Source organism: Arthrobacter sp. efr-133-TYG-118 (assembly GCF_030209755.1).
In the GTDB taxonomy this organism is placed as follows: Bacteria; Actinomycetota; Actinomycetes; order Actinomycetales; family Micrococcaceae; genus Arthrobacter.
The window spans coordinates 1-112232 of the sequence record NZ_JARVRH010000020.1 but is presented as its reverse complement, the minus strand read 5'-3'; the positions used below and the strand labels follow the sequence as shown (position 1 = coordinate 112232).

Here is a 112232-nt window from a genome sequence, read left to right as displayed (position 1 = left end):
CGGGCAGGTTGTCACGTTGATCGGCATCGCGCCCGTCAAACCCGCCGAGTTCGTGATCTTCAAGCTCATGCAATCGGCGGAAAACACTAGCGAGACAGAGAGCGCAGGAGCCTGAAATGAGCACGCAGCCAAGCACCCCCGCCCCTGCTGCCCAGCCTGGAAACGTGGTGGATCCCTACCGCGCCTACAACTTCAAGCTCGTCATCCAAGGCGTGGTCCAAGGACATTTCACCAAGGTCGAAGGACTCGGGCTGAAAATCGACCGCATCCTATACCGCTCCGGCGGCGAGAACAGCACGGTCCGGGTCATTCCGGGACAGGTCGAATACACCCCGGTGACGCTCCGCTACGGACTGACCGACTCCACCGAAATGCTCCAATGGCTCTTCAAAGCCGTGGACGGCCATGTGGAGCGCCGCAACGTCTCCATAGCCATGCTCAACGACGCAGGCTCCGTGGAAGTCCGCCGCTGGAATTTGCTGGGCGCCTGGCCGTGCGACTGGTTCGGGGCCCCCTTGGATGCCCTCGGCAAGGACCTGGCCATCGAATCCCTCAGCATCGCGTACGACCGCTTGGAGCTCGATGATGCCCGCGCTCCCGTGGCTTGATGGGAAGTGGCGCCGTTCGGCGGCGCGGCGGCTGCGGGAACTCGCGGAAAGACTCGAACCGCCGCTGCGCCCTGACGCCGCGGCTGGTGATCGGCCCGCGGGAGTAGTTGGAACGGAGCGCGGGGTTGGAACGAAGCGCCCGACGCCGGTGCGCAGGATGGACATATCCGGCGCACCGGAACATTGGGTCCAATTGCTGCGCGACGCCGGCCTCGTCCCCACCACCCCCAACCCCCGCTCACAAACAACCCCCACCACCCCCAACCCCCGCTCACATCACAACGAGTCCCGCCCCGGTATCGTCAGGGAGACTTGGCCTGCAAGCCCACTCGGGAACAACGTCCTTGGGTCCCCTCCCCGGTTGCTCCCCAGCTTGACGCTGGGCAAGGGACTCCAGAGGCCGCCCTCCGCAGGCTCCCCACCAGACCGTGCCATCAGAACCGCAGCGACCTTTTCGGGCCTACCCCTTCCGACGGCGGCAGCCACCACAGGCGAAGAGACGGTCGAAACACCGGCAGCCCCCGTAGTGGAGGCCATATCCCGGCACGCCCAATCGACACTCCCGGTCCTGAGACTTCGTGGAATTCCGCCGGTCAACTCCACCGAATTGTCCGCAACCGAACAAGCAGTGCGATACCAAGAACCCCCAGCCAGTGCAAAGAAGACCAGCCCACTAAACGCCAGCCCACCAAGCGCCCCCATGATTCAGCGGGCCACAACGCCACAGCACCAGTCCCCCGAAGCGGCGCCCGCCGCCGTCGTCCGCTCGGAACGCCCTCGTCGAGAACTCTCTCGCCCAGAACGCCAAGGCCACCCGAGCGCGATTCCGGACCGCACCCCGGCTGCACCAACAACCGGAAACTGGCCGGAATTGGCCCCGCGCCCCCCACGGCAGCCCTCGGAGGAAACATCAGGGGCAGCAACAGCAGCGATGGCCCGCGCCGCCCGGCTGAGCAACGAACATTTGGCGGTCTGACATGGAACGGGTCGCTTTCCTGATCGAGGACACCGGGGAACACCTTGGCTGCCTGCTCAATCCGGAGACGGTGGTGATGTCACGGGCGGCCGGTGTGGAGCCGCGGCGCTCGGCGGGCGGCAAGCTGACGGGAACGGGCCTCGCGGACGATCCCTTGCTCTTCACTGGCGGCGGGCACACGGAGCTTCGCTTGGATCTCCTGTTCGACGTCGACCTCGCGCCGGCGTCGCTTCATGTCCAGGACGTGCGCCAGATGACGCGGCCCATCTGGGCACTCGCGGAGAATTCGGCTGAGGTGGAGAGGCAACGCCGGCCGCCGTCGGTCAGGTTCGTGTGGGGGCGGGCGTGGAACGTGCCCGGCATCGTGACCGAAGTGGCGGAGCGCTTCGACCGCTTTTCTCCGGACGGCTCCCCCTTGCGCTCATGGATGCGCATGGTGTTCGTGCGGGTCGGGCAGAGCGCTGACGAGGAAGGTGGCGAGAACTACGAGCTCGCCCAGCGACTGCCGGCCGTTGACCTGACCGCGCCGCCGGTGGATACCCTCGCAGTGGGCGGCGACGGCAGCACAGACAGGGACGCGACAGCGCCCGACGGCGGCGAGCTGCTTCCGGAGGTTCCTCCGGGTGAGTTGGGGCGCCTCAGCCTGGCCGCCTTTGGCACGCCGCTGCTGTGGAAGATGCTGCTGGAGTACAACAACATCGACGATCCCGCCCACTTCAACGGCCCCCTCGCCGTTCCCCCGGTTGGCGAGGCACCATGAGGCGCCCCGCGAAAGGCCCAGCCCGATGAGGCAGCTCCAGGGCCTCCCGGAACTCATCGTCACCCTCGGGCGGCGCCGCCTCTCCGCGGCCGAAACCGCGGCGATCATCTCCGTTCAGGTCCTCAGTTCGCTCGCGAGGCCGGCCCAGTGCCTCATCAGCTGGCGCCCCGGTCCGGGACGCTCGGCCACGGCACGCGGCGGAGTGGACCCCGCGCCCGGGGATGCGCTGCGCGTGGAATTAGGGGGCCAACGCACTCCGCTCTTCGTGGGCGAAGTGACGGTGGTGGAGCACAGCTACGGGGCGGATCTTTCGCAGGAAGTGCGGGTCCGCGCTTACGATGCCCTGCACCGGTTGAGGAAGCGCCAGTTCACGCGGCTCCACAGCGACGTCGACCTCGCCGGGTTGGCCCGCACTCTTGCTGAGGGCACAGGGCTGCACGTGGTGGGCGGCGCAACCCGGCTTGGTGAAGTGTACCAATGCGCGCGCTCGGACTTGAGCCTCTTGGTGGAGCAGAGTGCCCGCGTCGGCGCGTATCCCGTGGTTGATGGAGATGAGCTGCGGCTGGCCGATTTGTCCGGCGAAGGCGAACCGATCGAGCTGGAACTGGGTGGCAGCCTGCATTCGGCAGAGGTGGAGTTGAGCCAGGAGCCGGCGTATCTCGGTGCCAAAGCCACGGGCTGGCGGTCCGACGATGCCTCGGTACAGCAAGCCTCTGCCAGTACAAGCGACGCGAAGGCCGACGTCTCGGCGGACCCCGCTCTCGCCGGCGTGGGCGCCGGCGGCGAGCTCCTGCGCGACAACGAGTCTTTCGCCTCCGAATCCTTGGCCCATGGCCTGGCCCAGGCGGAACTGGACGTCCGGATGGCGGGGCAAGTCACCGCCGTCTTCGTGGCCGACGGCGATCCCCGCCTCCGCGCGGGGCGCCGGGTTCGCGTGCGCGGACTCGCGACGTCGCTCGAAGGCACCTACGCGATTGCCACCGCCACTCACAAGCTGGATGGCACGGGCTACGAAACCACCATCACCACACGTCCCCCGGAAGCCACGACCGCCCGGCATCCCGACGTCTTCACCCTGGGCACGGTCCTGGACGTTGAGGATCCGGAAGGACGCGGCCGGGCACGGGTCCGGCTCCCCGCGTATCCGCCGCTGGAATCAGCCTGGGCGCCCGTCCTGGCAATCGGAGCTGGAGCAGGGAAAGGCTTCGTAGTGCCGCCCGCCCCGGAAGACACTGTGCTGGTCCTGCTACCTGCCACGGATCCGGCCCAGGCCATCATTCTGGGCGGCCTGTACGGCCGGGACCAGACACCGGACAACAGTGTGAACACACCCCGGGATAGCCGCTACATCTTCCGCAGCGCTGACGGGCAGCAGATAGTGCTCGACGGCGGCAGCCGCACCGTCAGTTTCACGGACGGGCACGGTTCCTCAGTGGAACTCGGTCCGGAGACGCTGCTTATCACCTCGGCTACGGACTTGCTCCTAGAAGCACCGGGCAAGGCCATGAGGATCCGGGCCAAGACTGTCGATTTCGAGGAGGCCTGATGCTGAAGTTCCTCGTCAAAGAAGCCATCCTGCGCTGCGGTCACGACGGCAAGGTGGAAAACGTGCCTTCCCAGCAGTGGGTCCGCGTTGCCGGTTCGCCGGTTTTGGTCGAGTACGACCCCCAAGGACGCGACATCAGCATGTGCCCCAACGTCGGCCTCAACATCAAGCCCTGCAACAAGACGCTACCGGTGATCAAGGGCTATTCGGGTTTTGTCCGGATCGGCGGCAAGAGAATCTGCCTGGACACAGTGGAGGGCTACACGGACGGCACTCCGCCCGGTGCCGTGAAGTACACGGTCCGGAGGCCAGGCCAGGAATTCGTGGCGGCGGGGTCATGAGAGGCGGCCGGCCGTGAGCATCCCCAGATACAAGTCGGTGGCCTTCGTACACCCGGACTTCGATGCCGCCACCGGCCTTCCCGGTTTGCGGCTGAACCCCGACGGACGGCTCGCCACTGTCACGGATGCGGCGTCCGTGCGTCAGGCGCTCCTCCTGCTGCTGAGCACCAGGCCCGGCGAGCGCGTCAACCGGCCCACGTACGGCTGCCATCTGTTCCGGCTCGCTTTCGCGCCCGCGGATGACACCACGGCAGGCTTGGCCATCCATTATATTGCCCGGGCCGTGGAGCAATGGGAGCCCCGGATCACCGTCTTGTCCTTGGATGCCTCCCGGTCCCCGGAAAGCCCCGAGGTGCTGGAGGTCCGGCTGCGCTACCGGGTCCGTTCCACCCAACTCGAGGACCAGCTCGCCATCGCCCTGCCTGTCGATTCCGGAGGTGCAGCATGAGTATCCCCGTGCCGAATCTTGACGATCGCAGCTTCGCGGACTTGGTGGCCGGTGCCCGCGAGCGCATCCAGCAGATCGCCCCGGATTGGACGGACCTCTCCGTCCATGATCCCGGCATCACCATCCTCGAGGCTTTCGCCTACCTCACGGACACCCTGATGTACCGGCTCAACCGGGTGCCGGAAAAGCTGTATGCGGTTTACTTGAACCTGCTTGGCACCAGCCTCTACCCGCCCAGCACCGCCGAAACCATCCTCGAATTCACCCGCGCGTCCGCGGGAAGCAGTACCGACAGCCAGGACATCCACATCCCCCGCGGAACCCAGGTCAGCTGCCCGCCGGGCGTGCCTGGCTCCCCCCAGCCGGTCTTTACGACGACGACGGCGGCAGTTCTGGGGGCGGGCCAGGCCAGTGTGCAGGTCTCAGCGGCCGATGTCACCTTGTACGACGCCGTCCCGATCGGCGTCGGAACCGGCCGCCCGGGCCAAAGCTTTGTTATCCCCAACGCTCCCATCGTCTCGGGGGCTGGTCTATCCATCGCCATCGAAGTCCCCGCGGGCACCAAGCTGAGCAGCGGCGAGGCCGTCTTGGTGGACGGCAAGCCTTTCCGGTTTTGCCGCGAAGTTGAGGCGTTCGCGGATGCCGGTCCGGATGAGGTGCCGGTCCGCATCGACCGGAGTGCCGGCGTCGTGATGTTCGCATGGTGGGACGATCAGTCCGTAGCGCGGACAGCAATTGTTCCGGGTCCGGGCGCCGAGGTGCGTGCTTGGTACCGCGGCGGCGGAGGGCAGCGCGGCAATGTTGGCGCGGGCCAGCTGACGGTGATGCGCACCCCGATCCCGGGGCTGAAAGTCAGCAACCCGGAAGCCGCCACGGGAGGCCGCGACGGCGAATCTCTGGAGAATGCGCTCCGCCGGGCCCCTCAGGATTTCCAGGCCCGGGACAGGGCCGTCACTGTGCGCGACTACGAGGTCTTGGCCATGCGCCATGGCGGTGTCGCGCGGGCACGTGCATTCACGCGGCGGGACATCTGGGCTTTCGCCAAGCCCGGCGAGGTGGAAGTGGTGCTCGTACCGTTTGTGCCGGGTCCAGTGCGTGCCGCCGAGCTGACAGTCCAGGCACGTGAAAGCGTGCGCCTTGAAGTGGAACAGTACCTGCGCCGCCGCTCCACGGTGGGGGCGGAACCCGTGGTCCGCTGGGGCCTCTACAAGCAAGTGCTGGTGGACGCCAGGATCGTGGTGCGCCCCGACGAGGACGCCGAGGCCGTGAAGTCCAGGATCGTCGGGCGGCTTGCAGAGGGCATCAGTCCGCTGAGTCCGGGCTCCTCCAACTATGGCTCGGGCTTTGGTAAGCCGCTTCGCGTCTCCAACCTCTACCGCGCCATGGAGGAAGCCGAACCAGGAGTCCAGTACGTGGACCGGGTAAGGCTGGAAGTGGACAAGGTTCCGGACACCGATGCCCTGGCGCTGGTGCAGGCCGAAGGACAGGACAACACGTGGTTCGTGGCGCAAGACAGCACCCTTTTCCGCACTACCAACGCGGGTGATGGCTGGGAGGCATGCGCCGAGTTCGCTTCGGAGGCGGCCAGCGAGACGGTAAGGTCAATTGCGCCTTTCCGTTCGCCCGCCCTGGGCCGCCTGGGCGCCGGTGGCTTTGGTCCTGGCGGTTCCGGTCCCGGTCCCGGTCAGCATCCCGGCATGGTTGCTGTCAGCACCGTGACCCCCGCGGGATCGCGCATCTACGTCAGCGATGACCTCGGCGAATCGTGGCGGCGCGCCGCGGAACTGGGCTTCGTCGTCGCGGATTTGTGCTGGGTGGACCGGCAGGGAGTTCCGGTGCTGCTCCTCGCTGGCGAGCATGGTCTCTACGAGCTGCCCATGGACGAGGGGGCCATCCCGGTCCAGAACGTAGTGGACGCCACCCAGCCGGACCGCGGTTTCTACGCAGTGGATGCCTTGGTGGACGTGCGCGGCCGCACTGGCGTGGTGGTGGCCGCGGAAGCCTCCGCGGGCGTCTGGCTTTCCCCAGAAGCCGGGGCCGCCGGCAGCTTCAAGCAGATCAAGCCGGCGGGCGAGGACATCCGCTGCATGACCGTCCAGTACGACGGCGGCGCGAGCTACGTCTGGCTGGGACGTTCCGTACCTGAAGGTACAGGGACGGGCTGCCTCCGATTGAAGATCGATGAACTCGCCCGCACCCAGTTCGATGACGCCCTCATGGCTTCCTGGGAACAATTCGGCGCGGGCTGGACCGGCGGCAGCTGTTGGAGTGTCCACGTGATGGGCACTGCCGCCTACGCCGCCACCCAGAGCGGAGGGGTGCTGCGCCTTCAGCTTGGCCAGGCCTCCGCGCAATGGAGCGTCCCCGATGTCAACTGCAATCTTCCCTTGCGGGACCGGACGCGTTTCGAACCGGTCCGCGCCGTGTCCGGCGCAGTGCGCGACGACGGCACGCAGCTGGTGCTCGCGGCTGGCCCGAAGGGGATCTACCGGAGTACGGACAACGCTGTCTCCTGGGCGAGCTGTACGCGGCGGATGGTTGACGACGTCGTGACGCTTCCCGAGACATGGCTGTTCTCCTCGGGCGAGCACCGGATCGAAGTGGTGCATGGCAATGGTTGAACCCCTGCGGCGCAACTCCCCGATGTTGAAGGTACTGCCCGAGATCTACCAAGTGGCCGCTGAAACCAGCACGCCGCTGCAGGCCCTCATCGCCGTGGCAGAGGACATGCACGGGCCGGTCCGGGATGTCTTGGACCGCATCCACACCGTTCCCGATCCCGGCCGCTCGCCGTCGTCGTTCATTCCCTTCCTGTCGCGCTGGGTGGACCTGGACTGGCTGACCCTACCAAGCCCGGAATCGGTGGACTCCGCGGCAGCAGGAGTCCCGTTGGCCCGCCAGCGGGACCTGATTGCGTGCGCGGCCTCGTTGTCCGCGCGCCGGGGCACTGTGGACGGTCTCACCCGCTTCCTGCAGCTGGCCACCGGGGTCCCGGGGTTCGGCGTCGAATCCGTCCCGGGCGAGTTCCACATCAAGGTTCTGGTCCCCGCGTCCGCCGCCGGGCAAGTGGAGCTGGTCCGCAGAATCGTCAAGGCCATCAAGCCTGCCCACGTGACGGACGAGATCGCGGTGATGGGCACGTGAACGACGAGAACAGGAAGCCCCTCATCGTGGTGATCGTGTGCGGCGTGATCGCCGTGCTCGTCCTGGTTTTCGGCGTCAGCTGCGGAGGCGGAAACAACAACGCGGCGGCCAGTTGGCAGTCGGGCTTCTCGCAGGCCGCCAAAGGGGCCACCCTCACGGCCTCGGACCTTGTTGGCCCGGGCGGCCAATGCTCCGCGGCGGCAACGCAGCTGCTCGTGGTGGGAAGCTGCGTCTTCGAAGTCAAGAAATTCGGAGGCCTGTTCGATCTGGGCAGCCCCACCAAGCGTGCCCGGCTGGCCCCCCAGCAGGCAGTCACCGTGACGCTCCTGGTGGAGGGCACGCGAACCGAACAGGATGTCTCTGCCGGGGACACTGTCAGCCTGACCTTCGGCACTTCAGGAGGGCAACTGGGCATCGCGTGCCGGGTTGTCGGCACGTGTGCGCTGAAGCTCCTGGAAGCAGAAGGATGAGTTCATTGCCTGAAAGGCGGTTGTTGCATGAGCACCATCACCATGACGCTGAGTTCTCCCACGGTAGAACTCAAGGACGACAAAGGTTCCCTCACGGCGTCTGTGACCAACGGAGCTCCGGGCCCCGAACGCGTGGTGCTCGGAGCCTTTCCCGGCGTGGAGAGCACACCGCCGTCCCCGAGCTACACAGCCATCCCCACTCCGCTCCGGACCATCGCTGCCGGAGCCACGGAGCAATACCTGGTAAATTTCGACACCACCGGCGCCGCGCCCGGCTCTTATCCCGTGAAACTGATCGCCTACTCTGCCGACGACGCCCCTGAGGACTATGCCGACCAGGCCCACGTGGTCACACTGGTCGTCACCAAGCCCGCCGAATCGCCCAAGCCCGCACGCGGATTCCCATGGCTGTGGGTGATCATCGGCGGCGTCGTGCTTTTGGCGGCCATCGGTGGGGTGATCTGGTTCCTTCTCAAGGACGTCAATGTGCCTGATGTGAAGGGAAAGCCGCAAGCAGAAGCGGTGCAGATCCTCAAGGACGCCGGCTTCTCCGCAATCACCACGGACAAGGAAAGCGATCAAACCGCCGGGACGGTGGTAACGCAGTCTCCGGAGGCCAACAAGTCCGCCGGGCGCGGTTCCACGGTCAACCTGGAGATCGCGACGCCGGTGAAATCGGTGGTGCCCGCGGTCCTTGGCTCGCGGATCGAAAATGCCCGGACCGCCTTCCAGAACGCGAAAATCCAGCTCGATTTCACCCAGGGCTCCACCTGCCAGGCCTCGCCCGGATTCTTGCAAATCTGCGTTGTGGTGGGGGTAAATCCCGATGTCGGGAGCAAGGTGAACCAGAACGCCCTGGTGCTGGTCCGCACCGAAATACGGCAAAGCGTCATCATCGAGCCGAATCCGATCAACATTTGCATGGTCCAGCCGCAGATCTGCGCAGTCAAGCAGTAAGGCGGTCTTGCGCCTGCATGTCATCCGGTGCAGAAACGGTGCGGCTCATGAAATGATCAACCATGCGTCCGATGCAGCACTCCAGCAAACTACAGAACGTCCGCTATGAACTCCGTGGGCCCATCCTCCAAGCGGCCAAAACCATGGAGGCCGAAGGTCACCGCATCCTCAAGATGAATCTTGGGGACACCGCGCCGTTCGGACTTGAGGCGCCGGAGTCCGTCGTGGTGGACATGATCCACCACCTCCGCGGGGCCCAGGGGTACAGCGATTCCAAGGGCATCTTCACAGCTCGCACCGCGATTTCCCAGTATTACCAGACCAAGAACCTGATGAATATCGGCGTCGAGGATATCTTCATTGGCAACGGCGTCAGCGAACTGATCTCCATGACGCTGCAGGCCTTCTTGGAGAACGGCGACGAGGTTCTCATTCCCGCTCCGGACTATCCGTTGTGGACGGCCACCGTGACGCTCACGGGCGGCAAGCCGGTGCACTATCTCTGCGATGAGGGCCAGAACTGGTGGCCGGACATGTCCGACGTCGAAGCGAAGATCACCAAGCGCACGAAGGCCATCGTCATCATCAACCCGAACAACCCGACGGGTGCGGTATATCCCCGCCACATCCTGGAGCAGTTCGCGGCGCTGGCCCGCAAGCATGATCTTGTCCTGTTCTCGGACGAGATCTACGAGAAGATCCGCTACGAGGACGCCCAGCACATCCACATGGCTTCCGTGGCAGACGACATCTGCGTCCTGACCTTCAGTGGCCTCTCCAAGGCTTACCGTATGCCCGGTTACCGTGCCGGCTGGGTCGCCCTGACCGGTCCGCATGCTGCTACCGCCGAATACCGTGAGGCTCTGGAACTGCTTGCTTCCCTCCGTTTGTGCTCCAATGTTCCGGCACAGCACGCCATCCAAACCTGTCTGGGTGGCTACCAGAGCATCGAGGAACTCATCAGGCCAGGTGGCCGGCTCCGCGAACAACGGGATCTCGCCTTGAAGCTCCTCACGGCGATCCCCGGCGTGAGCTGCGTTCCGGCGGCCGGTGCCATGTATTTGTTCCCGCGGCTGGATCCTGACGTCTACCCGATCGAGAGCGACGAGAAATTCGTCCTCGACCTCCTGCAGGACCAGAAAATCCTGGTCTCCCACGGCTCGGCCTTCAACTGGCCAACTCCGGACCACTTCCGCTTCGTGATTCTGCCGTCTGTCCGCGAGATCGAGGAGGCCGTGCGTAGGATCGCAACCTTCCTGGCCGCCTATCGGAACCGGCCTCAGGAGTAGGGCCGGCGCCGCCGCGCTCCCCCCCAACGCTCGCTCACCTATCGCCGCGCTCCCCCCAACGCTCGCTCACCTTAGTCCCCCGCCGAGCCGCTGACCCGCAGTGCGTTGATGATGGCCGGTATGGATCCGATGAGCATGATGAGGGCCCACACCAAGGCAACCACCACGGTAATGAGCGCCCAGAACTGGTCCCCGATGGACACGAGCGGGCCGGGAAGGAATCCGTGAATGAGGCCAAGAACAAGCTGCAGGAGGACCGATACCAGAAGCAGCACCACGAGCCCGGTGACCTTCAGGAACTTCGGCTGGCTCAAGACCAGCAGCACTGCGAAGACGATCTTCAGCAGCAGCAAAAGGGCGAGGATGGCCGCCGCCTGGCTCGTGGGAAAACTCCCCCATAACGCCAGGTAGGCAATGGTCCCGAAGGGTGCGGCCACGAACAGGCCGAACATCAGGAACAGCTTTGCCAACGCCAGGAGGGCTGTGAAGAACGCCCCCACCACCCAGAGAAACGTGACAATCAAGGTAACGATGCCTTGAACCCGCCCGTAAACCCTGAGGTCCATGATCAGGCTGAGCCCAAGCATCACCACGGTGAACAGCAACAGCCCGTCCAGGAACGCAAGGAAACCGATTCCAGCGCCCGGCGGCGCAGCTGACGCGCGCTGGGTCTTGAGGAAGACATCAATAGGAACGCCGAGCTTGTCCGCTTGGTCGGGGGAAACAGGCTCGACGGCGGTCCCTCCGAGGAGGATCGACAAGCCGATTTCAGCCAGGACGACGACGGCGAAGACGGCCGCTGCCGCAATGAAGAACGGGCGACGCAAGGCGTCCGGGGATGGTCCGTCACGCAGCCCGCCGAGGCCCGATCCGCGCCCCAGTTGCGCCCCCCGACCCCACCACGCTGCGGCCATGGGTCCATTGTGGTGGGGTCGGGGGTCTAATACAAGCAGCCAAAATCCGCGCGGGGCAAGAAGCAATGCCCAGGGGTCATTAATGCACGGGGTTCGTTGCTTCTTCCTCGCGGCCGGTTTTTTGATCGCTGCGTAGCTGTGCGGCCTGGCAGCCGATCACTTTCCAGCCTTCGGACACCCAGGTGCGCCACTGCTCTTCGTAGTCGTCCCGGCTGTTGAGCCGTTCGGGGGTCGCGTGGAATAGGAAGGTGGCCTGCGGATCGAATGAGCCGAAATATGCGTCCTCGTCCATGGCCGAATAGGCCGCAACGATCCGTTCCGCTGCCGACATGACTTCTTCCGGCGTTAGCTGCGGGCTCATCTATCATGCAACAGCTGATGCCTTTTAGGTAACATATTTCGTCGAAGAGTCATTGAGCAGTTCCGCCCGCTTTCCACCCCATCGGGGTAGCGTTTCCCTATGAACGAGCAGAAGCCTGAAGACGTCTACACACACGGCCACCACGAGTCCGTCGTACGCGCCCACGCCTCCCGCACAGCCGAGAACTCTGCCGCGTTTGTCATCCCGCATCTCACCGCCGGGACATCAGTGCTCGACGTCGGCTGCGGACCTGGGAGCATCACCTGCGACTTCGCGGAGTTGGTGGCTCCCGCGAAGGTAGTCGGGCTCGACCGTTCCGCCGACATCGTGGCCCAGGCTGCGTCGCTCGCGGCCGAACGGGGTGTGGAAAACGTGGAATTCGTGACCGGTAACATCTACGATCTGGACTTCGAGGACGAGACCTTCGACCTCGTCCACGCCCACCAAGTCCTGCAGCACCTGACCGACCCCGTGGCCGCGTTGCGCGAAATGCGGCGCGTGGCCAAACCCGGCGCCATCGTGGCTGTGCGCGACGCCGATTTTCACGGCATGAGCTGGTATCCGGAGGTCCGCGAACTCGACGACTGGATGGAGCTCTACCAGAAGATCGCCCGACGGAATGGTGCAGAGCCCGACGCCGGGCGGCGGCTCGTATCCTGGGCGCAGCAGGCGGGCTTCACCGACGTCGCGCCCTCCAGCAGCAACTGGCTGTACGCCACCGCGCAGCAGCGCCGTTGGCAATCGCGGGTGTGGAGCGAACGCGTCTTGCACTCCGCCTTTGCCGAGCAGGCGCTGGAATACGGTCTGGCCAACGAGGCTGACCTGGCCCGGATCGCCGCCGGTTGGCACCGCTGGGGGTCCACGGATGATGGCTTCTTCCTGATCCCGAACGGGGAAGTCATCGCGCGGGCGTAGTCGTCCGCGAATAGTTTTTCGGGATTTTCCATCAACCATGTCGAAAACCGCCCTGTAGTTCCGACCCATGAACGAAAGCGCCCACACGGAGCGCCCTGATAAGGAGTTCGAGATGAAATACATGATCATGATGTTTGGTTCTGCCGAGGGCATGATGGAAACCGCCGATCCCGAATGGATCAGGGAAATGATCGGCTTCATGATCCAGATCGACAAGGATCTCAGCGATTCAGGCGAGATGGTTTTCAACGCGGGACTGGCTGACCCAGGCACGGCCAAGCTGGTCAAGCAGACGGACAACGGGGTCATCACCACCGATGGGCCTTTCGCCGAGGCCAAGGAATCCCTCATCGGCTACTGGGTGGTGGACGTCGCGAGCGAGGAACGGGCCGTGGAAATCTGTTCCAGCATCGTGAAGTACGCGCCGGTTGTGGAGCTTCGCCGCGTCCAGGACGCACCACCGGAGGTCTAGCTCTTGGCCGAGCCTTCCGGTGAATCCACGGTCGAGGACCTGCTGCGCACGCTTGCGCCGCAGGTCCTTGGCGTGCTCGTCCGCAGGTACGGCCAATTCGCCGAGTGCGAGGATGCCGTCCAGGAGGCACTACTCGAGGCAGCGTTGCAATGGCCGGTCTCCGGGGTCCCGGACAACCCCAGATCCTGGCTACTCACGGTCGCCACACGGCGGTTGGTGGACTACTGGCGCAGCGAAAGTGCCAGACAGGCACGCGAACAACGCGCAGCAGCCATGGAACCGCCGCCTCGCGAGGAGCCTTCTTCGCTCAGTGAAACGGACGGGTTTGCGGAAGATACCCTCACCCTCCTTTTCCTGTGCTGCCACCCTGCCCTCTCAGCACCCTCGCAGCTGGCACTGACTTTGCGGGCAGTCGGAGGGCTCACGACGGCGGAAATCGCCAGCGCGTTCTTTGTCCCGGAGGCCACCATGGGCCAGAGGATCAGCCGGGCCAAGCAGAGCATCAAGAAGGCCGGAGCCCATTTCGAGCTCCCGGAAACGGCCGAGCGAAAGGCCCGGCTCGGCGTCGTACTCCACGTCCTATACCTGATCTTCAACGAGGGCTACGCGGCGAGTTCCGGGCCCTCCATGCAGCGCGAAGACCTCACGGCGGAGGCCATCCGCCTCACGCGGCTCCTGCGCGTCCTGCTCCCGGGCGAGCGTGAGGTGGGCGGACTGCTGGCCCTCATGCTCCTTACGGATGCACGACGCCGGGCGAGGTCCCTCCCGGACGGGATGCTGGTGCCGCTAGCCGAGCAGGATCGCCGGCTGTGGGACACGACGCAGATCGCCGAGGGCCTTGAACTCTTGTCGGCCGTGCTGGGGATTGAGCGTCCGGGACCCTACCAGCTGCAGGCCGCGATCGCGGCGGTCCATGCCGAGGCGGCCTCCGCGGAGCAGACCGACTGGCCACAGATCCTGGCGTTGTACACGGTCCTCGAAGCCATGGCCCCAAGCCCGGTGGTGGCACTGAACCGGGCAGTTGCCGTGGCAATGGTTGAAGGGCCGCAGGTGGCCCTTGAGCTGCTGGATGGGCTTGATGTCGAGTTGAAAAGGTGGCACAGGCTCGACGCCGTTCGCGGGCACTTACTCGAAATGTCCGGTGACCTTGCGGCCGCCAGGGAGTGCTTTCTCGCCGCGGCAAGGAAAACGGGGAGCCTGCAGGAGCGGCAATATCTCCTGGTGAAGGCGGCCAAGCTGGGGCAGTTGTCCACATAGGCAAAGTGGTCTCTGTCGGCGGCCCGCGGCGGTGAATAGCCTCAAACCATGATCATTCAAGCAGGCTTTGACCTACAGATTCTCGCCCGCCCTCTCATCGACCAAGAAGAAAAGCTCTACCCAAGACTCGTAGTGATCGGCCTCGACGCCGAGATGCAGCTGGAAAGCATCCGGGTAGTCACGGAGTCCTTTGAAGGCAGCCTGAATCCATTCCAGGACGCCATCCTGGAAGATCTGGATCTCGAGGGCTCTACGTATTTTGCGATCGCGCACGCCGGAATCTGGGCCGAGGACGATTATTACGATGAGCAGCCAATCCTCCAGGAAGCGAAGAAACTCAAGGATATTGCCGAGGAGCGCGGGCTTCACATGATCGGCCATTTTGGCATCGACGAGACCGGATACATGTCCAATGGCCCGCACTCTTATTTCGACCAATATTTAGGTGGCGACGATCTCCCGGAGACGATGCTTCACTGGGTGCATTCGAGGTTTGGCAAGTGTGCCTGAGCGCCGTCGGCCGTGGGCCAGAAGCATCCACAGTGCCACTGAGCCTTACGTCGGATGGGTTGACCAACTAGACTTGGTCAACATGGCACAGTACAACGTCCAGGAGGCAAAGACCCGCCTTTCTGAACTCCTCAACAAGGTTGAACGGGGCGAAGATGTGGTTATCGCCAAGGCCGGCAAACCTGTCGCACGGCTCGTGAAGATAGAACGACCTACCAAGCGCCGACTTGGATTCGTCAAGGGACAACTTCCGGACAACTTCCTCGAGCCCATGGATGAGGAGGATCTTGCGCTATGGGAAGCACCCTTTATCTCCTCGACACACATGCCCTGATTTGGGCTCTAACGGAACCCCGGAAGCTCTCACCCAAGGCGAGACGTACAATCCAGTCATTCGACAACCGTCTCGTCGCATCCTCCGCGAGTGCATACGAGATCGGCTACAAGCACAAGCTAGGTAAACTCACCGGTTTGGACGGGCTGCTTCTGGGTTATTCCCGGCACGTCGCCGAGCTGTGTGACGAGGAGCTGTCCATTCGGAGTGTCCATGCGCTTGCGGCCGGGCACCTCGATTGGAAACATCGGGATCCTTTCGACAGGCTGATCGCTGCGCAAGCCATTGTGGAATCCATGGTGGTTATCACGGCCGATCAGGAATTCCATAACTTCCCGTTGGTGGAGACGCTCTGGTAACCACTCGTCCGGGCGGTGCGTCCCGCGGGCATAAGCTGGATTGGTGCAAATTTCGCTTTGGCTGGCCCTGGTAGGCGCCGGCACCCTGATCAGTTTCACTCCCGGTGCAGGCGCCATCTCCACGATGAGCAACTCGCTCAACTCCGGATTCCGCCGCTCCATCTGGGGAGTCCTGGGCCAACAGGCGGCACTGATCATCCATATCCTGATCGTGGCTCTCGGGGTAGGTGTTCTGGTCTCGAGCTCGCCTGTGGTCTTCAACGTGATCCGCTACACGGGGGCGGCATATCTGGTGTACATGGGCATCCGGCAGTTCCTACACCGGCCGGACCTGGACAAGGAAAAAGTGGAGGCCCGGCGGAACGAGCCAGCGTGGTCCATGTTCCAGCGAGGCGTTTGGGTCAACTTGCTCAACCCCAAGGCGATCGTTTTCTTCCTGGCCTTCATGCCGCAATTCATCCGTCCCGAGCAGCCCCTGATTCCGCAGTATCTGGTCCTCAGCAGCACGATCGTCTTCATCGACATCTGCGTCATGTGGTTCTTCTTCGCTTTGGCCGCCCGGTCATTCCAACGGTTCACGCACAACGAGCACGGGCAAAAGGTCCTGAACCGCACTTTCGGCGTGCTGTTCATGTCCGTGGGCGTTCTACTCGCCGTCATCCACTAGGCCAGCAATCCGACTGCCGAGCAAGTGTCGTTTCCAAGCCTCAAAGCGACACTGAGGGGCCCACGCCGGCGAGGGCCCCGGCCGGAGCTTGCGAAGGCTGGGAGCCGGTGGGGAGCAATCGACGGGGAAACCTAACCCGTGGAGCCGCGCACCACCAAGAAGCTCTCGAGCGTCAGTTGCGGCTGTTCCAGCTGACGACCCTCCATCAGTCCCCGGAGTTGTTCGCCGGCCTTAAGTCCCAGCGGCGTGGCCGGCAAATGAACACTGGTCAGGCTCGGGTTGCTCGTGGCCGAATACGGCAGGTCATCGAAGCCGGCAACGGCGAGTTCCTCCGGAATCCGGACCCCGGCCACTCGGGCCTCCTGCAACACGCCGTAGGCGTGAGTGTCAGTTCCGCAAACGACGGCGGTGACCCCAGCGCGCTGCCAGTCCGGCCACGCGGCGGCGAAGGCAGCCGCGGCAGCGCCGACGTCGATCGTGGTGCTGATAATGTGCGCATCCTCGACGGAAATACCGCAGGAATTGGCTTCATCAAGGAACGCCACCCGGCGCACCTCGAAGGTGGCCGTACCGGTCACGCTGTCCACGTAGGCAACTCGCTTGTGCCCGGAGGCAGCAAGGTGCGCGGCCAATTCACGGGCGCCATGGGCGACGTCGAGGTTGACGGACGGAGCATAGGCTTCGAGGCCCGGCGCATCGAGAATGACGAGCGGCCCGGCAACCGAAAGATCTTCCAGGAAGCTTGCGTTGGGCGCATCCACCAGCAGGCCGGCGGGACGAAGGGCCAGGAGCTTTCGGACGTCCTCCGCACGGGGAAACTCACCGGCGTCGGTCACGGAGAGCAGCAGTTGGTACTCGGAGCCGAGCGATTCCCGGACTCCCGCGATGACCTTGGCGAAAAAGGGGTTGGAAATGTCCGGCGCCACAAGGATCACAATCGAGCTCACGCCCTTGGCCAAAGAACTGCCGATGCCATCCACCACGTAGCCGAGTTCGGCGATAGCCTGGCGGACCCGTGAAATGTTGTCTTCGGACACTCTGCCCTGGGTTTTGCCGTTGGCAACCAGGGACACCGTCGCAGTCGAGACCCCTGCCATAGAGGCCACCATCGCCGCCGTTACACGCTGCGTACGGCCTAGGGCCCGATGCACTGGTTCCGCGGATTCCATACAACGATGGTAGCGGGGAATCAGCCATCTCCCATGCCGCAAGGCATCAAGCGCTTGACGCAGAATGGGCCCACGCCCGCCGGGTTCCCTGTCCGAGCTTGCGAGGATAGGGTGCGGGTGGGGACGTTAAGCGTTTGACGTGACATGCAAGCCAGTGCCAGAATTCCTCTGAATGCTTTAGCGCCCTGCCTCGGCAGGCCCCAATGACGTGGAGATGAACATGGACCCCAACACCATGACCCGTGAACGCAAGAAGATCATCCTGGATTGTGATCCCGGGCATGACGACGCCGTGGCCCTGCTGCTGGCCCACGGCAACCCGGACATCGAACTGCTCGCCGTCACCACGGTGGTGGGTAACCAGACCCTCGAAAAGGTCACCCGCAACGCCCTGTCGGTGGGCACCATCGCAGGCATCACCGGTGTTCCCTTTGCCGCCGGCTGCGACCGCCCACTCGTCCGCTCCATCGAAACCGCGCCCGACATCCACGGCGAAACCGGCATGGACGGCCCCGAGCAGCCCCAGTCCACCATCGAGCTGGACCCGCGCCACGCCGTCGACCTGATCATCGAAACGATCATGGCGCACGAGCCGGGCACCGTGACCCTGGTCCCCACCGCGGGACTCACCAACATCGCCATGGCCGCCCGCAAGGAGCCGCGCATCGTTGAACGCGTCAAGGAAGTCGTCCTCATGGGCGGCGGCTACTACGTAGGCAACTGGAGTGCAGTGGCCGAATTCAACATCATTATCGACCCCGAGGCCGCACACATCGTCTTCAACGAAAAGTGGCCCGTGGTGATGGTCGGTTTGGACCTCACGCACCAGGCCCTGGCCACTCCCGAGGTCGTTGAGAAGATCGCCGCCGTGGGTACCAAGCCGGCCAAGTTCGTCATGGAACTGATGGAGTTCTTCACCAAGACCTACAAGGACGCCCAGGGCTTTGACTATCCCCCGGTGCACGATCCCTGCGCCGTGGCCTACGTCATCGACCCCACCGTGATGACTACCCGCAAGGTCCCCGTCGACATCGAGCTGCAGGGCAAGCTCACCCTTGGCATGACCGTGGCCGATTTCCGCGCCCCCGCACCGGCCGACTGCCACACCTCCGTCGCCGTCGACCTCGACCACGAGAAGTTCTGGAACCTCGTCACTGACGCGATCATCCGCATCGGCGAGCCCGGCGACGGCGGCACTCCCGCCGCCGTCGTCGCCGGCAACGTCGCAGGAGAGGCCAAGTAAATGACCACCCTCATCAATGAATCCAAGACCAACCGCGGCAACGTTGCCGCCCTCATGGTTGCCCTGCTGGCCGCCTGCGTAGCCTTCCAGCTCAACGCTTCCATGCTCAGCCCGGCCCTGGTCACCATGGGCAACGAACTCCACACGGACCAGGCGGTCATCGGCCTCTCCCAGACCTGGTTCTTCACGGCAGCAGCCCTGTTCTCGCTCTTCCTGCCGCGCCTGAGCGACATCGTCGGCCGCAAGAAGATCCTCATCGGCATGATGCTGCTGATGGCCGTCGGCTCGGTCATCGCAGCCATGGCGCCCGACGTGACGTGGCTCTTCGTGGGCCGCATCGTCCAGGGCGTCAGTGGCCCCACCGTCCCGCTGTGCCTCATCATGCTGCGCTCCGCGGTCAACAACCCGCGCAAGTATGGAGCCCTTATGGGCCTCATCACGGCAGTCAACGGCGGCGTTGCCGGCGTCGACTCCTTCGTGGGCGGCTACTTCGCCGAGCACTTCGGATTCCGCAGCATCTTCTGGCTCATGGTCGGCCTCGCAATCGTGGCCACGGCCTTGATCGCGATCCTTTCCGGGGAGAGCAAGCCTGCCGCTGGTACAGGCATGGACTGGCTCGGCGTGTTCTTCATTGTCATCGCGGTGGGCGCACTCCTGACAGCCCTCAATGAGGGATCCAAGCTGGTCGGCGCCTTCTCTTCCGGAACGCTCATGCTGGCCATCGGACTGATTGTGGTCGCTGCGGCCGCGTTCGCCGCCTTCTGGACAGTGGAGAAGCGCTCCAAGGAGCCGATGGTGGAAACGATCCACCTTCGCCAGCGTTCCACGTGGGCGCCTCTGCTGACCACCACCCTCGCCATGACCGGCATCTTCGCAGTCATCAACGGCATCGTCCCGGCCTACGTCCAGGCCGCGGCACCGGGATTCGGGGTCGGCCCCACCGAGATGTCGCTCATGATCCTCACGCCGTACGCCCTCCTCGGCTGGGTATTCGGACCAATCAGCGGCCGGCTCGCACCCGTACTCGGCTACACCAAAGTCCTGCGCATCGGCATGCTGGGCAGCATCGCGGCCCTGGCAATCATCGCGTTCTTCGGCCTCGGCAGCCTGCCGATCATGATCCTGGGAACAGCCTTGCTCGGCATCATGTACGCCGGTACGGTCAACATCATGCTCAACGGACTCGGAGTTGTCCTCTCTCCCGCCGGCAACCCCGGCTTCCTGCCCGGCATGAACGCCGGAGCCTTCAACCTCGGCGCCGGCCTGAGCTTCCTGGTGTTGCCGGCCGTCCTTGTGGCGACCTCGGCGCTGGGCGACGCCAAGGCCTCGTACTTGACGGTCGTCGTCGTCGGCCTGGCCATCACCGTCGCCGCCTTCGCGGCGTCGCTGCTCATCCCCAAGCCCCTCGAAGCCGAGGTTGAAAAGTGAACCGCAGGATCGTCGTCGTCGGGTCCCTGAATGCGGACTTGACCATCTATTGCGAACGGCTCCCGCTCCCGGGTGAAACAGTCCACGGCAACGGTTTCGTGGTCAATCCCGGCGGCAAGAGCGCCAACCAGGCTGTCGCGGCGAGCAAGCTGGGCGGCACGGTGAGCCTGATCGGCGCGGTCGGAAACGACTCCAATGGCGACATGCTCCTCGCCTCCACGGAAGGGGCTGGGGTGGACGTTTCACGCGTCCGCCGTTCCGCGGATGTGGCCACCGGCGTCGCGGTTATCGCGGTAGATGCGACCGGTGAGAACAACATCATCATTTCGGCCGGTGCCAACGGAACGCTCGCCCCGGCCGACGTGTCGGCGGACGCCTTCGACGACGCCGCTGTGCTCTGCCTCTGCCTGGAGGTCAGCCTTGAGACTGTCGAGGCTGCCGCTAAAACAGCGCACGACGCCGGGGCAACGGTTCTGTTGAATCTCTCGCCGTACGCCGAGATCCCGCAAAGCCTGGCCGCTTTGAGCGATGTGCTGCTGGTCAACGCCCACGAAGCCTCCATGTTCCTGGGCGACGCCGAGATGCCCCACCCGGGCGCGCACGCAAGCGCCTGGGAGCCTGTCCGAAGCCAGTTCGCCGAGCGGGGATTGCAACGGGTATTGGTTACGCTCGGCTCCCATGGCTCGGTGGTGTTGGATTCCCTCGCCGTTTCCGGGGAACAGATCTCCCGGATCGCGCCCACCAAGGTCAATGCCGTGGATACGACCGGTGCAGGGGACGCCTTCACCGGTGCCGTCGCGGCCCGCCTCGCCGCGGGCGAAACCCTGGCCGAAGCCGCGGCGTTCGCTTCGGTTGCCGCAGCGCTCGCCACCACCAAGAAGGGCACCCAGGCCGCCTACCCCGGGGCTGCGGAAGTCCTGGAGCACTTGCGGATTTCCTGACTCAGACCGCCTCAACTTCCTACCAGTTTTCCGCTTTCAAACCCCCGGAAAACCGCCCTCGGCGGCGTCACCGGCGGCCAAAATTGGTAGGAAGTTGAGGCCGGGGAGCATCCGCTTGTACGCCTCCACCAGCGACTTTACAAATTCTGTAATCTCCCTTTCCTTTTGACTAGCCAAGACGGGGTGGCATCCCCCATGCTTGCTCCATGTACTCAGCGTCGAGCCCATACCGCATCATCACCGTCTGCACGGGAAACATCTGCCGCTCACCCATGGCGCAACTGATGTTGACTGAAGCGTTCGACGCCGGAGGGCTCGGTGGAGCGGTGGTTGTGGACTCCGCGGGAACCACGTCCTACGAGGCCGGGCACCCCATCGATCCACGCGCAGCCCGGGTCCTTTCGGCACACCGCATCCGCTCCGAGGGTCACATCGCCAGGAGTTGGCGCCAGGAGTGGTTCCGGGAGCGGGACCTGATTTTGGCCCTCGACGTGGATCATTACGGCTGGCTCCACGAGGCCGCCCCGGATTCGGAGGCACTCGCCAAGATCCGGATGCTGCGCAGTTTCGACCCATCCGTCGCGGGCCGGAGCACCTTGGACCTGGGCATCGAGGATCCCTGGTACGGCGGCCATCACGATTTCGACGTCACCTGGGACCTCATCCGCGCGGCCGTTCCCGGCATCGTCGCTTCCACGCGGGACGTCCTTGCCGCCAGGCAGCACGCACAGCACCTCGACCCGCAGCAGGTACGCTCTATTTCATGACCCCAGCACCCGTGATCATCGCCATCGATGGCCGGTCCGGCGCGGGAAAGACTACCCTCGCCGTCGAACTTGCCGCCCGCCTCCGCATGCATCACAAGGTGTCGCTGTTCCATCTTGAGGACATCTATCCGGGCTGGAACGGCCTCGCCGCGGGCATCGAGCGGTACATCACCACGGTCTTGGCGCCACTGAGGCACGGGGACGCCGCCGAGTGGGTTAGTTGGGACTGGGAGAAACACTACGACGGGCGCAGCCACGTCACCTTGCCTGCCGAAATCGTCATTGTCGAGGGCGTCGGGGCAGCCGCGAGTGGCGCCCGGCCCATGCTGGACGCCGTGGTCTGGGTGGACGCTCCCGACGACGATCGCCGGCACCGCGCGATGGCCCGGGACGGCAGCAGCTACGAACCGTTCTGGGACAGCTGGGCTGCGCAGGAGGACGAGTGGCTGGAGACCGACGACGTCCTCGACCACACCGACGTCCGGGTGCTGAACCGGGCGGACGGCGATGCCCCGGATGACGCCCTGCAGGCGCTGAACTACCTCCCTTCGCTCTCCCCTGTGCTGGCTCCCGAGCTCTCGGCACGCCGCGGCTTGCAGCTCAAGGCCGAACAGATCGACGCCACGCCGGACGCCGCGGCCCTGTTCCAAGCGCTGTATGCCAAGTCCACCAACGCCGTCTGGCTCGATTCCTCCAACACGTCCTCCAACAGGGGCACAGCCAGCGATGCCGCGGCCGAACGCAGCCGCTTCAGTATCCTGGCGGACGACGGCGGCTCCTTCGGCCAGGCTGTAATGCACAGTTCCGGAGCCACCCGGATCAGCGCCGGATGCGCCACCGTCGAGACCACCGGCCCCTTCTTCCGCTGGCTGGAGACCGTGTGGGGCCGCAAGGCCTTGCGTGCACCCGAAGGCTATGACTGCGAATTCACGCTCGGCTGGTTGGGGTACCTCGGCTATGAATTGAAGCGGGAGACCGGCGGCAGCGATGTCCAATCCGGCACTCCGGATGCGGCGTTGCTCTTCGCCGGCCGGGCCGTAGTGATCGACCACCGTGACGCTGCCGTCTGGCTGCTTGCCATCGATGCTCCCGACGCCGGCGAATGGCTTGGGCTTGCGCGCGAGGCCGTGCTGTCCGCGGCGTCGCCACCCCAAGGGGCCGGCACGCCGAGGCACTCGGCCGGGGATCCCGCCGTCGGGAGCGGTACAGTAGCGCCCGAGTTCTCCAGCCGCGACACCGAGGACGAGTACAAAAGCAAAATCATCGACGCCCAGCTCCAGATCACCGAAGGCAACACGTACGAGGTCTGCCTGACCACCACGGTGACCGCCCCGGATCCCGGGCTGGACCCGTGGGAGAGCTACCTCGCGCTGCGAAAGCGCAACCCGGCGCCGTTCGCAAGCTACTTGCGGTTCGGCGATCTGACGGTCGCGAGTACCTCGCCGGAGCGCTTCCTGCGGATAACCTCCGACGGCGGCATGCGCGCCGAGCCGATCAAGGGCACGAGGGGCCGGGCCAACGATCCTGTCATCGACGAGGCCCTGCGGCGTGGCCTTGAATCCTCGCTCAAGGACCGTGCCGAGAACATCATGATCGTGGACTTACTCCGCAACGACCTCAGCCATTTCGCCGTCCCCGGATCGGTGACCGTCAGCCGGCTGTGTGTGGTGGAAAGCTACGCCACGGTGCACCAGATGGTGAGCACTATCGACGCCCGGCTGCGGCCCGGAGCACCCCGGGCCGAGGCCGTGGCGGCCGCGTTCCCCGCCGGGTCCATGACGGGCGCCCCGAAGATCAGCACCATGGACATCCTCGATGGCTTGGAGTCCGGACCCCGCGGAGTCTACTCCGGCGCGATTGGCTACTTTTCGCTCAACGCGGCGACGGATCTCGCCGTCGTGATCCGGACCCTGGTGATGGGTCCCGACGGCGACGGCGGACGCACGCTCAGTCTCGGCGTCGGGGGGGCCATCACGGCGGACTCCACGCCGCAGGACGAATACGACGAAATCCGGACCAAGGCCTTCGGCGTGCTCTCGGCCCTCGGCGCGGAGTTTCCCACTACCTGAGAGTCAGTCGTGTTCCTCTGTCCGGGCGCGGACGGTCCGGGGGTCGTTGCGGGTGATCGTGTAGTAGATCAGGCTGGCCAGGATTGCCCCCACGAACCATGAATACGGGCCCAGGCCCGAGCCTCCCGGGAGGAAGGTCTGCAGTGCCGGGACCAGCGCCAAAACACCTGCGACGACGGCGGCAGGGACCAGCGCGGCAACGGCCTTGAGGTTCCAGCCCTTGGTGTAGAAATAGAGGCCGTTCTCGTCCTCGTGGTACAGGTCCGAGATCTTGCAACGCTGGTGCCGGATACGGAAGAAGTCCGTGAAGATGACCCCGAACAGCGGACCAAGCAGCGCGCCCAGGCCGCCGAGGAAGTACACGATCACGACGGGACTGCTGAAGAGGTTCCAGGGCAGGATCACGATTGCGAGCACTGCGCTGATAAGGCCGCCGCGGCGGAAGTCGATGCGGTGCGGGGCCACGTTGGCGAGGTCGTAGGAGGCCGAAACGAAGTTCGCTACGACGTTGATGCCGATCGTGGCCACCACAAACGTGATGGCGGCGATGATGGTGATCCATGGATTCTTGATCGCCTGGACGATCGCCACCGGATCGGTGATCACCTTGAACATGTCCTGGCCGGCATACTGGTCCGCGGTGAAATAGGACGCCGCCCCGGCTGTGACCACCACTGTGACCAGGGCGAACGCGATGAAGTTCACTGGGAGGCCCCAGAAGTTGCCGCGCAGGATGGTCTTGCGGTCCGGCGAGAACCGGGAGAAGTCGCAGAAGTTCAGGAGAAGCGCTGCGAAGTAGGTGACTGTCAGGGCGATGGCAGAGAAGAACTGAGTCAAGGCTGCCGGGCCGTCCAAAGGCGCGACGCCGGGGATCGAGAGGCTGAACTTGTTGCCCGCTTGCGTCAGGATGTAGATCGCGAGCGCGAACATGGCCACCCAGATGGCGGGACCGGCCCAGTCCTGGAACTTCCGGACCGTCTCCATGCCCCGGCGGATGACCAGCAGCTGGACCGCCCAAAGGACCAGGAAAGCCGCCCAACCCAGCGGCGTCAGGCCAAGGATGCGTGGCACGTCCGGGCCATCGAGCGAGGTCAACTGGGGCCACACGGAAAACAGGAGCACCAGCACGGCTTCCGAAGCGAGCCAGGTCTGGATGCCGTACCAGGCGATGGCGATGAGTGCCCGGATCAGGGCGGCCAGGTTGGCACCGAAGAGACCGAAGGACATCCGCGCCAGGACCGGATACGGGACGCCGGTCTTCTGTCCGGCCGTCCCGGCAAAGTTCATGAGGAAGTAGACCAGGGTAATGCCGAGGACCAGGGCCAGGAAGACTTGCCAGCCCACCAGGCCGGTGATGAAGAGGCCGGCCGCGAAGGTGTAACCGGCAATGCTGTGGACGTCGCACATCCACAGGGCGAAGAGGCTGCGGACCCTCCAGTTGCGTTGCCGGGCCGGTGCGAGGTCCGCGTTCCACAGCCTGTCGCTGACCAATCGGCCCTCCGCAAGGATTCGGACTTTCTCAGGGTATTCGTCTCCCGGCTCGGGCGGTGCCTGCACCGCCGGGGACTCGTTTTTCCGCGCCATGATGCCTCCGAAGAACGCTTCCAAACATGCTTGGAATTCCAGAATCGCCCCATTGCGGCCGGAAGGAAAGCCCCCTTGGGAGTGCTGGAACGTCGTCACGTTAGCATTGGTCCAAATACGTCTTACCAGGAGGGTGCATGCCGCACATCGTTGACTTCGAGAATGTTTCTACCGCCGGGCTGGAATCGTCTCCCGTTGCCGAGGCGCTCGCCGGGTTGCGCGCCAACGAGGGCCGCTATTACCGAAACAAATACAACCACGTCTTTGCCGTGAGCCCTGCCAGCGAGGTTCCCGAGGTGGTCGAACGGGTGAGCCGCATCCTGAGGGACGAGCGTGACATCGTCATCAGCTCCCGCCCGCTGGAAGCGACTGCCTTCGAAGTCGACGGTTTGCGGATGGCCTACGTCTTCTACGAGTCGGGGCTGTCGATCAACGTTATGTACAGCATCGAGGCCGGCGGGAAGCGAGCGGTCGGATTCAAGCTCGCCGACGGCATGGAGATCCCGGAAGAACTCGCGTCACGCTTCAAATTCGCTCGCCAGAAGTCGAAGCTGGCAGGAGTTATCCGCGGCTCCTTCTTCGTGATCAAGGGTGAGTACTGACCCTGCCCACTGCATCCAAGCAACGCTGCAGTCAGCTCATGCGCCGAGGTTCAACATTTCGACGTAGCGGTCGATCATCATGTGTTGGCCTTTGATCTGGGAGATCAGCTCCGGACTGGCGATCTCGCCGTCGGGCAGCTGTCCCGAGCCGCCGGACGGCCCCAACGGAAGGATGATGACGGGCTTCGACGGCGTGTAAGCGGCCAGTTCCGCGGAGTCCTCAATCTGGGCTTGGATGTTCTTGGCAACCACAGCGGCCTCGCGTCCCGCGACGCCGGCTTTGTTCACGTCGATCGCCGAAATGTCGCCCAAGGCGTAGACGTTCTCGAAGCCTGTGACTCGGAGTTCGGGGGTGACGTCCAGGTAGCCCTCGGCGGTCCGTGCGGCAAGGAGGTCTCCCGCCACATAGTCCGTTTGCGGGGCTATTCCATAGCAGCGGAACCAGATGTCCGCCTGGATGGAAGTACCGTCTGTGGTGCGGACCGTAAAGGTGGCGAATTCACCCGCAGGAACCGGAGGCAATTGCACCAACGAATTCCCCAGAATTCGCCGAACGCCGAGTTCATCCAGCTGCCGGTTGACCTCAATCCGCAGCCGTGGATCGTACGCCCCGGGAAGGATGTCCGGCGCCAGATCCACCATCACTATGTCCTTCTCCGGCCATGCAGCCGCGATCTCGCCCGCAAATTCAAGGCCTACAGCCCCGGCGCCCAGCAGCATCACCCTGTCGGCGCGTTTGAGGTCATCATGTGCTGCTTGGTAGCGGGCGATGGCGTCGGTGGTGACCACTCGATCACTTTTGGCCGGGAAGGGGTAGCTGGAACCGCTCGCGAGGACAATGTAGTCAGGCGCCAGGCTGGCACCCGAGGCCAACTCGACGGTGTGCCCGTCTACCCGGACTGCGCGGTCACGGAGTACCGTGCCGTGCACCAGCAGACGGTCATAGGGAAGGAACATCCGCGGCAGGAAATCCGGTTGGACCACAGATCGGAGGGCCGCAATGTTGTGTACGAAAGCGTCCTTGGGCTCCACCAAGGTAACCGTTGCGTGTTCGTCCAGGGCCTTGGCTACGGAGATCCCGCCGTAGCCTCCGCCGATAACCACCACAGTGGGGTGCGGAGCCTGGTTATTCATGGCAACTCCTTAGGTAGAAAGCTCACGCTGCTCGGCTCGTGCCGCCCAGATCGTTTATGAAGGACAACGATTGGATGTCATCAATAATTTCCTCAGTGATAAGATTTTCCTGATGAGTTCTTCGGCAGCAGGAAAGCAACTGGGGTTTCTCTTGGCGCGCCACGGGCGCATCATGAATACGCGCCTCCGCCAAGCGCTGGACTCCTCCGGGCTCAGCCCAAGGCATGCCGTGCTGCTGTGCCGGCTTGACGAGTCCGGGCCGCTCAGTCAGCAGGGCCTGATCGATGCTCTCTCCATCGATGCGAGCGGACTGGTAGCGGTCCTGAACGACCTTGAACGCGAAGGGCTGGCGGAACGACGCCGCGATCCCGCGGACCGTCGTCGTCATATCGTCGAAATCACTGCGGAAGGCAAGCGCGCGGTGGCGTCGATTGAAGTCTCGGTGGCCGACGTCGAGCAGGAGGCCTTTGCCGGGTTCTCCGCCGATGAGCTTCGGCAACTCCATGGGCTGTTGTCGAGGATCCACGGCGAACCCGCGGACGAGGCCTGCGCCGAGGACTGAGCCTTACTGCAGCGTGGCGGTCAGTCGCGCCACATTGTCCACGTATTTGGCGAGCATCGGCCGGTGCAGCCAGCCCTCCAGGGTCAGCTCGCGGCACATTTCCCGGTAGCTCGACTCCACGGATCGCATGCTGTCCACGGCCTCGGCGCCCAGGAGCATCACGGACACCTCCATGTTGAGCGAGAAAGAGCGCATGTCCATATTGCTGGAGCCGAGGACGGCCACTTCCTCGTCGATGGTGAAATGCTTGGCGTGCAGCACGTACGGCGCGCGGTACAGGTAGATCCGTACCCCGGCTTCCAGCAACGCCTCGTAGTAGGAGCGCTGGGCATGGTGGACGAGGAACTGGTCGCCCTTCTCGGAGACAAAAAGTTCCACGTCGACGCCACGCTGGGCCGCCGTCGTGATGGCGTACAACAGCGAATCGTCGGGCACGAAGTACGGGCTGCAAATCGAGATGCGGTGCTGGGCCGAGTAGATCAGCGTATTGAACAGGCGCAGGTTGTTTTCCGTGACAAACCCCGGGCCGCTGGGAACCACCTGGGCCGTCATTCGGCCGGGCGTTGCCCGGACCGCGACCTGCAACTGGTTTTCCAGGGATTCATCGGTTTCGCTGAGCCAGTCGGTAGCGAAGACGACGTTGAGGGTGGCAACGATCGGCCCCTCCATCCGCGCCATGAGTTCCACCCATTTACGCCCGGCGCGTCGGTGCTTGGGGTTGTTGTAGGAGGGCTCGATCAGGTTCTGCGAGCCCGTGAAGGCGATTTCGCCGTCGATCACCAGGATTTTCCGGTGGTTCCGCAAATCCGGACGACGCCACTGGCCGTGGATGGGCAACAACGGCAACATGCGGCGCCACTGGATCTGGCCGCGCTTCAGCCTGCGGACGAGTCTTCGGTAGCCGGGGATCCGCAGCGTGCCGATGTGGTCGAACAGAAGTCGGACGTTGACGCCGCGCACTGCTGCGTTTTCCAACTCGGTGAGGAGTTCGTCCGTGACGGAGTCACTGCTCATGATGTAGAACTCTGCATTGACGAACTTTTTGGCCCCCCGGACCGCTTCCGCCATGGCCTTGATGGACTCTTCGTAGCCGGGGATCAGCTCCACGGAGTTGCCGTCCACCATTGGCAGCGAGCCGAGGCGCCGGTTCAGTTCGCCAGCCGACGTCACCCATTCGGGTCCCGAGTAATTGCTTACGACGTCGGCGAGCGCCGAAGTGCCTGCACGCACCCGATCGTTGACTTGCTCCTGCTGCTCCCGACGACGGCGGGACAAGCGGAAATTGCCGAACAACAGGAACAGGACGAATCCGACGGACGGAACGAGGAAGACGGCAAGGAGCCACGCCATGGCCGTCGTGGGGCGGCGGTTTCCGGGGATGACGCCGAGCAGCACGACGCGCAAGACGATCTCAACGATGGCCCACGCGCCGAGGAGCCAAGTCCACTCTGTCCCGAACTGAAAAGGAAACAGCACCCCGCACCCCCACGATCAAATTGCCGATCAAAGAACCAACAGTCAGGCCAGCCTATCTGGCGCACCTCTCCCGACTGCTCGTCCTGTGGGCCAGCACTAAGCTGGAAGCATGACTTTACCTGCCTCGACGGTCCTCGTTTTCCTGGATCCAGCGTTCGAAAACGGCCGCGTCGCCGATTCCAGCCAGCCGCAGCTCATGGCAACCGACCTGGGCGCCACCCGGGGTGACGGCGTCTTCGAGTCGCTGCTCGCCGTCGAGGGCCGTGCGCGCAAGGTGCAAGCGCACCTGAACAGGCTTGAGGGCTCAGCCCGCGCACTGGACCTCAACATTCCCGGGCAGGACGTCTGGCGCCGTGCCATCGACACCGCGATCACCGAATTCCGCGACGCCTTCCCCGCGCCAAGCCCGGCCGAGGACGAGGTGGTCGTCAAACTGCTGGTGACGCGCGGCGTCGAAGGCGCATCGACTCCCACGTGCTGGATCCAGGCTTCGCCGTCACCCGCGGGCAGTCGCCGGCAGCGCGAGACGGGCATCGACGTCGTACTCCTTGACCGTGGCTTCGACACCGAGGCGGGCGACCGCGCCCCCTGGCTGCTGCTCGGCGCCAAGACTCTCTCCTACGCCGTGAACATGGCCGCGCTGCGCTACGCACACAAGCAAGGCGCGGACGACGCCATCTTCACCTCAACAGACGGCCGTGTTCTGGAGGGTCCGACCTCCACGGTGTTGCTGGCCCACGTTGAAACGGTCGACGACGGCGCCGGCTCAGTACGCACCGTCAAGCGCCTGATCACTCCGCAACTGGACAGCGGCATCCTGCCGGGCACGTCCCAGGACGCCCTTTTCGCCAAGGCAAAGGCAGCGGGATGGGAGCTCGGCTACGGCCCGCTGGTCCCGGAAGACCTGTTCGACGCCGATGCGGTGTGGCTGATCTCGAGCATCCGGCTCATCGCGCCCGTCAACCATGTGGACGGCAGGGAGATCGGAACCCCGGCCATGCGCAAACAGCTGACAGCCGAACTTAACGAGCTGTTTGCGGGGATCGAGTAGGGCTCGGGGCTGCCGCTCCGCCTGCCCAACTAGCTAGCAGTAGATGTCGTTTAGAGCGCCCTAAACGACATCTACTGCGAGTCACTTGGGTGCGAGGATCTGCTCGCGCAGGATGTCTGCGTGCCCGCAGTGTTGAGCAAGCTCGCGGAGCATGTGGAGGTAGACCCAGCGCAGCGGGAGCGGGCCGCGTCGGTTGCCGTTGAGCATGTCGTCGAGCCCCAAGGACGATGTCGCCCGGCGCGATGCTTCGCATGCCTCGCGGTGTGCCTGCTGGATTGAAGCGATGGTGTCGCCGTCATCGAGGATAAACGATTCGTCCGGCGTCGCAGGGATACCGATCTCGGCACGGGAACGGCAGGTGATGGCTTCGTCGAACCAGACCTTCTCCACGAAGGTCGCGTGTTTCACGAGGCCCAGCAAGGTGGTACGGGACGGGACCAATGACCGCCGCGACTGCTCCTCCGTCAACCCGTTCAAGCAGTCATCGAGCACGCGCCGGTGCTCGTCGATGAATGCCTCGAATTGGGCCCGAATTGGCCGGTTGAAGATGTCCTCGGCAAGCGTCACAGTTGCACCTACGTTCTCCGTCAAGCAGGGATTCAGTCAGTATCGACGTGATCCGAGCTTAGCGTTCGTGACCTGAGGATCGCATGCCAGAGAATAGACTCCGTTCATGCGTTTGGCGATCATTGGAGCGGTTCTGCTTGGGGCGGGTGCCGTGGCGATCGCCACGGGGGCTCTGCCTTTCACCGATCTGATGGCCCTCGTGGATCGGGTGGCTCCGATCCTGCTGTTCGTCGTCGCGATGACGGTTGTGACTGAGCTGTGCAGTGAGGCCGGGGTATTCCTTTGGACTGCCCGCCGGCTCCGCTATTGGGGCCGCGGATACAGCATTCTTTTATGGCTGTTCCTGGCCGTCTTCGCGACGCTGAGTACCGTCTTCCTGTCTTTGGACACAACGGCAGTGTTGCTGACCCCGGTGGTGGTCAGTGTGACGCGACAAGCCGGACTGCCGGCCCTGCCTTTCGCGCTGACGACCGTGTGGCTGGCCAACACGGCAAGCCTGCTGCTGCCCATTTCCAACCTGACCAACCTTCTGGCCCAGCACAGCCTTGGCGGTATAACTCCGGGCGGGTTTGCTGGCCTGATGTGGGCTCCCTCCCTTGCGGCCGTCGTCGTACCGCTGCTGTTCATCGCTATCGTCTTCCGGCGGGATCTGCGCAACCGCTATTCACGGATCCCGGTCGGGCGGATCAGGCCGGATCAGCCAGCCGGCGCTGAATCCAGGCCTGCGGCCGCGGACCGGGTTCTGCTCGGATGCAGTGCTGTGGTTCTGGCGTTGCTGCTGCCCGCATTGGTGTCCGGGGTCCCAGTATGGATCCCGGCCCTGGCCGGGGCTGTTGTGTTGGGCGTCATGTTCGCGTTCCGGCGCCCTCGGGTTCTCAAGGTGTCCTTGATTCCTTGGTCCTTGTTGCTGTTCGCTTCGGGCCTCTTTCTGGTGATGGAAGCCGTCAGGCATCTGGGAGCTCCTGTGTTGCTGGGTCAGCTGGCCGGACAAGGCCAGGGCTTCCTGGATCTGGTTCGGCTCGCCGCGACGGGCGCAGCCGGTTCCAACGTCCTCAACAATTTGCCTGCGTACCTGCTCGCAGAACCGCTGGCGGGGACGCCTGTGCGGATGGCGGCGTTGCTGATCGGAGTCAATGCGGGCCCGATCATCACCCCGTGGGCGTCCCTCGCCACCTTGCTGTGGCACGACCGGCTCGCGCGGATGAATGTCCTGATTACGTGGAAGGGCTACGCGATCTTCGGATTGATTGTCGCGCCTCTGACCGTGTTTGCGGCAGTGGCGGTGCTCGCAGCCACCGGACAGTGAGTGCGTTCGGCGCGTGCCTGGCCCTATCGCCGGGCGCGAAGAATCAGGACAGAATGTAGAACAGCTTGGCCGGCACGGCCACCCCATACGAGAAGGATGCGCCCCATGCTCAGCCTGCAGGACATTGACAACATCGTCCTCAACGGAGGGATTGTCGTGGACGCCGCCGGGGAGAAAATCGGCTCAGTGGAACAGGTCTTCACCAGTGGTGACTCCGGGGATCCTGTGTTTGTTACCGTGCGGACCGGCTTGTTCGGCATGTCCGAGTCTTTCGCCCCGCTTTCCGGAGCCAGTCTTGAGAATTCTGTGATCAGGGTGGCTTTCGCCAAGGACAAGGTCAAGAACGGCCCGCGCATCGAGAGTGACCGCGGCGTGATCACGGAGACCCAGGAGCAGGAACTCTACAACTATTACGGGCTCGTGACCGAGGCATCCGATGAAGGTGCCGCCGCGGGAACCGGTGCCGACGGTGCCGGGACCGATGAAGATGCCGGGACCGACGAAGGAGGGACGGTGCCCGAGGAGACCGCGGCTGAACCGAGCCTGCGGCAGATGGCCCCGCAGATCCCCCAGCCGCACGGCGGCCCACCACCCCCGCCCCCGCATCCAGGCCCGCATCCGCCGCACCTGCACAAACATGTACCCCAGCCCCCGCATCCCGGTTCGCCGCCGCCGCATCGGCCACCCGGGCCATTCCCGGAACCGGGAAATATTCGATAGCCCCGGCCTGTCTGCCGGAGGATTTCAGCCGCCCGCCGTGACCCTCACCGCGGCTGCTCCCCCGTTGTTAGACGCGGCGGAAGCGCCTGAATAAGGCCGGATCACTAGGACCCTGACATTGACCGCGCCGGGCTGCAGATGAACAACACGGGCATAGGGAGCAGAGCAATCGAACGTCTGGTCCTGCGCGGCCAGGCCGGTCCGTGGATCCTGGGCGATGACAAGGTGGACATTCGAGGCGCCAACACACGCTGCGGTCACGGTATACGAGCCTGCATCCTCCACTCTCGCACTCTTTCCGACCCCGCCGACGGTGCCGCCCACAGAGCCGGAATCCTCCAGGATCACCGCCCCGGAGGTTGCCCCGAGAAGTTGCTTGGCGGCAACGAGGTTGCTGGCTTCGAGCGCTAACGTTGCCTGATCCTTGGTGGGCAACGGGAACCGCGGCGGGGAACTCAAAGTTGGCCCGGGAGCCGGCCGCGGATCGCCGGCATCGGTGTATTCACAGGCGGACAAACCGGCCGCGAGCATCAGCCCTGCCAGCAATACCCCTACGGTTCCGGTTCCCCCATGACCCAGCATGAATCCGAGTGTAGCGGGCAGTCAAATTTAGCTTGCCGAACGCTATTGTGCCGCCATGGCGGCAGTAGTTAACTAGTCCCGTGAACTCTGCTGGGGAAGGGTGATCTGCCTCTAGGCCCAGCGGGCACCTGGTTTCACGGTGCCGTGGAATCAGCAAAGTTGATGGAGGGCATCATTGTGAGTGCAGTTTCTTCGTCCCAGAATTTCAATCACGGTTTTCCTACGCCCGGACCCCAGGATCCCTCGCCCCAGAAGGTCATGGATCATGTTTTCTTCCTCTCCGAGGGGGAATGGAAAAAAGTCCGCGAAGAAGAACAATTCGACCACATCGTCATCGGCAGCGGGTTCTGCGCCTACGCCTTTGCTGAACGGACACTGACGGTCAACCCGCATGCACGGATCCTGATCATTGAACGGGGTCCGTTTTTCTTGCCACAGCATTTCCAAAACCTGCCCCTGCCCTACAAGGAGACCCTGGGAGGCCTCTCTGAGACCTTCCCGTGGACCTTGGCGGCTGCCACGGCCACCCAGCCGCCGGGCAGGATTTCCTGGCAACACGGCATGGTCCCTTTCTACGGCGGACGCAGCATCATGTGGAGCGCGTGGTGCCCCCGCCCCGAGGAAGATGAGATGCGAGGCTGGCCACGGGCAGTGATGGACGCCGCCAAGTCGCACTTCACGTCGGCGGAAGACCTGCTCAACGTGGTTTCGGCGGACCAGATCGACGCCGGACGGTCTGCCGACGTCGTCAATCTCATCAACGACACCCGCCCCGTCTACGGAATCATGCAGAAAGCCCTCCAGGAACGGCTTGAGGCCGGCCTGCACAAGATCGATTCCGCCACCCGCAGCATGCCGGCCCCGCTCGCCGCGGCAACCGGCGCGACGTCGGGCGTGGACTTCGCGAAATTCTCGACGCCGGCAGTCCTGCTGGAACTGACGGACAAGCAAGCGGCACTTGAGGCCCAGGGCAAGGGCGCCGCTCTTCGCATGGTCACGGACTGCACAGTGTTGAGCGTGCTCCAGCAGGACGGACGGGCCACGGCGTTGAACACCAACCGCGGCGTGGTGAACGTCGGTAACGCCAACCTGGTCCTGGCCATGGGCACTCTTCCGCCGGCAACCCTGGTCCTCAATTCGTTCCCGCAGGTCCAAGGCGCCGGTGGGCACTTCAGCGCCCACTTCATCACCTCTGTGGTGGCCCGGGTTCCCCGCGGGGATTTTGATTTCAGCGAACAACTCGGCGAGCTGGAACTGGCGGCCATCTATTTGGCGGGCAAGAGCCCGGCCGGTATGCAGTACCACGTGCAGCTTTCGGTCCTCTCCGACCGTTGCCCGGACAAGAACGCCCAGAAGTCCGAACGCTACGCCCCCGACGTCGTCGCCACGGCTTCGCTCGCCCAGTTGCGGTCTTCGGAGGACTACTTGGTGTTCGTCTGTGCCGTCCTCGGCGAGCTGGATGAAAGCAACCCGGAGAACCACTTGCGGCTTTCCGGCGGGGCGGACCCGACCTGCAACGTCACATTGCAGGTGCTGGCCAACGCCACCGACGACGACACGTGGGACACCATGGACGAGGGAACCTTCCAGATGCTGGAGCGGGTCCTGTCACCCTCGGGCGCGGAGCGCGTCGAGTATTGGCACGGAGATCCCGACGCCGGAACCTGGGACGCCGGGCGTCCCGCCGTCCCGGAGCGCCGCGTACCGGGCTTGGTCCACGAAAGCTCGAGCCTGCCGATCGGCGAAGAGGAGGACGCCGTCGTCGGGATCGACTATCGCCTCAACGGCGTGCAGAACGTCTTCGTCACAGGCGGCAGCCTCTGGCCCACGGGCGGTTCCTGGAACCCGACCATGACAATGGTGGCCCTGGCGCAGGACCTCGCCGAAAGACTGGAAGCCGACGGCGGAGCGGCGGCCGCGCCGTGACCGTCGCCCCTGCGCTGGACCCGGCGCTCCTTCCCACAGTTCCGCCTATGAGCGTCGCCGATGTGTTGGACCGGCAGGACGGCGTGTACTGGGTGGTGAAGGACGCGAATTCGGTCTTTCTGTGGGTCAACCAGAACTTCGCGGACCTGGTGGGCATGAGCAAGTCGGAGCTGATCGGACACCAGGACTCGCGCGCGGAGCACGTCGCCCACGACAAGGAAGTGATGGCAAGCGGAAAGCCGCTGCTCAACTTCCACGAAACCATCGCCGTCCCCAGCAAGGAGGGCGGCATGGTGAATGTGGACATCGTGACCCAAAAAGGGTTGTTGCGTGCCCTGGGGGGCAAGGAAATCATCGGGATCACAGTCTGCTTCTCACTGAAGGATCCGGTCACATGACCGCCGCCGCTGAGGACTGGATCAAACGGTTGGACATGTCCCCCGCTATCGTGGGCGGCTGGTTCGCGCCCGCTCTGGCAAGCAACGAGGACATAGCCGGTTCGGCGCTGCCTCCGCGCTTCGGCGTCGACCATCCGCTCTACAGCTCCAACTGGTACCTGCTTCAGGCCGGGGAGTTCCTCCAGTTGCACGCCCTCAAGCAGGATGAACTCTGGTTCTTCCACGTGGGGACGGCAATCAGGCTGCATACCTTCTCCCGGGAGCTTGGACATCAGGACTTTGGTTATTCCGAGGCCGTGTTGGGGTCGGATCCGGAGGCCGGCGAAACGTTGCAGGCAGTTGCCCCGAACTCCACCTGGTTCGGTGCCGAGTTGGCCGGTCCGGGGTTCGCCTTGGTCAGCTGCAGCCTCTCACCGGGATACGAGAGATCGGACTCCGCGAAACCGACGGCACGGGACATCGAGTCGCTCGTTTTGAGGTTCCCCGGGCATGCCGAGCTGATCCTGCGCCTGGCGGCCATATAGCGCGGCCCGATGGCCGGCTAAAAACGTCTGGTGCGCCGGTTCTGGGGCCGGCGCACCAGGCTTCAGGATCCGATCGGAGAAAGCGCCCGCACCAGACCGAAGAGATCCTTGGGGTCATCAGGGTTCGCGACGAGGTCGATCTCCTCGAAGAATTCCGAACCCTCAACGGCATCGCGGAGGTAACGCAAGGCGGAAAAGTCCTCGATCGCAAAGCCCACGGAATCAAATATGGTGATCTGGTCCTTGGAGGTCCGGCCCGGAGCGTGCCCGCCCAGGACCTGCCAGAATTCCGTGACGGGGAAATCGGCGGACATTTGCTGGATTTCGCCTTCGATCCGCGTCTGGGGATCGAATTCCACAAAGACATCGCCGAGGCGCAGGATGGCAGAGTCGAGTTCGGTCTTCCCTGGGCAATCGCCACCGATCGCGTTGATGTGGACACCGGGCGAAACCTGGTCTGCCGTCAGGATAGTGGCATTGGCTTTGTCCGCCGTGCACGTGGTGATGATGTCGGCGCCCTCCACTGCGTCAGCCGCCGAGCCCGCGATGGTGATGTCGAAGCCGAGCGGAGCCATGTTCCGGACGAACTTCTCCATGGCCGCCGGATCCGTGTCCCAGATCCTGACACTGTTTATGCCCAGGGACGCCCGGAAGGCCAGGGCCTGAAACTCCGATTGGGTTCCGGTTCCGATCATCGCCATGATTCGGGCATCGGGGCGCGCGAGTTTCTTTGCGACCATCCCGGACGTGGCCGCCGTTCGCAGCGCTGTCAGCACCGTCATTTCTGCAAGGAACGTCGGGTAGCCGTTGTGGACGTCGGACAGGACACCGAAAGCTGTCACGGTCTGGAAGCCACGCGCTGGATTCGAAGGGTGTCCATTTACATACTTGAAGCCGTATGTTTCCTGGTCGCTGGTGGGCATCAGCTCGATGACCCCAAATGGCGTGTGACTTGCCACCCGCGGAGTCTTGTCAAAAGACTCCCACCGCCGGAAGTCGTCTTCCAAGTACTGAATCATCCCCGAGATGATGGTCTCCGGACCCCGCCCGGCCGTCCAGCGAACCATATTGCGGACATCGACAAAGCGCGTCATGTGCGCTCCTTTCCCTTATAAGCACTGTTGCTACGAGGCTACGGAGCGGCGATATGCATCCACAATTACCAAAGTATGTACTTTTCATTGAAAATCCGTGCAAAATGACGAACCCACGTTTACATAGTGCTCACACGCGAGTCGCCGTAATGCGGGCGACTACCGCAGGACGGAGCTGAGCAACAGGCTCGTCTCACTATTGACGATCCCCTCGATGCCGCGGATCCTCCCGAGTACCTGGTCAAAGTCGCTGAGGCTTTCCGTGCGTAGCTCGGCCACGAGGTCCCATCCGCCGTTGGTGGTGTGCAGCGCCCAAATCTCCGGAAGTCCCCTGAGCTGGCGAATAACCTTGTCGGCCGATCTTCCCTCCACGGCGATGAGCGCAATTGCTCTAATCGCAAGTGGATCGACCTCGTCGCGCACCCTCGCAGTGAAACCAACGATGGTTCCGGAGGAGACAAGACGCTCGAGCCGGCTATTCACGGTTGCCCTGGCGACGCCCAGCCTACGCGCGAGGCTCGCCACGGAGGCCCTGCCGTCCTCCCGCAGGGCGGAGAGGAGCTGACGGTCAAGGTCGGTGAGTGCTGCCATAAAGATAAACGTATCGCCCATTCCCCCAGCGGGCCTGAGTCCGTAGGGTATCGACATGAGCATCTACATCAGCCCCGACTCTGCTGCATGGTCGCTGACGGCCATGGCGACTGGTGCGTCAGCGGGATCAATCGATGATGCGAACGGTATGTCCAACTTGGTGAAGGAAATCTACGAGACAGAAGGTTTCGAAGCCCTGTCGGGCGTGGTTTTTGCCTTGGCTCATCACAACAGCCTCTCGCTGCATGCGCTCGCCACGGCCACCGGGATATCCGTACACGAGTTGCTGGAAATCCGGAAGCATCAAGGTTCCACTTTTCATCACTCCCCCACAGGAGTAGCGTCGCGGTTTGACTCCATTCCACCCCGGATCCAGGCGAGCCTGGAACCGTTGCCCAATGAAACCGAGGCCTAAGGCTACCGGCTCCCAGCCTTCACAAGCCTGACTGCCGCCCGGTTACGGAACATGACGACGGCCGGTGGTGCAGGCCGCCGTCGTGGATGTTATTTTCTTCTTGAGTAATGAGCACCAGCGCGAAGCCCTGACTTGCTGGTCGGCAACCCTCTCTCCGGCGGGGTGCCTCAGGTGACTACTCGGCGTATCGACACTTTCGAACTGCAAGCGTGACTGAGGAGCACCAATGCCTGAACCCACCGAAGAAAAACTCTCCTACCGTCTCATCACGGGCCCTGACACCAAGGAATTCTGCGAGCGGATCTCCACCGCGCTCGCGGAGGGATACGTGCTGCACGGCAGCCCGGCCGCGACCTTCAACGGCAGTGACGTGATTGTGGCGCAGGCCATCGTCCTCCCCGCGGCGATCGCCAGCGCGGACGCAGCAGTTGCCAATGCCGTGGACCAGCTTGACGAAGAGTTCGACGGCGAGGGCCACGCATGAGCTACGCAGGCGACCTCAGCCCGCACGACGCCTGGGCCAAACTGGAGCAGGGCGCCATCCTGGTGGACGTCCGTACCGAAGGCGAGTGGGCACACATTGGCATCCCCGACACCAAAGCCACTGAAAACGATCCCCTGTTCATCCAGTGGAACCTTGCCGGCGGGATCCCCAACACACGTTTCATCGAACAGCTGACGCAGCAGGCTCCGGAAGCGGATGGCACCGAACTCGTCTTCCTCTGCCGCTCCGGCCAGCGTTCCATCGCTGCCGCCATCGCCGCAACGCAGGCTGGCTACACCTCGTACAATGTCCTTGAGGGCTTTGAGGGCGAGCCGGACCGCTACGGTGAGCGAACCGTGAACGGCTGGAAAAACCGTGGACTTCCGACGAACCTGGGGAACATCTAAGTGACTTTCAATCCTGACGCCGCCGGCTGGAGCCCTGACACCCAGGCAGTCCGCGGCGGCCTTGACCGCACCAACTTCCAAGAAACGTCCGAGGCCGTCTTCCTGAACTCCGGCTTCGTCTACGAATCCGCCGCAGCCGCGGAGCGCGCGTTCACGGGCGAGGACGAACGCTTTGTCTACTCCCGTTACGGCAACCCCTCCGTAGCCACCTTCCAGGAACGACTCCGCCTGCTCGAAGGCACCGAGGCGTGCTTCGCGACGGCGTCGGGCATGTCCGCTGTCTTCACCGCCCTCGGTGCGTTGCTGGCTGCAGGTGACCGCGTGGTTGCCGCCCGCTCGCTCTTCGGTTCCTGTTTCGTGATCCTCAACGAGATCCTGCCGCGCTGGGGCGTCGAGACCGTCTTCGTCGACGGACCGGACCTGGACCAATGGCGTGCCGCGTTGTCCGAGCCGACAACGGCAGTGTTCTTCGAGTCGCCGTCGAACCCCATGCAGGAAATCGTGGACATCGCCGCGGTGAGCGAGCTCGCGCACGCGGCCGGCGCCACCGTCGTCGTCGACAACGTCTTTGCCACTCCCCTGCTGCAGCGCTGCGGCGATCTCGGCGCAGACGTGATCGTCTACTCGGGCACCAAGCACATCGATGGCCAAGGCCGGGTCCTGGGCGGAGCGATCCTGGGCACCAAGGAGTTCATCGACGGTCCCGTCAAGCAGCTCATGCGGCACACCGGCCCCTCGCTTTCAGCGTTTAACGCCTGGGTCCTGACCAAAGGCTTGGAGACCATGGCGCTGCGCGTCAATCACTCCTCGGCGTCTGCGTTGCGGATCGCCGAATGGCTTGAGGAACAGCCGGCCATCAGTTGGGTCAAATACCCTCTGCTGAAGTCGCACCCGCAGTACGAGCTGGCCGCGAAGCAAATGAAGGCCGGCGGAACCGTGCTCACCTTTGAGCTGCTCCCCTCTGCGGGGCGATCGGCGAAAGAAGCCGCCTTCGCACTGCTGGACGGGCTCGCCGTCATCGACATCTCGAACAACCTGGGCGACTCCAAGTCCCTCATCACCCACCCCGCCACCACCACGCACCGCGCCATGGGCCCGGAAGGCCGCGCGGCCATTGGCCTGAGCGACGGCGTCGTGCGGCTTTCGGTGGGGCTGGAGGATGTGGACGACCTCATTGGGGACCTGGAGCGGGCCCTCAAGCAGGTCTAGACGGGCGCCGGGTTAACCCGGAGCTTCTCGCCAGTCCTGGCGCACCCAGGTGAGGACGGGTTGCGGCTTGGTGTCGCTCTCGTCCCTCTCTGAGCGCATCGTGATCTGAACGGCGTGCTCGACGACGGCGGCCAACCCGGCGGCGTCGGGCGCGCCTCCGTTGCTCTCGCTCCAGCGCTCGGCAACACCACGCTGTTCGATGGCGCCGTTGCCACGGCCCAGGATGGCTGCCACGCCGGCTTGAACCAGGTCGAATTCACCCTGTTCGTAGAGCACAGGTTCCAGGTACTCCACCAACGACCAGACGACGTCCGCGGCGGGCTCCGGGCGGAAGGTTCCAAAGTCCAGCAGTTCGCTGCGGAGTCCGAAGTTGCTTGCCTGCCAGGACGCCATCCGCAAAAGCGCCGTGGGCACGGCCGCCGGCTCTATTCCGGCATGGTACTCACGAACGGAAGTCTCAACCAAGGCCCTGACGAGCACCGCGATGAGCGCCGCGTCCTCGGCCCGTAGGCAGACATCGGCCACCCGCACCTCTACCGTGGGAACGTGCCGGGACAGCCTGGCGTCGAAGTAAACCATCCCCTCGTCCAGCAACACTCCCGTTTCGATGAGCCTCCTGACAACCCGCCGGTAAGCAGCCAAGGAACCGAAGATAGCTGATGGCCCCGACGAAGGCCAGCGGTTCCATGCCTGCGTCCGGTAGCTCTCAAAACCGGTAGCCAGGCCGCGCCAGTAGGGCGAATTGGCACTGATGGCGGTGAAGACAGCGAGCTTGTCCCGGATGCGGTCCAGGACCATCACGCCTTCCTCGGGGGACTCGATCGAAGTGTGTACGTGGAATCCGCACGTGAGCTGTTCGTGCGCCGTGATGCCGAAGCGTTCGAGCATGATGGCGTACCGGGGATCCGGAGTGGTGTGCAAAGCGGCGTCCACTGGCGAGGTGGCCAACGCGGCGATCCTTGCGCCGTGGCGCCGAGCAGCATGGCTCGCGAGGCCCCGCGCCCTGCGGATCTGGTGCAGGAGCTCGGCGTAGCTGCGGCATGGCCGGGTCTGGGTTTCGATCTGTTCAAGCTTGAGTTCGTGGCTCAAGCCGGTATCGGGGCCGTCGATCTCCTCAAGGGTAGGACCGGTTTCGGGGCCATCTTGGGCGGGGCCATCTTGAGCGGGGCCCGAAAGGAGCGCGTCGGCAAGCGCGAGCGGCTCACCGGTCACGGGATCGACGATCAGTAATTCCTCTTCCACACCAAAAGTGCGCACGGATCAATTGTGCGCCATGGCAGCCTCGCCGAGACAGAGCGGGATTTTTGCGGCCCGCCCGACGGATCCTGCCGGATCATTCTGGCCATGCGGACGGTGTGCCCCCATTTTCCGGGCATGGGCGGAAGCTAAGCCGGGGATGATCCAGCAAAATGTCGGCCAACTCATCCACATACGCCACATTCCTTGGCGCGTCAGCCCCAACATCGTGACTAGCTGGATCCATGGATGCTTTGGAATACCTGGTCTCAGTGGGCGGTGTCGCTCGGGTAGGTCTGCTGCGCGCCAACGGCTATGCGCCCTCAGCCATCCGCAAGCTGGCCGCCGCCGGGGCACACCAACCACGAAAAGGGATATGGGCCCTCCCGTCAGCGGATACGGAATACCTCACGGCCATTCTCAACAACGGGCAGCTGACCTGTGCCAGTGCCGCAATTCGCTACGGTCTGTGGATCAAAGACAAGCCCGAACGTGTGCATCTGTCCACGCGGCACTGCCGGGGCAGGGGCTTCGTCCGGCATGGCGGTCTTCGCCTGTCTCCGGAGAACGCCGTCCCGGTGGCCTCCGTGGAAGACACCGTCATTCACGCGCTGACCTGCTTGCGGGCCGTGGACGCCATTTCGATTGCGCAATCGGCCATCCAAGAGTTCGGTATCCCGCGGGCAATACTCGAAAGCGAGATCTCTGCCAACTGCTACGGGAACGCGAGAAGGCTTCTGGCCAAGGCAGATGGCCTGTCCGAATCCGTACCCGAGATCAGCGCCCGTCTGCTGTTCGAATCGGAAGGCCTGGCATTTCGCCGCCAGGTCTCTATCCATGGCGTGGGACGCGTCGACTTTCTGATTGGCCGGCGGCTCATCGTCGAAGTCAACGGCTACGCCTTCCATAGTTCCCGGGAGGCGTGGAGAAAGGACATGGCTCGCCTGAACGCTGCGCAGGCGCGTGGCTTTGACGTGCTGAGCTTCGCTCCCGAGACGATCTGGAACAACCCGGAGCAGGTGATGGAGGAAATCCGTGCCGTCCTGGCCCTAGACAAGCCCTCCCTGCGCTAGACAAGCCATCCCAGCCCTAGAACAACGGGCGGCCGTGACTGGAGCGATGGATTCTGCTGGATCATCGCCAGCTTGCCGAAGGCGCACCCACAGTTTTCCGGGCGCCAGCGCGTGCCGGGCCCGGATGATCCAGCAGAATGTTCCGATTCGCAACGCGCGGAGTCGAGTCCGGCCCTGAAATCCGACGTACTCAGTCCTGGAAGTACTCGATCTTGGCGCCAATGGTGTTGAGCCGCTCCGCCAGGTCCTCGTATCCGCGCTCAATCACGTAGATGTTACGCAACTCGGACGTGCCGCGGGCCGCCAACATAGCCAAGAGCAGGCACGCGGCGGGTCGGAGTGCCGGAGGGCATCCGACTTCCGCGCCGCGCCATTTGGTGGGGCCATTGACGTAGATGCGGTGCGGATCGAGCAGTTGCACCTGGGCGCCAAGCTTGTTGAGCTCGGTCAAGTAGATCGCCCGGTTCTCGTAGACCCAGTCGTGGATCATGGTCTGACCCTCGGCGTTGCCGGCGATGACCGCGAAGAACGGCAAGTTGTCGATGTTCAACCCGGGGAACGGCATCGGATGGATCTTGTCCTCCGGGGCACGCAACCGTGATGGTTTGGTGGTGACATCCACCAAGCGCGTCCGTCCGTTGCGAGCAAAGTACTCGCCGGAGATGTCGAGCTGCTGGCCCATCTGCTCAAGCGTGGCCAGTTCGATCTCCATGAACTCGATGGGGACCCGGCAGATGGTGACCTCCGAGTTGGTCACGATGCCCGCTGTGATGAGGCTCATGGCTTCGATCGGGTCTTCGGACGGGAAGTACTCAATGTCGACGTCGATCGCCGGGCGACCCGTGATCTTCAGGGTGGTTGTCCCGATGCCGTCGATCACCACGCCGAGCCCCTGCAGGTAGAAACAGAGGTCCTGCACCATGTAATTGGGGCTGGCATTGCGGATCACGGTGGTACCGCTGCGGTGCGCGGCGGCCATGATGGCGTTCTCAGTCACGGTGTCACCGCGCTCCGTGAGGACAAAGGTGCGGTGGTCGCCGTCGGCCGGTGGGGCCTGCACGGAATAGAAGCCGGACTTGGCCTCCACCGAGAGTCCGAACTGCCGCAACGCCTGCATGTGCGGTTCCACGGTTCGAGTCCCAAGATCGCAACCGCCGGCGTAGGGCAATTGATACGAGGCCGCCTCGTCGAGGAGGGGGCCCAGCAGCATGATGACGCTGCGGGTGCGGCGCGCGGCCTCCACGTCCATGGAGGCGAGGTCCAGGGTCTCCGGGCGGCGGATGCGCAGATCGTTGCCGTTCAGCCATGTGCACTCGACACCGATGGAGGTCAATACCTCGACGATCCGGTTGACTTCTTCGATCCGGGCGAGCCGGCGCAAGGTGGTGGTGCCGCGATTGATGAGGCTCGCGCAAAGCAGTGCGACGCCGGCATTCTTGCTGCTGTTGACGTCCACGGAGCCGGAGAGCGTGCGTCCGCCCTCTACGCGCAGGTGGGTCATCTGCCGTTTGCCGACTTTGACGATGGTTCGCCCGAAAATCGACTCAAGGCGCTCGATCATGCGGAGGCTGAGATTCTGCTTGCCCTGTTCCATTCTGGCAATGGCGCTTTGGCTGGTACCCAGTTCCGAAGCGAGCTGTCCCTGTGTCCAGCCCTTTTCGCCGCGGGCGTCGCGAAGAAGGAGACCTACATGTTCGGCAGTCGGTTGCGTCATGAGCAAAAAATATCACAGATGGTCTAACGTTCGGTGGTTCTGTGATGCAACACGCCAAGTTTGCCGCACGATAGTCGTCTCGTGCGATATGCATATTGCCAAGGGTTGACAGCTCGCACCCTCTGCGAAAGGCTCTCTCGAATGAACCCGCCAGCGATGCGCCAGACGCCGCCTCGAGTTTCGTGAGCACAGGACCCACGGCTGAAGTCCGCCCGGCCAAGCGCAGCGAGGTCGCCGACATTCTCGACGTCGAGGCCCAAGCGGCACGTTCCCTTCCGGACGCCGCACGGTTGGCGGCAGCCATCGACGACGACGGCCGCCTGGTGGTGGTCGCTTCCGCCCACGGAACGTCCGGCGCCGGGAGCCTTCTCGGATGGGGGAAGACCCATTTTTGGGATCACGACGACGGTGCCGCCCCCGAGGGGCACTATCTGGGCGGGGTCACCGTGCGGCCGGAACATCGACGCGGCGGCATCGGCACGGCCCTGACCCAAGCCCGACTGGATTGGATATGGCAACGCGCTCCGGAAGCCTGGTACGTCGTCAACGCGTCCAACGTCGCGTCGATCGAGTTGCATCGGCGGTGGGGCTTCGTGGAAGTCGCCAGGGCGTCGAGTTTCCACACCACAACATTCGACGGCGGCGTAGGCATTCTGATGCGGGCACGCCGCAGTGGACCACTCCCGTAAACAAGCCAGCCCTGCTCTAACCCTGCTTCAGCCAGACGAAGTGCCAGGTTCCTGCCCATTGAGCGGCCAGAACGGCTGCGGCTGCGATGAACAACCCGCCAGCCAGAACCCAAAGGTCCAGGCGACTGTAGGTGGATTCGCGTGCCCAGGTCCGCCGTCCGCCGCCGAAGCCGCGCGCCTCCATGGTCACAGCCAAGCGGGACGCCCGACGGATCGCCTGGACCAGTAGCCCGAAGCTTTGGCCGAGCATGGCCTTGAAGCGTTGCGGCGGGCTCCCGTGCGAGCCGACACCCCGCGCGCGCCGTGCCATGCCGATGGTCTGCCACTCCTCCGCCATGAGCCCCACGAGCCGCAGCGCGGCCAAGGTGCCCAGGACAAAACGGTGCGGCAGTTTCGCCTTCTGCGCCAAGGCGTCCGCGAGGTCGGTGGGGTCGGTGCAGCTCATCAGGAGGATGGCCGGCAACGCGATCGCCAAGCCGCGCAGCATGAACCCGAGTCCCAGCTGCAGCGAGCCTTCGCTGATCGACCAGATCCCGACGTCGAGCAGTATCCTCCCGCTGTCGGCCGACAGGATCGCGGTGCTCCAGCCGCCAAGCGCTGCCGCGATGATCAGGGGCCAGCCGCGCTGCCACAGCAAGCGCACGGTGAGCCCCGCGAGGGGGAACAGCGCCAGTTCGCCGAGAAGCGCCGTCGAGGCGGAAACCATGTCGATGGACAACGCCAACACCAAGGTGATCAGAAAGACGGAGACGAACTTGGCCAGCGGGTTCGCGCGTGTCAGGAGGGCATTATTGCCGCGCAGGGTCAGGGTTTCCCTCATGCCGCACCCGCTTCCTGCCGGGCCCCGCCTTGGAACGAGGGCTCGAGCCGCATCTCGGTGCCGCCCAGGACAGAGCTGAATTCCTGGTCGTGGGTCACGGAAACCACGGATGTTCCGGCGTCGAGCAGTTCGGACAGGAACGACGCAAGCTCGGCCCAAGTGTTCGCGTCCTGGCCGAAGGTCGGTTCGTCCAGCACCAGGACGCGGGGGTGGGCGGCGAGCACCGTGGCCACGGATAGCCGCCGCTTTTCGCCCCCGGAGAGCGTGTACGGATTGGCGTCCACGAGATGCCCCAGGCGCAACCGCTCCAGCAACTCGTCCACGCGATCCTCGCCGTGGCCAAGGTGCTTGGGGCCGAACATGAGCTCGTCGAGCACGCGGCCGGTGACGAACTGATGTTCAGGCTCTTGGAACACGGTCCCGATGCGGGAGATCAGCTGCTGGGCCTTCCACTTGAACGGGTCGGTGCCGGCGCCGTCACTGAGCCCGACGGCGGCAGTCACCGTGCCGGACACCGGCGCCAACAGGCCCGCGAGTGTCAAAGCGAAGGTCGACTTTCCGGCGCCGTTGGGGCCCGTGATAGTGAGAGCCTGCCCGGCGAATACTTCAGCGTCGAGTCCGGCCTGCACAGGAAGGGGCGGGATGGTTTTGAACCCCCGGCGCCGCGGCCGTTCGCGTGACACCGCGAGCTCCTGGGTGGCGAGCAGCAGCTCTCCCCCGCTCCCCGCCCCGGGGCCTGCGGCTGTTCCCGAGCCGGCCGCTGTTCCGGAACGTGGCCGGGTGGCCGGCACGTACCCGGGCACCCAGACGCCTGCAGCAGTGAGCATGTCCCTTGCTTGCGCCAGAACGGTGTCCGGATCGCCGTCCAGGAGCACGCCTGGAGTCGACCCTCCCGGGGCGGACGAGCTGCCCGGCTGGAGGACCACGATCCGGTCCACGAGGTCTTTCCAGACCGAGACCCGATGCTCCACCACCACCAAGGTGGCTCCTGTCTTGTCCAGGCAGCGGCCCACGGCATCGCGGACCTCCAGCACGCCGGCCGGGTCAAGGTTGGCGGTCGGCTCGTCCAAGAGGATCAAGCCAGGCCGCATCGCCAGGATCCCGGCCAGAGCAAGGCGCTGTTTCTGTCCGCCCGAGAGGGCCGACGTCGGGTGGTCGAGCGCAAAGTTGCCGCTGGCACTATTCCGCAGCCCGACGTCGTCGAGCGCTTCATGGACCCGCTTCCAGATCTCTTCCCGCGGCACGCAAAGGTTCTCGGCGCCGAACGCGACGTCGTCGCCCAGCCGCGAAAGCACCACCTGGGTTTCGGGGTCCTGCTGCATGAGTCCGGCACGGCCCCGCTGGGCCTTCGGCGAAACGCCGTCCACCAGCAACGAGCCGGTCTCGTCGGCGTCGTCACCTTCCTCGCCCAGCACGCCCGCCAGGGCATGCAGGAAAGTCGACTTGCCCGCGCCCGAGGGGCCGAGCAGGAGCACACGCTCCCCTCGACGGATGTCCAGGTCGAGGGCGTGGATGGCCTGCGTGGTGCGGCCAGCGTGCCGCCAGCCCCAGCCTTGCGCGGAAATGGCGGCGGGTCGCACCACAGCAGGGGTGCCGGAATCAGGACTGGGCATCAGGAAAAGACAGGCTCCGAGGCGGCCTTGCGGGACGCGAACGCACTCAGGACACCGGTCTTGGCCAGGCCGCGGGTCGCGATCCAGGACAGGGCTCCGGCAATGACGGCACCGGAGATCGTGCAGAACACGATGTACGCGAGCTTGTCGACCGGTTCGTAGGCGATGTTCCAGCCCCACGGCAGGAAGGAGTCGTTCAGACCGCAGAACAGGCCCGCGCCGGCACCGGCCAGCAGGGACACCGGCAAGTTGAACTTCTTGTACATGAAGGCCAGGAAGATGAGTTCCGCGCCGAGGCCCTGGAGCAGGCCTGAGATCAGGACCGTGGTGCCGTACTGCGAACCCATGATGAGTTCACTGGTGGCGGCAACGGTCTCGCAGAAAATCGCCGCACCGGGCTTGCGGACAATGAGCATGCCCAGCACTGCCGGAATCATCCACCCGCCCGCGATCAGGCCGCTCAGGGGCGGGTATCCGGCGGACATGGGCGTGGCAACCAGAGCCATCTGGTCCCATGCCCAGAAGATCACGCCACCGGCGATCGAGATCAGTGCCGCCACGACGATGTCCACGACGCGCCAGTTGTAACCAGGCTTGGTGAGGCCCGGCTTTGCAGAAATACCAGTCATTTTGTCCTCCTGAGGAACAGGAGGGGAAAGTGTTTCCGGTTTCCTGCGAGCGGCTTCCGCCGCGCCGGTCCGGACACTATGAGAACTCGACTCCCTTGCGCCGGTACTAGCCGGATCAGGTTCGAGGGTCTGCGGCTGTCCGCACTCTCAGCGCCCGTCCTCCGTACCGCATTGCTGCGAGCCCGACGGCGGCGCTCCCCTGTCGTTATCAATCCACCCTTTTGGGCGTGGTTCAGTTTACACCTTGGCGGGGTTGCGGGCGCTGTGCCGGAACGCGTAACGACGGATTCTGCTGGATCATTCGCCGGGTGAGCCCAGGCCGGCCCGGAATGGCGCGGGTGGTCGCAGAAACTGGGAGAATGATCCAGCAGAATGTGACACAGCAAGCGGGGCAAAGGAGCGGTCTTGGCAGGCATTGGCGAAGCGAACAGCACCACGGTGGCCTCACCTAGGCTCGCCGCGAGCGTGATCCTGATCCGCGAGGCGCCCGGCCACACGGCTTCAGCAGGCCCGGAGATACCCGCGGATGCCGGGCGCGGCCTGGAAGTGTTCGTCCAGCACCGGGTGGACACGATGGATTTCGCCGCCGGCATGGTCGTCTTCCCCGGGGGACGAGTGGACCAGGCGGACAGCTCCGGCTGGGACTTCGCGGACGACGTCGTCGAGCGGCACGCCTCCGCATGGCACCGGAGCAGCATCGCCGTCGAGCCTTCTTCCGCCCGGTTCAACGCAGGCCGGGTACTGGCGGCCGCGCAGCGCGAGGTGTTTGAAGAGGCCGGGCTGAAGCTCGACGCCGCCACCCTCCGCCCGTGGGCGAACTGGGTCACCCCGGCAGACCAGCCCAAGCGCTTCGACACATACTTCTACCTCGCCTGCCCGCTTTCCGGTGCCGAACCAAAGCACCAAACCACGGAAGCGTCATCGTCCTCGTGGATGCCGGTCCGCGGAATCCTGGACGCCGAAGCCACCGGAACCCTCAAGCTCATGCCACCGACGCTGGCGCTGCTGGATGAGCTCCTCGCCCTCGGCACGGTGGAAGCGATACTGGCAGAGGACCGTGACATCGTGCCCGTCCGTCCAAAGCCTGGAGCCTTGGAGGAGTTCTTCCGGCTGAGGCGCCAACCGCCATCCGTTGCTCCGGAACTGCCCTGAAGTGGGGTTAGGCTGGGGACGGTCCTGTTTCCTCCCGCAAGGAGTCCCGGAATGAACCTCCTCATCAAACTGCTCGGCACTGGCGTGAGCATCGGCGCAGGCTTTGTCGGCACCAAGCTCGTCAATGCGTTGTGGGAAAAGTCCACAGGCAAGAAGCCTCCCAAGGGTCACGATGACATGGAGGCAAGCCTGCGCTCGGCACTGACCTTCGCCCTGATTTCGGCGACTGTCAGCGCCGTCATCCAGGTTTTCGCAAGCCGCAGCACCCAGCGCGCCATCTCGCGCTTCTCGAAGACGCAGGACATCGTCTAGGCTGACGGCCCGCCGTTCCGGGCGTTCCCGCCGTTCCCGCCGTTCCGGGCGTTCCCGCCGTTCCGGGCCTTCCCGGTGTGGGGCATTGCCGACTCCGCTTCTTGGGCTTTCTCCGCGGCCCGTTGACCGGCAGCCCGCAGCACCACGGCCTCGAGTTCGTCGGTGCTGAGCAACTCGGGGTGGAGGTGCTTGGTGCGGTAGCCTGCGCGGCCCACCATGTGTGCGGACACGGGCACGGTCAGCAGTTGGAAAATCCAGGCGACTGCCAGGATCGGCCATACCCACCATTCGCGCATCTGCAGCCCGATGGCCGCCAAGACGAGGAACAGCCCCAGAACTTGCGGCTTGGTAGCTGCGTGCATGCGGCTCATCAGGTCCGGGAAACGCAACAGCCCGATTGCGGCGCCCAATGACATCAGCGCACCCGCTATCAGCAGTACCGCGGTAACGACGTCTATTACAGCATCCACTCCCGTGGCGTTAGGAGTCATTGACCTGTCCTCTCCGATCGGCCACGAAGCGGGCCACCGTCACCGAGCCAACGAACCCGATCAGCGTCAGTGCGACGAGTAGCACGAGGTTGTTGAGGTGCCTGTTGACGGCCATGTCGATGGCCAGCGCAGCGCCCAGGATGGCGAGCAGCACGTCTGAGGCGAGCACGCGGTCCAGCAGGGAAGGCCCGACTGCGATCCTGTAGATCGCGCCTGCCGCCGCGAGGCTGAGAATCACCGCCGTAACGATGAGCACGATGTCTTTCACGAACCAGCTCCCCTCGTTGCAGGCCAGCCTTCGGCCCGGAGTGCGTCCATTTCGGCACGGGTACCCATGATCCGGATCAGGGAGGCCTCCGTATCCTGGACTTCTTTGCGCAGCTTGGCGGTGTCCACATCGTTGCGGACATTGAGCCCGTGGATATAGAGCGTCGACGTGGAACGGTCCACCTCCACCACCAAAGAACCCGGAATCAGCGAAATCACGTGCCCAGTGGCGGTCACCATGAGGTCGGAATGGCTACGCAGGGGAACCGCGACCACGGCGTTGGTAACCGTAGGCCCTCGGAAGACCGCCAAGTACATGACCTGGAAGCTCGCGGCCACCACTTTGCCAAGGAACACCGCGGCGAAAGGAATGGCGCGCAGCACGTTGAATCGTCCGCTGAGCTCTACGGGAGGCAAGTAGAAGATCCTGGCTACCACCACCGCGATCAGCGCACCGAACACCAGGTTGCCCGGGCTGAAGTCCCGCCAGAGCGCACCCCAGACAACCACCAGCCAGACCAGCAGGGGCAACTCGGTGCGGAACGAAATCCGCTTGCGGCTCACTTCCCACCTCCCTGCACGGGCGTCGGCGCACCCTGCACGGGCGTCGGCGCACCCTGCACGAGAGTCGGCGCAACCGGCGCAGCCCCAGCGGGCGCGTCACCTTGCGGTGCGGCGATCTCCGGAACCTTGGCATTCCCGCCGAGCACGGAATGGATGTAAGCCGTGCGGTCCAGCATCTGTTCCGCGGAGTTTCCGGCCAATTGGAACAGCGGACCGGCGAAGACGGTCAGTGCCACGCCGAAGACCACCAGTGCGGCAGTTGGCCCTACCATCGTCCGCGGAAGCAGGCCGACGGCTCCCCTGTCCTTGAGGACGGCGGCCGGGTACTCGGCGTCTTCAGGCTTCCGCCAGAATGCGCGGTTCCAGACGCGGGCAATTGCCAGCAAGGTCAAGAGGCTGGTGACAACACCGCCCACCACCAAGGTAATGGCCAGTGGTGTCCCTAGCGCGATGCCTGCCTGAAGGAGTCCGAGCTTCCCCAGGAACCCGGAAAAGGGCGGGATTCCTGCGAGGTTCATGGCCGGAACGAAGAACAAGAGGGCGAGGAGCGGAGACAGCTTGGCAAGCCCGCCCAGCCTGTCCATGGACGAGCTGCCACCGCGGCGCTCGATCAAGCCAGTCACCAGGAACAGGCTCGTTTGGACAGTGATGTGGTGGGCCACATAGAAGACGGCAGCCGCGAGCCCCGCAACGGAAGACATGGCCAGCCCAAACACCATGTAGCCGATGTGGCTGACCAAGGTGAAGGAGAGTAATCGTTTGATGTCGCTCTGGGCTATGGCACCGAGAATGCCCACCAGCATAGTGAGGAGCGCCACCACCATTAACGGGGTATTCAAAGTGTCGCCCGGGAATAACAGGGTCTCCGTGCGGACCATGGCGTAGACGCCCACCTTGGTGAGCAGGCCGGCGAACACGGCCGTGACCGGTGCGGGCGCGGTCGGGTACGAGTCGGGCAGCCAGAAGGACAGCGGGAACACGGCGGCCTTGATACCGAAGGCCACGAGCAGCATGACATGGAGCAGGTTCCTGGTGCCCGGATCCAGTCCGGCCAGCTTGATGGCGAGATCCGCCATGGTGATGGTCCCGGTGGCTCCGTAGATCATCGCGATGGCGATCAGGAACAACACCGAAGACACGACGGAAACCACCACGTACGTCACCCCGGCGCGGATGCGCGGGCCGGTGCCGCCCAGCGTCATGAGCACGTAGCTCGCCGTCAGCAGGATCTCGAAGCCCACGTACAGGTTGAAGAGATCGCCCGTGAGGAAGGCGTTCGAGACGCCGGCCACCAGGATCAGGTAGGTCGGGTGGAAGATCGACACCGGCGCCTCGCGGTCGCCGTCGGCCATGCCCTGGCCGGTGGCATAGATGAGCACCGCGAGGCTGATGACGGAAGAGACCACCAACATGAGCGAGGAGAACTGATCTACCACCATCACCACCCCAAACGGCGGCTGCCAGCCACCCAGGGTGACGGATGCGGTGCCTGTGGTCCATACCGAGGCAAGGAGCCAGCATTCCAGGAGCAAGGTAAGGGACAACAAACCGATGCTGACCGCGCGTTGGGCCAGCGGGTTCCTGTTCAAGGCGAACGTCAGTGCGGCACCGAGGATGGGAAGTACGACGGCGAGCGGCGCCAGGCTGGCGATGTTCACTGGGGTCCTCCTTCCTTGGCTGCATCGGTGACTGCCGTGACCGGGAATTCGGACGTTTCCTCGGGAACCACGGAATCGTCTTCGGCGTCAAAGCTGGGCGTCTTCGCGACGCGCCGGTCTTCGGCGTCGTCCTGGATGTCGTCTTGCCGCGCCAACGCCCAGGTCCGGTAGATGATGCCGAGCATGAATGCCGTCACCGCGAAGGAAATCACGATCGACGTCAGGATCAAGGCTTGCGGCAAAGGATCGTTGTAGTGGCGCGGATCCGTCGATTTGCTGAACAACGGGGCCAGTCCGGCATATCCGCCCGTGGCGAGGATCAACAGGTTGGTTGCGTTGGCCAGGAGCATAAGCCCCAGGAGGACGCGGGTCAGGCTGCGTTCCAGGATCAAATAGATTCCACAGGCATAGAGCACTCCCATGACGACCAACAAGGTCAAGTTGACGCTCATGGGGTCCCCTTCCCGGGCGAAGTGGTTGCCGACGTTGCAGTGGTTGCCGACGTTGCAGTGGTTGCCGTCGTCGAATTGGCAGTGGGGGCTTCGGATCGGGTGTCCCGTGAATCGCCGGCGTCTCCGCTGGCGGTCTCTTCGAAGTGTTCGTCGATCTCGGCTCCCAAGCTGCGCAGCACGTCCAGGGCCAGGCCCACCACCACGAGGTACACGCCGATGTCGAAGATCGTGGAGGTCACGAACTTGATGTCACCGAAGAGCGGTAGCCAGAACTCGATGATGGCACTTTGGAACACCTGGCCGCCCAGAAGCAGCGGCACGAAGCCTGCTGCGGCCGCCGTCGCAAGACCGGTTCCCAGCAGCATGCCGGCGCTGATCGGTGCGGCTTCCCGCAACTCGAACCGCCCGCCGGCCAGGTAGCGGATGGTCAGGGCGAGTCCGGCAGTGAGTCCGCCGGCGAAGCCGCCCCCCGGAAGATTGTGTCCCGCCAGCAGGAGGTACACGGAGAAGACGATCATCGAGTGGAAAATCAGCCGCGTGACCACTTCGAAGATGATGGAACGCCGTTCCGGTGCCAGGGTTCGGCCGGCCACCAGCCAGGGGTCGGTCAGGGATCCGGCAAACTTGCGCACGAGTGCCAGCGAGGCGTCGTCGCGCGAACTGCCTCCTGTTGCGGCGCGCCTTCCCACAGTGCCTTCGGGAATCGTGGCGGCCTTGTTGAGCCGCTCACCCCTGCTGCGGACAAAGATCAAGCTCGCGACGCCGGTAGCGGCGACTGCCAGTACCGAGATCTCACCAAAGGTGTCCCACGCCCGGATGTCCACCAGCGTCACGTTGACCACGTTGAGTCCGCCGCCGCCTTCGTAGGCCAGCCGGGGGAAGGAGAGCGACACGGGCTCGGCAATGCGGGCGCCCATCGCGTAGATCGCCACGAAGATCATGGTGACCGCGAACGCCACACCGATAATGACGCGAACCACCCGGTATTTGCCGCCGGTGCGGTCCCGGAGCTCCGGAGGGAGGCTTCGCATCGCCAGCACGAAGGCCACCAGGATGATGGTCTCCACCAGCATTTGCGTCAAGGCGAGGTCCGGTGCTCCCTGCAACGCGAACATGAGCGCGATGCCGTAGCCGGTGACGGACACCATCAGCACGGCGAGGAAGCGCTTATTGGCGCGAACTGCGGCCAGCGCGCCAACAACGATTCCTGCCGCGGCGATGAGCTGAAGCGGCGAATTCGGGTCGATCAGGAAGAGACCGCCCGGGAGCGGCTTGTTGGCCACGATAAGTGCCGTGAGCGGGACGGCGAAAGCCACCGTGAGAATGACCGCCAGGTAGAAATAGAGGGAACCGCGCTGCGTGCGCCCGGTGACCCACACGGCGACGTCGTCCAACGCCCCGATGGTGCGCTGGTAGGCACGATCGCCATCCACCCAGTCCGGGACACGGCCCTGCGCCCGGGACACGTGGTTACGGGCGTAGAACATCACGACGCCGGCCGCGAACGTCAGGGCGGTCAGTCCCAAGGCGGGCGTCAGTCCGTGCCACAGCGCGAGGTGGCTGGCGCTGGCTGCGTTTGTTGCGGCTGCGCTTGTTCCGGCAGCGGGTTCCACAAAAAGTGCGGCATACGGCTGGATCCAGCCGTCAACGGGATCCGGCCACAGTCCGTACACGATGGTGAGGAAGCTCAAGATGGCGGGCGCCGCCAGGAACGATGGCTGGATGGCCTTGAACGGCGTCCGGTCCACGCCCGGTTTGGTGGCGAAAGCACCCCACATGAAGCGGGCGCTGTAAGCGAACGTGAGGATGGACCCGAGGACCAGGCCGACGAGGAGGACCAGTCCCCACGGTTGGGAAGCAGGGGCCGTGCCGTAGTGGACGAAGGCTTCGAACACGGATTCCTTGGCCACGAAGCCTGCCAGCGGGGGTATTCCGGCCATGGATGCGGCGGCGATGCCCGCCACGATGGCGAGCGCCCTGGAGGACTTGTACACGCCCGAGAGTTTGCGGATATCGCGCGTGCCGGATTGGTGGTCGATGATGCCCACCACCAGGAACAAGGAAGCCTTGAAGAGCCCGTGCGCCAGCAGAAGCGCGAGACCGGCCAGTGCGGCGTCGGGCCGGCCGAGGCCCACCACCATCATGAGGAACCCGAGCTGGCTGACAGTGCCGTAGGCGAGGATGAGCTTGATGTCGGTCTGCCGGAGTGCCCTGTAGCCGCCCACCAGCATCGTCGCCAGGCCCAGTCCGAGCACCAGCGGCAACCAATACGGGCTTTCGCTGAACCCCGGCGCCATGCGGGCGACGATATATATGCCGGCCTTCACCATGGCCGCGGCGTGCAGGTAGGCGCTCACCGGGGTGGGTGCGGCCATGGCGCCCGGGAGCCAGAAGTGGAAAGGGACCAGCGCCGATTTGGTAATCGCACCTACCAGGATGAGTACGACGGCGGCAGCGACCGCCCCTTGCGCGGGTCCCGTGACGAGGGTGGCCGCTTCAGTCATGATCGCCGAAATCCGGTATGTTCCGGCGGCCTGGCCCAGAATGATGAGGCCGACGAGCATGGCCAGGCCACCAGCAGTGGTGACCATGAGGGCTTGCAAAGCCGAGCGCCGCGCGGAAAGGCGGGTGCGGGCATAGCCGATCAGCAGATAGGACAGGACAGTGGTGAGTTCCCAGAAGATGAACATCATCAGGAGGTCGTCCGCCGTCACCAGGCCGAACATTGCCCCGGCGAAGGCAAGTAGTTGGGCCCCGAACCCGCCGAGGTCGGCATCCTTATTCTTGAAGTACCGGGCGCAATACACCAGGACCAACGCGCCGACCCCCAGGACCAGCAAGGACATCACCCACGCCAGGACATCCATGCGGAAGGCGAATTCAAGCTTGAGGTTCGGAATCCACGGGAGGGTTTCTTCGATGAAACCGCCAGTAGGGTCCCCGCCTTTTCCGGGATAGATCCGGTCGTACTGCAGGAGCAGCCAGATAAAGGCGGCGGCGGGAACCGCTGCGAGGACGTAGAAGGCATTCCGCTGAAGTTTCCGGAAGATCCAGGGCGCCACAGTTGCCGCTGCAAAGGTCACGGCAAGAACTGTGATCACTGGAATCTCCGCAAAGTCAGGAATGAGTTGTCAAAAGTTGGAGCAGGCGGTCAAACGTTGGGTTCGGTGCAGGTAGTTTATCAATCATGAACATGGCAACTGCGCCTGAGGCCCCGCACCCGGCATCCGAGCTTGCTTCAGGGCCCGCCCTGTCGAACAAGGGCCAGATCCTTGCGTGGGCATCCTGGGACTGGGGTTCCGCGGCATTCAATGCCGTCATGACCACCTTCGTGTTCACCGTCTACCTGACATCCAAGGCGTTTGGCGGGGAAGACTCCGCGTCGGCGGTGTTGGGTTCCGCGTTGGCGATTGCCGGCGTCGCGATTGCCCTCCTGGCGCCCGTCACTGGTCAACGCTCCGACTCCGGTGGGCGCCGAAAGCTGTGGCTCGGCGTCAATACGGCACTCGTGGCCGTCCTCACCGGCTTGTGCTTCTTCGTATTCCCCAAGCCCGAGTTCCTGCTCCTGGGCGTCTCGTTGGTTGCGCTCGGCAATGTGTTTTTCGAGTTCGCGGGGGTCAATTACAACGCCATGCTCGCCCAGATCTCCACCCCTGCCAATATCGGCAAAGTGAGTGGCTTCGGCTGGGGTATGGGCTATCTGGGCGGGATTGTCGCGTTGCTCGTGGTCCTCCAGCTTTTCGTCCAACCGTCTTTTGAGTGGTTCGGGGCCTCCACCCAGGACAGCCTGAATATCAGGCTTGTGGCTGTCTTCTCCGCGCTCTGGTTCTTCATCTTCGCGTTGCCGGTTCTCTTCGCTGTTCCGGAACTCTCCGTCAAGGAACCGGAATCCCGGCTCGGGTTCCTGGCCTCCTATGGTTTGCTGGTCCGCCGGATCAGGGCCATCTATCGAACGAGCCCGCACACTATCTACTTCCTGCTCGCGAGCGCCATCTTCCGGGACGGCCTCGCGGCGGTCTTCACTTTTGGCGGAGTCATTGCTGCCGGGACCTTTGGCTTCGAGCTCAAAGAAGTCATCTTCTTCGCGATTTTCGGCAACGTGGTGGCCGCCGTCGGCGCCATGATCGGCGGATTCCTGGACGACAGGATCGGACCCAAGGCCGTCATCGTCATCTCCCTTGTAGGACTCCTGGTAGCCGGCACGGCGATCCTGGTGCTCGGCAATGGCGACTACGTGTTCTTCGGAGCCCATTGGGCAGGCAGCACCACTTTCTGGGTGTTCGGGCTGTTCCTCTGCCTCTTCGTGGGACCAGCCCAAGCTTCCTCCCGCGCCTACCTCGCGAGGCTGGCGCCGGACGGCGAATCAGGCGAACTGTTCGGGCTCTACGCCACCACGGGCAGGGCAGTGAGCTTCTTGGCACCGGCGCTCTTTACCTTGTGCATCACCCTGGCGACCCCCTTGGTGGCCCCGGGCGGAGCCCAACGTTGGGGAATCCTGGGCATCATGGTGGTGCTCCTGGCCGGCCTGCTGGTGATCCTGCCTGTCAAATCACCCAACAAGACGGAAATCGCCACGGTTCCCGTTCGCTGAGCCAGTGCTTTCGCCGAAACTCTTGATTTCTAATTGTTAGTAGAGTTTACTAACTGACATGGAAGCCCTTCGTGACCGGCCGCACACCGACCGCCAGCGCCCCGATCGGACCGGCGCAGCAACCCTGCCTTCCGACGGGCGCGCCCACAACCTCTCCTTGGTACGCCAGACGCTCCACTCGGCAGGAGCCATGAGCCGCGCGGATCTGTCCCGGACCCTGGGCCTGACGCGCGTCACGGTATCGGACCTCGTCTCGGACCTCCTCGAACGCGGCCACGTCGTGGAACTGGGGCACTCTGATGAAGTCCGCCCCGGAAAGCCGGCCATCCTGGTGGACATCAACCGCCGCGGCCTCCAAGTGATCGGCATGGATTTGGCGGAAAATTCCGTGCTGCGCGCCGCCGTCCTGGACCTTGACGGAAACATCCTCGAACGCGTGGAACGGACCATTGCCTCGGAAACCGGGCGGGACGTCGTCAACCAGGTTCTCGAACTCGCTTCGGAGGCTGTCGGGCGCGCCACCGCCACTTTGCTGGGCATCGGCGTCGGGACCCCCGGTATCGTCAACGCGGACGGCGTAGTCACCACGGCCCCCAACTTCGAATGGAAGGACGTCGCCCTGCGCGATCTCCTCCAGGAGCGCACTGGCCTGCCGACACTCGTTTCCAACGACGCCGACGCCGCAGTCCACGCGGACCACACCTTCGGCGGCGGCAGTGACGACATGGTCCTCGTGAAAATCGGCCGCGGTGTCGGTTCGGGACTCATCGTGGGCGGCAGGCGTGCCCGGGGCGCCCACTCGGCGGCGGGAGAAATCGGCCACGTCACGGTCGGCACCGATGGCGGAACCTTGTGCAAGTGCGGTAAGAAGGGCTGCCTCGAAACCTGGATGTCCGTCCCCAGCCTCGAACGGGCCTTGACCGAAGCGGCGGCGAACTCCGAACCCGAGGCCGCGGCCGACGTCGTACTCCGGGAGGCAGGCGAGCGGCTCGGCATCGCCCTCGCGCCCGTGGTTGGCGCCCTCGATTTGGGCGAAGTGGTCCTCAGCGGACCCCGGGAGCTTTTGGAAGGCCCCCTTCTCAACGCCGTCCAGCAGACCTTGCTTGAGCGGCTATTGCACCAGGACCCTTCACCGGTGTCCGTCCGTCTCGCGGCAGACGCACAGGACATTGTCCTGCGCGGAGCCGCCGTGATGGTCCTGTGGAACCAGCTTGGCGTGGCCTGAGTGCCGCGCCCCCGCCGGTTCCAACCCTGACTAACCAGCCAAGCATCCTTCGAAGGAGCCGGACATGGAGACAATTCAGTCCCCCGCTACTCAGTCCTTTGCCACCGGGCCCGCCCGCGCCCACCTCCGCCGCCTCGCGGCAGGCACCCTCATGCCCGGATTCACCGGCATCGCCGTCCCCGTCTGGATCCTTGAAGCGTACGACGCCGGGCTGGCGGCTGTGTGCCTCTACGGCACCAACGTGGCGTCCCCCGTCCAGTTGCGCGAGCTCTGCGCGGGGCTGCGCGCGCATTCCCCGAACACGCTCATCGCCGTCGACGAAGAGGGAGGCGACGTCACGAGGCTGCACTACCTCACGGGATCAACGCAGCCCGGAAACGCTGTGCTCGGGCGTTTGGACGACGTCGAACTGACCGCTGCCAGCGCCAGCGCCATCGGCCACGAACTCGCAGGCCTGGGCATCAACTTGAACCTGGCCCCCGATGCAGACGTCAATTCCGCTCCGGACAATCCCGTGATCGGCGTGCGCAGCTTCGGGGCCGAACCGGATCTGGTGGCCCGGCACACTGCCGCCTGGATCCGCGGCCTCGAAGACGCCGGTGTGGCGTCCTGCGCCAAGCATTTCCCTGGCCACGGCGACACCACCACGGACTCCCACCTGGCGCTCCCCCGGGTCACGGCCGACGCCGCCACACTGGATGCGCGCGAACTCGTCCCGTTCCGTGCACTCGTCGCGGCTCGCGGCGCCACGGTCATGACCAGCCACATCCTGGTCGAAGCCCTCGACCCGGACCACCCCGCCACCTTCTCCTCGCGCATCCTGCAGGACCTGCTGCGCCGCGAGATGGGATTCGACGGCGTCATCATCACGGATGCCCTCGACATGGCCGGCGCGTCCGCCCAGACCGGTGTTCCGGAAGCAGCCGTCCGCGCACTCATCGCCGGGGCGGACCTGCTGTGCCTTGGTTCTGAAACAGGACCGGCCCTCTTCGAAAAGACGCTCAGCGCGATCGCCGATGCGGTCGAAGAGGGGCGCTTGCCAATGGAGCGCCTCGCGGACGCTGTTGCCCGCACGGCCGCCCTGTCCTCGCGTTTCCCCGCCGCCACGGCAGCGGAAATCCAGGAGGCCGCCATCAGGGGCCAGCTCGGCCTGCAGGGCAAGCCTCAGCTTTCCGATGGTCCTGGCGACCCGAAGGCGCTCGACGGCGAACGCATCGCAGGGGCCTTCGAAGTGTCCGAAGCGGCCCAGAGGTGGCTTGCACGGGAAGAACCGGTGGCGATCGTCCAGGTTGAAACCGGATCCAATTTCGCCGTAGGCCGGGTGCCGTGGGGCCCCGCTGCCACGACTTCGGCCGTGGTCCGCGAGGGCGAGGTGCCCGACGGCGCGCGGGTCGCCGTCGTCGGGCGCGGGCTGGATGCCGAGCACCCGCTGTGGACCGTGTTCGCCCGTTTGAGGGCGGAGGGGCACGCGGTGATCGCCGTCGAGTGCGGCTGGCCGCGAGGCGGAGCGGACATCGTCACCTATGGTGCGTCCCTCACGGTCTCGCAGGCCCTGACGGAGCTGCTGAACGGCAGCGTTAAACCCTGACTGCAGCGCACATCACCCACCGACAGAAAGTTGCCATGGAAGTCATCGTCACGCCCACTCCGGAATCGGCCGCTTCGGCCGCCGCCCACGCCGTCCTTTCAGGAATCCCTGCGGACGGGGGAGCAGTGCTGGGGCTGGCCACCGGTTCTTCGCCGCTGGGACTGTACGCGGAACTCGCGGCTGCAGCGGCCGCGGGTCGCGCGGATTTCTCGGCCGCCAAGGGATTCGCCTTGGACGAATATGTGGGCCTTCCGGCGGAGCACCCGCAGTCGTACCGCCAGGTCCTGATTCGCGAGGTGTGCGATGTGATCGGACTTCCCCTGGCCGGGCTGAATGTCCCTGACGGTACCGGCACCACCCAGGCCGAGCTCGAGGCGGGAGCTGCTGCCTACGACGCCGCAATCGGTGCCGCCGGCGGCGTCGACGTGCAGATCCTGGGCATCGGCGCCAACGGCCATGTGGGCTTCAACGAGCCCGGATCCTCCCTGTCCTCCCGGACCCGGCTGAAGCGGCTGACGGCCCGCACGAGGCAGGACAACGCCCGGTTCTTCGACGACGACGGCGATGTCCCGACCCACTGCATCACCCAGGGTTTGGGGACCGTGCTGGATGCGCGCCGGCTGGTGCTCATCGCCACCGGTGCCGCGAAGGCCGCCGCGGTCGCTGCCGCCGTCGAGGGCCCGCTGACGGCGTCGTGCCCGGGTTCGATCCTGCAATGGCATGCCGACGCTGTGGTGGTCCTGGACGAGGCGGCAGCGGCCGGATTGGCGAACCGCGGATACTACGACGACGCCGCGCGCGGACTGGCTTTGACCCCCTAGAAAGGGCGCGGACCGCTTTGTGTGAGCGGCTCGAGTGGCGTCATTCCGCCGCCCCTTCAAGAGGGCTAGGGTGGACTTATGAACGTGGATGAGACAGAACTTCCAGGCCTCGGGGTCCGCAAGGATTTCATCACGGCCTCGGGACGGCGGATCGGTGTTGTCGAGATGCGGGAGGGTGAGACCGAGCTTTTCGTCTCCACATGGGACGATCCCGATACCTGCCAGGCGTCCATCCCCTTGACCGCAGACGAAGCCGCCGCCCTGGGTAACCTCCTCGGCGGACAGCACATCGCCATGCGCCTGGCCGAAGCCCACAAGGAAATCCCCGGCATTGTCACGCGGCAGTTCTCCATCACCGCGGACTCCCCTTTTAACAACCAGCCCATGGGCAAAGCCCAGATCCGCACCCGCAGTGGTGTATCGATCGTGGCGATCATGCGCGAAGGCGAAGTGGTTCCCTCACCGGCTCCCGACGTCGTCCTTCACACGGGTGATTTGCTGGTGGCTGTCGGTACGCAGGAAGGTCTTGACTCTGCGGCTGCCATTCTGCGCAACGGCTGACGTCCATGGACCCCCTGGCCCTGACCCTCATTGAGCTGGGCGCAGTCGTTTTCTGTCTCGGCCTCTTGGCGCGCTTGGCCGGCAGGATCGGCATGTCCCCCATTCCGCTCTATCTGGTGGGGGGACTGGCGTTCGGGGCGGGTGGACTGATCAAGCTCGATGGCATGCACGAGTTCGCCCATCTTTCCGGCGAAATCGGCGTTATCCTGCTCCTGTTGATGCTCGGCTTGGAATATACGGCCGCGGAACTCGTCACCGGACTGCGGCGCTCCTGGCAAGCCGGTGTCCTGGACCTGGTGTTGAACTTCTTACCGGGCGCGGGCATCGCCGTGTGGCTCGGCTGGGGACTCGTGGGCGCGATCGTCATGGGCGGTGTCACCTATATTTCTTCCTCCGGCATCGCCGCGAAGGTGATCACGGATCTCGGCCGGATCGGTAACCGCGAAACGCCAGTGGTTCTGGCCATCTTGGTGTTCGAAGACCTCACCATGGCCATCTACCTTCCGATCCTGACTGCGATCCTCGCAGGCGTGGGCTTCCTGGGCGGGCTCCAGACGGTGGGTATTGCATTGGCCGTGGTCACCCTCGTGCTGGTGGTAGCCCTCAAACACGGCCATCGGGTATCCCAGGCCGTGCACAGCGAAAACTCCGAAGTCTTTCTGCTCAATCTCCTCGGGGCCGCACTTCTGGTGGCCGGCATCGCGTCCGCCCTCCAGGTCTCCGCGGCCGTCGGGGCGTTCATGCTGGGCATTGCCATTTCGGGGGCAACCGCCCACAACGCGACGAGGATCCTTGAACCGCTGCGGGATCTCTTCGCTGCTATCTTCTTCGTAGCCTTCGGCCTCAACACGGACCCGTCCAGCATCCCGCCAGTGCTGGGCTGGGCGCTGCTCCTGGCTTTCGCGACAGCCGTTACCAAGGTGCTGACCGGATTCTGGGCGGCAAAGCGGGCAGGGATCGCCGTTCCCGGCCGTTTCCGTGCCGGAGCCGCCTTGATTGCGCGCGGCGAATTCTCCATTGTCATTGCAGGCCTGGCCGTGACATCGGGGGCCGTCCCGCGAGAACTTGCCGCCCTCGCCACCGCGTACGTACTGCTCATGGCCATCACCGGACCGCTCGCGGCCCGTTTCGTGGAACCGACAGTCAAGGCCTTCCGCAAGTCCCCGCGCAAACCGAAGGCATCGGAGCCTATTGCGTCCTTCGAGGCGTGAGGTCTCGGCCTTTTCGAGCCTTCAAAGAGGCGAGATCTCACCTCTCGATCTGTAGGCGGCCCGGCACTATTCCTCCCCACTGTGGATAACGAGTTGGGGACCCCTGCGCTGTGCCAAGAATTGGTGCATGCGCAGTCCCGGGCCTCTTCCTGAAACCCTCAGGGGTCGCTCGTTCACGCTCTCCGAGCAACGCGATGCGGGGGTTTCGGATAACCGGGCATGGAACAAGGATCTTCGCGTGGCCAGCCGTGGAGTCCGTGTTCCTTGGGGCGCCGCCCAGGAGCTTTCCCACACAGCACGCCTACTGACCCGTATCTCGCCCCGGACCGTGTGTTGCGGCCCGACGGCGGCGATCCTGTGGCGCTGTCCCCTCCCCCTGGATCTCGAACGCCAGCCGCTGCTGCATTTGCTCCGGTGGGACGGCGGGAACCGGCCAGTTCGCAAGGGGGTCGCCGGGCGCAGAGTAGCTTTGGAGGCCGCCGACCGCCGGACCGTTGACGGCGTCCCTGTAACGAGTCCGGCCAGAACGTGGCTTGATTTGGCGGCGTTGCTGCCCCTGGACGATCTCGTGGCCGCGGCCGACCACTTCATCTGCAGACAATCCCGTAGTTTCGGCCACAACCGCGCCGCGCTTTGTACCCTTGAGGATTTGCGTTCGCAAGTGGAGGGAAACCCAGGCATCCGTGGACGCAGGAACGCCCGGCTGGCGCTGGAACTCGCGAGGGTTGGCGCCGACTCCGTACCGGAAACCAAGCTCCGGCTTGCCATCGGCCGGCGGGGATTGCCGGAACCTGAATTGCGGTTTGTTGTGCAGGATTCAGCCGGCCGGGAGCTGGCATGGCCGGACTTGGCCTTCCCCCGGTACAAAGTTGCCGTCAATTACGACGGCAGCCACCACCTGACTGCCACGCAGAAGGAATCGGACATTCGCCGTGACGAATCCATCGCCGCGATCGGCTGGACCTCGGTGACCATTACGGCACGGCACGTGAAGGCGTGGGGGTTCGACGGCGTCGTACGCCGCGTGCGCGATGCCCTTGCCCGCGCCGGGTGGGTCAGCGAGGAGTGAGATCTCGGCCCTTTCCTACCTTCAAAGAGGTGAGATCTCACGTCTCGAGCCGCTAAACGGCCGTCCGGTGGAAGTTCAGGTGGCTGCGGCTCGCGGTGGGGCCGCGCTGGCCTTGGTAACGGTTGCCGTAACCGCCGGAACCATAGGGATGCTCAGCGGCCGACGAGAGCCGGAAGAAGCACAACTGGCCGATCTTCATGCCAGGCCACAATTTGATGGGCAGCGTCGCGACGTTGGAGAGTTCCAACGTCACATGGCCCGAGAATCCGGGGTCGATGAAGCCCGCCGTGGAGTGCGTCAACAAGCCGAGGCGCCCCAGCGAAGACTTTCCTTCAAGTCGTGCGGCGACGTCGTCCGGCAGGCTCACGGTCTCGTACGTTGAACCGAGCACGAACTCGCCCGGGTGCAGGATGAAAGGCTCGTCGCCCTCGACCTCAACCAGGCGGGTCAGCTCAGGCTGCTCCTCCGAGGGGTCGATGTGCGCGTATTTGTGGTTGTCGAACAGCCGGAAGAAGCGGTCAATCCTCACATCCACCGAGGACGGCTGAACCATCGCGGGGTCGTAGGGCTCCAGGACGATACGTCGGGAGTCGATTTCGGCACGTATGTCGCGGTCAGAGATCAGCACAGGATCAAAAGTACCGTATGCACCCCGTACCCCGTGGTGCCGGAGTGGCGCATGGGACTATAGTGCACCACATAGACTACCGTTACCGCTGTTGTGTTTGGGAACGGTGGCACGACGCGAATCTGGGGAAACATTGAGACGAATTGCGGCGCCCGTTGCCGTGCTGGCGGCCTGCCTTCTCACGGTTATGGCCCCTGCTTCCGGCCCGCTGGCCGTTCCGCTTCCGCTCGCAGGAACTGCCACTGCCGCGCCTCCCACCTCAGGCACCGCCGCAGGCGCTGAAAGTACGACGACGGCGTCCGCACCGCCGTCGGGATCCGGCCTTCCGCAGGCCGCACCTGTGCCGGGGTCACCAACGGCCACCGCGCCCACCCCCGCAGCACCAGCAGCTGGAGCCGCCCCCACGGCATCCCCCGCCCGTGCGGGCACTGCGTCAGCCGTCCAAGCGGCGAGCTCGCCCGCGCAGGCAAGCCCCACCGTCGCGCCCGGCAATGGCACCTCACCCCAGGCAGCGGGCGGCCCGCCCCCGGTGCCCTTCATCCCGCCGGCATCCGGCCCGGATCCGCTCCCCGGAGCGGCGGCAGGGGGTGTCCCGCAGCCGGATCCGGCTACAGTTCCAACGAAGTCCTCCCCCGCAGCCGTCCCGCTGGTTTCACCGCATGCATTGGTCAACGACGACAATTCCGCCCAGGTGCTGGCCGTGTTCAATGCCATCAATGCCTACAGGACTTCACTTGGCTTGAATCCGGTGAAGTACAACCCCACCGTGTCCACGCTTTCGCAGGACTGGTCCAACAACATCGCCAGCCGCCAGGTGATTGAACACCGCAGCAACTTCTGGACCGATCCCAGGGCCTTGAACCCCGACAACGGCGCGGGCGAGATCATCGCGGTCCGCTGGGATCGGAACGCCGCCCAGCTTGTCGAATGGTGGAAAAGCTCGCCCGCCCACGACGCGCTGCTGCGTGATCCCCGTTTCAACGTGATTGGCGTCGGAATCACCTTCACGGACGGCAACTACCAGACCACCCCCAATAGCTACACGATGTGGGGCGTGGTCAATCTCTTCGGCTATACGACGCTCCCCGCCGGCACCGTCAACAGCCCTGGTGCCGGCACGGCCCCTCCCCAGCTTCCGGCACCGACTGTCTGCGACCCCATCGCGAAGCACCAGCCGCCCACGCTGGACCTCAGCGCGGCAGCCATCCGCAGCGCTGGTGACCTCGTCGCCGTCGACCCGTCCGGCAACCTGAGGGACTACCCGGCACTCGGCAACGGCACGTTCGGTCCCGCCCGGACGGTCGGGTCGGGTTTCGCCGGGGCTAAAGAAGTGATGACCACGGATTGGGACCGCGACGGCGTGATCGATGTCCTCGTCCAAATGCTGGACGGCAGGCTCCTGCTCTACCCCGGCGTGGTGAATGGAGGATTCAAAGCCCCGGTCTTGTTGGGCTCCTCGGGCTGGCAGTCGATGACCATGGCCGTGGGCACCTGGTGTGGGAACAACCGGCTCCCGCAGATCCTCGCCACCGATTCCACCGGCGCGCTCTACCTGTACCGGAACCTGGGGCTCACCGCCCTGGTCGGACGGACACAAGTGGGCTCGGGCGTCAGTGCCATCCGCCTCAGCATGGTGGACTACGACGCCGACGGCTTCCGGGACCTGCTGGCCGTGGAGGCAAACGGGAACCTGCGGCTCTACCGCGGCTCCGGGCTAACCACGCCGAAATCTGAGGCCCGGCTGGTAGTGGGCACCGGATGGACCGACTACTCCGGATTGCGCTCGCTCAACGGTGTCACGGGTCTCAACACCACTGGAATCGCGGGTCTGCTGAGCAACGGAACCATCGAATATTGGGACCTGACCGGCGGACGCCTCACGACGCCGGGCACTCCGGTCACCGGTTTGGGCGGACTCAAGCTGGCGCAGTAGCTGGGCCCACGCCGCCAGGGTTCCCTGGGCGAGCGGAGCGAGGCGAGGGAGGCGCTGGGGACTACGCCTCCGGGGTTTGCTCCTCAATGACCGACTTGAGCTGCTCCAGCTGGACCACTTCGTCTTCCATGGTCTTTTGGATCATGCTGTTCATGAGTTTCTGCAAGCCCTTGGGGTGGTACTCCAGGGCGAACCGCAGGCGGGTATTGGGGCCCTCGGTGCTGAGGTAGTACCCGCCAGTGGGCCGCGCAGGACCGGCGACGACGGCGAATCGCACTTCAGCGCCTGGCCTGGCTTCGGTGATTTGGAAGTCAGCCGCGATCGGCCGCCCGCCCGGGCCCGCCAAAGTCTGCTGGTAAACAGCACCTTTTTCGCCGGCATGTCCGGAACGGAGGGAAATGCTGCGGATTCCGCTGCGCCACAGGGAATTGTTGAGACCGTCGACCAGGAATTGGTAAACGGTCATGGCGTCGCGACCAATGAGTACTTCATGCTCTGCAAATGCCACGGAATCCTCTTTCGGCTTACGGCTCTTGGACATAGCCGGGTTCCCCATGACACAGCAGCTAACTGCTACAGAATAGTCAGGCGTGGCGCGACGCGACACACCCACGTCGAGGCTTAACCGAATCTTTACGCGCTCCGCAGGGAATTTGATGAGACCGTGATACCGGTGAGTCTGTGTCTGGATCAGCGCTCCATCTGCGCTAAGCTGGGATCTGCTCCGGCTGGTTTGCGGAGTATTGCGGGCGTAGCTCAATGGTAGAGCGCTAGCTTCCCAAGCTCGATACGCGGGTTCGATTCCCGTCGCCCGCTCCATTTTCTTGCTAATTGGCCCATTTTTCCCGGAACCGAACGGCCACCCGGATACAAGGTGCCCAAGCCTGTGGGTGTATCGTCAGGAGCTAGGAGCCATTTCGGCTCTGCTCTAGGGAGCGATCATGGCTGACAAATCACCTCGCCAAGCTGCATCGAAGAAGTCCGGCAAATCCATCAAGGAAAAGCGCGCGGATAAGAGGGCTTCAGAGTCCTCCGCAACAACGGTGGCCAAGCCGGCAACCGGCAACAAAAAGTGAGCGGCCATATAGGCGCCATGACCCTCGGCATCCTGTCGTCATCGCGGAAGCCGGACGAGCGCCGGCTGCCCGTCCATCCCCTGCACCTGGAGCGTATTGCTCCGGAACTCCGGCAACACATCCGGCTCGAGCGCGGCTACGGCGAGCGCTTCGGCTTTTCGGACAGCCAACTTGAGCCGCTGGTCAGTGGCATGGCAAGCCGTGAAGAACTGATCTCGAATTCGGATGTCATTCTCCTGCCCAAGCCGCAGCCGGAAGACCTGGCCGACCTCCGCGACGGGCAGGTCCTCTGGGGTTGGCCGCACTGCGTCCAGGACAGGGCCATCACCCAGCTAGCCATCGACAAGAAACTGACACTGATCGCGTTCGAGGCGATGAATCACTGGGCCAGCGACGGCGGCTTCGGACTTCACGTCTTCCATAAGAACAACGAACTTGCGGGCTACTGTTCCGTCATCCACGCCCTTGCCCTGACGGGCTCGACGGGTGACTACGGGAGGCGGCTGAGCGCCGTCGTGATTGGCTTCGGGGCCACAGCGCGTGGCGCGGTCACCGCCCTGAATGCGCACGGCGTCCACGATGTCCAGGTGCTGACCAACCGCGGTGTAGCGGCGGTCGGCTCCCCCATCCACTCGGTGCGGATAGTGCAGTTCGACCACGACCAGAACGCCCCTTTCCTGAGCGAGGTCATTACCGATCGTGGCCGCCTGCCACTCGCTCCGTTCCTTGCCGCGAGCGACATCGTGGTCAACTGCACGCTACAGGACCCGAACTCGCCGCTGACATACCTGCGGACCGGGGACCTTGACGCATTCCAGCCGGGCAGCTTGATTGTTGACGTCTCCTGCGACGAGGGCATGGGCTTCAGTTGGGCGCGGACCACGACGTTCGCCGAACCCATGTTCACGGTGGGCGACCACATCAACTACTACGCCGTGGACCACAGCCCGTCCTACTTGTGGAATTCGTCCAGCTGGGAGATCAGCGAAGCGCTCCTGCCGTTCCTCGAAACCGTCATTTCGGGCCCCGAGGCCTGGGCCGCCAACGAAACGATCTCCCGAGCCATCGAAATTCGGGACGGTGTCATCCGCAACCCGGACGTGCTCCAGTTCCAAGGGCGCTCAGCGGACTATCCGCATCTTGCGGCGTAAGGGACTCGGAGTCTAAGCACGCCACCAGCCGGGCGCCTTGTGGGCGCCCGGCCCAGCCAAACAGGCGCTACGCCGACGCGACGATCCGTACCATCCGGCGTCGATCCCGGACGTTCACTTTGAGCCGCAACTCAGACTTCCGGGCGAGCACGACGGCGACTGTCGCCGCCGCGAGCGCCGGCACCCCGCCTGACACCAAGAGCGCTGCGTGCGGGTTCAGGTGCTCGGCAAGCCAGCCCATCATGGGTCCACCGATGGCTTGTCCACCGATGAGCACCATGATGTAGAGGCTCATGACGCGGCCGCGGATGCTCATGTTGGCGCTGACCTGGACCAGCTGGTTGGCGGCGGTCAGGAACATGAGGCACCAGAATCCGGAAAGAACCATGGCAGCTGCGAGCCACACCATGGACGGCGCCAGCGCGGCCAGGCACAGCATCAAGCCGTACATCCCGGCGCACAGAACCACCGAGCGTAGACGCAATTGACGGCGCCGGGCCGAGGTGATTGCTCCGGCAAGCGCACCAAGGGCCACCATGGCGTTGAGCAGGCCGTAGCCGCCGGCACCGGCATGGTAGATGTGGTCGGCGAAGGCAGCGAGGAGCACAGGCAGGCTCATCGCGAAGACCGCTACAAAACCGGCCATGAGCCACGGCCAGTAGATGGTGGGCTTGCTGAGGGCGTATCGAAGGCCTTCCTGGAGCATTCCCTTGCGTTTTGGCACGGGCGTGCTGACATAAAGTTCACTCTTGCGGAGCATCAGGAGCATGGTGACAGTGGAGCAGCAGGCCACGGCGTTCGCCGCGAACGCCCAGCCCGCGCCGACCGCGGTCAGCAGCACGCCGGCCAGTGCGGGACCAATGAGGCCGCCCAATTGGAACGTGGTGGAGTTGACGCTGATGGCGTTGCGCAGGTATTTCGGTCCCACGAGTTCGTTGACGAAGACCTGCCGGGCAGGCTGGTCGAGGACCGTCACGAGGCCCAGGACAAACGCGATCACGTAAACGTGCCACACCTCGATGCGGTGGGTCAGCGCCAACACGGCGAGGATGGCCGCCAGGGAGGCCGCGACGCTTTGGCACAGGATGAGGATGCGTCGCTTGGGGAAGCGGTCCGCCATCATGCCGCCCCAGGGGCCCAGGAACAGCGACGGCGTGAACTGCAATGCCACGGTTATTCCGACGGCGGTGACGGATCCGGAGAGCTGGAGTACCAACCAGTCCTGGGCAATCCGCTGCATCCAGAGTGCGATGACTGCGACGAAGTGGCCCACGGCGAAAATCCGGAAGTTGGGTACTTTGAGGGAAATGAAGGTGTGCCGCCAGGGCAGCCGTTCACTGACGACGGCGATTGGCTGGGTGACCGTGTCCGTATCGGCAGCGTGTGAAATTCGGCTGCTTGCGGCGAGTGATTCGATGGTGGGTTGGCTGACGTTTGCCGCTGAGGGCGGTGGGGGTGCCAAAAGTAGTCCTTGGATAGGCGTTTCGCTGGGATGCCTTTAACGCTAGGGTTGGCCGCGGTGATTATGGAAGTGAATTGGCCGTATAACTAGCATTGCGAAGTGCAATACACCGGCGAGAGCGGCGGTGAACGTAGCTATTCAAAGGAGTCCCGTGTTCGAACCCGTGCAGCTGCGGTCCTTCCTGGCCGTGGCCGAGACTTTGAGTTTCACGAAGGCAGCCGAGCGCCTCGGCCTGGCCCAGCCCACGGTCAGCCAGCATGTGCGAAAGCTGGAGACCGCGGCCAAACGGGCGCTCGTAGCCCGCGACACCCGGGATGTTCGGCTCACCGACAATGGCGATGCCATGGCAGGCTTTGCCCGCAACATCCTCTCCGCCCACGATTCCGCAGCGAGGTACTTTTCCGGCTCCGCCATGCGCGGCCGCTTGCGGTTCGGGACCGCCGACGATCTCGCCATTACGGGCTTGCCCCGGATCCTGCGCGAGTTCCGGCAGCTGTATCCCCAGATCAACCTGGAACTCACCGTCAGCCAGAGCGACCAGCTCTACAAACGCGTCAACGCGGGCCAGTTGGATCTTGTGTTCGTGAAGTGGGTGGGCGAAGCGAAGGACGGCACAGTCGTCCGGCACGACAAGTTTGCCTGGGTGGGCGTCGAACAGACGGTGCTGGACCCGGCCAGCCCTGTGCCGCTGATCTGCTATCCGGCCCCGAGCGTCAGCCGGAAACTGGCCATCGACGCCTTGGAGGCCATGGGCCGGACGTGGCGGGTCACCTGCTCGACCAAGCAGATCGCCGGCGTCTTGGCAGCGGTGCGCGCTGGCATCGGCGTCGCGGTGATGCCGTCGTCACTGGTTCCCGAGGACCTCACGGTGATCACCAAGCGCTTCGACCTACCGCCCGTGGGCGACGTTGACTTCACCTTGATCCGCAACCCTTTGGCGAACGCCGAGGTAGTGGATGCGCTGACACAGGCGATTATCGGCAGAACGCTCAACAAGCAGGCGTAGCTAGCTCCCGTGCCGCGAGGAGGACGGTCTGGACGATCGCCTTGCGGCGCCGCTCCGCCCTGCTTGACCCCTTGCTGCCCGCCATGAGGCCATCCAACTCGGGCAGTACCGGCCAGGCGTCGCACAACGCAATGATGGTGAGCATCAGGTCGGCCGCATCTTCCCTGGACGTCCCCGGCATGGCCCGGATGACACCGTCAACCTTGTTTCTGCAGTTCGCGGCCCGGTCCGGACGGTTCACCACATATTCGCCCCGCTCCAACCCCTCCCAAAACAGCAGCCTCGGAAGGGTGGCATCTTGGTGGTGATGGTCGAACAGGCGTCCGGCGTAATCGGCCAGGGCTTCGGGACCAGCGCCCTCGATGCGCACTTCGTCCACCACTTTGCTGAGCTGGGATGCGATCACCGCGTCGAAGAGAAGATCTTTCTTGCCGAAGTACTGATAGATGCGTTCCTTGTTGACTCCGGCCCCAGCCGCGATGCGGTCCACCCTGGCGCCGGCTAGTCCGAATTGGCAGAACTCGGCAGTCGCCGCCTCGAGGAGGAGGCGCTTGGTCCGTTCGGTATCCCATGCCATCTGTTCATCTTAACAGATTCCAACCAAGTAGTTGCAGTTTTCGAAAGCAGCGTCTAGTCTGAACTCACGCCGAAAGCAACCAAATAGTTGGAGAATGTCATGAGCACCCAAATCCCCGTTTCCGCACCCGCGGACGGCGCCACGGTTACGCCGGTTGCCGGGCCCGCTGCGCACCTGCCTTCCATACACATGCCTTCCGTGCACATGCGTGCGGTCATCACGTGGCTGGCCATCTTCCCCCTCGTGGCGATCGGCATGACGATTCTCGCTCCGCTCACTGAGTCATGGCACCCCGCGCTGCGCGCCCTCGTCTTGACGCTCGTTGTGGTTCCTACCGCCGTCTACCTGGTTGTCCCCAAACTGCTCGCTGGCTACGGTTCCCTGAAGAGGCGGCAGGCCCGGAAGGCCACCGCCAAGGCCTAGCCTGTGTCAGGCATCACCCGGCGATCGAGCTGCCACGCGCTAAACTTGTCACGTTATGAACCGCACAATGTTTAAGTCCAAGATCCACCGTGCCACGGTGACCCATGCCGACCTGCACTATGTAGGTTCAGTGACGGTCGACCTGGATCTGCTGGATGCTGCGGATATTCTCCCCGGCGAACTCGTCTCCATTGTTGACGTGACCAATGGCGCGCGCCTGGAAACTTACACCATTGCCGGCGAACGCGGCTCCGGCGTCATTGGCATCAACGGGGCCGCAGCGCACCTGGTGCACGTGGGCGACGTCGTCATTCTCATCACCTACGCGGAGATGACCACCGAAGAGGCCAAGGCCTACCAACCCAAGGTTGTCCATGTGGACAGGGCCAACAAAATCGTCCAGCTCGGCAGCGATCCGGCCGAAGGCATCACTCCCGGCATTATGCGCCCACCGCACGCACTCAACAACGCAGACCTGAACTAGCTTCCCCCCCTCTTCCGTTGCGCAAGGGCACCGCTTCTTCGCGGTCCACATGGCGGAACATGCCGCCGTCGGGCCTTACAGCCGAATAAAGCTGATTTAGGCTGGGACTGTGAACCCACGCCGCCCCGCGCCCATCCCCCTCCGGATGCCGTAATGCTGGGCGTCCTTTCCGGGTTCTTCGTGGTGTGGGCCATCATTCTGGTGGGCATGTTCGTCGGCAAGCGCGGGATTCTGGGGGACAACGCACGTTCGGTCCTCAGCGGCCTGACTTTCTTCGTCGCGAGCCCTGCGCTTCTCTTTGAAACCCTGGGCAAGGCCCATCTCCGCGACATCTTCGCCGCTCCGCTCCTGGTCACGGCGGTGGGCGCCGTCGTCACTGGCAGCCTGTTCTTCGTCCTCGTGAAGTTCTGGCTCAAACGCTCCCTGCCCGAATCGCTCATGTCCTCCATGAGCGCTTCCTTGGCCAACTCCGCGAACCTCGGCATCCCCATCGCCGTGTTCGTCCTGGGCGACGCAAGCTATGTGGCTCCACTGCTGATCTTCCAGCTCGCATTCTTCACTCCCATGTACCTGATGGCGCTCGACGCGAGCACCAGCGCCCACCGCACCACTCCCCTGCGCTTCGTCCTGATGATCGTGCGGAATCCGATGATCGTGGGATCGGCCCTCGGCTTGGTGGTGGCTGGAACGGGCTGGCAAGTGCCCTCGCTCATCATGGACCCGATCCACTTGATAGGAGGTGCCGCCATTCCCGCGATGCTGATGGCGTTCGGGATGAGCCTGAACGGCTCCCGGCCCCTGCAAAAGGACACAGGCCGCCGGACCGACGCGCTCCTGGCCAGCGGCTTCAAGCTGTTTGTCCACCCCACGATGGCATATCTGTTCGCGCGCTTCGCGCTGGGCCTGGAGGCGCATGCCTTGTTCGCCGTGGTGGTCACGGCGGCCCTGCCCACTGCGCAGAACGTGTTCGTGGCCGCGAGCCGCTACAACACGGGAATCACCGTGGCCAAGGATACGGTCCTGATCACCACGGTGGTGGCCGTCCCGGCGATGATCGCCGTGGCCCTGCTGCTCACTTAGCCCAACTGACTCGCATTTGTTGTCGTTTTGAGCGCCGAAAACGACATTAAGTGCGAGTCAGTTGGGTCGGAGCCTACTCTTCGTCTACGGAGTCCAGGTACCTGTCCAGCAGCTGTGCGCAGCGGATGAAGCCCAGGTGCGAATATGCCTGTGGGTGGTTTCCCAAGTGGGTCTCGGTGCCGGGGTCGAATTCCTCGGGAAGGAGTCCGGTGGGACCGAAGAGCGCCACGAGCTGGTTGAACAACTCGAGGGCGTCGTCCAGCCGGCCCACGGCCAGGTACGCCTCAATGAGCCAGGTGGTGCAGATGTGGAACCCGCCCTCCAGACCCGGCAGGCCGTCGTCGTACCTGTACCGGAACACGGTGGGACCCACCCGAAGTTCCCGCTCGACGGCGGTGACGGTGTCCAGGAAGCGCTGGTCGCGGACGTCCAGCAGGCCCGAGAGTCCGATGTGTAACACGGCCGCGTCGAGGTCCGGGCTGTCGTAGGCCACAGTGTAAGAACTCGCGGAATCATCCCAGCCCTCGCGGAGGACTTCCGCGCGGATGATGTTGGCCGTTTCCTCCCACTCGGCCCCAATGGGGCGCCGGAACCGCACCGCCGTCTGCATGGCCCGGTCCAGGGTCACCCAGCACATCACTTTGGTGTAGATGTGGTGCCGTGGCGCCCGCCGGGCTTCCCAGATGCCATGGTCCGGTTCGTGCCAGCGGGCCAAGACGGCCGAGGCCATCTGCTCCATGAGTCTCCAGTGCTCGTCCGGCAAGGTGCCGCGGCGCTTGCTGAGGGTCTGGATGAGCTCGGCGATCGGTCCGAAGACGTCCAGCTGCACTTGGTGGTCGGCGGCGTTCCCGATCCGCACGGGCCGCGAGCCGGCGTAACCGGGCAGGCTCTCGATAATGGCCTCCGTAGACAGCGGGGAGCCGGTCACGGAGTACAGGGGGTGCAGCCATTCCGGACCGGGAGCGTTCTCGAGGATGCGGCCCAGCCAGCGGAGGAACCCGTCTGCTTCCTCGGTGGAACCCAGGTCCACGAGCGCGTTGACCGTCATGGAGCCGTCGCGGAGCCAGCAGTAGCGGTAGTCCCAGTTGCGGGTGCCGCCGATCCCTTCCGGCAGCGACGTGGTTGGAGCTGCGAGGACAGCGCCCGTCGGCTCGTGCACCAGCGCTTTCAGGACCAGGGCCGAGCGCCGCACCAGCGACGGTTTCATGTCGGGCAGTTCCAGCCCGCGGACCCACTGCCGGGATTGGTGCGCGACGGCGGCCCGCCGGGTGAGCTCTCCGGCGGGGTCCGGCGTCGTCGGCTCAGTGTCTCCGCACCTCAGGTTCATGACGACGGGACCGTACGCAAGGCTGACTTCCGCGGTTGCGGTGCCGTGCTTGCCGTCGCTCGTGACTGTGAAGGACACTCCGGGAGCGAAGAGGATGATGGGATCCGAGGTCCCCACGACGTGCAGCTCTTCGCCGCGGACTTCCATGTTGAACGGGGCATTCGCATAGTCCGGCCGCGGTGCGAAAACAATCCGCGCGCTGCCGGTTCCGGACAGGACCCGGACCAGGCTGGTGATGCCGTCCGGTGCCGGCTCAAGATAGTCGGTGACCGTGACGTCCGCCCAGCGGGTCTCCACGATCATGGTGTTGTCGACATAGCGCTGGCCCAGCACTTTCGACGTCTTGACCGGTTCCACACTGAAGTGGCCGGCCGGGTCGCCACCAAGGATGTGCGCAAACAAGGAGCCGGAATCCGGGAGGGGATGGCTCATCCAGCAGATCTTGGCTTCCGGGGTGAGCAGCGCCGTCGAGGTCCCGTTGCCGATCATCGAATGCCGCTCCAGCCCCACCGCGTCCTCGCCGAAAAGCCACGCGCGGCGCAGCTCGAAGAGGATGGCGAGCACTTTGGCGAAGGCCTCCGGGTCCGGCAAACGGTGGCGCGCCACGGTTTCTCCATCTCCGACGTGCAGGCCAAGATCCGGGCCACGCAAGGTGGCGATCGCGAGCTCATCGCTGTCAGCGTCGCCGGCAAACAGGGCCGCGCTGGCCCCCAACTGTGTACGCAGATGCTCCAGCGCGGCGTCTTTGGAGGGTTCCACGATGGACAGGTCCAGTACGGATCCGTCCACAATGAAAAACAGGCCCAATTCACGGGCGATCTGGTGTGCCTCGCGCGTCACCCGTGCCACGACGGCAGGTGTAGCCGGCCTCGTGTGGATGGCTACCGCTACGGGCTTGCGCTCGATGCTGACCCCCTTTTCGAAACCGATGGATTCGTTCAGGGCGGTCGCTGCCTGCTGAAGGACGGCTTCCGTGGCCATCGAGATGCTGTACGCGTAGGTCATGTCGAACTCGGCGCCGTGCGAACCTACGAGGTGGACTTCCGCCGGGAGCCGGGACACCGCGGCAAGGTCCCGCAACGACCTGCCGGAGATGACGGCAGTGTGCGTGTTCGGCAGCGCTGCCAGTGCCCGGAGCGCGACGGCGGCACTCCCCAGGGGGAGCGTCTCAGTGGATACGCCTTCAGCGGCGCAGAGGGTTCCACCGTAGTTGCAGGCCACCAGGAGCCCCGGAGTGCGGGCCAGCATCCTCAATTCCGCGAGCAACTCCGGAGTGATCCCGTCGTGGGCGGCCTCGGATTGGACTGCCGTCCGCAGGAGGCCCAACGGAAGCGATTTTGTCAGCAGCGCCGAGTCGGCCACGGACAAATTGAGCGGAGTAGCCATGGGGGACGATCCTTCCGGGGTGGTTCGTCCAGTTTCCGCCCGGTGAGTTTCGCCTCCATGACCCGCGTATTGCCGGGGTGTAACGAGTTTGCCTTGCAGGGGCGCCCGCTACACCCGGGTCAGTCCCACGGCCTCCGCCACCAGCTCCACGGAACGCAGCCGCTGCTCCGTGCCCGTGCTTTGATGCGCAACGATCAGTTCGTCGGCGTCGGCGTGGCGGGCAAACTCGTCGAGGTAATCGCGCACTACTTCGGGCGTGCCCACCGCTGAGTATTTCACCATTTGCGCGATGTGCTGGCCCTGCGGCGAGTCGAGGATGAGGTCTGCTTCGGCGTCGGTGAACTCGCGTCCGCCGCCCAGGAAACGGGAGACGCGGTCCCGCTTGACCTCAAGGAAGAGCCGTTGGGCTTCGGCCGCCGAATCCGCGGCCACGACGTTCACTCCCGCGATCACGTAGGGCTCCTGCAGCTGCTCGGACGGCCTGAACTCGCGGCGGTAGACCGCGACGGCGTCCTGCAGCGCGTTGGGCGCGAAGTGCGAGGCGAAGGCGTAGGGCAGGCCGAGCTGCGCCGCCAGATGCGCCCCGAACAGGGAGGAACCGAGGATGTAGAGCGGCACGTTGGTGCCCTTGCCAGGCGTAGCTTCGACCCCTTGGATCCGGGTGGGTCCCGTGAGGTAGCCCTGAAGCTCCAGCACGTCCTGCGGGAAGGTGTCCGCAGCCATGGGATCGCGGCGGAGTGCACGCATTGTGTTCTGGTCACTACCGGGCGCCCGTCCCAGACCGAGGTCGATGCGGCCCGGGTGCAGCGTCTCGAGGGTGCCGAACTGCTCCGCGATGGTGAGCGGCGAGTGGTTGGGCAGCATGACGCCGCCGGCACCGAGCCGGATGGTGCTCGTGTTGGCCGCGATGTGGGCAATCAGCACGCTTGTGGCCGAGGACGCGATTGAGCCCATGTTGTGGTGCTCGGCGTACCAGATCCGACGGTAGCCGAGCCGTTCGGCCAGTTGCGCCATGGCGACGCTCCCGGCGAAGCTCTCCGCCGCCGTCTGGCCTTTGCCGATGATTGCCAGGTCGAGGATGGAGAGGGGAACAGTCACGTTATGCCGGCCTTTCGAAGGTGGTGTCGTTCAAGGGGCCGGTTCCCCGGCCACTCTTGCGACAACGACGGCGGCGCCCGGCTTATTTCTCGCGCTTGCGTGGGTTCCGTCTCAGCTCGTGAAGATGCCTTTACCGGTCTCCATGTCGATGGGCAGGGAAGAGTGCTCATGGGAGATCTTCCAGGTGTCGTCCTTCTTCTCCAAGCAAATGGTGAAGCGGTTGGTCATCGCCCGCAGCCGTTCCCCATCGGCCGAGATCCCGGCGAAGGTCACAGCCGCATGTCCGAAAGCCACATCCTCCCCCGTGACGGACTGGACATCATTGAATTCGACCTGAACGCGCTCATCGCCAAGCGAAGAGAACCATTCGCCGGCCATCGACCGCCAGGCCTCGATTCCGGTGTATTGCCATTGTCCCCAGGAATCGTAAATGTGCACGTTCTCGTCGTAGAGCGCCGTGAATGCGTCAACATCTTTCGCGTGGACAGCAGCTGCGTAGGAGTCCAGCGCCTGTGTAACCGGGGTTTGCTCGTTGCTCACGAAAAATCTCCTCACGTGCCTGCGGTTGTGTGTGGGAAGCCTACACCGTGGCTCGAGTGTGACTCCTCGGGACCTCGAATGAACCTCCGTTAACCCCTGTATCCCAGCGTTTCACAGCACTTTGACCGGTACTGGGCCCTGCCGGATAGTTGCTGCAACGCACACCATCCATCACATTCGAAGGGGACTCCATGGCTATTTCACGTCTCAAAACAGGCACCGCACTGGCACTCGCGGTGACCACAACTCTCGGCCTCGCTGCGTGCTCGGACCCAGGCGCCTCAGCCGCGCCGGCGCCGTCGTCGTCCGCTGGCTCCTCCCCCGGCAAAACCTTCAACCTGGCGCCCGAGCAGAACCGCTTCCCGGTACAGGTCTCGCCTGAAGCCGCAGCCCTGGTTCCCCAGTCGGTCAAGGAGGACGGCAAGCTGACCGTCGCAGTGAGCCCCTTCGCCGCGCCGCTGGCTGTCTATGCCACGGACAACAAGACGCCGGTGGGCAACGAGGTGGACATCGCCGTCGCGCTGGCAGAATCGCTGGGGCTCAAGCCGGACATTATCCCTACGGCGTGGGCCGACTGGCCCCTGGGCGTGGAATCGGGCAAGTACGAGGCCGTCATCTCGAACGTCACTGTGACTGAAGAGCGCAAGCTCAAGTTCGATTTCGCCAGCTACCGCGAGGACAAACTGGGCTTCTACACCAAGAGCGACAGCTCCATCACGAAGGTGGACTCGGGTCCCGACGTGGCGGGCAAGCGGATCATTGTGGGCTCGGGCACCAACCAGGAAGCCATCCTGTTGCGCTGGGACGCCGAGAACAAGAAGAACGGCTTGAAGCCGGTCGAGTTCCAGTATTACGACGACGACTCGGCCTCCACGCTGGCTCTTCAGTCGGGCCGTGCGGACCTGACGTTCGGGCCGAACGCGACCGCGTCCTACAAGTCGCAGACCGATGGCAAGACCAAGAACGTGGGCCTGGTGGACGGCGGTTGGCCGCTCAAGGCGAGCATCGCGGTGACCACCAAGAAGGGCAACGGCTTCGCTGCGGCAGCCCAGGCAGGCCTGAACTCGCTCATCAAGGATGGTACGTACGGCAAGATTCTGGACCGCTGGGGACTCACCGTGGAAGGCATCCAGAAGTCTGAACTGAACCCGCCGGGCCTTCCGAAGAGTTAGGGTTCCCTGGGGTGTAACTTTCCCCATAGCCGCGATCCCTCCCAGCGAAAGGGAATTCCATGGTCCAGCGCCTTGCCATCCTCGACGACTACCAAGCGGTCGCCTACGATTATGCGCCGTGGGCCGAGCTTGGAGACGACGGCGTCGATGTCACCGTTTTCACGGAGCCTTTGGCGGACGCCGCGGCCGTGCTCCGCGACTTCGACATCATCATGGCCATGCGGGAACGGACCGCTTTCGACGCCGACCGCCTCCGGCAACTGCCCAAGCTGAAGCTCCTGGTCACCACCGGAATGGCCAACGCATCCATCGACCTGCGCGCAGCCGGGGAGCAGGGAATCACTGTCTGTGGGACAGGCGGCTCACCCTCCGCTGCTCCCGAGCTGACGTGGGCCCTGCTCCTGGCTTTCGCACGGAAGGTGCCATTCGAGGACCGTCGGCTGCGCGCCGGAAATTGGCAGGGCACCGTTGGTTTCGAGCTGTCAGGAAAGACGCTCGGCGTGCTGGGGTTGGGCAATATCGGGAGCAAAATCGCCGGTTACGCGAAGGCGTTCGGCATGGAGGCGATTGCTTGGAGTCCCAATCTCACCGAAGAGACTGCCGCCGCGGCCGGCGCCAGGAAGGTGGGCAAGGAGGCACTCTTCCGCGAGGCCGACGTCGTGAGTGTCCACGTGCGGTTATCGGAACGGTCCCGGGGGCTTGTTGGGGCGGACGAACTGCGGCTCCTGGGCCCCGAAGGCGTCCTGGTGAACACAGCCCGCGGACCGATAGTAGACGAGGCTGCCCTCCTCCGCGGGCTCAACGAGGGCTGGCTCGGCGGCGCGGCCCTGGACGTGTACGACGTCGAGCCCCTCCCGGCGGACCACCCCCTCCTCACGGCGCCGCGCACCGTGCTGACACCGCACTTGGGTTACGTCAGCTCGCAAAGCTACGCCCGCTTCTACGGCGAGGCCTTCGAGGACATCCGCGCGTGGGTGCGGGGGAATCCGGTGCGGGTGCTCAGTTCTTGACGCATGGGGTTGAATAGTCCAGTGCCTGCCGAATTCTCGCTCCGATCCGCCCTGCCCACCGATGCCGGCTGGATCGCGGAACTGCGCGCCGTCGTCATGCGACCCGACTTGGAACGGCTTGGACGTTGGGATCCAGTCCGGGTCCGGGAGCGGTTCTTGAATGCGTTCCAGCCGGATCACACCTTCGTCATTGCCGTGGAAGGGCAAGCGGCCGGTGTCGTCGCTGTCCGTCCCGAGCCCGAAGCGCTGTGGATCGAACATTTCTACATCGATCCCGGATTCCAGGGGCAAGGACTTGGGGCCGGCGTGCTGCAGCGGGTCATGGGCGAGTCCAAGGACCATCGACCGTTCCGGCTCAACGTGCTCCAGGGCAGTCCGGCCCGACGCCTCTACGAACGCCATGGCTTTGTCCTCGATACCGAGGATCCGGTGGACGTTTTCATGGTCGCGGGCTGATTTGTAGCGAATGCGGTCGTCTACGGCTCTGTTGTTCTGCAAACCGGGCTATCACAGCCGCATCCGGTTTATGGAACGTTCGCCAGTCCGAGCAAACGTCGACCCACCGCGCGGGCTGGCCATCCTCCGGCAGGAGATCGGTCGCGGGTTCGGCGACCGTCCAGTACGACAAGTTCAGTGTCGCTGTCCAGCCCGACCGGTATGAGCGGGCAGCCGCGAAAGCCGGGCGGTCGGCCATAAGAAGTTCAAGGCCTGTCTCTTCGGCAAGTTCACGAATTGCGCCCTCGCGGGGTGTCTCCCCTGGTTCCACTCGCCCGCCGGGAGGCACGAGGCCGCGCCAGCGATGCTGAACGACGAGTATCCGTTGGAAATCCGGCGAGAACACCCACACATCGGCTGCAAGCGAGCGCGGATCCGGGAGCCATTCCGACCGGAACCAGGCCAGGAGTCCTTCTTCTGCGATGTGCGCAATGGACACATCATGGATGGCCGCCTCAACACTGAGCCTGTCGTGCACTGTTAACAGGTCCGTGTCCCACTCAGTGCGATCGCGGTGTGCCGGGCGCGTTCCAAGCGCGCGGAGAAGCCTGCCGGCACTTGAACTGGCAATTCGTTGATCGGGAACCAGCGGACTTCCTCGCTTTCATCACTCACGGAGATCTCCGCGTCCGGGTCTGCGGCCGCCGCGAACCCCACGTCCCAATGGGCGGTGCATGAGAATCCCGCGTGCAGATCGTGTCGGTCAAGATCCACGATTGCGGGAGAGAGCAGGACGAGGTCGCCAATTCCGGATTCCTCGCGGGCCTCCCTCTGTGCAGCTTCGGCCACCGACGCGTCCTCCGACTCGATGTGACCGCCGAACTGCACCCAGAACTGCCCCTTGCGATGGAAACACAGGAGAACGCGATCGAATTCAGGCGAAAACACGAAGCAGGACCCGGTGACATGCTCCAGACCGCCATCTCGACGCAATGCGGCGTCCCCCGCTAAGTTCACGAACCGCAGATACGCGTCTCGCGATCCCGATTTAGGAAGTGCCATAAGGCTGGTGAGCAGATTGGCGAGAGGCATCCTGCCATCTTGCCGCACGGGCCACGCCCTTCCGGACTCGCCACGATTGGAGCGACCAGCGGAGCGGAGATCCACAGCCGAATCCGGCGCGCTTGTCCTTCGAGACGGCTGGCTTTGACGAGGTGGATGCTGACGAGCTCACCCATTGACTCCACTCACATTCCATTACACACTGGTCTGTATCGAAAAGAGTCGCCAATCGGTAAGGCCGAAGCGAATCATTACTCCGGAAGGGCCAACTCTGGCCGGTAGAAGAATGGGGATTGTCATGAAAGTTAAGCGTCTGCTGGCAGGGGGAGCCCTGGTCGGTGTGTTGACGATCGGCGCAGCAGCTCCCGCACTCGCAGGAACGATCACCAACGTCGGTGGCGGCACCTGGAATTACGGAACCGCGTTCCAAGCGCCGTGGTTTAAGAACGTCTGGTCCCACTACGTTCACCCAACCGCATACCACTCCGCTACGGCTATTGGCGGCCCGAACAATGTCAAGGTCTATGCCAATGCCAATAACTGGGCCAACGCTGATACCCAGTGCGGCGCCGGCGAGAATGCCGCCCAATATTGGGCTACCTACTGAGTAGCAGCTATCCCCGATGTGCAGATGCCGTCACAGCGATTGTCGGTCGGCGGGCCCCCTTTGGGCCCGCCGACCCGTTTGCTTGTGGGCGGAGAACGGAAACGTCGAAAAGTTGAAGGTGTGGTAGGCCGATGAAACGTGTCCTGCTGGGACTGGTGATCGCAGTGTGCGCTGCAACGTTTGGTGTGAGCTTCGTGAACGGAATCAACGAGGAACGCACGGCTATCGCGCGCGCGGCAGCCGATGCCGGACAGGCGTTTTCAGTCCCGAGCGACGCAGCAGATCCCGATGCTGTGCTGTCCGCGTTGAGAAGCGCAGCCGTAGCCACCAGCAGCAACGTTTTCAGGACGGTGGTTGGGGTGGATGAAAACGACCACGCGTTCGTGACTCAGTACGTGCTTTTGACCCAGCCGGATACTCGCGTCTTCGACGGTGCCGCCCTCTCTTCAGGGAGATTCCTTACCACCCAAGAGTCGCAGGAAGGCGACGCTTCGGTCGCGTCATCGGACAACAACGCGAACACGGTTGGTGTCCTGCGTGCCCTGGGGGAGGGAGAGCGCTTTTCATTCCGTCCATTGCGGACAGCGTTCGACACGATGCCTGCGCCGGGAACCTACTATGCCGAGTGTGGGCCCGCCGGGTGCGCGGCCTTTGTGGACGCCGTAGCTGCCGCGCTCACCACTCACATTGCCGGACAGTCATTCGTGGCCTCGGATTTGAGCGCACCGAATCAGCAGTTGGTTGTCCCGACAAACGTCCCACCGGTCTACTTGCAACTCGCGGTTTTCGTCGGGCTTCTCCTCACCGCGGTGCTTGCTGTGTATCGACAGTTATATGAGGCAAAAAGAGCTGGCGCGATGCGCTTGCTCGGCTATGGTGCGACTAGGGTGTGGTGGACGATCACAGGTCGCCCGGTGATCATCGTCGGCACTGCCTCCGGCGTCGCTCTCGTTTCCATCTCGGCCCTTCTGCCTGGCGCGGACAGAGGATTCGTTGCAGTTGCGGTCTTCGACCAGATAATTGCCGTGGGCTTGCTCGCCGCGGCCAGCTTGCTGACCATACCTTACGTGGCAAGGATGCGAGTCTCAGATGCGTTGAAGAACCGACGTGACACCAGGGCGTTGTTTGGTGCAGGAATCGCGCTGTCCGTTGTGACTTCGTCGGCCCTCGTAGTGGTCGCCGCGGGCGCCTGGTCCAACGTGGATGTGATCAACAATGAAAGCGACTCGCTGCAACATTGGACCTCGACAACCGGGTACGGTGTTTTCGCTCCGGTGAGCAACGGCAACGATGCCGTGGACCTGCAGACCGGCCAACCCGGTTCATCTATCGTTCAGGCGACAGACCTATACGACGCGCTCAGCGCCCGGGGGGCCTTGTATGTCTACGCCGGCGCATACTCAAAGACGGCGCTCCAGCAAGATCAACAGGCCGGCCAATACCGATCGATGCAGGTAAATCCTGCCTACCTCCACACATACCCGATCCGTGACACAAACGGTCAGCCGATCACGGTCGATGAGAGTGAATCGTCGTGGATGTTGCTCGTGCCCGAGCAATTCCGCTCCCAGGAACAAGAGATCACTGCATATTTCCGGGCCCAACGCGATAGCGCACTCTCCGCCGAGAAGACGATCTTCCACCGCGACATAAGCGCGGCTGCGCAAGATCACCGCGTGCGGATCATCTGGACGGACAACGGTCAGCGAATTTTCACGTTCAACCCCGACGTCGCCGCCTCCTCCGGTGGCTCGGTGGAGGACCCCATCGTTGAAGTCATCACGCGGGCCAACAGTCTGGGCGTAGACCGGCTCAACGCCGTCACGGGTGACGCCAGCGCCGGACTAAAGGTTCCGTTGGTAGGAGGGAGCTCCCAGGCCACGATCACCGCCCTCCAGCCACTCCTCAAAAGGCTGAGCCTGGACGACAACCTGCGCCATCTGGTGACCATCAACGAATATCAGCTCGCCAGGATCGGCCACCTGCAGGAGAGCCTGCGCAACACCACGATCGTGCTGGCCGCTCTGGTGGTATTGCTCATCATTGTCACCGCACAGACATTGACGATCGCCTTTGAGCGGTTCGCGCGCAAGATCGTCGTCCGTGGCCTGTTCGGCCTGTCAACATGGAGGCGCTACCGCGAGTTCATCAAGCTTGGAGCCATTGTGTGGGCTGTCCAGGCCGTGCTCGGTGTCGGGCTGGTGTTGGCCGGTTTCCGGCCGTTCTCCTATGCCGACACCGGGCCGCTCTCCACGCTCACCGCGGCTGTTGCCGTCACCGCCGTTCAGGGCTTGGTCGCTGTAGGCGTCCTGTGGCTCACGGAACGGCGGCGCACTCCCAACATCCTGAAAGGGGAACTCTAATGTCCGACGTCGTATGCGAACTCCTGAACGTCCACAAAGGCTTCCGCGGCCACGAAATCATCTCGGACCTTAGTCTGAAGGTGCACTCAGGCGAGATCGTCGCTATCACAGGTCCAAGCGGAAGCGGGAAGACAACCGTCCTTAATATGCTTGGCCTTCTTGATCACCCTGACAAGGGAGAGATCAAGTTATTCGGCAGCCACGCCCCTCACCCGGGTAGCCGCCGCGCACGCTTGCTCCTGAGGCTGAGCCTCGGATATCTCTTTCAGAACTACGCCCTGATCGACAACGCGACCGTGACCGAAAACCTCAAGATCGCACAAACCTACGCCCCGGGAACGCGCAAGGAAAAAAGCGAATCCCGCGCAAGCGCGATGGAACGGGTAGGCCTCGACCTTGATCCGAATCGCAAAGTCTATGAACTCTCAGGCGGAGAGCAACAGCGTCTCGCCATCGCCCGCCTCATCCTCAAACCCTGCCAGATGATCCTTGCCGATGAACCAACAGGCTCCCTCGACAATGCCAATCGAGACCATGTCCTGACCCTCACCAGAACCCTGGCCGAGGCTGGCAAAGCCGTGATCATCGTGACGCATGACGACTCAGTGTCCGGACGAAGCGATCGAGAAATCACACTCGGCGCCGCAAAGAGAAGCCCAGCCGTGTCAAGCCAACAGTGCGATAGGTCGTGATCTGCTGTTAGTTAGATTCCGTCACTCCACGGCCGTCGATTGGAGGTAGCCCGCTACAAATTGTGCGGTTTGCCGGGCGAGCCGGTCATCGGCGGACACCGCCACGGGCAGCAAAGTGCGAGCCAGGATAGGGCCAACCAGAAGGTCGCACACCATATCCACGTCGACGCTCCGGTCGGCCAACTCCCCACGTTCGACTGCCGCAGCTATCACCCTCGCTACGTTCGCGCGACGCGGGCCGACGAAATCGTCACGGTACCTGTCGCGCACCCTCGGGTCCGTGCGAACCGATTCTAGAAGTCCAGGCAGATTGTTTCGGACAAGCGGAGAAGCGAACATGGCGATATCCTCACGCTGAAGCTTCAGGAGATCTCCGTATAGTGAACCGGTGTCGACCGGCATGCCGGTTCCGAAACGGGCCTCAATGACCTCGAAGGCGAGATGGGCGATGCTGGGGTAACGGCGGTAGAACGTAGGCCTTGTCGTGCCCACCTCCGTGACGAGCCCGTCAATAGAGAGTCCGGAGAAACCATCGGTTACCATGATGCGCTCAGCGGCCTGGATCAGAGCTTCCGTAATGCCCGGGACGAAAGGGCGCCCTGTTTGATTATTCGTCACTAAGTAACCCTATCAAGCGCCCTCGGCGCAGACAGCCGGGAAAATGCTTCTAAAAATACAGATAGGTCTGTAACGTAGCAGCATGATTGGGGTTTTCATCGAGGAGGCTCTTGGGCCGGCGAACGGCCGCTACTTCGCTGCGGGTTACCGCCGGGTGTCACACCTGGTGGGAGCCTCCGGCCGCAGGAGACCAGGGCACCCACTCGAAGCCGTAGGTTCGGTTGTGTATCCGCAGGACTGGTCGACGAACCCCGACGGTGGTGCCCGCGTGGCACACCTGAGTTCCGTCGACGCAATCGTTCTTCCCTTGGTGCTCCTTGAACAATCGGACCCGGTCGACTTCCCAGGGGTGCTGGGAAACTGCTGGGTTCAGTGTGTTGACTTGAGATCCGGCAGCGTGCCCTGGCTTGAACTGGACCGGGTGCCGCTTGCAGTCGAAATCGACGTTTACGGGCATACACTTGTGGTCGCTGCGGTGGTCGGAAACATCCGCGCCCGACTGACCCTGTCCACGCAAAATGCAACCGGCGACGCGCGAAGAGAAACAGAGTGGTCGCCGCCCGCTGGCAGCACGGTATATGGCGGGCTCTATAGGAACACAGTTTCGCGAACACTGCTCACCGCCTACAAAGCAACCCACCAAACTCTTAGCGCAGAACACGAGTTTTCCAGCCCGGCCTCAGACGCGCGGACACCGGGAGGGCTGGAGTCCGTCTTCTGGCCCGCACTGACGGCCGTCGATTACTTGGTCACCATGGGACAGCTCACTCAGGTTGCAATCTACGAGTCAGCGCAGACGAGCAGATCAGCCGCGGGCAATCTGTGGATGCGCACCATGCAGCTCAGACTCCCTTCTCCCCCGACACGGGTGCCCGCATCTCTTCACACATCCACGCGTCTCGTTCGCGACCGCACCCTCGCCCGAACCGGCCGGCAGCTCCACGATGTTCTAGTCGACTCAATGGCGTCATCCGGTGTAACGGCACGGGCAGCGTTGGCCTACGAAGAAGCCCGGCAACTGTGAGCAATCACTCTGATGGTTATCCGGGCGCGCCCGGAAGCGCCGGCTCCTTCGGGCACGACGCATCATCGAGCGGAGCCACGCTCCAGGCCGCCGCCGAGATGCTCGCCGCTGAACCCTACATCACCGTCACTCTTGAGCGGATCGCAGCGATCGTTCACGTGCCCATCGAGAACCTCGAAAAGTGGTTTCCCACAATGCACGAGCTGGGAGCGGCTGTCCTGGATTACGAACGCGAATGCATGCGACGAACTCAACGGGAAGCAGCCCGACGAACCGGCGATCCTATCGAACGCCTGCTTTACGTCTTTCGTTCCATCGGCGACGACCTGGCCAACGATGTTGTCGTCAGGGCTGGAGTCCGCCTGGCGGATGAGTCCCGGCAACACTTTCCCGAACGACGACTCGATCCGTTCGCCGTCTGGCGTGACTTCGTGTTCAGACAACTCGATGAAGCCAAGAACAAGGGGCTGCTTCATGACAGGGTCAATCTCGACGAGACCGTCTGGCTCATCGTCGCTGCGGGCATGGGAACGAAGGACCTCTTGGCGTCCCGCAACGCCTGGACCGAGGCACCCGCGAGGCTTGAGGCTATGCTCAACACGATCCTTAGGCTCGTCCGACGCGAAACCTCAGTGGAACTCCGTGATGCGTGATCCGATCCGCGCCGAACGCAGTCCGAAATGCAGCATCCACCCCATTTGGGCGCAACATGGCTGAGCATCCGCAGCATGTCGCCGTGGTCACCGGCGCCACCGGAGGCATCGGCACTGCAATCGTCAATCGGCTCGTCGCCGGCGGCTCAGTAGTCATCGCTCACTACGCGAGCAACTCCGACCGGGCATCGAAACTCCAACGCGAAGTCGAGGAACTCGGCGGCACATGCTCGATGGTGCAAGCTGACTTACGAACCGAGGAAGGAGTGGGTCAACTTGTGGATTCAGTCGACGATCTCCTCCGTTCGCAACCGACACATGCTCTACATGCCCTCGTCAACAACGCCGCGAAACTCCTCGGTCCGTCGTTCTCCGACGCGACGCCGGCTCAGTTCGACGAGTACTTTGCACTTAACGTGAAGGCCCCGTTCTTCCTAACACAGCGGCTCGTCACCCGGATGCACCCAGGTGGCAGCATCGTGAACGTATCCTCTGCCGGCGCACACTTCTCAAGTCCTGGCGACATCGTCTATGCCATGAGCAAGGCCGCGATCGAGTCCCTCACAATGAACGCGGCAGAATGGCTCGCAACACGCGCGATCCGGATAAACACCGTGATCCCAGGGTTCACCGACAACGGGCATAACGCGTTCCGTATCGACGAGGTCCGCGAGTACCTTTCCACCTTCGCCGTGCTCGGCGGGATCAGTGACCCCGAGACCGTTGCCGAGGCCGTCGCGTTCCTACTCTCCGCTCACGCCTCCCGGACCACGGGCGCCACCCTCGACGTCAGCGGGGGAAGCACGTTGGGAGCCCGCCCGGCACCACATCTCAGCCTGCATGCAATGGCCGCAACCCGCAACATAGCCCAACCAGGAACCGGCGGGAACCAAGGCGCTGAACGCTCGGGTGAAGACAGCATCGTGTACGAATAGGACGCGGGACGCGCCCTGACCATCTGGCCCGCTAGACCCGCCCCACACTAGGGTTCTCCGGATCCTCGGCCAGAACACGTCGATGCCCGTAAGCACCACGCGCCTGCGCGAAGACCAGACGGATGGCCTCTTTGATCTGCGCGTGCCGGTCCGGCTGGGTGAGCCGGTTGCGGTGGTCGTAGAACGTGGAGCGGGGAAGCTTTGCCAGGTGCAGCAACAGCGGTAACCGGTGTTGGGCCTTGAGATCATCGACCGCTTGAACTTTCAGCGTTGTTCCTGTGACCCCAACGCCCGCAATTTTCACAGATATGCCACCTCCGCACGCAACCGCTCGTTCTCCCTCCGGAGCTGCTCGACCTCACTCTCGGCAGGCGGGTTCCCGCAATCGGCCTGTGGCCGGCCCCGTTTCTTCGGGGGTAACCCGTCTTCACCCTCGCGCCGGTAAATGCTCGTCCAGTTAGCGACGGTGCCGGGCGAGGGAAGGTCATACTCCTCTGCCAAGACCCGCCCAGACACGCCCTGAAGATGACGCCGCACGATCTCGAGCTTGGTTTCGACGTCGTACTGCCTACGGTGTCTTGTCATCTGCGCCCCCGATCCTCGTACCTGCCATCGTTCATACAACATTTGGACAGGATTCAGTGCTAGATCAAGAGCAAGCGCGACGGACTTCGCAGTCAGCCCCTGCTCGAACAACTCGACCGCCGACACGGCGTCCGACCGGCTAAGAGAGTGCTCCCTGAATACATTGCTGCGACCCCGTTCGATGCCGGACACATAATTACCGTGTCCAGCTTTCGGGGACCATTCCACTGCTACGCCAGTACTTCCCGAAAGGGACCGACCTGAGGGTCCACAGCGCCGAAGACCTCGACTAGGTCGCACAGGAACTCAACGACCGGCCACGCAAAAGACTAGAGTTCAGAAAACCGATCAAATTGATCGAAGGACTCCTGTTGCAATAACCGCCCGAATCCGCAGGTCCCTCATCGGGCGCTTCGAGTACCAAGGCGCGGTCACCGCCCGTTTGCGGACCCCAGCCGTGCGGTGGCGTTCGTCGCCTTAGGTTCAGTCATGGAGGGTGACCTGATAGCCGTCGGGGTCGGCGAAGGTGAAGGTGCGACCGAATGGGCCATCGATCGGGGACGAGACGATCGCGTGGCCACCGGCGACGAGAGCGTCGTGGATGGCTTGCACGTCGGTGGCGTGGAGCCAGATCGCGGCTCCGATGCCGGGCTGAGCAACGGACGCGAGATCGGTGCCTGGAACGATGTCTCGAAGTGCGAACGCGATCGGGGTCGTCTCGAAGACGACGGCGTGAGGCGGGCCCGCCTCCGAGCGGACGAGGCCGAGGTACTGCTCATAGAACGCCTGCGACGCGTCGAGATCGCGAGCTTGGAGTGAGATGAAATCAGGGCCGGTGACGGGCATGGGCATTCTTCTTTCTGTCGTGTCAGTTTTCTGACACAGTCAACATATGTCAGAATACTGACATGAGTCAAGACGGAGTCAACCTCGAAACCTCAGTGGGCTACTTGCTGAAGGAAGCGTCAAGCACCCTCCGCGCTGCCATGGAGGCAGTACTGCGCCCACTCGGCATGACCGTGACGCAATACTCCTGCCTCGAATTGCTCGCACAGCGCCCGGGCCTGTCCAATTCTGAGCTGGCGCGAGGAGCGTTCGTGACACGGCAATCGATGAACGTGCTGCTGCGAGGCCTGGAACGGGACGGATACGTGACCAGGCCGACGGAGGCTCGCGTTGGGAAAGTCCTTCCCACGCAGCTCACCCAACGCGGTCGACGGAGCCTCGAGAAGGCGACAGTTGCGGTCCGATCCGTCGAGGTTAGGATGCTGGGCGGCATGTCGCAGGAGGAGCGGTCCGGCGCGTACAAAATCCTACGGAGCATGATTCACTGCCTGCGCAACGACGACGAGGGTGGATCAGAGCAGCGATAAGCGGCGGCCCAGCCGCCCGTAAGCCGGTCCTCCGCCCGCCACTTCCACCAGGGCCACGGCTTTTGTCTTGGAACCCCGGATCAGGTCTTCCGGTTCTTGATGAATCCGTTCTAGAGCCACTGTTCCCATACCGTTAATTTGAGCCGGACCAGTCCGTCATTGCTGTGTCCGTTGCTCCCCACCGGCCCCCTCGCCTCACAAGTTCGGCCAGGGAACCCTGCCGGCGTGGGCCCGGAACGCCGTTTTGGACCCGCAAAACGGCACTTACGGGGGCCCACGCCGGCGAGGGCCCCGGCCTGAGCTTGCGAAGGCTGGGAGCCGGTGGGGAGCAATCGATGGAGGTTCAAAGCTGCACCGGAACCAGCGACTCTGAACGCACCGGCGTCGCGAGTCCCAGGTTTTCGCGGAGGGTCGAGCCGGCGTACTCCGTGGGGTACACGCCGCGTTCCTGAAGCTCGGGCACCAGGTGGTTCACGATGTCATCCAGGCCCGTGGGAACGAGCCAGGGCGAAATGTTGAAGCCGTCCACGGCACCCACCCGGGCGTATTCGGCCAGGGTGTCGGCCACGGCTGTGTAGGATCCCGTGAACGTCGCGTCCACCCTGGAAGTCCTGGAGCTCACGAACTGCCGGATGGACAGTCCCTTCTCCTTGGCCTCGGAGCGCCACTGCTCGGCGAGTTGCCGGGCCTTGGCACCGTGGAAACCACTGCCACGGGTCTCGGATGTCTCCTCCACCACCGGATCGATCTCCGGAAGTGGACCATCGGGATCGTAGGCAGACAGCTCCCGGCCCCAGAACTGTTCGAGATACGCAACTGCCTGCTGCGGCCCGATCTGCAGGCTTCGGACCCATTCCTTCAATTCGCGCGCTTCCTCGTCGGTCGCCGCGAGGATGAACTCGCTGGCAGGCATGATCTGGACGTCGTTGGCGCCCCGTCCAGCTGCCAGGGAGCGCGAGACGATATCGGCGCGGAACTCCACGGCGTCGTCGAACTTCGGGTGCGCCGAGAAGATGACATCCGCTTGGCGGGCGGCGAAGTCACGGCCCTCGGGAGAGTCGCCGGCTTGGAACAACACTGGCCTGTACTGGGCGCTGCGCGGCAACCGGGGCGTGACGTCCACGGAATAGTGCTGCCCCGAGTGGTGCACGCTCCGGACATGCGATGGAACCGCCCAGGAATCCGCGGAAACGGACGAGGAAACCGCCCCGTCCTCCCACGAATCCCAGATCCTCTTGGCCGTCTCCACGAAGGCTTCAGCATGGACATAGCGATCGGCATGGTCCAGATAGCCGCCCCGACGGAAGTTGGCCCCGGTCCAGGCATTGTCCGTGGTCACGACGTTCCACGCCGCGCGGCCGCCGGAGAGCAAGTCGAGCGAGGCGAGCCTGTGCGCGAGATCGGCTGGATCGTTGTACGTGGTGTTCTGCGTGGCCACGAGCCCGATGTTGGACGTCACCGCCGCCAACGCGGCCAGCGTGGTCTGCGCGTCCGGCCTGCCCGCGACATCCAAGGCGTGGGGACGGCCGAGGTGTTCACGCAAGCGCAGGCCCTCGCCCAGGAAGAAGGCCGCGAACAGCCCGCGCTCGGCTGTCTGGGCGATCCTCCGGAACGACTCAAAATCGGTCTGCGAACCGGATTCGGAGGCCTTCCAGACGGTGCCGGAATTGACGCCCTGGAAGAAGATCCCGAACTGGATCTTCCCGCTCGGCTGGAATTTAGCACGGTTGTGCTGTGTCATGTTCTCTCCTCAGTTTTCCGAGCCAACGACGGCGGCGCCCGCCGCCGCGCCCAAGCCCGCCGCCGCGCCCAAGGCCGCCAGCGCGCCAGCATCCCCGTAACGGCTCACTGGACGATCCAAGCCCAGCAATTCCCGGAACGTGCCGCCCTGGGCAACAGGCTTAAGCGCCCCGCGGCGCCGAAGCTCGGGCAGCACCAACTGCGCCAGCTCCTCGAGCTCTACGTCCAGCACCGCTGGATGCAGCCGAATGCCGTCGGCCACCACAAGCAGCTCCGCCAGGAAATCAACGAGCTCCGCGGCCGTGCCGACGAAGCGCGCTCGGGAACTGGGCCACGGAGTAAACGCGTCCAGTTCGGCGAGCCGCCCGGAGGCGCTTTGCCCGCGCGCGTCAAGGACGACGTCGAGCTCCGCCACTACAGCGGCGCCGCCCGCAAGGGCCGGGCCGGCCCCAACAACGGCGCCGCCCCCAGCAATAGCCCGATGTACCTCCGCCACTTCCGCGGCGAGCAGTGAAGGCGTCGGAGCGGACACCAGCACCACATCGACGTCCGAAGGAAGCAAGCCGGCCTGCGCAACCACGGGCAACTGCCCCTGCAGCGGACGCGGAATGATCGAGGGTCCCTTCACGGAATATCCGGGCCCTGGGAAATCCGCTGGCGTCTCGAAGTCAACGTAATGGAGTTTGTCGACGTCAAGGTACCGCCCGGTGGCCACGTCGCGGATCACGGCCCCGTCCTCCCAGGAATCCCAGAGCCGCCGGCTCACTTCCACCGACGCCGCGGCCTTCTGCGCCAACGCGGCACCTTCAGCAAAAGAGCGCCCGACGGCGGCAGCCTCCTCCGCGGAGCCGCTCGCCGCGACGAGCCAACCGGCCCGTCCGCCCGAGACATAGTCAAGGCTCGCGAGCTGCGTCGAAACGTGGAAGGGCTCGGTGTAAACCGTGTCGACTTCGGGGACCAGCACAATCGAACTTGTCACGGGCCCGGCGAAGGCGGCCCGCTGCAAGGCGTTCAGACGGCCGGCGATGTCACGTCCAGAACTCACCCGCCCATCGGCGAACGTCGCCACATGGAACCCCGCCGACTCCGCCGCCAAGACTGTGCTCCGGATCCGCGCACCGTTCAGCAACTCATCCGGGGCATGCCGGGCTTTGCGCCAGGCAGCTGGGTGGGCGCCGTCGCCGTCGAGCTCCAAGGCCAAGAATCCGGGTCGGCCTGGACGAGGGTTGCCGCTCATTGCTGTTCCTGCCTTTCGTAAGGGATCTGTTCGCCGGCTTCGATGGCCACGCTCAACCGGTTCTCGGCGGGCGGCAGCGGGCAGGTGGCGAGGTCCGTGTAGGCGCACGGCAGGTTGACCGCACGGTTGAAATCAAGCACCACGGAGCCGTCTGCATCCGGGACAACGATGAGCGAACGGTTGGCAGCGTAGGTGGTCTTGCCCGAGGTCGCATCCGTGAACAACACCGAGAGCGTGCCCGGAGCATGTCCATTGAAGGCCGTCAGAACCAAGTCCTGGCCCGCGAGCGTGAAATGGAGCTCGCCCGGCGCTTCGTAGACGTGCTGGATGCCCTCAACGGCGGCGCCTACCGTGGTGGGACGTGGAGACTCGAACGGCACGAACGTACCGTTCACGGCGAACGAAGCATCGGGCGCGTATGCCGGTGTGCCGCGATAATCATTGAGCAGCGCGTTCCCGGGGTGCCGCGGCCGGACGATGTACTCGCCGCCGCGCTTGGCGAGTTCGACGACGGCGTCCCCCGCCTTGAGGTTGATGCCGTCGCGTTCGGCGATCGGGCCGAAAACGACGGTGGTCCCGACGCCGTCTGGGTTGAGTTCGTGGCCGTCCCGAAGCAGGCTTTCGCCCGCCCCCAAAACCACGGTGACGACGTCGTTCTCCACGCTCCACGTGCCCGGCACCCCGTCCAGGGGAGCAGCTGCGCCGCCAGGCCGATGCGAATGCCCAAGCCAATGCAGGTGGGTGACGGCGAGGAATCCGTGCGGATCGGCGCGGTGGCGCTCGTGCGCGGCGTGCCATTCCTGCCACGCGGCGGTGAAGGCCGCGGTGGTGGGGGCAGCCGTTTCAGTGGGCGTAGGCATGATTCCTCCTGTAGCTTGCGTGGTCTGCGGTGACGGTTCCGGCTGCGTCCGGTGACGCGGCCCCGGCGAATTCCGGACGCCCGCCGAAGGGATCCGCAACTTCCCACAACGTGGTGGGCGCGGCGGCGCGGACGGCCGGGATGACTTCGAGCGCGAACCGCTCAAGGATCTCCAGTTGCTGTTCGAAAGGCAGCGTGGTGGGTAAGGAAATGGACTGCAGATCATGGCCGTAGAGCGAGTGGTAGCTCAGGATCTTGTCGATGACCTGCTCCGGGCTGCCCACCAGCGCAGGACCTTCAGCCACGGCGTGGTCGATGTCCCGGAACGGCGAATTGTTGCCCGGGACGTTACGTCCAATCGTGAGGGCCTCGTAGACCGGTCCGAACTGGCGCTTGGCTTCCTGCGTGGTGTCCGCGATGAAGACGCCGCCTGCGCCGGAACCCGAGCCGAGGTACTGGTGGCGCGGATCGTGACCGTGGCGTTCGTATTCCTCGCGGTAGTGGTCGATCAGGACCTTGTAGTTCTCCCGAGGCTGGATGGCGTTGGCGGTGAAAAGCGGGTCGCCCCATTGGGCGGCGAGGGCGGCGGAGGTCAGGGTTGTAGCCGAGCCGTGCCAAATCCGCGGCGAACCTGCAAACGGTCGCGGCGTCGTCGTGGTCGCTTCGGTCAATGCGGGCCGGAAACGGCCGGACCACGTGACGTTATCCTCCCGCCACAGCCGCCGCAACAGTCCATATTTTTCGGCAAGCAGCTCCCACTGGTCATCGAGCGAAAGCCCGAACAGAGGGTACTGCAGCACTTCGTTGCCTTTGCCGATCACGACTTCGAGGCGGCCCCGGCTCAATTGGTCGATCGTGGCATAGTCTTCGGCCACCCGCACGGGATCGAGAACGGACAAAACGGTGACGCCGGTCTGGAGCCTGATGCGGCTGGTGACGGCCGCGATCGCGGCGAGGACCGTCGTCGGGGACGAAGAGATGAACTCTCCCGCGTGCCGCTCCCCCAGCGCGAAACTGTCAAAACCCAGCTCCTCGGCCCGGCGGGCAGTCTCCACCACCTGGTTGAGCCGCTCCGCCGTCGAGACAATTTCCCCGGTTACCGGGTTCTTCAGGTGCGGAATGATATCGAGTACTTGGAACTTCACTGTGTTTTCCCTGTCTGGGCACTCCCGAAGTTGGCCTCGGTCACGGTTTTGGATTCCGGCAGGGCTTCCTCGGTCAGCCCCCAGCGATCCAGGACCTTGCCGTAGGAACCGTCCTTGATGGCCGAATTCAGTGCACCCGTGATGGCCGGCGCCAGGCCGTTGCCTTTGAGGGTGGTAGCTGCGACGAGGGTCTCGGAGGGCCAGCCGGCATTGACTTTGCCCACCACTTTCAGGTCGTTCCGGGTATTTTCCCGGTAGGACACGGACGGGTAGGGCCCGATGTTCAAGTCTGTCCGGCCGGAGGAGAGCGCCAGGATGGTGTCGGCGTCGGAGGAGTAGTACTGCAGGGTTGCCGGAGCCTTGCCGCGGGACTCAAGGTCCTTGTTCCAGGCAAGGAGGATCTTCTCCTGGTTGGTTCCCGAACCCACCGAGACCTTCAGCCCGGAGATGTCATCCGCGCCCTTGATGTTGTACGTCGACGACTTCTTGGCCTCGAAGCCCATGTAGGCGGCGCGGTATGTGGAGAAGTCGAACAGTTTCACCCGGTCCTTGTTGATGCCGACATTCGAGAACACGGCTTCGAAATCCCCCGACTGCGTCTTGAGCGGCCAGTTCTCCCAGGAGGTGACCTGCACGTCCAGCGCGAGCCCCAGCTTGTCGGCCACGAGCTGGGCGATGTCCACCTCGACGCCGATCGGGGTCTTGTCATCCGTGGCGTGGAAGGACAGCGGGATGGATCCGGCCGTTGTGGCAACCGTCAGTTTGCCGTCCTTGCCGATCTCAGCGGGAACCGCGGCTGCCGCGGTGGGATCCTTCTGCGCCCGGATGCGGTTCTGCTCGGGCGAGGTGTTGTAGACGACGCCATTGCGGGCATTACTCGCGGACGGGCTGGCACCAGCAGCGGACGCGCCGGGGTCGGAGCAAGCGGCGAGCGCCGGGATTACGACGGCGGGCAGCATTGCGAGCGCCAGAAGCCTGGTTTTGATGCGTGGCATTTAGGAATTCCTCAAATGTTGAAAGCTGGTTCGATGACCTTGGAGAAAAAGCTCCGCGTCCGGGGTTCACGGGGATTCGCGAAGATCTCCCGGGGAATGCCGTGCTCCACGATCTGGCCTTCGTCCATGAAGACGACGGTGTCTGCAACGTCGCGGGCGAAGCCCATTTCGTGCGTGACGATGATCAACGTGGTGCCCGAGGTGGCGAGTTCGCGGATGACGTCCAGAACCTCGTTGACCAGCTCCGGATCCAGCGCCGAGGTCGGTTCGTCGAAGAGCAGGATCTTGGGGTCAAGGGCCAGCGCCCGTGCGATGGCAACGCGCTGTTGCTGGCCGCCGGACAATTGCCGTGGATAGGCATCGGCCCGGTCCTTGAGGCCCACGCGGTCCAGGAGTTCCAGCGCACGCTTGCGCGCTTCGGCTTTGTTCCGGTGGAGCGCGACGACGGGTGCTTCGGTCACGTTTTCCAGTGCGGTGAGGTGCGGGAACAGGTTGAAGTTCTGGAACACCATGCCGATGTCCGTGCGCTGCTTGAGGATGTCCTTCTCGCGCAATTCGTGTAGCCTGTTTCCCCGGACCTGATAGCCCACCAATTGGCCATCGATGGTGATGTACCCGCCGTCCACCTTTTCCAAGTGGTTGATGGTCCGCAGGAGGGTTGATTTCCCCGAGCCGGAGGGCCCCACGATCACTGCGACTCCGCCGGGCGGCACCGTCAGGGACACACCTTTGAGGACTTCCGTGGCCCCAAAGGACTTGCGGACGTTGGTGATTTCCACGTGGCCGCGGGTTGCAGCGGCGGCGGGCGGCGCCGTCGTCGGGCTTTCGGCGGTACTCATCGGGCATCCTTCGCTCGGTCAAGGTTCACGGCTGCGTGGGTGGAAAAGAACTTCCTTGCCTTCTGCAACGGAGTGAGCGGCAGGTTGCGAACCGCGCCCTTCGAGTAATGGCGCTCGATGTAGTACTGGAAGACACTCAGGACCGAGGTAATCGCCACATACCAGAGGGTCGCCACCAGGAGCAGCGGAAGGACCTGCTGGGTGCGGTTATAGATGACCTGCACCGTGTAGAAGAGCTCAGAGTAGGCAAGGACGTAGACGATCGATGTTCCCTTGACCAGGCCGATGATCTCGTTGAAAGCGGTGGGCAGGATGGCCCGCATGGCCTGCGGCAAGACGATCCTGGTGGAGCGTCGCCATGCCGGAATGCCCAGGGCCGCGGCTGCCTCGAGCTGGCCCTGGTCCACCGAGAGGATGCCACCGCGGATGATTTCCGCCGAGTACGCCGCCTGGTTGAGGGTCAGGCCCAGGACGGCCGCCGCGAATTGGCTGATGAGCGTGGTGGTCTGGACCTCGAAGAAGCGGATATCCGTGAAGGGGAGACCCAAGCTGATTTTCTCGTACAGGTAGCCCAGGTTGTACCAAAGCAGCATCTGCACCAACAACGGCGTGGAGCGGAAGATCCAGGAGAACGTCCAGGACACCGAGACCAGGAGCGGCGAGGCCGAGAGCCTCATGAGCGCCAGGATAAAGCCGAGGACAAAGCCAAGCGCGCCGGAGATGGCTGTCAGCTTGAGTGTCTCCACGAGGCCGTTCACCACGGACTGCGCGGTAAACCATTGCGCCACCACGCCCCATTCCCATCGCGGGTTCGTCGCCAGGGACCAGGCCACTGCGACGACGCCAAGCGCCACCAGCACGGTGCCTACCCAGCGCCATGGTTGCCTGGCCGGGACCAGTTTGTAGCCGGAGTAGTCGGCTGCGGGCAGGGCGGCGGCACTGTGGGCTGCGGCACTGTGGGCTGCGGCACTGTGGGCAGCGTCCGCCGTCCGGCCTTCTGCGGCGGCGCTGTGTTCCAAAAAGGCGCCGGGCGCCGGTTCCGGTGCAGATTGCTGTGCGGACTGCGCCACTGTGGTTGCTGCTGAACTCATGCGCCACCTCGCTTCGTATCGCTTGTTTATCGGATGGCTGCCAATCTAGGGGCGCGTTCGAAGCGGCTGCAAGGCGGATTTTTGTACTTCTTCATGGGGGTTCATGGCGCTTCGCGCGGCTTCACGCGGAGCCATATGAGTCCGTTCTTTGCGCTTGTTGAAGCACCGTGACGCGTCGTGAACGGCCGTTACCAGCGCCTCGACCAAGGCCCCGCCACGTCCCTAGGCTCGGGTACCACCAGCCACCGCCAACAGGAGTTGCCATGCCGTCCTTCGCCCCCACCATCGTGTTCATCGGCGGTGGTCCGCGCTCAGCCGGCATCCTCGAACGGCTCGCGGCCAACAAGCACGGCCTCTTCGACGGCCCGCTCTCCATCCACGTCGTCGAGCCGTACGAACCCGGTTCCGGGAGGATCTGGCGCTATGACCAGAGCCCGGGACTCCTGCTCAACTCCACGGCAGCGGACGTCACGATGTTCACCGACAGTTCCGTGGCCTGCGACGGTCCCTCCGTGGACGGTCCGGGCCTAGCCGCATGGGCGGCCGGCGTGCGGGAAGGTTCCATCCGCGACGTCCCGCAGTTGGAGCCCCACCTCCTTGAGCAGCTCCACGCACTGACGCCGGACTCGTTTCCCAGCCGCCAACTCCAGAGCAGATACCTCGAGTGGTTCTTCCGCAGGGCCGTCGCGGCACTCAGCCCGGACGTCACGGTGACGGTCCACCGGGACACGGCCACCGCCGTCGAACATCTTGCTCCAGGGCCCGACGGCGGTGCGAAATACCGCGTGCGGCTAGCCTCGGACGAGGCACTGGAAGCGGAACTCGTGGTGTACTCCCTTGGCCATACAGACTCCCGGGCCGATCCGGAATCAGCGCGGCTTGCCGATTTCGCCGCCCGCCACGGCGGGTTCCACGCGTCGCCGTCGTACACCACCGACGTCGATTATTCGGCGATCGCACCCGGTCAGGACGTACTGGTTTCGGGCATGGGTCTGGCATTCGTGGACCTTCTGGTGCTCTTGTTCGAGGGCCGCGGGGGCGTCTTCGAAGACAGGCCCGACGGCGGCCTGGAGTATGTGCCGTCCGGCGCCGAGCCGCGGCTCTGGGCAGGCTCCCGGCGCGGAGTCCCCTACCACTCCAAGATCTCGTCGACCCTGCGAGGGGAACCCGGCGGCGCCCCACGGTACTTCACTGCCGCCGCCGTGGAATCGCTGCTCGCCGTTCACGAGGAGCTGGATTTCCGGACCCAGCTATGGCCACTCATCGCGAAGGACGCCGGCTACGCCTATTACCGCGAGCTCTTCACAGGCTATCCGGCACGGGTCCACGGCGGCTGGGAAGAGTTTTCGGCGTGCTTGGATGCCCTGGATTGGTACAGCCGCGAACGCGAAGACCTCGTGGCCGCGGCCATCCCGGACCCGAGCCTCCGGCTCGATCTCGAGGCCCTGGACCGACCGTTCAGCGGCTGCGCCTTCGCGGACCATGCCGCCGTGCAAAGATCCGTGGTGGGCTACACCGAACGCGACCTCAAGCTCCGCACGAACCCGGACCATTCGGAAACCTTGGCCTTGTTCACGGCCCTGCTCCGCGTCTACATGGAACTCGGCCGGCTGGTCCCGCAGGAGCGGCTGAATTCGCGCTCCCAACAAGCGGTGCACGGTTGGTGGCAGGGCTTCTTCAGCTTCGTGGATTCCGGGCCGCCGCCCCATCGGCTGCGCGAAATCCTCGCCCTGCACCGGGCCGGGTTGCTGCAGTTCCTCGGCCCGGGCATGTGGGTGCGTCCGGACGAAGCCAGCGGCCGATTCGTGGCCGGTTCCTTCCAATCGCCCGTGGTGGTGGACGCGGCGGCGTACATCGAGGCCCGGTTGCCGTCGCCGTCGGTGACGCGATCGGCCAACCCCGCGCTGGCGGACCTGCACGACGCCGGATGGGGCACCGAACAGTCACTCCTCACCTCGGACGGCCCACATTCCACCGGTAAGCTGTTGGTCTCGAGTTCGCACGAAGTCCTGGCTCCCGACGGCGGACGGCAGGCGGGCCTCTTCGCCGTCGGACCCTGGACCTCGGGGTGGGGCGCGGGTGCGTTCGCGCGGCCCGGCACGAACGCTGCACCGTTCCGGGAGAACGACGCCTTGGCCCGTCGCCTCCTGGCCGAACTGTCCGCCCCTCACCCACGCACCAGCCACCCAAGTGACTCGCAGTTGTTGTCGTTTTGACGCCTCATAACGACAACAAATGCGAGTCAGTTGGGCACATTCACGAAAGGCATGACATGACAACAACGCCAACCCTGCCGTCGTCGGGCCTTTCCGTCCTGACGTTGCCGATGCGCGATCCACGCGTCAAGCCCCTCCTGGACGAACTCGCCGTCGAATACACCACGCGCTACGGGGACCTCTTTGGCAGCGGTGGCGCAGCCGAGGAGCTCAACAGGTACCCGGCCGGCGAGTTTGCCGCACCCCACGGCGCCCTGCTCATCCTGCAGGAGAACGGCGAAACCGTCGCCGGCGGCGCATTCCGGCGCTACGACCCCGGCACGGCGGAGCTCAAGCGGATCTGGACGCATTCGGCGCACCGCCGTCGTGGGCTGGCCCGCGTGGTCCTCGCGGAACTGGAGGCCGAGGCTTCCCGACGCGGCTACCGACGGATCTACCTCACCACCGGTCCGCGGCAACCCGAAGCCAAGAACCTGTACCTGGCCACTGGCTACACCCCACTGTTCGACCTCGACGCGGATCCGGAAGAGATCAAGCACCTGGCGTTCACGAAGGACTTGGCGCCCATCGAGGCGTGAGATCTCGGCCCTTTCGTGCGCTCAAAGGGGCGAGATCTCACCCCTCGATTGCTACCCCACAGCCTGGCGCGCCGCGGCCTCGATCCGGGCCCGGTGATCGGCCCATTCTTCGGGGCTTCGCTGTGACAAATTCAGGTCCCCGGGGCCTTTCCCTGCCGAACCGTCGATAAGCTCACGAAGTATGTCGGCATGACCCAAGTGCTGGGCCGTCTCGACGCACATGTGCACCAGGATCTGATGGAGCGTCACATGTCGGCGTTCTTCCGGCCACCACGGCACTTCCCCGCGAGCGTCGAGTGGGAGCGACTCGATGGTTGCATCGCTGTGCTCGGCCGAGAACCGGTGCAGTCCGATGATCTCGTCCCTGCTCTCTTCCGGGGGAACCCACAGGTCCGCGTCGGCTTCGGCATCGTCGGCGAACCACGGTAAGTCCCGGCCGCTGGGCCGGCCAAAGACTTCCCCGAAGTACCCCAGCTCCACGCTGGCCACATGCTTGACCAATCCCAGGAGATTGGTGCCGGTGGGGGTCATGGGCCGGCGGACGTCGTACTCGTCGAGTCCGTCAAGCTTGGCGAGGAGCTCGCCGCGACGGGCGCGCAGGTATTTGAGCAGAATCCCTTTGTCATCCATCCGGGCACTATACCGTTGCCGTCGCGAGTGTGTACCGTCTGTGCATGGCGAAACTGATCTACGCAGGGATCATGTCCCTGGACGGCTACACCGCCGATGCCGACGGGAAATTCGATTGGAGCATGCCGGACGAAGAAGTGCACACCTTCGTCAACGACTTGGAGCGGCCCATCGGCACGAACCTCTATGGCAGGCGAATGTACGAGGTCATGTCCGCATGGGAGGACATGTCCCTTTCCGAGGAACCACCGGTCATGCGGGACTACGCGGAGATCTGGCGTGCCGCGGACAAGATCGTGTATTCCACAAGCTTGGAAAGTCCGTCCACCGCAAAGACACGCCTTGAGCGGGAGTTCGACGCCGGAGCCATCCGCGCGCTGAAAGAGTCGTCCGAGCAGGATATGTCCATTGGTGGCACGGTCCTAGCAGCCCAAGCCATCAAGGCCGGACTGGTGGACGAGTTCTGTCTCTTCCTCACGCCGGTGGTCGTCGGAGGCGGCAAACAATTCCTCCCCGACGGCGTGGGCCTGGCCCTTGAGCTGTTGGATGAACATCGCTTTGGCAACGGCGTCGTCTACCTCAGGTACGCCAAGCGGGCATAAGCAGTCAGGCAAATTCTTCGGCCAAACCGCGGCCCTGCACCACTAGGCTATGCGCATGGCCAAGAAATCCACAGCTGAAAAAATCGCTACGATCCAGCAGGGATACACCCTCGATGGCGCCACGATCGAGCTAGGTGCCGCCATCGTCGACGGTGAAGTCCACAAAGAAGCGCAAGTCCGGTTGCCACTGTCCATGATGAACCGGCACGGCTTGGTGGCCGGGGCCACGGGCACCGGCAAGACCGTCACCCTGCACATGATGGCAGAACAGCTCTCCACCGCCGGGGTCCCCGTCTTCCTGGCGGACATCAAAGGAGACCTTTCAGGACTCGCCACCGCCGCGACGGCCACCGAAAAACTCACGGCGCGCACCGCGAGCCTCGGCCAACAGTGGGTGGGCAAGGCTTTTCCAGTCGAGTTTCTCTCGCTGGGCGGCGATGGCAACGGCGTTCCCGTCCGCGCAACGATCACCTCGTTCGGCCCGATTCTGCTTTCACGCATCATGGAGCTCAACGACACCCAGGAATCCAGCCTGCAGCTGATCTTCCACTTCGCCGACCAGAGAAAACTGGAACTGATCGACCTCAAAGACCTGCGGGCAGTCATCCAGTTCCTGACCTCGGACGAGGGCAAGGCTGAACTCGAGGACCTCGGCGGACTATCCAAGGCCACGGCCGGCGTCATCCTGCGCGAGCTCGTGAATCTCGAGGCCCAAGGCATGGAGAAGTTCTTTGGCGAGCCGGAATTCGATACCGCGGAACTTCTCCGCACGGCCCCGGACAGCCGCGGCGTGATCAGTTGCCTCGAATTGCCGACGCTCCAGACCAAACCCATGCTGTTCTCGACGTTCCTCATGTGGCTGCTTGCGGACCTGTTCGAAAACCTGCCCGAGGCGGGAGACCTGGACAAGCCCAAGCTGGTGTTCTTCCTCGACGAAGCCCATTTGCTCTTCACCGGCGCATCCAAGGCCTTCCTCGAAGCCATCACCACCACGGTACGGCTCATCCGGTCCAAGGGGGTCGGGATATTCTTCGTCACCCAGACACCCAAGGATGTTCCTGTCGCCGTCCTCGGCCAGCTTGCCAACCGGGTCCAGCACGCCCTGCGCGCGTTCACCCCGGAGGACGCCAAAGCGCTCAAGGCCACCGTGTCCACGTTCCCGGTGAGCGACTACGACCTTGAGGAAACCCTCACCTCGGCCGGTATCGGCGAAGCGGTCATCACCGTCATGAACGAAAGGGGTGCGCCCACGCCCGTGGCGCTCACGAAGCTGCGTGCTCCGGAATCCGTGATGGGACCCAGCACGGACGAGCTGATCGGCAGCACCATCGCAGCTTCCCCGCTGCTGCCGAAGTACGGCACGGCCGTGGACAATATTTCGGCCTACGAGAAACTCAGCGGCAAAGCGACCGCACCCGCCACGGGAGAGGCAGCGCCAGGTCAGCCTCCGGTACCTGCCTCCCTTGACCTCCGTGCCGTGGATGCCGACGCCCGCCGGATCGAGGAAGAGATCCTTGGCCGTCCCAGCAACCGTCCACTGCCAGGCTCCGCCCCCGTAGAGTGGCCGCCCGCTTCGCCGGCGAATGCACCGGCACCCGCACCGCAGCAAGACCGGATGATGGGCGATCTCGCAGGCGTCCTAGGCGGTGCGCTCGGCGGCGGGATCAAGAGCATGGCACGGTCCTTCGGCACGCAACTCGGCCGGGAACTGCTCCGCGGAGTGTTCGGAACCTCATCGCGCCGGCGCCGCTAGAGCGGAGCTGCCGCCCGCCGTCGGGCCCCTCCCCCAAAGCAGGTTCAGTCGTCACGTGAGGGAAGGGATGACGAGGTATTGCCGAACCGGCGGGTAACGTAAAGGGCGTGCAGTTGAGTCAAGCGTTGGTCAAGACCGCGGCCGGGTGGCTGCTCGGTCTGATGCTTGCCGTGGCCGCTGCGATCGTTTCCGTCAACCTGGTGAGCAACTCCATCGCCAGCCCGCAGCAGCAAGTGCGCGATTACCTTTCGGCCCTCCAGAAGGGCCATGGCGGGGAAGCCCTCGGGCTCCTGCACGCGTCCGTGCCCAACGCCAATGCCGCCATGCTGGACGGTACCGCCCTGCAGACGGCGGCGTCGAAAATCACCGATGTCAAACTCGGCAACGCCGAATCCCGTGGCGGCAACCGGGTGACGGTCCCCATGGATTATCAGATCGACGGCAAGGCGCTGCACTCGGACTTCCTGCTTGAACGGACGGGCACCGAGTGGCTGTTCTTCGGCAAGTGGTCCTTCGTGCCGTCATCCTTGCCGACGATCGAGGTCACCGTGGTGAACGCCAACGAGGCGACGCTGAACGGCGTCCCGGTGAACTTGCCCAATGGCCGCAACAGCTTTGCCGTGTTTTATCCGGGCCAGTACGAAGCCAGCCTCACCGGCAAATATTTCTCGGCGCCGACTACCAGCACGTCGGTGACCACAGGAGCCCTACCTCAGGCACCCCTCAACCTTCTGACCAAGCCCACGGACGCCATGATCAAGGTGGTGAGCGACAAGGTCAAGGAATTCCTGGACACCTGCGCCGCTGACGCCACCAAGCAGCAAAAGCTCCAGCCCGACTGCCCGTTCTACCACGTGACCAACAGCCGGGTGGTGGATGGCACCATCAAATGGCAGATCACGGAGTATCCCAAGGTCAGCATCGACCCCTTTAACGGAGAGTGGGTCGTGGCGCCCCTCAACGGCAAAGCCAAGGTAACAGCCCGGGAAATCGACCTCTTCAGCGGGCTCGTCGGCGACCTCAGCGCCGTTCACGACTTCAGCTTCACCACGCGTCTGGACATAGGGGCGGACACCATCACGGTCACCCCGCTGGTGAGCTTCTAGGCTGCGCCTTTGTTAACGGCCCTGCGTCACGCGGCAAAAGCCGCGCCAACCCCGGCCTAGTCCATCCCGCGCAGGTCAAGCACCAGTTCGGAGTCCCCGTCGGCCTGCAGGACCACGGGGATGCCCCAGTCTTGCTGGTAGAGGTGGCACGCGGCGTGATCGGGGATTTCTCCGTCCTCGGTCTCCGGGCCATCACACGCAGCCGCCCGGGCCGTAATGTGGAGGATCCCCTCAGGCACGTCCGCGGACAGCTCGAGGGTCCGCAGCAGCCCCACGGACGTACCACCACCCGAAAGCAGCAGCTCGGGCGGGGTCGAGGAGATCTTGAGCTGCGTAGGGTCGCCCCAGCGGTCGTCGAGCTTCTGGCCGGTAGGGGCCGTGAAGCGCACGGTGAGCTCCAGGTTCCCTGGCGCCACGGGGCTCTTGGGCCGCTGCGTTTGCGATGCCCCCTCGTCCACCTGTTGGGCTTCCTTGGGGATGGGAACCAGGACCAGTTGGTGCTTGTTGGATTCGACCACCACCAACAGCGGTTCGCCGCCTTCCGGGTAGACCACGACGACGTCGCTCGGCTCGGCGAGCCCCCGTGCCAGGGTGGAAACCGTCTTGGTCGCGGGATCGTAGCGCCGCACGGCACCGTTGTAGGTGTCTGCGATGGCGACGGAGCCATCAGGGAGCACTGTGACACCCAGGGGGTGCTGCAGGCGAGCTGCGGTGGCCTCGCCGTCCCGGAAGCCGAAATCGAACAGGCCCTTGCCCACGGCCGACTCAACGAGCACACCGGTTTCGCCGAGGACCAGGCGCCGCAACGCAGAGGTCTCGGAGTCGGCCACCCAGATGTTGTCTTCCGCATCCACGGCCAGGCCGGAAGGCTGGGCGAACCAGGCTTCCTCGGCGGCTCCGTTAAGCAAACCTTCAAGGCCCGAGCCTGCCAGGATGGATACCTCACCGCTGAGAGGCTCGAAGGCGAAGATCTGGTGCGTGCCGGCCATCGCGATGACAACGCGCTGCAGCTTCTCGCTCCACACCACGTCCCACGGCGAGGACAGGGAGACCCCGGTCCCAACACCCAGTACCCCGACGTCGATCGCGTCGGCCGCGAAGTCAGCCGGACCGGCGTCGTGGTGTTCAGCCCAAACACCGGCGCCGCTTTCCGTCACCCGGGCAGGGCCGGCGTCGAGCAGTCGCTGTACGCCGTTGCCAGCAACGGTCTGCACATAGCCCGAGCTGAGCGTCACGCCGCGGAGGCGGTGGTTCACGGTGTCCGCGACCACTGCTTCGTAACCGAGCTGCCAAGCCAGCGACGCCGGGAGTACCGCCACGCCCTGCGGCTCGTTGAACTGGGCAATTTCCGCCGCGCCGTCCAGGTAACCCTTGGTTCCGGAGCCGATGACGCGCTCCACGGTCTCTAGGTCCGGTCGCAGTTCCACCAAACGGTGGTGGCCGGAATCGACGACCAAGTAGTTGCCGTTGTCCAGCTGGGTCGCCTTGCCGGGGAAGCGCAGGGTGCCCGACGTCGGGACGGGAGCCACGTAGGGGCCGTCGCCGCGGTGGAGGGTCCCCTTGGCTTCGTGCTCGGCCACGAGCTCCTCGAGGAGCACCGCAAGGCCGTCTGCGTGGCCTTCGCCGGAAAGGTGCGCCACGATGTAGCCCTCGGGGTCCACAACCACCAGTGTCGGCCAGGCGCGGGCCGTGTAGGCCTTCCACGTGGCGAGCTCGGGGTCGTCCAGGACGGGGTGGTGGATCTCGTAGCGCTCCACGGCGGATGCGAGGGCCACGGGATCGGCTTCGTGCTCGAACTTGGGCGAGTGCACGCCGACCGTCACCAGTACGTCGGAGTATTTTTCCTCGAGCGGGCGCAGCTCATCCAGGACATGCAGGCAGTTGATGCAGCAGAACGTCCAGAAGTCCAGCAGCACGATCTTGCCGCGCAGCGCTTCCAGGTCCAGGGTCTTCCCGCCGGTGTTGAGCCAGCCACGGCCCACCAGTTCAGAGGCGCGGACACGCAGTTGGGTGCGTACGGATTCGCTCATCAGCGTCCTTCCAGGTTGGTCTTGCTTTCGGGCTGCTTGACGTCCCGATCAATCAGTTTCGCATCGCGGTCTGCAAGCCGCGCAAACATATCGTTGTAAGCATTAAGGTCGGCGTCGTTATTCCTGTCGGCCGCCCGGTCGGTGCGTTTGGTCTCCCGCTCATCCGAGCGCGACCACATGACCGCGACGCCGATGGCCACCAGCAAGGTGGGAACTTCGCCGATTCCCCAGGCCACGGCACCGCCTGTCTGCTGGTCGAGCAAGGCCGATTGTCCCCAGGTCCGGCCGAGATTGCCGAAGTAGTCGGCGGCCAGCAGCCCGGTGCCTCCCATGATGGACACGCCGAAGAATGCGTGGAAGCCCATCGTGGCGAGCAAGAGGAGCAAACGCATCGGGTAGGGCGCCCGTCGGGGCAACGGGTCGGTGCCGATCATGGTGAGGACAAAGATGTAGCCGGTCAGCAGGAAGTGCAGGTTCATCAGTTCATGGCCCACGTGCTCACGCATCGCCCAGCCGAACGCGTCCGAGAAGTAGAACAGGACGATCGAGCCGGCAAAGTTCGCGGCGGCAAACAGCGGGTGCGTCACCACTTGGGAGAACTTCGAGTGCACAAACACCAGGAGCCATTCGCGCAGGCCACGGGAGCCGTCCCCGCGCGATCCTTCGCCGCGTGACGGCAGGGCCCGCAATGCCAACGTGACCGGCGAACCCAGGACAAGGAACAGCGGGGCCACCATCGTCAATGCCATGTGGTCCACCATGTGCGCGGAGAACAGTATGCGGCCGTAGACCGACGGCGGTCCGGACGTGATGTAGGTCAGGACCACCAGGCCGATCATCCAGTTAGCGGCACGGAACCATGACCAGGAGTCACCGCGGCGGCGGACCTTGACCACGCCGAGGATGTAGCTCGCCGCGCCGAAGAGGGCCACAGCCACCCAAAGCCAGTCGAAGCGCCACTCGGTCAACCAGCGCGCGGGCGTCAGTTCGGGCGGCAGCTCGTAACCGGACAGGATAAAGGCCGGCGAGGCGTCCGGCGCGTAAGTGGTGGGCAGCGGCGGTGCCGAACTGGCCAGCGCGACGGCGAGTCCCGACGTCGCGCCCATCACCAGGAGTTCAACCAACACCAGCTGCCATAGCACGCGACGCGTAGTCATGGACTTGCGGCCCAACTGCGGAATCACCCACTGGCGGTGCATGAAACCAATGCCACCGAGGACAACAGTGGCCAGCGCCTTCGCCAGGATGATCTGCCCATAGGGGGTGCCGACCAAAGCCGAAAAGCTTGTGACGCGAATGCTCGCGTTGACGACGCCCGAGGCGAAGACCAGCACGAAGGCAAAGCCTGCCAGAGGGGAGAACCGGCGGAGCGTCTGCTCTGTAATGTCCTTGGTGCCTGTTGCCTTGGAACCCCGTAGGAGGCTCGACAGGACAGCAAGCATGATGATGCCGCCCACCCAAGTGGACACGCCCACCAAGTGAAGGCCGAGCGAATTGATGGCACCCTCATGGTCGCTGGAACTCGCGGAGTGGCCGATCAGCGCGCTCGGCACCAGTCCGCCCAGGGCCAGGACGAGCGTCATCGCGAGTCCCGCCAACGAGCGGACGCCGAACAACGCCGTCGTGACAATCGCCGCGATGATCGTCACCGCGAGCCACGCCTGGCCCGTCTGGATATCCGTCATGAAATAGACGAGGGAAGCAGTGAACTGCGCGTCCCCGGAGAGGCTCTGCCCGGCCACATCCGCGTACGTCAGCACAAGGACCGCGACGGCGGAGAGCGTCCAGGCGGCGCCTGCTGCTGCCGCTACAGCCAAGGCGCGGGTGAATGCGGGGTGTTCAGGGGCATCGTCGCCCCTGGACCGGGATACGTGCTTGGGAAGGATAACGACGGCGAAGATCAGTCCGCCGATCACAGTCGCCAAGGACACGTTGTGAATCGCTTTGGCGACGGGCAGCCCCCAGCGGACCAAGGCGCCTGGATCAGAGACCTGTCGCGCGGCCGAGGCGCCTGAGAAGATCAGGGCGCCCGCGAGAGCCAGGAGGAGCGCAGCGAAGCCCGCCAGCTGCCACGGCAAGGAGATGCCTTCCATGGCAGCGCCTGCCTTGGTTCCCGGCTTGGAAGCGGGCGAAGGGGCAGTGGCGGGAGTTTTGGCTGATGGCACCTATCCATTGTCCGCTAACGTCGGCGGCGCGGCGAATCGGGCGGATTAAAGCAGAAAGGCGGCAACCCGCAGGTTGCCGCCTTTCCTAGGCGTTCGCCGAAGTGTCTTACTTCTTGGCGACAGCTGCCTTCAGCTTGGAGCCGGCGGTCAGCTTGACGCTGTGGCCAGCGGCGATCTGGATGGTCTCGCCGGTCTGCGGGTTGCGGCCCGTGCGGGCTGCGCGGTCGGTGCGCTCGATGGCGAGCCAGCCCGGAATGGTGATCTTCTCGCCAGCGGCGACGGAAGTCTCGAAAACTTCGAACAGGGCATCGAGCACGGAGTTGACTGCAGCCTGGCTGGTGCCAGCCTTGCCAGCAACCTCGGAAACCAGTTCGCTACGGTTCTTAGCCATTTGTGTCCTCCTGGACTTTACGATTTTGGAGCTCACACACGGCATGCGTGCGAGCCACTGTTCGAAAACTTACCAGCTTGGGAGGGCGCGGCCAGCAAATTCCGCGTGTTTCCGCGCTTTTTTGACCAAATTCACCCTATTTCGGGCGCTTTTGGGGGTCAATTCCGCCGCGGGCGAACTCCCCGACCCCCGGACGCCCGCTCACATATGGGCGGGTGCGGGCCGGACGCCCGCTCACATATGGCGGGTCCGGGCGGGTCGCGCGCTCACATATAGCCGGTCCCGGCCGGACGCCCGCTCACATATAGCGGGTCCGGGCGGGACGCCCGCTCACATATGCCGGGCTTTCCCCGGACGCCCGCTCATTTCTGCTGAGGGCGGGTGGAGGCCTGGGGTCCGGTCCGGCTCATAGGTGAGCGGGGTCGGCCCGCAACCCTTCATACGTGAGCCGGGATCCGTGGAAACCGGCACATACGTGAGCGGGCGTCCGCCGACAACCGTTGATAGGTGAGCCGGGGCGTGTTGGGGGTGGTTAAATGGGTCAGGCCCCGACATGGTGTGTCGGGGCCTGGCCGTTAATGGTTGTCCGGCGGTGTCCTACTCTCCCACACCCTCCCGGGTGCAGTACCATCGGCGCTGTGGGTCTTAGCTTCCGGGTTCGGAATGGGACCGGGCGTTTCCCCCACGCTATGACCGCCGTAACCCTGTTACCCGTCCCCGCACGGGTGCGGGGTGGGAAGACTGTGGTTACAACTGTGGTGTTGTTATTCAGTTGTTGGTTCCTGGGCGAACAAACCGGTGCCGGGTTGTTGTTCGGGAACCACATAGTGGACGCAAGCAGTGATCGTGTTTGTGTGGTGTAAGTTGTCGGCCTATTAGTACCGGTCAGCTTCAACAGTCTTTAGTCCTGTCTTCCACATCCGGCCTATCAACCCAGTGGTCTGGCTGGGGGCCTCTCACACACGAGGTGTTTGGAAATCTCATCTTGAAGCGAGCTTCCCGCTTAGATGCTTTCAGCGGTTATCCCATCCGAACGTAGCTAATCAGCGGTGCACTTGGCAGTACAACTGACACACCAGAGGTTCGTCCGTCCCGGTCCTCTCGTACTAAGGACAGCCCTTCTCAAATTTCCTGCGCGCGCAGCGGATAGGGACCGAACTGTCTCACGACGTTCTAAACCCAGCTCGCGTACCGCTTTAATGGGCGAACAGCCCAACCCTTGGGACCTACTCCAGCCCCAGGATGCGACGAGCCGACATCGAGGTGCCAAACCATGCCGTCGATATGGACTCTTGGGCAAGATCAGCCTGTTATCCCCGAGGTACCTTTTATCCGTTGAGCGACGGCCATTCCACAATGTACCGCCGGATCACTAGTCCCGACTTTCGTCCCTGCTTGAGATGTCTCTCTCACAGTCAAGCTCCCTTGTGCACTTACACTCGACACCTGATTGCCAACCAGGCTGAGGGAACCTTTGGGCGCCTCCGTTACTTTTTAGGAGGCAACCGCCCCAGTTAAACTACCCATCAGGCACTGTCCCTGACCCGGATCACGGGCCGAAGTTAGATGTCCAAAGTGACCAGAGTGGTATTTCAACGATGACTCCACCCGAACTGGCGTCCGGGCTTCAACGTCTCCCACCTATCCTACACAAGCCACTCCGAACACCAATACCAAACTATAGTAAAGGTCTCGGGGTCTTTCCGTCCTGCTGCGCGTAACGAGCATCTTTACTCGTACTGCAATTTCGCCGAGTTTATGGTTGAGACAGCGGGGAAGTCGTTACTCCATTCGTGCAGGTCGGAACTTACCCGACAAGGAATTTCGCTACCTTAGGATGGT

Annotated in this window: 112 protein-coding genes, 1 tRNA gene, 2 rRNA genes, 2 pseudogenes and 2 riboswitches (1 of these 119 running past the window's edge); of the genes and pseudogenes, 70 read left to right on the top strand and 47 right to left on the bottom strand. The window is 64.2% G+C overall.

Going from position 1 to position 112232, the window contains the following annotated elements; all coding sequences use genetic code 11:
* The 11 genes from QRN59_RS16640 to QRN59_RS16590 all read left to right on the top strand — a co-directional run.
* Positions 1–115 carry the end of a phage tail sheath family protein gene (locus QRN59_RS16640; protein ID WP_284983598.1) on the top strand. 1178 nt of this gene lie to the left of the window's left edge, so 115 of the gene's 1293 nt are visible here — the last part of the coding sequence; its start codon lies off the left edge, out of view; its stop codon occupies positions 113–115.
* A gap of 1 nt (position 116) precedes the next feature.
* Positions 117–608: a phage tail protein gene (locus QRN59_RS16635; RefSeq protein WP_268020181.1), complete on the top strand. Its 492-nt coding sequence runs from the start codon at positions 117–119 to the stop codon at positions 606–608.
* A 977-nt stretch (positions 609–1585) separates the two neighbouring features.
* A complete protein-coding gene (locus QRN59_RS16630; protein WP_284983597.1) occupies positions 1586–2344 on the top strand; it encodes a CIS tube protein in 759 nt (252 codons plus the stop codon).
* A gap of 25 nt (positions 2345–2369) precedes the next feature.
* Positions 2370–3890 (top strand): phage baseplate assembly protein V, encoded by a 1521-nt coding sequence (locus QRN59_RS16625; protein WP_284983596.1) that lies wholly within the window; start codon positions 2370–2372, stop codon positions 3888–3890.
* Entirely contained in the window at positions 3890–4231 is a 342-nt protein-coding gene (locus QRN59_RS16620) for a hypothetical protein (protein WP_284983595.1), read from the top strand. Before QRN59_RS16625 ends, QRN59_RS16620 begins: the two co-directional genes overlap by 1 nt.
* A 13-nt stretch (positions 4232–4244) precedes the next feature.
* A complete protein-coding gene (locus QRN59_RS16615; protein WP_284983594.1) occupies positions 4245–4679 on the top strand; it encodes a GPW/gp25 family protein in 435 nt (144 codons plus the stop codon).
* On the top strand, positions 4676–7300 hold the full coding sequence (locus QRN59_RS16610; protein WP_284983593.1) for a baseplate J/gp47 family protein: 2625 nt from the start codon (positions 4676–4678) through the stop codon (positions 7298–7300). The genes QRN59_RS16615 and QRN59_RS16610 overlap by 4 nt, the downstream gene beginning before the upstream one ends.
* Positions 7293–7823 carry a phage tail protein gene (locus QRN59_RS16605; protein WP_284983592.1) on the top strand — a complete coding sequence of 177 codons (531 nt, stop codon included), beginning with the start codon at positions 7293–7295 and terminating at the stop codon, positions 7821–7823. Before QRN59_RS16610 ends, QRN59_RS16605 begins: the two co-directional genes overlap by 8 nt.
* Positions 7820–8293 (top strand): hypothetical protein, encoded by a 474-nt coding sequence (locus QRN59_RS16600; RefSeq protein WP_284983591.1) that lies wholly within the window; start codon positions 7820–7822, stop codon positions 8291–8293. Before QRN59_RS16605 ends, QRN59_RS16600 begins: the two co-directional genes overlap by 4 nt.
* A 27-nt stretch (positions 8294–8320) precedes the next feature.
* Positions 8321–9250 (top strand): PASTA domain-containing protein, encoded by a 930-nt coding sequence (locus QRN59_RS16595; RefSeq protein ID WP_284983590.1) that lies wholly within the window; start codon positions 8321–8323, stop codon positions 9248–9250.
* Between the two features lie 62 nt (positions 9251–9312).
* Complete coding sequence (locus tag QRN59_RS16590) at positions 9313–10539, top strand: pyridoxal phosphate-dependent aminotransferase (protein ID WP_284983589.1); 1227 nt, start codon at positions 9313–9315, stop codon at positions 10537–10539.
* A gap of 71 nt (positions 10540–10610) precedes the next feature.
* On the opposite strand, the gene QRN59_RS16585 is transcribed toward QRN59_RS16590, so the two are convergent.
* Positions 10611–11453 carry a hypothetical protein gene (locus tag QRN59_RS16585; protein WP_284983588.1) on the bottom strand — a complete coding sequence of 281 codons (843 nt, stop codon included), beginning with the start codon at positions 11451–11453 and terminating at the stop codon, positions 10611–10613.
* A gap of 79 nt (positions 11454–11532) precedes the next feature.
* A complete protein-coding gene (locus QRN59_RS16580; protein WP_284983587.1) occupies positions 11533–11814 on the bottom strand; it encodes a nuclear transport factor 2 family protein in 282 nt (93 codons plus the stop codon).
* A gap of 99 nt (positions 11815–11913) precedes the next feature.
* Here QRN59_RS16580 and QRN59_RS16575 point away from each other — a divergent pair, with 99 nt between their 5' ends.
* The 7 genes from QRN59_RS16575 (at position 11914) to QRN59_RS16545 (ending at position 16328) form a co-directional block, all read left to right on the top strand.
* On the top strand, positions 11914–12729 hold the full coding sequence (locus QRN59_RS16575; RefSeq protein WP_284983586.1) for a methyltransferase domain-containing protein: 816 nt from the start codon (positions 11914–11916) through the stop codon (positions 12727–12729).
* A gap of 112 nt (positions 12730–12841) precedes the next feature.
* A complete protein-coding gene (locus QRN59_RS16570) occupies positions 12842–13201 on the top strand; it encodes a YciI family protein (RefSeq protein ID WP_284983585.1) in 360 nt (119 codons plus the stop codon).
* A 3-nt stretch (positions 13202–13204) separates the two neighbouring features.
* A complete protein-coding gene (locus QRN59_RS16565) occupies positions 13205–14458 on the top strand; it encodes an RNA polymerase sigma factor (protein WP_284983584.1) in 1254 nt (417 codons plus the stop codon).
* Between the two features lie 48 nt (positions 14459–14506).
* Positions 14507–14968 (top strand): hypothetical protein, encoded by a 462-nt coding sequence (locus QRN59_RS16560; RefSeq protein ID WP_284983583.1) that lies wholly within the window; start codon positions 14507–14509, stop codon positions 14966–14968.
* An 82-nt stretch (positions 14969–15050) separates the two neighbouring features.
* Positions 15051–15302 carry a type II toxin-antitoxin system Phd/YefM family antitoxin gene (locus QRN59_RS16555; protein ID WP_284983582.1) on the top strand — a complete coding sequence of 84 codons (252 nt, stop codon included), beginning with the start codon at positions 15051–15053 and terminating at the stop codon, positions 15300–15302.
* Positions 15263–15661, top strand: a complete 399-nt coding sequence (locus QRN59_RS16550; protein WP_284983581.1) for a type II toxin-antitoxin system VapC family toxin — start codon at positions 15263–15265, stop codon at positions 15659–15661. The genes QRN59_RS16555 and QRN59_RS16550 overlap by 40 nt, the downstream gene beginning before the upstream one ends.
* Before the next feature lie 43 nt (positions 15662–15704).
* Positions 15705–16328 (top strand): LysE family transporter, encoded by a 624-nt coding sequence (locus QRN59_RS16545; RefSeq protein ID WP_284983580.1) that lies wholly within the window; start codon positions 15705–15707, stop codon positions 16326–16328.
* A gap of 131 nt (positions 16329–16459) precedes the next feature.
* Here the strand turns inward: QRN59_RS16545 and QRN59_RS16540 are convergent, their stop codons facing one another.
* The gene (locus tag QRN59_RS16540; protein WP_284983622.1) at positions 16460–17437 is read right to left on the bottom strand and encodes a LacI family DNA-binding transcriptional regulator; all 978 of its coding nucleotides are present in this window, start codon (positions 17435–17437) and stop codon (positions 16460–16462) included.
* A 280-nt stretch (positions 17438–17717) separates the two neighbouring features.
* Here QRN59_RS16540 and uriH point away from each other — a divergent pair, with 280 nt between their 5' ends.
* The 5 genes from uriH to QRN59_RS16515 all read left to right on the top strand — a co-directional run bounded on the left by uriH (position 17718) and on the right by QRN59_RS16515 (position 23945).
* Complete coding sequence (uriH, locus tag QRN59_RS16535; protein WP_284983579.1) at positions 17718–18740, top strand: uridine-preferring nucleoside hydrolase UriH; 1023 nt, start codon at positions 17718–17720, stop codon at positions 18738–18740.
* Positions 18741–20168: a uridine transporter UriT gene (gene uriT / locus QRN59_RS16530; protein WP_284983578.1), complete on the top strand. Its 1428-nt coding sequence runs from the start codon at positions 18741–18743 to the stop codon at positions 20166–20168.
* Positions 20165–21109 carry a ribokinase gene (locus QRN59_RS16525; protein WP_284983577.1) on the top strand — a complete coding sequence of 315 codons (945 nt, stop codon included), beginning with the start codon at positions 20165–20167 and terminating at the stop codon, positions 21107–21109. Before uriT ends, QRN59_RS16525 begins: the two co-directional genes overlap by 4 nt.
* A gap of 206 nt (positions 21110–21315) precedes the next feature.
* Positions 21316–21876: a low molecular weight protein-tyrosine-phosphatase gene (locus QRN59_RS16520; protein WP_284983576.1), complete on the top strand. Its 561-nt coding sequence runs from the start codon at positions 21316–21318 to the stop codon at positions 21874–21876.
* Positions 21873–23945: a chorismate-binding protein gene (locus tag QRN59_RS16515; RefSeq protein WP_284983575.1), complete on the top strand. Its 2073-nt coding sequence runs from the start codon at positions 21873–21875 to the stop codon at positions 23943–23945. Before QRN59_RS16520 ends, QRN59_RS16515 begins: the two co-directional genes overlap by 4 nt.
* Before the next feature lie 3 nt (positions 23946–23948).
* On the opposite strand, the gene QRN59_RS16510 is transcribed toward QRN59_RS16515, so the two are convergent.
* Entirely contained in the window at positions 23949–25529 is a 1581-nt protein-coding gene (locus QRN59_RS16510; protein WP_284983574.1) for an NCS1 family nucleobase:cation symporter-1, read from the bottom strand.
* A 137-nt stretch (positions 25530–25666) separates the two neighbouring features.
* Here QRN59_RS16510 and QRN59_RS16505 point away from each other — a divergent pair, with 137 nt between their 5' ends.
* Entirely contained in the window at positions 25667–26131 is a 465-nt protein-coding gene (locus QRN59_RS16505; RefSeq protein WP_284983573.1) for a DUF8821 family protein, read from the top strand.
* Positions 26132–26167: 36 nt separating this feature from the next.
* Here the strand turns inward: QRN59_RS16505 and QRN59_RS16500 are convergent, their stop codons facing one another.
* Positions 26168–27265 (bottom strand): FAD-dependent oxidoreductase, encoded by a 1098-nt coding sequence (locus QRN59_RS16500; RefSeq protein WP_284983572.1) that lies wholly within the window; start codon positions 27263–27265, stop codon positions 26168–26170.
* 112 nt (positions 27266–27377) lie between these two features.
* Between QRN59_RS16500 and QRN59_RS16495 the strand changes: the two genes are divergently transcribed.
* On the top strand, positions 27378–27827 hold the full coding sequence (locus QRN59_RS16495) for a MarR family winged helix-turn-helix transcriptional regulator (RefSeq protein ID WP_284983571.1): 450 nt from the start codon (positions 27378–27380) through the stop codon (positions 27825–27827).
* A 3-nt stretch (positions 27828–27830) separates the two neighbouring features.
* On the opposite strand, the gene cls is transcribed toward QRN59_RS16495, so the two are convergent.
* Positions 27831–29303: a cardiolipin synthase gene (gene cls, locus QRN59_RS16490; protein ID WP_284983570.1), complete on the bottom strand. Its 1473-nt coding sequence runs from the start codon at positions 29301–29303 to the stop codon at positions 27831–27833.
* Positions 29304–29412: 109 nt separating this feature from the next.
* Between cls and QRN59_RS16485 the strand changes: the two genes are divergently transcribed.
* Positions 29413–30354 carry an aminodeoxychorismate lyase gene (locus tag QRN59_RS16485; RefSeq protein WP_284983569.1) on the top strand — a complete coding sequence of 314 codons (942 nt, stop codon included), beginning with the start codon at positions 29413–29415 and terminating at the stop codon, positions 30352–30354.
* A gap of 81 nt (positions 30355–30435) precedes the next feature.
* Here the strand turns inward: QRN59_RS16485 and QRN59_RS16480 are convergent, their stop codons facing one another.
* Positions 30436–30945, bottom strand: a complete 510-nt coding sequence (locus QRN59_RS16480) for a DinB family protein (RefSeq protein ID WP_284983568.1) — start codon at positions 30943–30945, stop codon at positions 30436–30438.
* Positions 30946–31027: 82 nt separating this feature from the next.
* Here QRN59_RS16480 and QRN59_RS16475 point away from each other — a divergent pair, with 82 nt between their 5' ends.
* Positions 31028–32227: an ArsB/NhaD family transporter gene (locus tag QRN59_RS16475; RefSeq protein ID WP_284983567.1), complete on the top strand. Its 1200-nt coding sequence runs from the start codon at positions 31028–31030 to the stop codon at positions 32225–32227.
* Between the two features lie 105 nt (positions 32228–32332).
* The gene (locus QRN59_RS16470) at positions 32333–32947 is read left to right on the top strand and encodes a PRC-barrel domain-containing protein (RefSeq protein ID WP_284983566.1); all 615 of its coding nucleotides are present in this window, start codon (positions 32333–32335) and stop codon (positions 32945–32947) included.
* A gap of 24 nt (positions 32948–32971) precedes the next feature.
* On the opposite strand, the gene QRN59_RS16465 is transcribed toward QRN59_RS16470, so the two are convergent.
* Complete coding sequence (locus QRN59_RS16465; RefSeq protein ID WP_284983565.1) at positions 32972–33529, bottom strand: hypothetical protein; 558 nt, start codon at positions 33527–33529, stop codon at positions 32972–32974.
* A gap of 177 nt (positions 33530–33706) precedes the next feature.
* Here QRN59_RS16465 and QRN59_RS16460 point away from each other — a divergent pair, with 177 nt between their 5' ends.
* From QRN59_RS16460 to QRN59_RS16450, 3 genes are read left to right on the top strand one after another with little or no spacing between them, the layout of a single operon-like run.
* A complete protein-coding gene (locus QRN59_RS16460) occupies positions 33707–35455 on the top strand; it encodes a GMC oxidoreductase (RefSeq protein WP_284983564.1) in 1749 nt (582 codons plus the stop codon).
* Positions 35456–35502: 47 nt separating this feature from the next.
* Positions 35503–35853, top strand: coding sequence for a PAS domain-containing protein (locus QRN59_RS16455; RefSeq protein ID WP_284983563.1), 351 nt, complete (start codon positions 35503–35505; stop codon positions 35851–35853).
* Positions 35850–36377 carry a cupin domain-containing protein gene (locus QRN59_RS16450; RefSeq protein ID WP_284983562.1) on the top strand — a complete coding sequence of 176 codons (528 nt, stop codon included), beginning with the start codon at positions 35850–35852 and terminating at the stop codon, positions 36375–36377. Before QRN59_RS16455 ends, QRN59_RS16450 begins: the two co-directional genes overlap by 4 nt.
* 62 nt (positions 36378–36439) lie before the next feature.
* On the opposite strand, the gene ocd is transcribed toward QRN59_RS16450, so the two are convergent.
* Together ocd and QRN59_RS16440 are read right to left on the bottom strand one after the other, a co-directional pair.
* Entirely contained in the window at positions 36440–37471 is a 1032-nt protein-coding gene (ocd, locus tag QRN59_RS16445; protein WP_284983561.1) for an ornithine cyclodeaminase, read from the bottom strand.
* Positions 37472–37630: 159 nt separating this feature from the next.
* Positions 37631–38062 (bottom strand): Lrp/AsnC family transcriptional regulator, encoded by a 432-nt coding sequence (locus QRN59_RS16440; RefSeq protein WP_284983560.1) that lies wholly within the window; start codon positions 38060–38062, stop codon positions 37631–37633.
* A gap of 55 nt (positions 38063–38117) precedes the next feature.
* On the opposite strand from QRN59_RS16440, the gene QRN59_RS16435 reads away from it, so the two are divergent.
* The 4 genes from QRN59_RS16435 (at position 38118) to QRN59_RS16420 (ending at position 40577) form a co-directional block, all read left to right on the top strand.
* Positions 38118–38477: a hypothetical protein gene (locus QRN59_RS16435; protein WP_284983559.1), complete on the top strand. Its 360-nt coding sequence runs from the start codon at positions 38118–38120 to the stop codon at positions 38475–38477.
* Positions 38478–38580: 103 nt separating this feature from the next.
* A riboswitch (SAM riboswitch) is annotated at positions 38581–38693 on the top strand.
* A gap of 10 nt (positions 38694–38703) precedes the next feature.
* On the top strand, positions 38704–38961 hold the full coding sequence (locus tag QRN59_RS16430; RefSeq protein WP_284983558.1) for a DUF1737 domain-containing protein: 258 nt from the start codon (positions 38704–38706) through the stop codon (positions 38959–38961).
* On the top strand, positions 38958–39368 hold the full coding sequence (locus QRN59_RS16425) for a rhodanese-like domain-containing protein (RefSeq protein ID WP_284983557.1): 411 nt from the start codon (positions 38958–38960) through the stop codon (positions 39366–39368). Before QRN59_RS16430 ends, QRN59_RS16425 begins: the two co-directional genes overlap by 4 nt.
* Positions 39369–40577, top strand: coding sequence for an O-succinylhomoserine sulfhydrylase (locus tag QRN59_RS16420; protein ID WP_284983556.1), 1209 nt, complete (start codon positions 39369–39371; stop codon positions 40575–40577).
* Between the two features lie 12 nt (positions 40578–40589).
* On the opposite strand, the gene QRN59_RS16415 is transcribed toward QRN59_RS16420, so the two are convergent.
* The gene (locus QRN59_RS16415; RefSeq protein ID WP_284983555.1) at positions 40590–41834 is read right to left on the bottom strand and encodes a glutamate--cysteine ligase 2; all 1245 of its coding nucleotides are present in this window, start codon (positions 41832–41834) and stop codon (positions 40590–40592) included.
* 224 nt (positions 41835–42058) lie between these two features.
* On the opposite strand from QRN59_RS16415, the gene QRN59_RS16410 reads away from it, so the two are divergent.
* Positions 42059–42886: an endonuclease domain-containing protein gene (locus tag QRN59_RS16410; protein WP_284983554.1), complete on the top strand. Its 828-nt coding sequence runs from the start codon at positions 42059–42061 to the stop codon at positions 42884–42886.
* Positions 42887–43076: 190 nt separating this feature from the next.
* On the opposite strand, the gene QRN59_RS16405 is transcribed toward QRN59_RS16410, so the two are convergent.
* Positions 43077–44600 carry a UDP-N-acetylglucosamine 1-carboxyvinyltransferase gene (locus tag QRN59_RS16405; protein ID WP_234750984.1) on the bottom strand — a complete coding sequence of 508 codons (1524 nt, stop codon included), beginning with the start codon at positions 44598–44600 and terminating at the stop codon, positions 43077–43079.
* Between the two features lie 182 nt (positions 44601–44782).
* Between QRN59_RS16405 and QRN59_RS16400 the strand changes: the two genes are divergently transcribed.
* Entirely contained in the window at positions 44783–45289 is a 507-nt protein-coding gene (locus QRN59_RS16400; protein ID WP_284983553.1) for a GNAT family N-acetyltransferase, read from the top strand.
* A 16-nt stretch (positions 45290–45305) separates the two neighbouring features.
* Here QRN59_RS16400 and QRN59_RS16395 read toward each other — a convergent pair whose 3' ends face one another.
* Genes QRN59_RS16395 through QRN59_RS16385 form a run of 3 tightly spaced genes read right to left on the bottom strand, consistent with a single transcriptional unit; the run spans position 45306 to position 48351 of the window.
* A complete protein-coding gene (locus tag QRN59_RS16395; protein WP_284983551.1) occupies positions 45306–46109 on the bottom strand; it encodes an energy-coupling factor transporter transmembrane component T family protein in 804 nt (267 codons plus the stop codon).
* The gene (locus QRN59_RS16390; RefSeq protein ID WP_284983550.1) at positions 46106–47722 is read right to left on the bottom strand and encodes an ABC transporter ATP-binding protein; all 1617 of its coding nucleotides are present in this window, start codon (positions 47720–47722) and stop codon (positions 46106–46108) included. Before QRN59_RS16390 ends, QRN59_RS16395 begins: the two co-directional genes overlap by 4 nt.
* Positions 47722–48351, bottom strand: coding sequence for an ECF transporter S component (locus QRN59_RS16385; protein WP_284983549.1), 630 nt, complete (start codon positions 48349–48351; stop codon positions 47722–47724). The genes QRN59_RS16390 and QRN59_RS16385 overlap by 1 nt, the downstream gene beginning before the upstream one ends.
* Positions 48352–48425: 74 nt before the next feature.
* Positions 48426–48562, bottom strand: a riboswitch (TPP riboswitch).
* A gap of 194 nt (positions 48563–48756) precedes the next feature.
* Between QRN59_RS16385 and QRN59_RS16380 the strand changes: the two genes are divergently transcribed.
* Together QRN59_RS16380 and QRN59_RS16375 are read left to right on the top strand one after the other, a co-directional pair.
* A complete protein-coding gene (locus QRN59_RS16380; protein WP_284983548.1) occupies positions 48757–49503 on the top strand; it encodes an NUDIX hydrolase in 747 nt (248 codons plus the stop codon).
* 51 nt (positions 49504–49554) lie between these two features.
* Entirely contained in the window at positions 49555–49815 is a 261-nt protein-coding gene (locus QRN59_RS16375) for a DUF4235 domain-containing protein (RefSeq protein ID WP_059389844.1), read from the top strand.
* A 110-nt stretch (positions 49816–49925) separates the two neighbouring features.
* Here the strand turns inward: QRN59_RS16375 and mnhG are convergent.
* The 6 genes and pseudogenes from mnhG to QRN59_RS16345 all read right to left on the bottom strand — a co-directional run.
* A pseudogene (mnhG, locus tag QRN59_RS16370) lies at positions 49926–50306 on the bottom strand (monovalent cation/H(+) antiporter subunit G); the annotation flags it as partial.
* Positions 50296–50574 carry an MrpF/PhaF family protein gene (locus QRN59_RS16365; RefSeq protein ID WP_078107371.1) on the bottom strand — a complete coding sequence of 93 codons (279 nt, stop codon included), beginning with the start codon at positions 50572–50574 and terminating at the stop codon, positions 50296–50298. The gene QRN59_RS16365 and the pseudogene mnhG, both read right to left, overlap by 11 nt.
* Entirely contained in the window at positions 50571–51137 is a 567-nt protein-coding gene (locus QRN59_RS16360; protein ID WP_284983546.1) for a Na+/H+ antiporter subunit E, read from the bottom strand. The genes QRN59_RS16365 and QRN59_RS16360 overlap by 4 nt, the downstream gene beginning before the upstream one ends.
* Positions 51134–52795: a Na+/H+ antiporter subunit D gene (locus tag QRN59_RS16355; RefSeq protein ID WP_284983545.1), complete on the bottom strand. Its 1662-nt coding sequence runs from the start codon at positions 52793–52795 to the stop codon at positions 51134–51136. Before QRN59_RS16355 ends, QRN59_RS16360 begins: the two co-directional genes overlap by 4 nt.
* Positions 52792–53247, bottom strand: a complete 456-nt coding sequence (locus tag QRN59_RS16350; protein WP_284983544.1) for a Na(+)/H(+) antiporter subunit C — start codon at positions 53245–53247, stop codon at positions 52792–52794. The genes QRN59_RS16355 and QRN59_RS16350 overlap by 4 nt, the downstream gene beginning before the upstream one ends.
* Positions 53244–56348: a Na+/H+ antiporter subunit A gene (locus QRN59_RS16345; RefSeq protein WP_284983543.1), complete on the bottom strand. Its 3105-nt coding sequence runs from the start codon at positions 56346–56348 to the stop codon at positions 53244–53246. The genes QRN59_RS16350 and QRN59_RS16345 overlap by 4 nt, the downstream gene beginning before the upstream one ends.
* 86 nt (positions 56349–56434) lie before the next feature.
* Between QRN59_RS16345 and QRN59_RS16340 the strand changes: the two genes are divergently transcribed.
* The 7 genes from QRN59_RS16340 (at position 56435) to QRN59_RS16310 (ending at position 64313) form a co-directional block, all read left to right on the top strand.
* Positions 56435–57838, top strand: a complete 1404-nt coding sequence (locus QRN59_RS16340; protein ID WP_284983542.1) for an MFS transporter — start codon at positions 56435–56437, stop codon at positions 57836–57838.
* A 58-nt stretch (positions 57839–57896) separates the two neighbouring features.
* Positions 57897–59063 carry an ROK family transcriptional regulator gene (locus QRN59_RS16335; RefSeq protein WP_284983541.1) on the top strand — a complete coding sequence of 389 codons (1167 nt, stop codon included), beginning with the start codon at positions 57897–57899 and terminating at the stop codon, positions 59061–59063.
* Between the two features lie 64 nt (positions 59064–59127).
* Entirely contained in the window at positions 59128–60651 is a 1524-nt protein-coding gene (locus QRN59_RS16330; protein ID WP_284983540.1) for a glycoside hydrolase family 3 protein, read from the top strand.
* Positions 60652–60686: 35 nt separating this feature from the next.
* Positions 60687–61472 carry a glucosamine-6-phosphate deaminase gene (locus QRN59_RS16325; protein ID WP_284983539.1) on the top strand — a complete coding sequence of 262 codons (786 nt, stop codon included), beginning with the start codon at positions 60687–60689 and terminating at the stop codon, positions 61470–61472.
* A gap of 78 nt (positions 61473–61550) precedes the next feature.
* On the top strand, positions 61551–62033 hold the full coding sequence (locus QRN59_RS16320) for a cation:proton antiporter regulatory subunit (protein ID WP_059389838.1): 483 nt from the start codon (positions 61551–61553) through the stop codon (positions 62031–62033).
* 5 nt (positions 62034–62038) lie between these two features.
* Positions 62039–63244 carry a cation:proton antiporter gene (locus QRN59_RS16315; protein WP_284983538.1) on the top strand — a complete coding sequence of 402 codons (1206 nt, stop codon included), beginning with the start codon at positions 62039–62041 and terminating at the stop codon, positions 63242–63244.
* Between the two features lie 127 nt (positions 63245–63371).
* Positions 63372–64313 (top strand): endonuclease domain-containing protein, encoded by a 942-nt coding sequence (locus QRN59_RS16310; protein ID WP_284983537.1) that lies wholly within the window; start codon positions 63372–63374, stop codon positions 64311–64313.
* A gap of 52 nt (positions 64314–64365) precedes the next feature.
* On the opposite strand, the gene dcd is transcribed toward QRN59_RS16310, so the two are convergent.
* Positions 64366–64941: a dCTP deaminase gene (dcd, locus tag QRN59_RS16305; protein ID WP_236813334.1), complete on the bottom strand. Its 576-nt coding sequence runs from the start codon at positions 64939–64941 to the stop codon at positions 64366–64368.
* 133 nt (positions 64942–65074) lie between these two features.
* On the opposite strand from dcd, the gene QRN59_RS16300 reads away from it, so the two are divergent.
* On the top strand, positions 65075–66874 hold the full coding sequence (locus QRN59_RS16300) for a CAP domain-containing protein (protein WP_284983536.1): 1800 nt from the start codon (positions 65075–65077) through the stop codon (positions 66872–66874).
* A 61-nt stretch (positions 66875–66935) separates the two neighbouring features.
* On the opposite strand, the gene QRN59_RS16295 is transcribed toward QRN59_RS16300, so the two are convergent.
* The gene (locus tag QRN59_RS16295) at positions 66936–67382 is read right to left on the bottom strand and encodes an SRPBCC family protein (protein ID WP_284983535.1); all 447 of its coding nucleotides are present in this window, start codon (positions 67380–67382) and stop codon (positions 66936–66938) included.
* A gap of 237 nt (positions 67383–67619) precedes the next feature.
* Here QRN59_RS16295 and QRN59_RS16290 point away from each other — a divergent pair.
* The 3 genes from QRN59_RS16290 to QRN59_RS16280 all read left to right on the top strand — a co-directional run bounded on the left by QRN59_RS16290 (position 67620) and on the right by QRN59_RS16280 (position 69101).
* A tRNA-Gly gene (locus tag QRN59_RS16290) sits at positions 67620–67693 on the top strand.
* Between the two features lie 122 nt (positions 67694–67815).
* Positions 67816–67950, top strand: a complete 135-nt coding sequence (locus QRN59_RS16285; protein WP_264637052.1) for a hypothetical protein — start codon at positions 67816–67818, stop codon at positions 67948–67950.
* 17 nt (positions 67951–67967) lie between these two features.
* On the top strand, positions 67968–69101 hold the full coding sequence (locus QRN59_RS16280; protein ID WP_502871068.1) for a N(5)-(carboxyethyl)ornithine synthase: 1134 nt from the start codon (positions 67968–67970) through the stop codon (positions 69099–69101).
* Between the two features lie 67 nt (positions 69102–69168).
* Here QRN59_RS16280 and QRN59_RS16275 read toward each other — a convergent pair whose 3' ends face one another.
* Positions 69169–70563 carry an MFS transporter gene (locus tag QRN59_RS16275; RefSeq protein ID WP_284983533.1) on the bottom strand — a complete coding sequence of 465 codons (1395 nt, stop codon included), beginning with the start codon at positions 70561–70563 and terminating at the stop codon, positions 69169–69171.
* 151 nt (positions 70564–70714) lie between these two features.
* Here QRN59_RS16275 and QRN59_RS16270 point away from each other — a divergent pair, with 151 nt between their 5' ends.
* Positions 70715–71569 (top strand): LysR substrate-binding domain-containing protein, encoded by an 855-nt coding sequence (locus tag QRN59_RS16270; RefSeq protein ID WP_236813341.1) that lies wholly within the window; start codon positions 70715–70717, stop codon positions 71567–71569.
* Here the strand turns inward: QRN59_RS16270 and QRN59_RS16265 are convergent.
* Entirely contained in the window at positions 71553–72146 is a 594-nt protein-coding gene (locus tag QRN59_RS16265) for a TetR/AcrR family transcriptional regulator (RefSeq protein WP_284983532.1), read from the bottom strand. The genes QRN59_RS16270 and QRN59_RS16265 overlap by 17 nt on opposite strands.
* Before the next feature lie 99 nt (positions 72147–72245).
* Between QRN59_RS16265 and QRN59_RS16260 the strand changes: the two genes are divergently transcribed.
* The 3 genes from QRN59_RS16260 (at position 72246) to QRN59_RS16250 (ending at position 74133) form a co-directional block, all read left to right on the top strand.
* The gene (locus QRN59_RS16260; protein WP_284983531.1) at positions 72246–72569 is read left to right on the top strand and encodes a putative antibiotic biosynthesis monooxygenase; all 324 of its coding nucleotides are present in this window, start codon (positions 72246–72248) and stop codon (positions 72567–72569) included.
* 55 nt (positions 72570–72624) lie between these two features.
* Positions 72625–73053, top strand: a complete 429-nt coding sequence (panD, locus tag QRN59_RS16255; protein WP_284983530.1) for an aspartate 1-decarboxylase — start codon at positions 72625–72627, stop codon at positions 73051–73053.
* A gap of 153 nt (positions 73054–73206) precedes the next feature.
* Positions 73207–74133 carry an AEC family transporter gene (locus QRN59_RS16250; RefSeq protein WP_284983529.1) on the top strand — a complete coding sequence of 309 codons (927 nt, stop codon included), beginning with the start codon at positions 73207–73209 and terminating at the stop codon, positions 74131–74133.
* Between the two features lie 73 nt (positions 74134–74206).
* On the opposite strand, the gene QRN59_RS16245 is transcribed toward QRN59_RS16250, so the two are convergent.
* From QRN59_RS16245 to QRN59_RS16235, 3 genes are all read right to left on the bottom strand, one after another.
* A complete protein-coding gene (locus QRN59_RS16245) occupies positions 74207–76846 on the bottom strand; it encodes a trehalase-like domain-containing protein (protein ID WP_284983528.1) in 2640 nt (879 codons plus the stop codon).
* Between the two features lie 108 nt (positions 76847–76954).
* Positions 76955–77944 (bottom strand): LLM class flavin-dependent oxidoreductase, encoded by a 990-nt coding sequence (locus QRN59_RS16240; RefSeq protein WP_284983527.1) that lies wholly within the window; start codon positions 77942–77944, stop codon positions 76955–76957.
* Between the two features lie 111 nt (positions 77945–78055).
* Positions 78056–78484, bottom strand: coding sequence for a YybH family protein (locus tag QRN59_RS16235; protein WP_284983526.1), 429 nt, complete (start codon positions 78482–78484; stop codon positions 78056–78058).
* Between the two features lie 191 nt (positions 78485–78675).
* Between QRN59_RS16235 and QRN59_RS16230 the strand changes: the two genes are divergently transcribed.
* Genes QRN59_RS16230 through QRN59_RS16220 form a run of 3 tightly spaced genes read left to right on the top strand, consistent with a single transcriptional unit; the run spans position 78676 to position 81122 of the window.
* Positions 78676–79656 (top strand): ABC transporter substrate-binding protein, encoded by a 981-nt coding sequence (locus QRN59_RS16230; RefSeq protein WP_284983525.1) that lies wholly within the window; start codon positions 78676–78678, stop codon positions 79654–79656.
* Positions 79657–79715: 59 nt separating this feature from the next.
* Complete coding sequence (locus tag QRN59_RS16225) at positions 79716–80666, top strand: D-2-hydroxyacid dehydrogenase family protein (RefSeq protein WP_284983524.1); 951 nt, start codon at positions 79716–79718, stop codon at positions 80664–80666.
* A 3-nt stretch (positions 80667–80669) separates the two neighbouring features.
* Positions 80670–81122 carry a GNAT family N-acetyltransferase gene (locus QRN59_RS16220; RefSeq protein ID WP_284983523.1) on the top strand — a complete coding sequence of 151 codons (453 nt, stop codon included), beginning with the start codon at positions 80670–80672 and terminating at the stop codon, positions 81120–81122.
* On the opposite strand, the gene QRN59_RS16215 is transcribed toward QRN59_RS16220, so the two are convergent.
* Positions 81106–81600 carry an NUDIX hydrolase gene (locus tag QRN59_RS16215; RefSeq protein WP_284983522.1) on the bottom strand — a complete coding sequence of 165 codons (495 nt, stop codon included), beginning with the start codon at positions 81598–81600 and terminating at the stop codon, positions 81106–81108. The two genes, QRN59_RS16220 and QRN59_RS16215, sit on opposite strands and share 17 nt — an antisense overlap.
* Before the next feature lie 41 nt (positions 81601–81641).
* Positions 81642–82193 (bottom strand): NUDIX hydrolase, encoded by a 552-nt coding sequence (locus QRN59_RS16210; protein WP_284983521.1) that lies wholly within the window; start codon positions 82191–82193, stop codon positions 81642–81644.
* A 268-nt stretch (positions 82194–82461) separates the two neighbouring features.
* Here QRN59_RS16210 and QRN59_RS16205 point away from each other — a divergent pair, with 268 nt between their 5' ends.
* The 3 genes from QRN59_RS16205 (at position 82462) to QRN59_RS16195 (ending at position 85825) form a co-directional block, all read left to right on the top strand.
* A complete protein-coding gene (locus tag QRN59_RS16205) occupies positions 82462–82770 on the top strand; it encodes a lactococcin 972 family bacteriocin (protein WP_284983520.1) in 309 nt (102 codons plus the stop codon).
* A 131-nt stretch (positions 82771–82901) separates the two neighbouring features.
* Positions 82902–85133 carry a bacteriocin-associated integral membrane family protein gene (locus QRN59_RS16200; protein ID WP_284983519.1) on the top strand — a complete coding sequence of 744 codons (2232 nt, stop codon included), beginning with the start codon at positions 82902–82904 and terminating at the stop codon, positions 85131–85133.
* Positions 85133–85825 carry an ATP-binding cassette domain-containing protein gene (locus tag QRN59_RS16195; RefSeq protein WP_284983518.1) on the top strand — a complete coding sequence of 231 codons (693 nt, stop codon included), beginning with the start codon at positions 85133–85135 and terminating at the stop codon, positions 85823–85825. Before QRN59_RS16200 ends, QRN59_RS16195 begins: the two co-directional genes overlap by 1 nt.
* 21 nt (positions 85826–85846) lie before the next feature.
* Here QRN59_RS16195 and QRN59_RS16190 read toward each other — a convergent pair whose 3' ends face one another.
* Positions 85847–86443: a TetR-like C-terminal domain-containing protein gene (locus tag QRN59_RS16190; protein WP_284983517.1), complete on the bottom strand. Its 597-nt coding sequence runs from the start codon at positions 86441–86443 to the stop codon at positions 85847–85849.
* A gap of 82 nt (positions 86444–86525) precedes the next feature.
* Here QRN59_RS16190 and QRN59_RS16185 point away from each other — a divergent pair, with 82 nt between their 5' ends.
* Genes QRN59_RS16185 through QRN59_RS16175 form a run of 3 tightly spaced genes read left to right on the top strand, consistent with a single transcriptional unit; the run spans position 86526 to position 89055 of the window.
* Complete coding sequence (locus QRN59_RS16185; RefSeq protein WP_284983516.1) at positions 86526–87467, top strand: AvrD family protein; 942 nt, start codon at positions 86526–86528, stop codon at positions 87465–87467.
* The gene (locus tag QRN59_RS16180) at positions 87464–88120 is read left to right on the top strand and encodes a TetR/AcrR family transcriptional regulator (RefSeq protein WP_284983515.1); all 657 of its coding nucleotides are present in this window, start codon (positions 87464–87466) and stop codon (positions 88118–88120) included. The genes QRN59_RS16185 and QRN59_RS16180 overlap by 4 nt, the downstream gene beginning before the upstream one ends.
* 56 nt (positions 88121–88176) lie before the next feature.
* Positions 88177–89055, top strand: coding sequence for an SDR family NAD(P)-dependent oxidoreductase (locus QRN59_RS16175; protein ID WP_284983514.1), 879 nt, complete (start codon positions 88177–88179; stop codon positions 89053–89055).
* Positions 89056–89086: 31 nt separating this feature from the next.
* Here the strand turns inward: QRN59_RS16175 and QRN59_RS16170 are convergent, their stop codons facing one another.
* Both QRN59_RS16170 and QRN59_RS16165 read right to left on the bottom strand, forming a co-directional pair.
* A complete protein-coding gene (locus tag QRN59_RS16170; RefSeq protein WP_284983513.1) occupies positions 89087–89359 on the bottom strand; it encodes a hypothetical protein in 273 nt (90 codons plus the stop codon).
* Positions 89356–89640 (bottom strand): helix-turn-helix domain-containing protein, encoded by a 285-nt coding sequence (locus QRN59_RS16165; protein ID WP_284983512.1) that lies wholly within the window; start codon positions 89638–89640, stop codon positions 89356–89358. Before QRN59_RS16165 ends, QRN59_RS16170 begins: the two co-directional genes overlap by 4 nt.
* Positions 89641–89798: 158 nt before the next feature.
* Here QRN59_RS16165 and QRN59_RS24655 point away from each other — a divergent pair.
* Positions 89799–90020, top strand: a pseudogene (locus QRN59_RS24655) (IS30 family transposase); the annotation flags it as partial.
* Positions 90021–90123: 103 nt separating this feature from the next.
* Here the strand turns inward: QRN59_RS24655 and QRN59_RS16160 are convergent.
* Positions 90124–90486: a VOC family protein gene (locus QRN59_RS16160; RefSeq protein ID WP_284983621.1), complete on the bottom strand. Its 363-nt coding sequence runs from the start codon at positions 90484–90486 to the stop codon at positions 90124–90126.
* A gap of 62 nt (positions 90487–90548) precedes the next feature.
* Here QRN59_RS16160 and QRN59_RS16155 point away from each other — a divergent pair, with 62 nt between their 5' ends.
* Positions 90549–91013: a MarR family winged helix-turn-helix transcriptional regulator gene (locus tag QRN59_RS16155; RefSeq protein WP_284983511.1), complete on the top strand. Its 465-nt coding sequence runs from the start codon at positions 90549–90551 to the stop codon at positions 91011–91013.
* A 343-nt stretch (positions 91014–91356) separates the two neighbouring features.
* On the opposite strand, the gene QRN59_RS16150 is transcribed toward QRN59_RS16155, so the two are convergent.
* The 7 genes from QRN59_RS16150 to QRN59_RS16120 are packed head-to-tail and all read right to left on the bottom strand — an operon-like array spanning position 91357 to position 98919.
* Entirely contained in the window at positions 91357–92754 is a 1398-nt protein-coding gene (locus QRN59_RS16150) for an NtaA/DmoA family FMN-dependent monooxygenase (RefSeq protein ID WP_284983510.1), read from the bottom strand.
* Between the two features lie 9 nt (positions 92755–92763).
* On the bottom strand, positions 92764–93990 hold the full coding sequence (locus tag QRN59_RS16145; protein WP_284983509.1) for an LLM class flavin-dependent oxidoreductase: 1227 nt from the start codon (positions 93988–93990) through the stop codon (positions 92764–92766).
* The gene (locus tag QRN59_RS16140; protein ID WP_284983508.1) at positions 93987–94850 is read right to left on the bottom strand and encodes a DUF1684 domain-containing protein; all 864 of its coding nucleotides are present in this window, start codon (positions 94848–94850) and stop codon (positions 93987–93989) included. The genes QRN59_RS16145 and QRN59_RS16140 overlap by 4 nt, the downstream gene beginning before the upstream one ends.
* Positions 94834–95994, bottom strand: a complete 1161-nt coding sequence (locus QRN59_RS16135) for an LLM class flavin-dependent oxidoreductase (RefSeq protein ID WP_284983507.1) — start codon at positions 95992–95994, stop codon at positions 94834–94836. The genes QRN59_RS16140 and QRN59_RS16135 overlap by 17 nt, the downstream gene beginning before the upstream one ends.
* Positions 95991–96989 carry an ABC transporter substrate-binding protein gene (locus tag QRN59_RS16130; RefSeq protein ID WP_284983506.1) on the bottom strand — a complete coding sequence of 333 codons (999 nt, stop codon included), beginning with the start codon at positions 96987–96989 and terminating at the stop codon, positions 95991–95993. The genes QRN59_RS16135 and QRN59_RS16130 overlap by 4 nt, the downstream gene beginning before the upstream one ends.
* 11 nt (positions 96990–97000) lie before the next feature.
* On the bottom strand, positions 97001–97828 hold the full coding sequence (locus tag QRN59_RS16125) for an amino acid ABC transporter ATP-binding protein (RefSeq protein WP_284983505.1): 828 nt from the start codon (positions 97826–97828) through the stop codon (positions 97001–97003).
* Positions 97825–98919, bottom strand: a complete 1095-nt coding sequence (locus QRN59_RS16120) for an amino acid ABC transporter permease (protein ID WP_284983504.1) — start codon at positions 98917–98919, stop codon at positions 97825–97827. Before QRN59_RS16120 ends, QRN59_RS16125 begins: the two co-directional genes overlap by 4 nt.
* Positions 98920–99182: 263 nt before the next feature.
* On the opposite strand from QRN59_RS16120, the gene QRN59_RS16115 reads away from it, so the two are divergent.
* Together QRN59_RS16115 and QRN59_RS16110 are read left to right on the top strand one after the other, a co-directional pair.
* Complete coding sequence (locus QRN59_RS16115) at positions 99183–101135, top strand: FAD/NAD(P)-binding protein (RefSeq protein WP_284983503.1); 1953 nt, start codon at positions 99183–99185, stop codon at positions 101133–101135.
* Positions 101136–101191: 56 nt separating this feature from the next.
* Positions 101192–101713 carry a GNAT family N-acetyltransferase gene (locus tag QRN59_RS16110; RefSeq protein ID WP_284983502.1) on the top strand — a complete coding sequence of 174 codons (522 nt, stop codon included), beginning with the start codon at positions 101192–101194 and terminating at the stop codon, positions 101711–101713.
* Between the two features lie 51 nt (positions 101714–101764).
* Here the strand turns inward: QRN59_RS16110 and QRN59_RS16105 are convergent, their stop codons facing one another.
* Complete coding sequence (locus tag QRN59_RS16105; RefSeq protein ID WP_284983501.1) at positions 101765–102343, bottom strand: DinB family protein; 579 nt, start codon at positions 102341–102343, stop codon at positions 101765–101767.
* Positions 102344–102387: 44 nt separating this feature from the next.
* Between QRN59_RS16105 and QRN59_RS16100 the strand changes: the two genes are divergently transcribed.
* The 3 genes from QRN59_RS16100 (at position 102388) to QRN59_RS16090 (ending at position 105804) form a co-directional block, all read left to right on the top strand.
* On the top strand, positions 102388–102945 hold the full coding sequence (locus QRN59_RS16100) for a dihydrofolate reductase family protein (protein WP_284983500.1): 558 nt from the start codon (positions 102388–102390) through the stop codon (positions 102943–102945).
* A gap of 55 nt (positions 102946–103000) precedes the next feature.
* Positions 103001–104698: a helicase HerA-like domain-containing protein gene (locus QRN59_RS16095; protein ID WP_284983499.1), complete on the top strand. Its 1698-nt coding sequence runs from the start codon at positions 103001–103003 to the stop codon at positions 104696–104698.
* Positions 104699–104811: 113 nt separating this feature from the next.
* Entirely contained in the window at positions 104812–105804 is a 993-nt protein-coding gene (locus QRN59_RS16090) for a hypothetical protein (RefSeq protein WP_284983620.1), read from the top strand.
* A gap of 56 nt (positions 105805–105860) precedes the next feature.
* On the opposite strand, the gene QRN59_RS16085 is transcribed toward QRN59_RS16090, so the two are convergent.
* The 5 genes from QRN59_RS16085 to QRN59_RS16065 all read right to left on the bottom strand — a co-directional run.
* The gene (locus QRN59_RS16085; protein ID WP_284983498.1) at positions 105861–107834 is read right to left on the bottom strand and encodes an NHL domain-containing thioredoxin family protein; all 1974 of its coding nucleotides are present in this window, start codon (positions 107832–107834) and stop codon (positions 105861–105863) included.
* Complete coding sequence (locus QRN59_RS16080) at positions 107834–109999, bottom strand: bifunctional copper resistance protein CopD/cytochrome c oxidase assembly protein (RefSeq protein WP_284983497.1); 2166 nt, start codon at positions 109997–109999, stop codon at positions 107834–107836. Before QRN59_RS16080 ends, QRN59_RS16085 begins: the two co-directional genes overlap by 1 nt.
* Before the next feature lie 106 nt (positions 110000–110105).
* Entirely contained in the window at positions 110106–110390 is a 285-nt protein-coding gene (locus QRN59_RS16075) for an HU family DNA-binding protein (RefSeq protein WP_184739845.1), read from the bottom strand.
* A 584-nt stretch (positions 110391–110974) separates the two neighbouring features.
* Positions 110975–111091 (bottom strand): 5S ribosomal RNA (gene rrf / locus QRN59_RS16070).
* Positions 111092–111244: 153 nt separating this feature from the next.
* A 23S ribosomal RNA gene (locus QRN59_RS16065) occupies positions 111245–112232 on the bottom strand; the annotation flags it as partial.

Excerpts from the sequence above, each read along its gene's own strand:
- QRN59_RS16635 (WP_268020181.1), top strand. The coding sequence starts at position 117 with ATGAGCACGCAGCCAAGCACCCCCGCCCCTGCTGCCCAGCCTGGAAAC.
- QRN59_RS16630 (WP_284983597.1), top strand. The coding sequence starts at position 1,586 with ATGGAACGGGTCGCTTTCCTGATCGAGGACACCGGGGAACACCTTGGC.
- QRN59_RS16625 (WP_284983596.1), top strand. The coding sequence starts at position 2,370 with ATGAGGCAGCTCCAGGGCCTCCCGGAACTCATCGTCACCCTCGGGCGG.
- QRN59_RS16620 (WP_284983595.1), top strand. The coding sequence starts at position 3,890 with ATGCTGAAGTTCCTCGTCAAAGAAGCCATCCTGCGCTGCGGTCACGAC.
- QRN59_RS16610 (WP_284983593.1), top strand. The coding sequence starts at position 4,676 with ATGAGTATCCCCGTGCCGAATCTTGACGATCGCAGCTTCGCGGACTTG.
- QRN59_RS16605 (WP_284983592.1), top strand. The coding sequence starts at position 7,293 with ATGGTTGAACCCCTGCGGCGCAACTCCCCGATGTTGAAGGTACTGCCC.
- QRN59_RS16595 (WP_284983590.1), top strand. The coding sequence starts at position 8,321 with ATGAGCACCATCACCATGACGCTGAGTTCTCCCACGGTAGAACTCAAG.
- QRN59_RS16590 (WP_284983589.1), top strand. The coding sequence starts at position 9,313 with ATGCGTCCGATGCAGCACTCCAGCAAACTACAGAACGTCCGCTATGAA.
- QRN59_RS16585 (WP_284983588.1), bottom strand. The coding sequence starts at position 11,453 with ATGGCCGCAGCGTGGTGGGGTCGGGGGGCGCAACTGGGGCGCGGATCG.
- QRN59_RS16580 (WP_284983587.1), bottom strand. The coding sequence starts at position 11,814 with ATGAGCCCGCAGCTAACGCCGGAAGAAGTCATGTCGGCAGCGGAACGG.
- QRN59_RS16575 (WP_284983586.1), top strand. The coding sequence starts at position 11,914 with ATGAACGAGCAGAAGCCTGAAGACGTCTACACACACGGCCACCACGAG.
- QRN59_RS16570 (WP_284983585.1), top strand. The coding sequence starts at position 12,842 with ATGAAATACATGATCATGATGTTTGGTTCTGCCGAGGGCATGATGGAA.
- QRN59_RS16560 (WP_284983583.1), top strand. The coding sequence starts at position 14,507 with ATGATCATTCAAGCAGGCTTTGACCTACAGATTCTCGCCCGCCCTCTC.
- QRN59_RS16555 (WP_284983582.1), top strand. The coding sequence starts at position 15,051 with ATGGCACAGTACAACGTCCAGGAGGCAAAGACCCGCCTTTCTGAACTC.
- QRN59_RS16550 (WP_284983581.1), top strand. The coding sequence starts at position 15,263 with ATGGGAAGCACCCTTTATCTCCTCGACACACATGCCCTGATTTGGGCT.
- QRN59_RS16540 (WP_284983622.1), bottom strand. The coding sequence starts at position 17,437 with ATGGTGGCCTCTATGGCAGGGGTCTCGACTGCGACGGTGTCCCTGGTT.
- uriH (WP_284983579.1), top strand. The coding sequence starts at position 17,718 with ATGGACCCCAACACCATGACCCGTGAACGCAAGAAGATCATCCTGGAT.
- uriT (WP_284983578.1), top strand. The coding sequence starts at position 18,741 with ATGACCACCCTCATCAATGAATCCAAGACCAACCGCGGCAACGTTGCC.
- QRN59_RS16520 (WP_284983576.1), top strand. The coding sequence starts at position 21,316 with ATGTACTCAGCGTCGAGCCCATACCGCATCATCACCGTCTGCACGGGA.
- QRN59_RS16515 (WP_284983575.1), top strand. The coding sequence starts at position 21,873 with ATGACCCCAGCACCCGTGATCATCGCCATCGATGGCCGGTCCGGCGCG.
- QRN59_RS16510 (WP_284983574.1), bottom strand. The coding sequence starts at position 25,529 with ATGGCGCGGAAAAACGAGTCCCCGGCGGTGCAGGCACCGCCCGAGCCG.
- QRN59_RS16505 (WP_284983573.1), top strand. The coding sequence starts at position 25,667 with ATGCCGCACATCGTTGACTTCGAGAATGTTTCTACCGCCGGGCTGGAA.
- QRN59_RS16500 (WP_284983572.1), bottom strand. The coding sequence starts at position 27,265 with ATGAATAACCAGGCTCCGCACCCCACTGTGGTGGTTATCGGCGGAGGC.
- QRN59_RS16495 (WP_284983571.1), top strand. The coding sequence starts at position 27,378 with ATGAGTTCTTCGGCAGCAGGAAAGCAACTGGGGTTTCTCTTGGCGCGC.
- QRN59_RS16485 (WP_284983569.1), top strand. The coding sequence starts at position 29,413 with ATGACTTTACCTGCCTCGACGGTCCTCGTTTTCCTGGATCCAGCGTTC.
- QRN59_RS16475 (WP_284983567.1), top strand. The coding sequence starts at position 31,028 with ATGCGTTTGGCGATCATTGGAGCGGTTCTGCTTGGGGCGGGTGCCGTG.
- QRN59_RS16470 (WP_284983566.1), top strand. The coding sequence starts at position 32,333 with ATGCTCAGCCTGCAGGACATTGACAACATCGTCCTCAACGGAGGGATT.
- QRN59_RS16465 (WP_284983565.1), bottom strand. The coding sequence starts at position 33,529 with ATGCTGGGTCATGGGGGAACCGGAACCGTAGGGGTATTGCTGGCAGGG.
- QRN59_RS16455 (WP_284983563.1), top strand. The coding sequence starts at position 35,503 with ATGAGCGTCGCCGATGTGTTGGACCGGCAGGACGGCGTGTACTGGGTG.
- QRN59_RS16450 (WP_284983562.1), top strand. The coding sequence starts at position 35,850 with ATGACCGCCGCCGCTGAGGACTGGATCAAACGGTTGGACATGTCCCCC.
- ocd (WP_284983561.1), bottom strand. The coding sequence starts at position 37,471 with ATGACGCGCTTTGTCGATGTCCGCAATATGGTTCGCTGGACGGCCGGG.
- QRN59_RS16440 (WP_284983560.1), bottom strand. The coding sequence starts at position 38,062 with ATGGCAGCACTCACCGACCTTGACCGTCAGCTCCTCTCCGCCCTGCGG.
- QRN59_RS16435 (WP_284983559.1), top strand. The coding sequence starts at position 38,118 with ATGAGCATCTACATCAGCCCCGACTCTGCTGCATGGTCGCTGACGGCC.
- QRN59_RS16430 (WP_284983558.1), top strand. The coding sequence starts at position 38,704 with ATGCCTGAACCCACCGAAGAAAAACTCTCCTACCGTCTCATCACGGGC.
- QRN59_RS16425 (WP_284983557.1), top strand. The coding sequence starts at position 38,958 with ATGAGCTACGCAGGCGACCTCAGCCCGCACGACGCCTGGGCCAAACTG.
- QRN59_RS16410 (WP_284983554.1), top strand. The coding sequence starts at position 42,059 with ATGGATGCTTTGGAATACCTGGTCTCAGTGGGCGGTGTCGCTCGGGTA.
- QRN59_RS16405 (WP_234750984.1), bottom strand. The coding sequence starts at position 44,600 with ATGACGCAACCGACTGCCGAACATGTAGGTCTCCTTCTTCGCGACGCC.
- QRN59_RS16395 (WP_284983551.1), bottom strand. The coding sequence starts at position 46,109 with ATGAGGGAAACCCTGACCCTGCGCGGCAATAATGCCCTCCTGACACGC.
- QRN59_RS16390 (WP_284983550.1), bottom strand. The coding sequence starts at position 47,722 with ATGCCCAGTCCTGATTCCGGCACCCCTGCTGTGGTGCGACCCGCCGCC.
- QRN59_RS16385 (WP_284983549.1), bottom strand. The coding sequence starts at position 48,351 with ATGACTGGTATTTCTGCAAAGCCGGGCCTCACCAAGCCTGGTTACAAC.
- QRN59_RS16375 (WP_059389844.1), top strand. The coding sequence starts at position 49,555 with ATGAACCTCCTCATCAAACTGCTCGGCACTGGCGTGAGCATCGGCGCA.
- QRN59_RS16350 (WP_284983544.1), bottom strand. The coding sequence starts at position 53,247 with ATGAGCGTCAACTTGACCTTGTTGGTCGTCATGGGAGTGCTCTATGCC.
- QRN59_RS16340 (WP_284983542.1), top strand. The coding sequence starts at position 56,435 with ATGAACATGGCAACTGCGCCTGAGGCCCCGCACCCGGCATCCGAGCTT.
- QRN59_RS16335 (WP_284983541.1), top strand. The coding sequence starts at position 57,897 with ATGGAAGCCCTTCGTGACCGGCCGCACACCGACCGCCAGCGCCCCGAT.
- QRN59_RS16330 (WP_284983540.1), top strand. The coding sequence starts at position 59,128 with ATGGAGACAATTCAGTCCCCCGCTACTCAGTCCTTTGCCACCGGGCCC.
- QRN59_RS16325 (WP_284983539.1), top strand. The coding sequence starts at position 60,687 with ATGGAAGTCATCGTCACGCCCACTCCGGAATCGGCCGCTTCGGCCGCC.
- QRN59_RS16320 (WP_059389838.1), top strand. The coding sequence starts at position 61,551 with ATGAACGTGGATGAGACAGAACTTCCAGGCCTCGGGGTCCGCAAGGAT.
- QRN59_RS16315 (WP_284983538.1), top strand. The coding sequence starts at position 62,039 with ATGGACCCCCTGGCCCTGACCCTCATTGAGCTGGGCGCAGTCGTTTTC.
- QRN59_RS16310 (WP_284983537.1), top strand. The coding sequence starts at position 63,372 with ATGCGCAGTCCCGGGCCTCTTCCTGAAACCCTCAGGGGTCGCTCGTTC.
- QRN59_RS16285 (WP_264637052.1), top strand. The coding sequence starts at position 67,816 with ATGGCTGACAAATCACCTCGCCAAGCTGCATCGAAGAAGTCCGGCAAA.
- QRN59_RS16280 (WP_502871068.1), top strand. The coding sequence starts at position 67,968 with ATGACCCTCGGCATCCTGTCGTCATCGCGGAAGCCGGACGAGCGCCGG.
- QRN59_RS16265 (WP_284983532.1), bottom strand. The coding sequence starts at position 72,146 with ATGGCATGGGATACCGAACGGACCAAGCGCCTCCTCCTCGAGGCGGCG.
- QRN59_RS16260 (WP_284983531.1), top strand. The coding sequence starts at position 72,246 with ATGAGCACCCAAATCCCCGTTTCCGCACCCGCGGACGGCGCCACGGTT.
- panD (WP_284983530.1), top strand. The coding sequence starts at position 72,625 with ATGAACCGCACAATGTTTAAGTCCAAGATCCACCGTGCCACGGTGACC.
- QRN59_RS16250 (WP_284983529.1), top strand. The coding sequence starts at position 73,207 with ATGCTGGGCGTCCTTTCCGGGTTCTTCGTGGTGTGGGCCATCATTCTG.
- QRN59_RS16245 (WP_284983528.1), bottom strand. The coding sequence starts at position 76,846 with ATGGCTACTCCGCTCAATTTGTCCGTGGCCGACTCGGCGCTGCTGACA.
- QRN59_RS16230 (WP_284983525.1), top strand. The coding sequence starts at position 78,676 with ATGGCTATTTCACGTCTCAAAACAGGCACCGCACTGGCACTCGCGGTG.
- QRN59_RS16225 (WP_284983524.1), top strand. The coding sequence starts at position 79,716 with ATGGTCCAGCGCCTTGCCATCCTCGACGACTACCAAGCGGTCGCCTAC.
- QRN59_RS16220 (WP_284983523.1), top strand. The coding sequence starts at position 80,670 with ATGGGGTTGAATAGTCCAGTGCCTGCCGAATTCTCGCTCCGATCCGCC.
- QRN59_RS16210 (WP_284983521.1), bottom strand. The coding sequence starts at position 82,193 with ATGCCTCTCGCCAATCTGCTCACCAGCCTTATGGCACTTCCTAAATCG.
- QRN59_RS16205 (WP_284983520.1), top strand. The coding sequence starts at position 82,462 with ATGAAAGTTAAGCGTCTGCTGGCAGGGGGAGCCCTGGTCGGTGTGTTG.
- QRN59_RS16200 (WP_284983519.1), top strand. The coding sequence starts at position 82,902 with ATGAAACGTGTCCTGCTGGGACTGGTGATCGCAGTGTGCGCTGCAACG.
- QRN59_RS16195 (WP_284983518.1), top strand. The coding sequence starts at position 85,133 with ATGTCCGACGTCGTATGCGAACTCCTGAACGTCCACAAAGGCTTCCGC.
- QRN59_RS16185 (WP_284983516.1), top strand. The coding sequence starts at position 86,526 with ATGATTGGGGTTTTCATCGAGGAGGCTCTTGGGCCGGCGAACGGCCGC.
- QRN59_RS16175 (WP_284983514.1), top strand. The coding sequence starts at position 88,177 with ATGGCTGAGCATCCGCAGCATGTCGCCGTGGTCACCGGCGCCACCGGA.
- QRN59_RS16165 (WP_284983512.1), bottom strand. The coding sequence starts at position 89,640 with ATGACAAGACACCGTAGGCAGTACGACGTCGAAACCAAGCTCGAGATC.
- QRN59_RS16160 (WP_284983621.1), bottom strand. The coding sequence starts at position 90,486 with ATGCCCGTCACCGGCCCTGATTTCATCTCACTCCAAGCTCGCGATCTC.
- QRN59_RS16155 (WP_284983511.1), top strand. The coding sequence starts at position 90,549 with ATGAGTCAAGACGGAGTCAACCTCGAAACCTCAGTGGGCTACTTGCTG.
- QRN59_RS16150 (WP_284983510.1), bottom strand. The coding sequence starts at position 92,754 with ATGACACAGCACAACCGTGCTAAATTCCAGCCGAGCGGGAAGATCCAG.
- QRN59_RS16145 (WP_284983509.1), bottom strand. The coding sequence starts at position 93,990 with ATGAGCGGCAACCCTCGTCCAGGCCGACCCGGATTCTTGGCCTTGGAG.
- QRN59_RS16140 (WP_284983508.1), bottom strand. The coding sequence starts at position 94,850 with ATGCCTACGCCCACTGAAACGGCTGCCCCCACCACCGCGGCCTTCACC.
- QRN59_RS16130 (WP_284983506.1), bottom strand. The coding sequence starts at position 96,989 with ATGCCACGCATCAAAACCAGGCTTCTGGCGCTCGCAATGCTGCCCGCC.
- QRN59_RS16125 (WP_284983505.1), bottom strand. The coding sequence starts at position 97,828 with ATGAGTACCGCCGAAAGCCCGACGACGGCGCCGCCCGCCGCCGCTGCA.
- QRN59_RS16120 (WP_284983504.1), bottom strand. The coding sequence starts at position 98,919 with ATGAGTTCAGCAGCAACCACAGTGGCGCAGTCCGCACAGCAATCTGCA.
- QRN59_RS16115 (WP_284983503.1), top strand. The coding sequence starts at position 99,183 with ATGCCGTCCTTCGCCCCCACCATCGTGTTCATCGGCGGTGGTCCGCGC.
- QRN59_RS16110 (WP_284983502.1), top strand. The coding sequence starts at position 101,192 with ATGACAACAACGCCAACCCTGCCGTCGTCGGGCCTTTCCGTCCTGACG.
- QRN59_RS16105 (WP_284983501.1), bottom strand. The coding sequence starts at position 102,343 with ATGGATGACAAAGGGATTCTGCTCAAATACCTGCGCGCCCGTCGCGGC.
- QRN59_RS16100 (WP_284983500.1), top strand. The coding sequence starts at position 102,388 with ATGGCGAAACTGATCTACGCAGGGATCATGTCCCTGGACGGCTACACC.
- QRN59_RS16095 (WP_284983499.1), top strand. The coding sequence starts at position 103,001 with ATGGCCAAGAAATCCACAGCTGAAAAAATCGCTACGATCCAGCAGGGA.
- QRN59_RS16085 (WP_284983498.1), bottom strand. The coding sequence starts at position 107,834 with ATGAGCGAATCCGTACGCACCCAACTGCGTGTCCGCGCCTCTGAACTG.
- QRN59_RS16075 (WP_184739845.1), bottom strand. The coding sequence starts at position 110,390 with ATGGCTAAGAACCGTAGCGAACTGGTTTCCGAGGTTGCTGGCAAGGCT.